At 62.2% G+C, this 114,594-nt stretch carries 103 protein-coding genes and 1 pseudogene (1 of these 104 only partly in view); 55 read left to right on the forward strand and 49 right to left on the reverse strand.

What is annotated here, in order from left to right:
• Positions 1-203: 203 nt before the first annotated feature.
• From ACX3OW_RS12495 to ACX3OW_RS12515, 5 genes are read right to left on the reverse strand one after another with little or no spacing between them, the layout of a single operon-like run.
• Positions 204-1,631, reverse strand: a complete 1,428-nt coding sequence (locus tag ACX3OW_RS12495) for an aldehyde dehydrogenase family protein (RefSeq protein WP_459096112.1) — start codon at positions 1,629-1,631, stop codon at positions 204-206.
• A 3-nt stretch (positions 1,632-1,634) separates the two neighbouring features.
• Positions 1,635-1,961, reverse strand: coding sequence for a hypothetical protein (locus ACX3OW_RS12500; protein WP_459096113.1), 327 nt, complete (start codon positions 1,959-1,961; stop codon positions 1,635-1,637).
• Positions 1,961-2,815 (reverse strand): DUF6772 family protein, encoded by an 855-nt coding sequence (locus tag ACX3OW_RS12505; protein WP_459096114.1) that lies wholly within the window; start codon positions 2,813-2,815, stop codon positions 1,961-1,963. Before ACX3OW_RS12505 ends, ACX3OW_RS12500 begins: the two co-directional genes overlap by 1 nt.
• Before the next feature lie 29 nt (positions 2,816-2,844).
• A complete protein-coding gene (locus ACX3OW_RS12510; RefSeq protein ID WP_459096115.1) occupies positions 2,845-3,675 on the reverse strand; it encodes a carbohydrate ABC transporter permease in 831 nt (276 codons plus the stop codon).
• The gene (locus ACX3OW_RS12515) at positions 3,665-4,558 is read right to left on the reverse strand and encodes a carbohydrate ABC transporter permease (RefSeq protein ID WP_459096116.1); all 894 of its coding nucleotides are present in this window, start codon (positions 4,556-4,558) and stop codon (positions 3,665-3,667) included. Before ACX3OW_RS12515 ends, ACX3OW_RS12510 begins: the two co-directional genes overlap by 11 nt.
• A 195-nt stretch (positions 4,559-4,753) precedes the next feature.
• Here ACX3OW_RS12515 and ACX3OW_RS12520 point away from each other — a divergent pair, with 195 nt between their 5' ends.
• From ACX3OW_RS12520 to ACX3OW_RS12535, 4 genes are all read left to right on the forward strand, one after another.
• The gene (locus ACX3OW_RS12520) at positions 4,754-6,019 is read left to right on the forward strand and encodes an ABC transporter substrate-binding protein (protein WP_459096117.1); all 1,266 of its coding nucleotides are present in this window, start codon (positions 4,754-4,756) and stop codon (positions 6,017-6,019) included.
• Between the two features lie 49 nt (positions 6,020-6,068).
• Complete coding sequence (locus ACX3OW_RS12525) at positions 6,069-6,827, forward strand: HpcH/HpaI aldolase family protein (protein WP_459096118.1); 759 nt, start codon at positions 6,069-6,071, stop codon at positions 6,825-6,827.
• Between the two features lie 23 nt (positions 6,828-6,850).
• Positions 6,851-7,918, forward strand: a complete 1,068-nt coding sequence (locus ACX3OW_RS12530) for an ABC transporter ATP-binding protein (RefSeq protein WP_459096119.1) — start codon at positions 6,851-6,853, stop codon at positions 7,916-7,918.
• Positions 7,919-7,990: 72 nt separating this feature from the next.
• Positions 7,991-8,857 (forward strand): FadR/GntR family transcriptional regulator, encoded by an 867-nt coding sequence (locus ACX3OW_RS12535; protein ID WP_459096120.1) that lies wholly within the window; start codon positions 7,991-7,993, stop codon positions 8,855-8,857.
• 829 nt (positions 8,858-9,686) lie between these two features.
• Here the strand turns inward: ACX3OW_RS12535 and ACX3OW_RS12540 are convergent.
• A complete protein-coding gene (locus tag ACX3OW_RS12540; protein ID WP_459096121.1) occupies positions 9,687-11,147 on the reverse strand; it encodes an exopolysaccharide biosynthesis polyprenyl glycosylphosphotransferase in 1,461 nt (486 codons plus the stop codon).
• A 314-nt stretch (positions 11,148-11,461) separates the two neighbouring features.
• Here ACX3OW_RS12540 and ACX3OW_RS12545 point away from each other — a divergent pair, with 314 nt between their 5' ends.
• Complete coding sequence (locus tag ACX3OW_RS12545) at positions 11,462-12,805, forward strand: TolC family protein (RefSeq protein WP_459096122.1); 1,344 nt, start codon at positions 11,462-11,464, stop codon at positions 12,803-12,805.
• An 11-nt stretch (positions 12,806-12,816) separates the two neighbouring features.
• Here ACX3OW_RS12545 and ACX3OW_RS12550 read toward each other — a convergent pair whose 3' ends face one another.
• Positions 12,817-19,233, reverse strand: coding sequence for a type I polyketide synthase (locus ACX3OW_RS12550; protein WP_459096123.1), 6,417 nt, complete (start codon positions 19,231-19,233; stop codon positions 12,817-12,819).
• 281 nt (positions 19,234-19,514) lie between these two features.
• Here ACX3OW_RS12550 and ACX3OW_RS12555 point away from each other — a divergent pair, with 281 nt between their 5' ends.
• The 3 genes from ACX3OW_RS12555 to ACX3OW_RS12565 are packed head-to-tail and all read left to right on the forward strand — an operon-like array spanning position 19,515 to position 26,081.
• Positions 19,515-24,110 (forward strand): MupA/Atu3671 family FMN-dependent luciferase-like monooxygenase, encoded by a 4,596-nt coding sequence (locus ACX3OW_RS12555; RefSeq protein ID WP_459096124.1) that lies wholly within the window; start codon positions 19,515-19,517, stop codon positions 24,108-24,110.
• Positions 24,107-24,820, forward strand: a complete 714-nt coding sequence (locus ACX3OW_RS12560; RefSeq protein ID WP_459096125.1) for a 4'-phosphopantetheinyl transferase family protein — start codon at positions 24,107-24,109, stop codon at positions 24,818-24,820. The genes ACX3OW_RS12555 and ACX3OW_RS12560 overlap by 4 nt, the downstream gene beginning before the upstream one ends.
• Entirely contained in the window at positions 24,813-26,081 is a 1,269-nt protein-coding gene (locus ACX3OW_RS12565; protein WP_459096126.1) for a glycosyltransferase, read from the forward strand. The genes ACX3OW_RS12560 and ACX3OW_RS12565 overlap by 8 nt, the downstream gene beginning before the upstream one ends.
• A gap of 2 nt (positions 26,082-26,083) precedes the next feature.
• Here ACX3OW_RS12565 and ACX3OW_RS12570 read toward each other — a convergent pair whose 3' ends face one another.
• The gene (locus ACX3OW_RS12570) at positions 26,084-27,280 is read right to left on the reverse strand and encodes a glycosyltransferase family 2 protein (protein WP_459096127.1); all 1,197 of its coding nucleotides are present in this window, start codon (positions 27,278-27,280) and stop codon (positions 26,084-26,086) included.
• A 210-nt stretch (positions 27,281-27,490) separates the two neighbouring features.
• Here ACX3OW_RS12570 and ACX3OW_RS12575 point away from each other — a divergent pair, with 210 nt between their 5' ends.
• Positions 27,491-28,288, forward strand: coding sequence for a WecB/TagA/CpsF family glycosyltransferase (locus tag ACX3OW_RS12575; protein WP_459096128.1), 798 nt, complete (start codon positions 27,491-27,493; stop codon positions 28,286-28,288).
• 4 nt (positions 28,289-28,292) lie between these two features.
• Here ACX3OW_RS12575 and ACX3OW_RS12580 read toward each other — a convergent pair whose 3' ends face one another.
• Positions 28,293-31,025, reverse strand: coding sequence for a glycoside hydrolase family 9 protein (locus ACX3OW_RS12580; protein WP_459096129.1), 2,733 nt, complete (start codon positions 31,023-31,025; stop codon positions 28,293-28,295).
• 102 nt (positions 31,026-31,127) lie between these two features.
• On the opposite strand from ACX3OW_RS12580, the gene ACX3OW_RS12585 reads away from it, so the two are divergent.
• From ACX3OW_RS12585 to ACX3OW_RS12600, 4 genes are all read left to right on the forward strand, one after another.
• Positions 31,128-32,495 carry an O-antigen ligase family protein gene (locus ACX3OW_RS12585; protein ID WP_459096130.1) on the forward strand — a complete coding sequence of 456 codons (1,368 nt, stop codon included), beginning with the start codon at positions 31,128-31,130 and terminating at the stop codon, positions 32,493-32,495.
• A 94-nt stretch (positions 32,496-32,589) separates the two neighbouring features.
• Positions 32,590-33,825, forward strand: coding sequence for a polysaccharide biosynthesis/export family protein (locus ACX3OW_RS12590; RefSeq protein ID WP_459096131.1), 1,236 nt, complete (start codon positions 32,590-32,592; stop codon positions 33,823-33,825).
• Positions 33,826-33,849: 24 nt separating this feature from the next.
• Complete coding sequence (locus tag ACX3OW_RS12595; protein ID WP_459096132.1) at positions 33,850-35,421, forward strand: tyrosine-protein kinase domain-containing protein; 1,572 nt, start codon at positions 33,850-33,852, stop codon at positions 35,419-35,421.
• Positions 35,418-36,632, forward strand: a complete 1,215-nt coding sequence (locus ACX3OW_RS12600; protein WP_459096133.1) for a glycosyltransferase family 4 protein — start codon at positions 35,418-35,420, stop codon at positions 36,630-36,632. The genes ACX3OW_RS12595 and ACX3OW_RS12600 overlap by 4 nt, the downstream gene beginning before the upstream one ends.
• Position 36,633: 1 nt before the next feature.
• Here the strand turns inward: ACX3OW_RS12600 and ACX3OW_RS12605 are convergent, their stop codons facing one another.
• Positions 36,634-37,599 carry a glycosyltransferase family 2 protein gene (locus tag ACX3OW_RS12605; protein ID WP_459096134.1) on the reverse strand — a complete coding sequence of 322 codons (966 nt, stop codon included), beginning with the start codon at positions 37,597-37,599 and terminating at the stop codon, positions 36,634-36,636.
• Positions 37,596-38,933, reverse strand: a complete 1,338-nt coding sequence (locus tag ACX3OW_RS12610; RefSeq protein WP_459096135.1) for an oligosaccharide flippase family protein — start codon at positions 38,931-38,933, stop codon at positions 37,596-37,598. The genes ACX3OW_RS12605 and ACX3OW_RS12610 overlap by 4 nt, the downstream gene beginning before the upstream one ends.
• A gap of 220 nt (positions 38,934-39,153) precedes the next feature.
• Between ACX3OW_RS12610 and ACX3OW_RS12615 the strand changes: the two genes are divergently transcribed.
• From ACX3OW_RS12615 to ACX3OW_RS12635, 5 genes are all read left to right on the forward strand, one after another.
• A complete protein-coding gene (locus ACX3OW_RS12615) occupies positions 39,154-40,152 on the forward strand; it encodes a hypothetical protein (protein ID WP_459096136.1) in 999 nt (332 codons plus the stop codon).
• 94 nt (positions 40,153-40,246) lie between these two features.
• Entirely contained in the window at positions 40,247-41,665 is a 1,419-nt protein-coding gene (locus tag ACX3OW_RS12620; RefSeq protein ID WP_459096137.1) for a mannose-1-phosphate guanylyltransferase/mannose-6-phosphate isomerase, read from the forward strand.
• A 37-nt stretch (positions 41,666-41,702) separates the two neighbouring features.
• Positions 41,703-43,103, forward strand: a complete 1,401-nt coding sequence (locus ACX3OW_RS12625; RefSeq protein ID WP_459096138.1) for a phosphohexomutase domain-containing protein — start codon at positions 41,703-41,705, stop codon at positions 43,101-43,103.
• Between the two features lie 98 nt (positions 43,104-43,201).
• Complete coding sequence (locus ACX3OW_RS12630; RefSeq protein WP_459096139.1) at positions 43,202-43,375, forward strand: hypothetical protein; 174 nt, start codon at positions 43,202-43,204, stop codon at positions 43,373-43,375.
• A 318-nt stretch (positions 43,376-43,693) separates the two neighbouring features.
• A complete protein-coding gene (locus ACX3OW_RS12635) occupies positions 43,694-44,089 on the forward strand; it encodes a hypothetical protein (RefSeq protein ID WP_459096140.1) in 396 nt (131 codons plus the stop codon).
• A gap of 30 nt (positions 44,090-44,119) precedes the next feature.
• Here ACX3OW_RS12635 and ACX3OW_RS12640 read toward each other — a convergent pair whose 3' ends face one another.
• Positions 44,120-44,590, reverse strand: coding sequence for a MarR family winged helix-turn-helix transcriptional regulator (locus ACX3OW_RS12640; protein WP_459096141.1), 471 nt, complete (start codon positions 44,588-44,590; stop codon positions 44,120-44,122).
• 123 nt (positions 44,591-44,713) lie between these two features.
• On the opposite strand from ACX3OW_RS12640, the gene ACX3OW_RS12645 reads away from it, so the two are divergent.
• Positions 44,714-46,684: an FAD-binding monooxygenase gene (locus ACX3OW_RS12645; protein WP_459096142.1), complete on the forward strand. Its 1,971-nt coding sequence runs from the start codon at positions 44,714-44,716 to the stop codon at positions 46,682-46,684.
• Between the two features lie 349 nt (positions 46,685-47,033).
• Here the strand turns inward: ACX3OW_RS12645 and ACX3OW_RS12650 are convergent, their stop codons facing one another.
• Positions 47,034-47,696 (reverse strand): TetR/AcrR family transcriptional regulator, encoded by a 663-nt coding sequence (locus tag ACX3OW_RS12650; RefSeq protein WP_459096143.1) that lies wholly within the window; start codon positions 47,694-47,696, stop codon positions 47,034-47,036.
• A 233-nt stretch (positions 47,697-47,929) separates the two neighbouring features.
• Between ACX3OW_RS12650 and ACX3OW_RS12655 the strand changes: the two genes are divergently transcribed.
• The 4 genes from ACX3OW_RS12655 to ACX3OW_RS12670 all read left to right on the forward strand — a co-directional run bounded on the left by ACX3OW_RS12655 (position 47,930) and on the right by ACX3OW_RS12670 (position 51,862).
• Positions 47,930-49,717, forward strand: a complete 1,788-nt coding sequence (locus tag ACX3OW_RS12655; RefSeq protein ID WP_459096144.1) for an outer membrane protein assembly factor BamB family protein — start codon at positions 47,930-47,932, stop codon at positions 49,715-49,717.
• 87 nt (positions 49,718-49,804) lie between these two features.
• Positions 49,805-50,365: a c-type cytochrome gene (locus ACX3OW_RS12660; protein WP_459096145.1), complete on the forward strand. Its 561-nt coding sequence runs from the start codon at positions 49,805-49,807 to the stop codon at positions 50,363-50,365.
• Between the two features lie 4 nt (positions 50,366-50,369).
• Positions 50,370-51,104: a hypothetical protein gene (locus tag ACX3OW_RS12665; RefSeq protein ID WP_459096146.1), complete on the forward strand. Its 735-nt coding sequence runs from the start codon at positions 50,370-50,372 to the stop codon at positions 51,102-51,104.
• Positions 51,101-51,862: a pentapeptide repeat-containing protein gene (locus ACX3OW_RS12670; protein WP_459096147.1), complete on the forward strand. Its 762-nt coding sequence runs from the start codon at positions 51,101-51,103 to the stop codon at positions 51,860-51,862. Before ACX3OW_RS12665 ends, ACX3OW_RS12670 begins: the two co-directional genes overlap by 4 nt.
• A 42-nt stretch (positions 51,863-51,904) precedes the next feature.
• On the opposite strand, the gene ACX3OW_RS12675 is transcribed toward ACX3OW_RS12670, so the two are convergent.
• The 5 genes from ACX3OW_RS12675 to ACX3OW_RS12695 all read right to left on the reverse strand — a co-directional run bounded on the left by ACX3OW_RS12675 (position 51,905) and on the right by ACX3OW_RS12695 (position 56,529).
• Positions 51,905-52,831: an SMP-30/gluconolactonase/LRE family protein gene (locus ACX3OW_RS12675; RefSeq protein ID WP_459096148.1), complete on the reverse strand. Its 927-nt coding sequence runs from the start codon at positions 52,829-52,831 to the stop codon at positions 51,905-51,907.
• Between the two features lie 204 nt (positions 52,832-53,035).
• On the reverse strand, positions 53,036-53,227 hold the full coding sequence (locus ACX3OW_RS12680) for a hypothetical protein (RefSeq protein WP_459096149.1): 192 nt from the start codon (positions 53,225-53,227) through the stop codon (positions 53,036-53,038).
• 108 nt (positions 53,228-53,335) lie between these two features.
• Positions 53,336-54,025 (reverse strand): response regulator transcription factor, encoded by a 690-nt coding sequence (locus ACX3OW_RS12685; protein ID WP_459096150.1) that lies wholly within the window; start codon positions 54,023-54,025, stop codon positions 53,336-53,338.
• Entirely contained in the window at positions 54,022-55,449 is a 1,428-nt protein-coding gene (locus tag ACX3OW_RS12690; RefSeq protein WP_459096151.1) for a sensor histidine kinase, read from the reverse strand. Before ACX3OW_RS12690 ends, ACX3OW_RS12685 begins: the two co-directional genes overlap by 4 nt.
• Before the next feature lie 99 nt (positions 55,450-55,548).
• The gene (locus ACX3OW_RS12695) at positions 55,549-56,529 is read right to left on the reverse strand and encodes a LysR family transcriptional regulator (RefSeq protein ID WP_459096152.1); all 981 of its coding nucleotides are present in this window, start codon (positions 56,527-56,529) and stop codon (positions 55,549-55,551) included.
• A gap of 141 nt (positions 56,530-56,670) precedes the next feature.
• On the opposite strand from ACX3OW_RS12695, the gene ACX3OW_RS12700 reads away from it, so the two are divergent.
• The 3 genes from ACX3OW_RS12700 to ACX3OW_RS12710 are packed head-to-tail and all read left to right on the forward strand — an operon-like array spanning position 56,671 to position 58,671.
• The gene (locus ACX3OW_RS12700) at positions 56,671-57,456 is read left to right on the forward strand and encodes a MotA/TolQ/ExbB proton channel family protein (RefSeq protein WP_459096153.1); all 786 of its coding nucleotides are present in this window, start codon (positions 56,671-56,673) and stop codon (positions 57,454-57,456) included.
• On the forward strand, positions 57,443-58,063 hold the full coding sequence (locus ACX3OW_RS12705) for a hypothetical protein (protein WP_459096154.1): 621 nt from the start codon (positions 57,443-57,445) through the stop codon (positions 58,061-58,063). The genes ACX3OW_RS12700 and ACX3OW_RS12705 overlap by 14 nt, the downstream gene beginning before the upstream one ends.
• The gene (locus ACX3OW_RS12710) at positions 58,060-58,671 is read left to right on the forward strand and encodes a hypothetical protein (protein ID WP_459096155.1); all 612 of its coding nucleotides are present in this window, start codon (positions 58,060-58,062) and stop codon (positions 58,669-58,671) included. The genes ACX3OW_RS12705 and ACX3OW_RS12710 overlap by 4 nt, the downstream gene beginning before the upstream one ends.
• A gap of 271 nt (positions 58,672-58,942) precedes the next feature.
• Here the strand turns inward: ACX3OW_RS12710 and ACX3OW_RS12715 are convergent, their stop codons facing one another.
• The 4 genes from ACX3OW_RS12715 to ACX3OW_RS12730 form a co-directional block, all read right to left on the reverse strand.
• Positions 58,943-59,842 (reverse strand): NAD(P)-dependent oxidoreductase, encoded by a 900-nt coding sequence (locus ACX3OW_RS12715; RefSeq protein ID WP_459096156.1) that lies wholly within the window; start codon positions 59,840-59,842, stop codon positions 58,943-58,945.
• A 62-nt stretch (positions 59,843-59,904) separates the two neighbouring features.
• Positions 59,905-60,921: a LacI family DNA-binding transcriptional regulator gene (locus tag ACX3OW_RS12720; protein WP_459096422.1), complete on the reverse strand. Its 1,017-nt coding sequence runs from the start codon at positions 60,919-60,921 to the stop codon at positions 59,905-59,907.
• 38 nt (positions 60,922-60,959) lie between these two features.
• Positions 60,960-61,295: a putative quinol monooxygenase gene (locus ACX3OW_RS12725; protein WP_459096157.1), complete on the reverse strand. Its 336-nt coding sequence runs from the start codon at positions 61,293-61,295 to the stop codon at positions 60,960-60,962.
• Between the two features lie 22 nt (positions 61,296-61,317).
• Positions 61,318-61,494 carry a hypothetical protein gene (locus ACX3OW_RS12730; protein ID WP_459096158.1) on the reverse strand — a complete coding sequence of 59 codons (177 nt, stop codon included), beginning with the start codon at positions 61,492-61,494 and terminating at the stop codon, positions 61,318-61,320.
• A 106-nt stretch (positions 61,495-61,600) separates the two neighbouring features.
• Between ACX3OW_RS12730 and ACX3OW_RS12735 the strand changes: the two genes are divergently transcribed.
• From ACX3OW_RS12735 to ACX3OW_RS12780, 10 genes are all read left to right on the forward strand, one after another.
• Complete coding sequence (locus tag ACX3OW_RS12735) at positions 61,601-62,368, forward strand: SDR family oxidoreductase (protein ID WP_459096159.1); 768 nt, start codon at positions 61,601-61,603, stop codon at positions 62,366-62,368.
• Between the two features lie 44 nt (positions 62,369-62,412).
• Entirely contained in the window at positions 62,413-63,222 is an 810-nt protein-coding gene (locus tag ACX3OW_RS12740) for a transporter substrate-binding domain-containing protein (RefSeq protein WP_459096160.1), read from the forward strand.
• An 82-nt stretch (positions 63,223-63,304) separates the two neighbouring features.
• A complete protein-coding gene (locus ACX3OW_RS12745; RefSeq protein ID WP_459096161.1) occupies positions 63,305-64,009 on the forward strand; it encodes an amino acid ABC transporter permease in 705 nt (234 codons plus the stop codon).
• Positions 64,006-64,653, forward strand: a complete 648-nt coding sequence (locus tag ACX3OW_RS12750) for an amino acid ABC transporter permease (RefSeq protein WP_459096423.1) — start codon at positions 64,006-64,008, stop codon at positions 64,651-64,653. The genes ACX3OW_RS12745 and ACX3OW_RS12750 overlap by 4 nt, the downstream gene beginning before the upstream one ends.
• The gene (locus tag ACX3OW_RS12755) at positions 64,646-65,377 is read left to right on the forward strand and encodes an amino acid ABC transporter ATP-binding protein (protein ID WP_459096162.1); all 732 of its coding nucleotides are present in this window, start codon (positions 64,646-64,648) and stop codon (positions 65,375-65,377) included. Before ACX3OW_RS12750 ends, ACX3OW_RS12755 begins: the two co-directional genes overlap by 8 nt.
• 14 nt (positions 65,378-65,391) lie before the next feature.
• Entirely contained in the window at positions 65,392-66,327 is a 936-nt protein-coding gene (locus ACX3OW_RS12760; protein ID WP_459096163.1) for a 2-hydroxyacid dehydrogenase, read from the forward strand.
• A gap of 42 nt (positions 66,328-66,369) precedes the next feature.
• Entirely contained in the window at positions 66,370-66,861 is a 492-nt protein-coding gene (locus tag ACX3OW_RS12765) for a gluconokinase (RefSeq protein WP_459096164.1), read from the forward strand.
• Positions 66,862-67,880: 1,019 nt separating this feature from the next.
• Positions 67,881-69,863, forward strand: a complete 1,983-nt coding sequence (locus ACX3OW_RS12770) for a SpoIIE family protein phosphatase (protein ID WP_459096165.1) — start codon at positions 67,881-67,883, stop codon at positions 69,861-69,863.
• The gene (locus ACX3OW_RS12775) at positions 69,850-70,185 is read left to right on the forward strand and encodes an STAS domain-containing protein (RefSeq protein ID WP_459096166.1); all 336 of its coding nucleotides are present in this window, start codon (positions 69,850-69,852) and stop codon (positions 70,183-70,185) included. The genes ACX3OW_RS12770 and ACX3OW_RS12775 overlap by 14 nt, the downstream gene beginning before the upstream one ends.
• Positions 70,186-70,198: 13 nt before the next feature.
• Complete coding sequence (locus ACX3OW_RS12780) at positions 70,199-70,633, forward strand: ATP-binding protein (protein WP_459096167.1); 435 nt, start codon at positions 70,199-70,201, stop codon at positions 70,631-70,633.
• On the opposite strand, the gene ACX3OW_RS12785 is transcribed toward ACX3OW_RS12780, so the two are convergent.
• From ACX3OW_RS12785 to ACX3OW_RS12800, 4 genes are all read right to left on the reverse strand, one after another.
• A complete protein-coding gene (locus ACX3OW_RS12785; RefSeq protein ID WP_459096168.1) occupies positions 70,613-71,083 on the reverse strand; it encodes a hypothetical protein in 471 nt (156 codons plus the stop codon). The genes ACX3OW_RS12780 and ACX3OW_RS12785 overlap by 21 nt on opposite strands.
• A gap of 32 nt (positions 71,084-71,115) precedes the next feature.
• Positions 71,116-72,960 (reverse strand): glycosyltransferase family 2 protein, encoded by a 1,845-nt coding sequence (locus tag ACX3OW_RS12790; RefSeq protein WP_459096169.1) that lies wholly within the window; start codon positions 72,958-72,960, stop codon positions 71,116-71,118.
• A 183-nt stretch (positions 72,961-73,143) separates the two neighbouring features.
• The gene (locus tag ACX3OW_RS12795; protein ID WP_459096170.1) at positions 73,144-74,286 is read right to left on the reverse strand and encodes an amidohydrolase/deacetylase family metallohydrolase; all 1,143 of its coding nucleotides are present in this window, start codon (positions 74,284-74,286) and stop codon (positions 73,144-73,146) included.
• A 20-nt stretch (positions 74,287-74,306) separates the two neighbouring features.
• The gene (locus ACX3OW_RS12800) at positions 74,307-75,212 is read right to left on the reverse strand and encodes a 2-dehydro-3-deoxygalactonokinase (protein ID WP_459096171.1); all 906 of its coding nucleotides are present in this window, start codon (positions 75,210-75,212) and stop codon (positions 74,307-74,309) included.
• 103 nt (positions 75,213-75,315) lie between these two features.
• Here ACX3OW_RS12800 and ACX3OW_RS12805 point away from each other — a divergent pair, with 103 nt between their 5' ends.
• The 7 genes from ACX3OW_RS12805 to ACX3OW_RS12835 all read left to right on the forward strand — a co-directional run bounded on the left by ACX3OW_RS12805 (position 75,316) and on the right by ACX3OW_RS12835 (position 83,407).
• The gene (locus ACX3OW_RS12805; RefSeq protein WP_459096172.1) at positions 75,316-76,242 is read left to right on the forward strand and encodes a dihydrodipicolinate synthase family protein; all 927 of its coding nucleotides are present in this window, start codon (positions 75,316-75,318) and stop codon (positions 76,240-76,242) included.
• Positions 76,239-77,411, forward strand: a complete 1,173-nt coding sequence (locus ACX3OW_RS12810; protein WP_459096173.1) for a mandelate racemase/muconate lactonizing enzyme family protein — start codon at positions 76,239-76,241, stop codon at positions 77,409-77,411. The genes ACX3OW_RS12805 and ACX3OW_RS12810 overlap by 4 nt, the downstream gene beginning before the upstream one ends.
• 18 nt (positions 77,412-77,429) lie before the next feature.
• Positions 77,430-78,734: an ABC transporter substrate-binding protein gene (locus tag ACX3OW_RS12815; RefSeq protein ID WP_459096174.1), complete on the forward strand. Its 1,305-nt coding sequence runs from the start codon at positions 77,430-77,432 to the stop codon at positions 78,732-78,734.
• A 62-nt stretch (positions 78,735-78,796) separates the two neighbouring features.
• Positions 78,797-79,702 carry a carbohydrate ABC transporter permease gene (locus tag ACX3OW_RS12820; RefSeq protein ID WP_459096175.1) on the forward strand — a complete coding sequence of 302 codons (906 nt, stop codon included), beginning with the start codon at positions 78,797-78,799 and terminating at the stop codon, positions 79,700-79,702.
• Positions 79,703-79,711: 9 nt separating this feature from the next.
• Entirely contained in the window at positions 79,712-80,542 is an 831-nt protein-coding gene (locus ACX3OW_RS12825; RefSeq protein WP_459096176.1) for a carbohydrate ABC transporter permease, read from the forward strand.
• Position 80,543: 1 nt separating this feature from the next.
• Complete coding sequence (locus tag ACX3OW_RS12830) at positions 80,544-81,671, forward strand: ABC transporter ATP-binding protein (protein WP_459096177.1); 1,128 nt, start codon at positions 80,544-80,546, stop codon at positions 81,669-81,671.
• 14 nt (positions 81,672-81,685) lie between these two features.
• The gene (locus tag ACX3OW_RS12835; protein ID WP_459096178.1) at positions 81,686-83,407 is read left to right on the forward strand and encodes an SMP-30/gluconolactonase/LRE family protein; all 1,722 of its coding nucleotides are present in this window, start codon (positions 81,686-81,688) and stop codon (positions 83,405-83,407) included.
• A gap of 90 nt (positions 83,408-83,497) precedes the next feature.
• On the opposite strand, the gene ACX3OW_RS12840 is transcribed toward ACX3OW_RS12835, so the two are convergent.
• The 13 genes and pseudogenes from ACX3OW_RS12840 to ACX3OW_RS12900 form a co-directional block, all read right to left on the reverse strand.
• Positions 83,498-83,689 carry a hypothetical protein gene (locus ACX3OW_RS12840; RefSeq protein ID WP_459096179.1) on the reverse strand — a complete coding sequence of 64 codons (192 nt, stop codon included), beginning with the start codon at positions 83,687-83,689 and terminating at the stop codon, positions 83,498-83,500.
• Positions 83,690-83,698: 9 nt separating this feature from the next.
• On the reverse strand, positions 83,699-84,508 hold the full coding sequence (locus ACX3OW_RS12845; protein WP_459096180.1) for an ABC transporter ATP-binding protein: 810 nt from the start codon (positions 84,506-84,508) through the stop codon (positions 83,699-83,701).
• Positions 84,509-84,512: 4 nt separating this feature from the next.
• A pseudogene (locus ACX3OW_RS12850) lies at positions 84,513-85,364 on the reverse strand (ABC transporter permease subunit).
• A gap of 69 nt (positions 85,365-85,433) precedes the next feature.
• Positions 85,434-86,399 carry an aliphatic sulfonate ABC transporter substrate-binding protein gene (locus ACX3OW_RS12855; protein ID WP_459096181.1) on the reverse strand — a complete coding sequence of 322 codons (966 nt, stop codon included), beginning with the start codon at positions 86,397-86,399 and terminating at the stop codon, positions 85,434-85,436.
• A gap of 24 nt (positions 86,400-86,423) precedes the next feature.
• On the reverse strand, positions 86,424-86,990 hold the full coding sequence (gene msuE / locus ACX3OW_RS12860) for an FMN reductase (RefSeq protein WP_459096182.1): 567 nt from the start codon (positions 86,988-86,990) through the stop codon (positions 86,424-86,426).
• Positions 86,987-88,354 carry an LLM class flavin-dependent oxidoreductase gene (locus ACX3OW_RS12865; protein WP_459096183.1) on the reverse strand — a complete coding sequence of 456 codons (1,368 nt, stop codon included), beginning with the start codon at positions 88,352-88,354 and terminating at the stop codon, positions 86,987-86,989. Before ACX3OW_RS12865 ends, msuE begins: the two co-directional genes overlap by 4 nt.
• 313 nt (positions 88,355-88,667) lie before the next feature.
• On the reverse strand, positions 88,668-89,003 hold the full coding sequence (locus ACX3OW_RS12870; RefSeq protein ID WP_459096184.1) for a c-type cytochrome: 336 nt from the start codon (positions 89,001-89,003) through the stop codon (positions 88,668-88,670).
• Between the two features lie 207 nt (positions 89,004-89,210).
• Entirely contained in the window at positions 89,211-90,050 is an 840-nt protein-coding gene (locus tag ACX3OW_RS12875) for an alpha/beta fold hydrolase (protein WP_459096185.1), read from the reverse strand.
• Positions 90,047-91,123 carry a branched-chain amino acid ABC transporter permease gene (locus ACX3OW_RS12880; RefSeq protein ID WP_459096424.1) on the reverse strand — a complete coding sequence of 359 codons (1,077 nt, stop codon included), beginning with the start codon at positions 91,121-91,123 and terminating at the stop codon, positions 90,047-90,049. The genes ACX3OW_RS12875 and ACX3OW_RS12880 overlap by 4 nt, the downstream gene beginning before the upstream one ends.
• Before the next feature lie 14 nt (positions 91,124-91,137).
• Positions 91,138-92,145: a branched-chain amino acid ABC transporter permease gene (locus ACX3OW_RS12885; RefSeq protein ID WP_459096186.1), complete on the reverse strand. Its 1,008-nt coding sequence runs from the start codon at positions 92,143-92,145 to the stop codon at positions 91,138-91,140.
• Between the two features lie 11 nt (positions 92,146-92,156).
• Complete coding sequence (locus ACX3OW_RS12890) at positions 92,157-92,873, reverse strand: ABC transporter ATP-binding protein (RefSeq protein WP_459096187.1); 717 nt, start codon at positions 92,871-92,873, stop codon at positions 92,157-92,159.
• Positions 92,870-93,634, reverse strand: coding sequence for an ABC transporter ATP-binding protein (locus ACX3OW_RS12895; RefSeq protein ID WP_459096188.1), 765 nt, complete (start codon positions 93,632-93,634; stop codon positions 92,870-92,872). The genes ACX3OW_RS12890 and ACX3OW_RS12895 overlap by 4 nt, the downstream gene beginning before the upstream one ends.
• A gap of 59 nt (positions 93,635-93,693) precedes the next feature.
• Positions 93,694-94,893 carry a substrate-binding domain-containing protein gene (locus ACX3OW_RS12900; RefSeq protein WP_459096189.1) on the reverse strand — a complete coding sequence of 400 codons (1,200 nt, stop codon included), beginning with the start codon at positions 94,891-94,893 and terminating at the stop codon, positions 93,694-93,696.
• 131 nt (positions 94,894-95,024) lie between these two features.
• Between ACX3OW_RS12900 and ACX3OW_RS12905 the strand changes: the two genes are divergently transcribed.
• The 8 genes from ACX3OW_RS12905 (at position 95,025) to ACX3OW_RS12940 (ending at position 102,634) form a co-directional block, all read left to right on the forward strand.
• Entirely contained in the window at positions 95,025-95,582 is a 558-nt protein-coding gene (locus ACX3OW_RS12905) for a LuxR C-terminal-related transcriptional regulator (protein WP_459096190.1), read from the forward strand.
• 10 nt (positions 95,583-95,592) lie between these two features.
• On the forward strand, positions 95,593-97,008 hold the full coding sequence (locus tag ACX3OW_RS12910; protein ID WP_459096191.1) for a sigma-54 interaction domain-containing protein: 1,416 nt from the start codon (positions 95,593-95,595) through the stop codon (positions 97,006-97,008).
• 163 nt (positions 97,009-97,171) lie between these two features.
• On the forward strand, positions 97,172-97,957 hold the full coding sequence (locus ACX3OW_RS12915) for a 3-hydroxybutyrate dehydrogenase (RefSeq protein WP_459096192.1): 786 nt from the start codon (positions 97,172-97,174) through the stop codon (positions 97,955-97,957).
• The gene (locus ACX3OW_RS12920; protein ID WP_459096193.1) at positions 97,954-98,730 is read left to right on the forward strand and encodes an ABC transporter ATP-binding protein; all 777 of its coding nucleotides are present in this window, start codon (positions 97,954-97,956) and stop codon (positions 98,728-98,730) included. The genes ACX3OW_RS12915 and ACX3OW_RS12920 overlap by 4 nt, the downstream gene beginning before the upstream one ends.
• Positions 98,723-99,469, forward strand: coding sequence for an ABC transporter ATP-binding protein (locus tag ACX3OW_RS12925; RefSeq protein WP_459096194.1), 747 nt, complete (start codon positions 98,723-98,725; stop codon positions 99,467-99,469). The genes ACX3OW_RS12920 and ACX3OW_RS12925 overlap by 8 nt, the downstream gene beginning before the upstream one ends.
• Positions 99,470-99,512: 43 nt before the next feature.
• Positions 99,513-100,709, forward strand: coding sequence for an ABC transporter substrate-binding protein (locus ACX3OW_RS12930; RefSeq protein WP_459096195.1), 1,197 nt, complete (start codon positions 99,513-99,515; stop codon positions 100,707-100,709).
• A 63-nt stretch (positions 100,710-100,772) separates the two neighbouring features.
• Positions 100,773-101,660: a branched-chain amino acid ABC transporter permease gene (locus ACX3OW_RS12935; RefSeq protein ID WP_459096196.1), complete on the forward strand. Its 888-nt coding sequence runs from the start codon at positions 100,773-100,775 to the stop codon at positions 101,658-101,660.
• Positions 101,660-102,634 (forward strand): branched-chain amino acid ABC transporter permease, encoded by a 975-nt coding sequence (locus ACX3OW_RS12940; RefSeq protein WP_459096197.1) that lies wholly within the window; start codon positions 101,660-101,662, stop codon positions 102,632-102,634. The genes ACX3OW_RS12935 and ACX3OW_RS12940 overlap by 1 nt, the downstream gene beginning before the upstream one ends.
• Positions 102,635-102,746: 112 nt before the next feature.
• Here the strand turns inward: ACX3OW_RS12940 and ACX3OW_RS12945 are convergent, their stop codons facing one another.
• The 9 genes from ACX3OW_RS12945 to ACX3OW_RS12985 form a co-directional block, all read right to left on the reverse strand.
• Positions 102,747-103,523, reverse strand: coding sequence for an SDR family NAD(P)-dependent oxidoreductase (locus tag ACX3OW_RS12945; RefSeq protein ID WP_459096198.1), 777 nt, complete (start codon positions 103,521-103,523; stop codon positions 102,747-102,749).
• A 12-nt stretch (positions 103,524-103,535) separates the two neighbouring features.
• Positions 103,536-104,009: a type II 3-dehydroquinate dehydratase gene (locus ACX3OW_RS12950; RefSeq protein ID WP_459096199.1), complete on the reverse strand. Its 474-nt coding sequence runs from the start codon at positions 104,007-104,009 to the stop codon at positions 103,536-103,538.
• 75 nt (positions 104,010-104,084) lie between these two features.
• On the reverse strand, positions 104,085-105,179 hold the full coding sequence (locus ACX3OW_RS12955) for an alkene reductase (RefSeq protein WP_459096425.1): 1,095 nt from the start codon (positions 105,177-105,179) through the stop codon (positions 104,085-104,087).
• A 118-nt stretch (positions 105,180-105,297) separates the two neighbouring features.
• Positions 105,298-106,107 carry a transporter substrate-binding domain-containing protein gene (locus tag ACX3OW_RS12960; RefSeq protein ID WP_459096200.1) on the reverse strand — a complete coding sequence of 270 codons (810 nt, stop codon included), beginning with the start codon at positions 106,105-106,107 and terminating at the stop codon, positions 105,298-105,300.
• 30 nt (positions 106,108-106,137) lie between these two features.
• Entirely contained in the window at positions 106,138-106,902 is a 765-nt protein-coding gene (locus ACX3OW_RS12965) for an amino acid ABC transporter ATP-binding protein (RefSeq protein ID WP_459096201.1), read from the reverse strand.
• On the reverse strand, positions 106,899-107,570 hold the full coding sequence (locus tag ACX3OW_RS12970) for an amino acid ABC transporter permease (protein ID WP_459096202.1): 672 nt from the start codon (positions 107,568-107,570) through the stop codon (positions 106,899-106,901). The genes ACX3OW_RS12965 and ACX3OW_RS12970 overlap by 4 nt, the downstream gene beginning before the upstream one ends.
• Complete coding sequence (locus ACX3OW_RS12975) at positions 107,567-108,250, reverse strand: amino acid ABC transporter permease (protein ID WP_459096203.1); 684 nt, start codon at positions 108,248-108,250, stop codon at positions 107,567-107,569. The genes ACX3OW_RS12970 and ACX3OW_RS12975 overlap by 4 nt, the downstream gene beginning before the upstream one ends.
• Before the next feature lie 75 nt (positions 108,251-108,325).
• Positions 108,326-108,664, reverse strand: a complete 339-nt coding sequence (locus tag ACX3OW_RS12980) for an NIPSNAP family protein (protein WP_459096204.1) — start codon at positions 108,662-108,664, stop codon at positions 108,326-108,328.
• Between the two features lie 23 nt (positions 108,665-108,687).
• Positions 108,688-109,608 (reverse strand): fumarylacetoacetate hydrolase family protein, encoded by a 921-nt coding sequence (locus ACX3OW_RS12985; RefSeq protein ID WP_459096205.1) that lies wholly within the window; start codon positions 109,606-109,608, stop codon positions 108,688-108,690.
• A 224-nt stretch (positions 109,609-109,832) separates the two neighbouring features.
• On the opposite strand from ACX3OW_RS12985, the gene ACX3OW_RS12990 reads away from it, so the two are divergent.
• From ACX3OW_RS12990 to ACX3OW_RS13005, 4 genes are all read left to right on the forward strand, one after another.
• Positions 109,833-110,651, forward strand: a complete 819-nt coding sequence (locus ACX3OW_RS12990) for an IclR family transcriptional regulator (protein ID WP_459096206.1) — start codon at positions 109,833-109,835, stop codon at positions 110,649-110,651.
• 26 nt (positions 110,652-110,677) lie between these two features.
• A complete protein-coding gene (locus ACX3OW_RS12995) occupies positions 110,678-111,100 on the forward strand; it encodes a cupin domain-containing protein (RefSeq protein ID WP_459096207.1) in 423 nt (140 codons plus the stop codon).
• A gap of 102 nt (positions 111,101-111,202) precedes the next feature.
• Positions 111,203-111,439: a hypothetical protein gene (locus tag ACX3OW_RS13000; RefSeq protein ID WP_459096208.1), complete on the forward strand. Its 237-nt coding sequence runs from the start codon at positions 111,203-111,205 to the stop codon at positions 111,437-111,439.
• On the forward strand, positions 111,436-112,830 hold the full coding sequence (locus ACX3OW_RS13005; protein WP_459096209.1) for an FAD-dependent oxidoreductase: 1,395 nt from the start codon (positions 111,436-111,438) through the stop codon (positions 112,828-112,830). Before ACX3OW_RS13000 ends, ACX3OW_RS13005 begins: the two co-directional genes overlap by 4 nt.
• Here ACX3OW_RS13005 and ACX3OW_RS13010 read toward each other — a convergent pair.
• On the reverse strand, positions 112,816-114,594 hold the 3' portion of the coding sequence (locus tag ACX3OW_RS13010) for a heavy metal translocating P-type ATPase (RefSeq protein ID WP_459096210.1). The gene runs 447 nt beyond the window's last position; only the last 1,779 of its 2,226 coding nucleotides appear in the window; its start codon lies beyond the right edge, outside the window — the gene reads right to left on this strand; the stop codon is at positions 112,816-112,818. The two genes, ACX3OW_RS13005 and ACX3OW_RS13010, sit on opposite strands and share 15 nt — an antisense overlap.

Consider the following 114,594-nt stretch of genomic DNA (forward strand, 5'->3'; position numbering starts at 1 on the left):
CCGCCTCAAGAACGGTGCGCCCCTGGCCGACTTGAACCCCGCCACGCTTTATGGCGGCGGCAGTGCCGGCTACACCGATTATCCGGCGCTGAGCTGATATCCAGCTTGGGCTGATGAATGAAGGCGGGGGCCGGAGGGCGGTGCGGCTACCGCTCACTATATGCTCCTCTTTGCATATTCAGCGCCAAGTCGTGCCGCACGTCTCAATCTATCAAGACGACCTTGGTTTCCAGGAACTCGGCAATGCCGAAGCGGCCATATTCGCGACCGTTCCCCGATTTCTTGTATCCACCAAACGGCACCTGAAGGTTCTGGGCAGGGTAGTTGACCGAAACCATTCCCGCGCGCAGGCGCCTAGCCACGGCCATGGCGGCATCGCGATCGCGGCCCTGCACATAGCCAGCAAGCCCGAATTCGGAATCATTGGCGATATCAATGGCCTCGTCCACACTGCGATAGGTCTGAACGGCCAGGACGGGGCCGAACACTTCATCGCGTCCGATGGTCATATCGTTGGTCACCCGGCCAAAGGCAGTCGGGCGGACGAAATAGCCGTGATGGAAGCCTGCGGGATGTCCGGTTCCGCCGCAGATGAGGTCGGCTCCTTCCCGGATGGCGGTTTCGATGAAGTCCTGAATGCGCTGGAACTGAGCCTCGTTGGCGACAGGGCCCAGAAAAGTACCGGGATCGGCGGGTAAGCCAATCTGCACGTTGGTAGCACTTTCGCGGATAATGGAGGCGATCTGATCGTAGCGTTCCTCGGGTACCAGCATGCGCGACGGTGCATTGCAGGACTGACCGGCATTAGTGCACATGGTCATGAAGCCGCGCTTCACCGCCGTCTCGAAATCGGCATCGGGCATCAGAATATTCGCTGATTTGCCACCCAGCTCGAGCGCTACCCGCTTGACCGTCGGCGCCGCGTCAATGCTGACGGCGATGCCGGCCCGGGTCGATCCTGTGAACGACATCATATCGATGCCCGGATGGCGTGACATGGGGCTGCCGACACCAGGGCCGTCGCCATGAACCATGTTGAAAACACCCGGAGGTACCCCGGCCTCATCGAGAATTTCGGCGAGAATGATGGCATTAAGCGGCGCCACCTCGCTGGGCTTGAACACGATAGTGCAACCTGTCGCCAGAGCCGGAGCCACCTTCACGGCGATCTGGTTCAGCGGCCAATTCCACGGCGTGATCAGCCCGGCAACGCCGATAGGTTCATATAGGACCAGGCCATTACCGACACGCTTTTCAAAGGCGTAATTTTCCAGCGCTTCAATCGTCGCCTCGAAATGGTCGCCGCCGCGCGGTGACTGCAACGAGCGGGCGAGCGAGATGGGAGTGCCCATTTCCCGGGATAGAATCTCGGCAATCTCGTTCTGCCGGCTGCGATAGACCGCGACGATCCGACGGAGCAGCGCGAGCCGTTCCGTGACGCTGGTCGCCGCATAGGCGGGAAAGGCGGCGCGGGCCGCCGCCACTGCCTTGTCCACATCCTCGGCATTGCCGGCCGGAACTCGAGCAAACGCTTGGCCGGTGGCGGATTCACGCACCTCGATATGGCCGGTGCCCGACGCAGCTTGCCATTGGCCGCCGATATAGTGTTGGTGCTCTCGCTCGGGTTTCATGGCCTACCCCTTGAGAGCGATGGTGACGAGGAAGGCACGCGCTGCCCCCACGGGCATTTCCACCCTCAGGCGAATGAAGTGCCCGAACTCGCGCAGGCGAATGAAAGACAGGCCCTCGCCGGGCAAGAGGTCGAGCGAGCTGCCTTCGTCGCACCAACGGATCCCGTCGGGTGAAACCTGCACATGGGCTTTGCCACCGTGCCCACCATCGTCGAGGCCGCGCGCAAAAATCTGCGCCTCGCTGGCCCAGCCGGCTTCATAAGGTTCGCTAAAATCGCCCAGCCGCCAGGCCTCGCCGCGCGTTAGGGTTGCAACGGTTGAAGTCAGCATCAAAAATCTCCGGAAAGCAGGACGGAATCGACGAAAAGGAAAGAGCGTTTATCGCTGTCGGTCTCGACGAAAAAACCAATATTGAGCATGCAATCGAGATTGGCCCAGGGATCCATGCGCATCACTCCCATACCCGACACGTCGAATTCGCGGTCGTTGAACTGGAAGCTGGTAAAGCTCATATCGCGCAGATCGACGCCGACTTTCAGATACTGCCAGTTCATCTTGGTCGGAAGTTCGTTGTAGCAGGTGTCCTGATAGCCATTGGGTACGTCCTCCCAGCCATGCGGATAGAGATGCTGCAAAGAGCGCGTGCGGGCAGATGACGAGACCACGTTGTCGTCGGCTGTCTGCTGCTTGAATTGCCAGGTGTGCTTGAGCTCGCCATCGAGGCAATTGAGAAAACGAAGATGCGGCAGGCCGCGATATTGCCGCGACTGCAGATCCATGAACATACCGAAGGAGCGTAGATCCTCAATCGACAGCGTCGCCTCGGAGGGTTCTGGTTTGGCGGCGATATAGGCTTCAAGTTGAATGCGACCCAACTTGCGGAAGGTCATCCGCTTGAGCGCAAGATTCATGGCGCCCTTGATCGGCCGAGTGGCAATTTTCATGGCATATGGGCCGCTCATCGCTCCGTGCGAGCCGCTGTCCCAGCCCACAGCAGTGGACAGCATAGGCTGGTTCATCGGCTGAAACACCGGCAGCATTTTGGTGAGAGAATCCTCATAATTGCCGATCAGTCCGATCCAGCCATTCAGCCCGGAGCCGAACGTGTCATGGGCCAGAATCCGCCCCAGGGGATCGAATTTGTCGAGTTGAGTATCCGAGAAGCGGTGGGGATAAGGCTGCATTTAAAACTCCTGATACGGATGTATTGTGGTCAGCCCTTGACGGAACCGGCCATGAGGCCGGCCACGAGGAACTTCTGGAAGAAGATGACCAGGGCTAGAACGGGGGCGAGCTGCAGCGTTGCCGCGGCAAAGAGAACACCCCACTGGGTGCCGGCGACCGAATCCATGATGTTGGACACAACCAGCGGGGCAGTGACGGCGCGCGTGCTCGAGAAGATGAACGCGAAGAGATATTCGTTCCAGGCATAGACGAAGACGAAGATGCCGCCCGCGATCATGCCTGCTGTCGCCAGCGGCAATATGATGCGCACGAAGGTCTGCGTCGTGGAGGCGCCATCAACGCGCGCCGCTTCGTCCAATGTGGGTGGAATCTGGTCGATGAAGACCTTCATCATTACCGAAAGCATCGATACCCAGAACGCTGAATAGAGGACGATCAGTAAGATATGCGTATCGCTGAGGCGGAGGGCGTCGGCGATAGGAAACAGCGGCAACGACACCACGATGGGCGGCACCAGGCGCACGAGGATGGCAAAGAACGCGCTGGCGGCGAGCAACCGTCCGCGTTGTCGGGAATAGACATAACCGGCGAGCGTGCTGGTCGTGACAGCCAGCGCGGTGGCGCCCAGCGCTACGATCAGGCTGTTGCCCATATTGGGCAGAAATTGCGGAAAAGCGGCGAAGAGCTGGATGTAGTTGTCAAAGGTGACATCCAGGTTAAACCGCCGTGCCGGCGAGAAAATATCCCGCTCCGGACGGAAGGAGCTGAGAACGATCAGTAGGATCGGACCTAATGACCAGATTCCGAGCATGGCGATGGCCATGCCCCGCAGGAGGGTGCCGCGCATATCAGTTTTCATTGCGGAACCCCGAGCGATAGATCTGATAAACGTAGAAGGATGCGAGTAGCAGGGCGCCGAGAACCATCAGCCAGCCCGTGGCGGCGGCCATGCCGAACTCGTTGTAGCGGAAAGCATTTTTGTAGAGGTACACGGCCATGACCTCGGTGGTACGGGCAGGGCCGCCCTGGGTCAGAAGCCAGACTTCGCTGAAAATGCGGAACCCGAAAATGTAGCGGAAGATGATGGCGATCAGGATCGCCGGCATTAGCAACGGCAAAGTGACATGGCGGAAGCGCTGCCAAGGCCGGGCGCCATCGACGCGGGCGGCCTCGGTCAGGTCAGCGGGAATGGCGATCAGCGCCGCATAGATCAGGAGAAAGCTGAACGGCAGGTGCAGCCAAACGCCGATCATCGACACCAATACCATCGCCTCAATGGGGTTGGTCGCCCAATTGGGCACGTAGCCGAAAGTGGAAAACAGGCCGGTGAGAATGCCGATATCTGGCTCAAGCATGAAACGCCATGCCAGCACAGCGACCACTTCGCTGACGGCATAGGGCGCCAATATCACGGCCATGAGCACGGCGCGGCCGCGCTTGGTGCTCTGAAATAGCAAGGCTACGCCGACGCTGAGAATGATCTCAACATAGACGACGATGTTGACGACGATCAGCGTGTTGAACAGCGAGCGCCAGAACGCGGGATCACTCAGTATCGCAGCGTAGTTGGCCCAGCCGATAAATTTCGGTGCCGCGCCATAGCTTGATTCCGTAAAGCTCAACCACAGCACATACAGGGATGGCAATGCCAGAACCAGGATGAGTTGGAGGTGCATCGGCGCCAGCATCAGCAGGCCGCCTATGCGCTTGCGTTGCGCCGCCATTCCCGTTGCCACTCTCATTATTTTCCCTTTAACATATGATATAGGATTGACTGCGGGTGGTACGGTATCACGACGTAACTCTCAGTTTATCGCTGAATTGCGCCGAAATTACCGAAATCAACCGGAGAGTCAACGCTTGACTTATGACATAGGTTGAGATTTTCTGTAGTGAGAATAAATAGCGCAATGCAGCCAAAATGGAGGATTTCGGCAATGACGAGACGGAAGGCTTACGCCATCGCATGGATCGCGGCGGGCGCCGCAATGGCCAACGCAGCGGCAATCCAGGCCGAGGACCTGACGCTGCTGGCCCATGCCGCCATTCAGGGATCAATCACCGGCACCAGCGGCACCGGTGGTAACGTCCTCGCGGACTGGCAGAGCGAAACGGGTGTCAATCTCAATTGGATCGCGGCCGATATTGCTCCCCTGCATGATCGACTGATGCGCGAAACCAGCCTCTCCAGCACCAGCATCGATGTTGGGTTTATTCTCGATTCCTACGCGACGCAGGCGGCCTTGTCGGGCTTCGAGCCGCTCGATGATTGCCTTGCCGGCCTCGATATCAGCGATATTCCACAGACGTTCCTCGATCAGGTGAGCCAGGACGGTCAGCTGAAGGCTCTTCCCATCCGCCACGCGACCACTGCCTTGCACTACAACAAGGCGCTGTTCGCCGAGCACGGCATCGACGCGCTGCCTGACACGTTTGACGACCTGGTCGAGGTCGCCAAGACTCTCAGCGGCAAGTCGGCTGACGGCACGCCGATATATGGCCTGTCGATCGACGGTACCAATGCGGGCGGCACCTACAACCTGCTGATGGCTTACGGGGCCACGCTGACCGACGCCCAGGGGCAGCCTTCAAATGACGTTGAGGCGCTTACCCGCGCCTATGCTGCGTTGGCCGATCTCTATGCCGCAGGCGCTCTGCCCTCGAACTTCACCGCCATGGGCATCGACCAGATCACCCAGGGGGTTTGGCAGGGTCGCATCGCCATGGCAGTGCAGCCATTCAGCCGCTACCTCACCTATAATGACGCTGCGAAGTCCGATTATGCGGGAGAGATCGGCGTCGCTGCATTCCCCGCAGCTGAAGGGCAGTCAACGCCATTTGTTGCTCGCACCACGGTGTGGTCGGCCGTTATTCCGGCCAATAGCCAGAGCAAGGACATGGCCTGCGATTTCGTCCGGCAGCTGGCTGATCTGGACAATGTCGTACTGATGGCGCTCAACGGCAATGGTCCGGTACGCACCAACGCCTATCTCGACCAGCGGGTTATCGACGCCATCCCCTATGCCGACGCCGAGCAGCAGGCCGTATTGGGCGCCAAGTTCGTTATTTCGCCCTTCGAGCAGATCGGGCGTGCGCAGGACATGTATCTCGAAAACATGCAGGCAGCAGCGCTCGGCCTCAAGACGCCGGAACAGGCTGCTGCCGACACGCTGGCAGCGATTACCAAGGCGACCGAAAATTGACCAAAGCAGTCACGAGATCGGGCCCATTCCAATCGGAGACAGAAGTTTAATGCCAGACCTGCGCACAATCTGGGAGAACGGTGGCACCGTTCTCAATTCTTTCATCAACCTGCCCGGCAGCTTCGCGACCGAAATCATGGCATCGGCGGGTTTTGATAGCCTCACGCTGGACCTGCAGCATGGCATGGTCGAGTTTGGCGACGCCGTTTCGGCTTTCCAGGCGATGAATGCGTGGAATGTTGCGCCATTGGCGCGCATTCCCGCAATCGGTTCACCCATGACAGGAAAGTTGCTCGATGCGGGGGCCTCAGGGCTGATTTGCCCGATGATCGAAACCGCGGACGATGTGCGCCGTTTCGTGGCCGACAGTCTATATCCGCCAGCCGGTCATCGCAGTAATGGCGCCACGCGCGCCGTTTTGCGCCATCAGCCGGGGATGTACCAGAAAAGCGCGAATAGCGACGTTATCTTGATGCCAATGATCGAAACCGCAGCCGCCCTGCGCAATGTCGAAGAGATTGCAGCTGTTCCGGGCATTTCCGGGCTCTATTTGGGGCCGACCGACCTGGCTTTCACCCTTGGGTTGGAGCCGAAGGGCGACAATACAACGCCCCAGCTCATGCAGGCCTATGCCGAAATTATTGCCGCATCAAACCGCAACGGTATCATTGCAGCACTGCATTGCGGCTCCCCCGAATTCGCCCGGCGGGCAGTGGATATGGGTTTCCGCATGGTCACTGTAAGTGCCGACAGCAGCCTGCTGCTCAGTGCGGCGCGCCACAGCGTGACCAGCTTTCGCACCCCGTAATCGATCAAGCAGGAAAGACCAAAATGGCAACGCTCAAAATCGAAAAGGCGGTGAAGGCCTACGGCGCCAATGAGGTTCTGCATGGCATTTCCCTCGATGTCGCCGATGGCGACTTCGTGGTGCTGGTGGGGCCCTCAGGCTGTGGCAAATCCACCCTGTTGCGAATGATCGCCGGTCTCGAGGATATTTCGGGTGGCTCGATTTCCATCGCGGGCAGGGTGGTCAACGACCTGGAACCCAAGGAGCGCAAGATCGCTATGGTGTTCCAGTCCTACGCTCTCTACCCACATATGACTGTAGCCCAGAACATGGGCTTCTCGTTGAAGTTGGAGAAAGCCTCGGCGGACAGCATCAATCGAGAGGTCGGGCGCGCGGCGCAGGTGTTGCAACTCGATGCATTGCTGGACCGCTATCCGCGCCAGCTCTCGGGCGGGCAGCGTCAGCGCGTGGCCATGGGCCGCGCCATCGTGCGCAATCCTGATATCTTCCTGTTCGACGAGCCCCTATCCAATCTCGACGCGAAGCTGCGCGTGACCATGCGGGCCGAAGTAAAGGCATTGCAACAGCGCCTGGGTACGACGACGGTCTATGTGACCCATGACCAGATGGAGGCCATGACCATGGCCGATATGATCGTAGTTATGCGTGATGGGCGGATCGAACAAGCCGGCAAGCCGCTCGATCTCTACAATTCTCCCCAGACCTTGTTCATCGCCGGCTTTATTGGTTCCCCGGCCATGAACCTGATTTCTGGGCATTGCACGCGCAGCGGCGGAGTGCCCGCTTTCGTGGCGGGAAATGGTGCCGCGTGGCCCCTGTCGGCCGACTGTGCGGCGCGCGATGGGCAACAAGTTGTCTATGGTATCCGTCCCGAGCATCTCGATATTGCCGCAAATGGCGACATCGGCATGGAAGTTACGGTGGTGGAGCCGACGGGTGCGGAAACGCTCATCCATGGCCTGGTGGGGGACGAGGCGGTGACCGTCAACATCCGAGGGCATCTCAAGACGGAGCCCGGGCAGACATTGCGACTAGCCCCCCTGGCGGATCGCATCCATATCTTCGACCAGCAAACCGCGTGCCGCCTCTAGGGCAATGTGCGCAGCGGTTGACAAGCATGAGCACCGCAAATTTACCCATGAACAACATGTGAGAGGGCCAGCATGTCTGATGAAGTGACCTTGAATGAAGAGGAGAAGCGGCCCTCCAACCTAACGGCGCGCGTTTACAATGCGCTGTGCCGCTCCATTCTGCGTGGTGACTACCCAATCGGGCAATCCCTCCCATCAGAAGGAGAGCTCGCCGTCCGCTTCGAAGTCAGCAAGCCGGTTGTCCGGGCGGTCCTGCAGCAATTATCGGCGCTCGGCGTTATCGAGATCCGACAGGGCAAGCCGAGCATCGTCCGGCGGGTTTCGCCCCGGCCGCTCGAATATTTCTTCTCGTTTGCCCTGATGGAAACCGAGAACGGCCTGATGGAGGCGGTGCAGTTGCGCCGAGGGCTGGAGACCTATGTCGCCCAGCGCGCCGCCGAGCACATCAAGGTGTCGGACCTCAAAAAGCTGCGAGAAACCATCAAGACAATGGAAGCCGCCCGCCATGACTCGGCAGCCTTTATTGAGGCGGACCTCGCGTTTCACATGACGCTGGCGGAGGCGAGCGATAATCGCCTGCTGATGTTTCTGGTCCAGGCCCTGCGGGGCACGATTCACGAAACGGTACGCATGCTGCATGAGCGAGGCATGCTACCTGACCGTTCCGCCACCATTGCCCGCCATGTGGCCATCGTCGACGCCATCGCCTCCTGCGACCCCGAGGCGGCCCGCCGGGCCATGTCGGCCCATTTCGATGCCAGTGAGGAGCGGACAGCAGGTTCATCCACCAAAGGGCCCGCGGTTCTCGAGCCTGAGCGGATCATAGATTTTCTGGAACGCGAAATATCTAGCGAAGGCATTAGCTCGAGTTCGAAGCCAGATCTCCCGCGATTGAAACCGGGGATGTCAGCTTCGGATAAGTCATCAGGTAAACCTTAGGGACCGTTCTAGGCGGCGTTGCGTAGAGCTGCAAGCTGTAACGTTCAGAGACGCTGTCCGGAATGCCCGCTTTCGGGTCCTGGGCACCTAACACGATGACCGAATAGGGGCGGGTTGCCGCCTGGCAGCTTACGACCCCATCTCAGCCGTTCGCCTTATTAGCGCTAGGTACAGAAGGCGGTCGTCACTTGAGGCAGAAGTGCGTTGCCATCCTCATAGAAAGGGGCGCTTTGAGAACCTTAGTCGTTATGGCAGTGTTGATTGTCGCCGCTTGCACGGCCTTTTGGATGTGGACAGGCCGTCCATCATTTCAATGTGCAGAGCTCGGAGGGCGATGGACTGATGTCACGCGTGAGTGCATTGGCTCCCCGTATTGGGAGGAACGCCGAGATAGGTAAACGTCAGCTTTTGTTCGGTGCGGTGAAGCGCCCATGCGAACACGCCTCTGACCTCATTGAGTAGCCACGAAATTCCGGGTTCCCTTTCACGGGCTTTGAGGGAGATCACGCTGGTAGATTGCGGGGAGTGGAGGAACGATGACTGGTGCACCGAAAGCGAAAAAACACCCCTGAAAAGCATGGCGATGCTCTTGGGCAAGACGGCGATCAGGTCAGTTTGAGCGACGATTGCCACTGCCGCGGAACAATGCGGGAGACGCACTAAGGCATCGATCATAGGAGGGGTCGAGTGTTCGATCCAGCATGTAACATGCTGGTCTACATGGATCGTCACTATGGCCCGCCCCCGTATGAGGAGCCTTCAAACCCTATCGGTGAGGCTCTTGGGAACGCTTGGTTCACTCGAGACATCTATTTACGAGGGCTGAGCGCTAGAATGCGTTGTGGCGGGCTTTTCGCGAAAAGACTGTCAGGAGCAGGATCCAGAAATCCAGGAAAATCGACCAGTTGTCGATGTAGTACAGATCGTGTTCGGTGCGCCCCTCGACATGGGCGAAGGTCGAGGTGGCGCCGCGATAGCCGTTGATCTGGGCCCAGCCGGTGATGCCGGGTTTGATGCGCTGGCGATGGGCGTATTTTTCCAGCTGCAAGGCCAGCTCGCTATCGTGCATCAAGGCATGCGGGCGGGGACCCACCGCGCTCATTTCGCCCCGCAGCACATTGATGAATTGCGGCAGTTCATCGACGGAGGTCGCGCGGATGAAACGTCCGACCCGGGTTATCCGGCTGTCACCCTTGCTGGCCTGGGTCATGGCGCTGCCGCTCTCGGCGACATTCATCGAGCGAAATTTCCAGATGTAAAAGGTTTCGCCATTAAAGCCCCGGCGGGCCTGTTTGAAGAATACCGGCCCAGCGCTTTCCAGCCTGATCGCCATGGCAGTCAGCAGGAAAATGGGCGCCAGCAGCACCAGCCCGACGATGGCGACGCAGAGATCGAACACTCGCTTGATCAACACGGCGGACTGGTTGAGCGGGGCGCGCAGCACTCGCACGCCGCCGCCGGTATGCCCGAGCGGCACAATGTCGAGAAAGCGTAGCGAGGTATTGTCCGTGGCCGGCACGCCAATGACGCTGACGGAGAAGCGCTTGAACTCGTTGGTCAGTTCTTCCAGCGCGTCGACGTCGTTCAGCTCACCGACCACCACCACATGCTGGGTGCCGAGGGCTACCCAGTTTTGGCCGGTTTCCTGAATGGTGTCCTTGCGGAGGGTGCCGTCGGCATTCTGGATATTTTCCAGCGGCATCGACCCCGCCAGCCGGTAGCCAACGCGCCACAGGTCGCTATTGACCAGGAAGCGCGCGATGTCGATCTCGCTGCCGATCACGCCTATCCGGCGATATTGCAATTGCCCCTGATGCACATAGGCGCGCAAAGCCGAATAGACCAAGCCACGGGTGCCCAGCAGCACCGGCGCGCCGACCAGAAAGGCCGAGGTCAGCGAAACCCGCGACAGATCGCTCGACAGGCCAAACAGGAAGGCAATCAACAGTGCCATGGCAAAGGCCATGGTCCAGCCCAGCATGCTGTCCGCCAGGCCACCCTGTTGCGACAGGATGTCGTCAAGGAACCGCGAAGCCGAAATGGCGGCGCTGGCGCCGTAAAGGATACCGGTGAGGGTCGCATAGCCCAGATAAAGCCAAAGCGATTGGCCATGGAGCGGGATGCCGGCAAAAGTATCGTGATAAATCAGCGCCGAGAGCAGCACGATCAAGCTCGCCAGCACGCCTTCGAGCACGCACAGACCCAAGCAGAGCAGCCCGCGATTGATCTCGACGCGTCGGGCGCGCCGACGTTCTCGCCTGATTCCAACCCCGACTTGTCCCTCGCTCACGCTAATTTCCTTGTGCCACAACGCTTTACCAACATCGTGCGTATCACAGCACGGGCCGCGCCCCAATCGGGCGTCTCCGATTAAGTTAACCGTCGCCTCAATACTTCGCTCGTCAATTAATCTGCGGCATTTTAACAGATACGCCGGTTCTTTCCCGACCCGTGGAGGCGGGGCGCCCGCCCGCCTTAACCTTTCATAAACAACCCCTTAGCGTTTTAGTTACCTCGTTCGTTTACCAGTGGTTAGCCATAAGGCCGGCTCGCGTGAACCTGTCGTCCTTACAGTGTATGGCCTGCGTATTAGGGATGGCTTCGATGCGAAACGAACAGAGCATTGTCTCTCTTGCCCTGCTTGCCGTTGCGGCCATCAGTCTGGCGGGCTGTGCCACCAACTCCACGCGGCAGGTCGCCACCGGCTGTGCCGGGCTGGTGAGCCAGGCCGATTGCAGCATTTCGACCTATGGTCCGGTTTCCGCAGCGCCCGAAGTTCTGGCGGCCGACGCGCGCAGCAGCGCCGCAGCATCAGAGATCGAGCGGGCTTTAGCCTCGGGTCGTCCTGACGCCTATTTTCGCGCCGGTATCAATGCGTCCACGCCGCACATTGCCTATGAAGGCCAGCCCGGAGGCGCCGGTTACTCTTATGCGCTTGGACTGGATGTGCCGCTCTATCAGGGGGGCTCCCAGGCAGCCATCGTGGCCGCTCGTGCCGATTATCGCGCGTCGCAGGAGGTTGTGGCTGACCGTCGCGTGGCCACCGCCTATGAGATCGCTATTTCGCTGCTGCGCATTCGCCAGCAACAGCAGGTTATCGGGGCGCTCGAACATCAACAAGGCGCGCTCCGCACGCTGCGCCAAGGCGTTGATGCCGAGCTTGCGGCTGGCGCCGCCAGTCGCGTCGATCTGGACGACATTGACCGCCAGCTGGCGCGCATCAAGGTGCTGCGCGAAACAGCCAAGCTCACGGTGACCGAGGCCAGCAATGCTGTCTATCGCTTGGGCCTTTCGAACTCCAGCAAGCTGCCAGATGTCGCTGGGTTGGGGCTGGGCGAGAACCTGCAGGCGCTGACCGACCTGGCCCTGAAAAACAATCCCCGCATTCGCCAAAGCGTTGCTCAGCTCGACGCCGCGACCTCGCGGGTGTCGCAGGCCCAAGGGGAGATGCAGCCATCGGTTGCGGCTCAGTTCGAGGTCTATGGCGAGCAGATCGGTTACTCGGGCGGGGGGGACCCGGCCCACGGCGCCCGCGCCACGCTGCAATTCTCGATGCCGTTCGATCTCAGCGGTGCCGGCCAGGCGGCGGTAAAACTGCGGGCCGACGAAAGACTCGCTGCTCAGTTTGATAGCGAAGCCGCGCGCAATGGCGTGGCCGCTGCGGTACGAACCGCGTTTGAACGCCGCCAGCAGGCGCGTCAGCTCCGGTCGCTGGCGCAGCAAGAAGTCAGCAGCGCCAAGGCCATGCTGCAGGGCATCGAGGCCGAACGGCAGGTGGGCGAACGCACCGCGCTCGACGAAATCCGGGCGATAGAGAATCTGACGGCGGCTCAGATCAATTTGATTACGGCACAGTTCGAGCTGGGGGCGGCGGAATATACCCTGGCCGCGGAAACCGGCCTGATCACGAAGCTATTCGAGACGTCCACCCGCGCCGCAGCCCTGTAGCGCACCGCGGCCTATTCGGCTGCGGCTCGGAAAGCGTCGGGTTTGGCGTCGGCCTGGTCTAGCGCTACACGCAGCCGACCGGCTAGCACCCGCACGAAGGGTTCCAGCACCATGCTGTCGTGGGTTCCAGCCACCTCCTGCACCGTCAGTTCGCCCACATAGGGGCTCCAGCCATTGTCATCGATCGCGGCGTTTCGCCCTTCCTGCAGCCGGCGGTCACCGCTCAGATGGTAGAGGATGTTGAATTTGGGTCGCAGCAGCAGCACCGCGCCGGGGTAGGGCTGCAAGTCATAGTCGACCAGTGCCCCCCGGAAGGCGGCTTCAATCCTTGCATTATGGAACTGCGCCCCGGAGTTTTCATTATCCAGCGCATCCTGACTCCGCTGTTGCTCCTCTCGCCAGCGGCGTCGGCTTTGCAGCCAGTCGGCGAAAAAGGCCGGACCGGAGCGGCGCAAATCCTGCAGCTTCATGCTGATGCGGTCGCGCGTGCTAAGTGCCGGCTGGGTGGGGAGCGGCGTGTCGAGCATCACCACGAGAGACACCTCCTCACCGGCAGCCCGCAATTGCTGCGCCATTTCGTAGGCCACCAGCCCACCGCCGGAGAAGCCGCCCAGCAAATACGGGCCTCGGGGTTGTACTGTGCGGATTTCAGCCAAATAATCGCGGGCGGCGTCATCAAACCGCTCATGCGGCTCCTGATCACCATAGAGTCCCCGCGCCTGCAAGGCGTAAACCGGCCGCGACGCGCCGATATGCAGAGCCAGCTGCCGCAGATTGAGCACGTTGCCAAACATGCCGGCACACAAAAAGAACGGTGCCTGTTCGCCGGCCTTACCGATGCTCATGGGAACCAGATGGATCAGCTTGGCCGGATGATCCAGCGCAACCTCACCCACCACGGCCGCCACTGGCGTCGTCTGTGCGGCGATCAGCGCGGCGCAGGCCGCAATCGTCGGCGCTTCAAACAGCACCGAGATCGGCAGGTCGACCGCATAGGCCTGCTTGATCATGCGGAACAGCCGCACCGCGATCAGCGAGTGGCCGCCAATGTCAAAGAAGCTGTCGTCGACGCCAATCTGCTCGATCCCCAGCAGCTCACGCCAGAAACCGGCCAGGGTGCGCTCGATATCGTTGCGTGGAGCCACAAAGGCACTGTCGAGGTCTGGGCGCTCAAACGCCACCTCGGCCGGGCCGGATTGTGCCGCGGACAGCGCGGCGCGGGCGCGCAAGGCCTCCAGCTTCATCGAACTGATGATCGGCTGCTGCTGCCCGGTCGCCAGGGCGCGAAGCAGGGCATCGAACCCTTCGGCGGGTAGAATACCCTGGCGAACCTGGTCAGCCAGCTGCAAGGCAGCGGGTGATTTGGTTGGGCTCACCAAAGCGGTTGCCGAACGCGCGGCGGTGGTCGCGGTGGACAGGAAGTCGGCCGCCAGCCGCTTCATGACGAAGCGCTCCGCTTGCAGCACCACCTGGCCATCGAGATCGGTGATGGTCACGTCGAAAGTGGCATAGCCCTGGTCCGTGCCGGCGTCGTCGCGCAGCCGAATGTGACTGCGGACAGCGTTCGGCAACGCCGCATGCACCGTGATGCTGCCATAGGACATCGGCACCCACAAATGCCGCGACACCTCAAAGCCCGGCGCTAGCTGCATAGCAAAGCCGGTGGCGATATCGAGCAAGGCGGGATGCAGCAAACAACCGTCAGCCCGATACTCTGGGGGGAGGCCGAGTTCGGCAATGGCTTCGGTCGCGCCGAAGGCGGTAGATCGCAATACCTGCCATCGGGGGCCGAACTGGATGCGGCCATGCTGGGCCGAGCGCAGACCGGCAGCATCCGTGGTATCGGTTCGGAAAAGGCCGGCCGAGTCCGCTGCCAGATCGGCGTGCTGGGGTGCTGGCCGAGCCGGGCGAAGTGCGGCCTCGGCATAGCTGACAAAGCCGCTGGCTGGGCTGCCGGCTTGAATTTCAGCCCGATAGCAATCGCCATCGGGTGACAGCCGGGCGCGCAACGTTGTCGTGCTGCCATCGACCACCGTCAGTGGCGCGATGAAAATCAGATCTTCGATGCGGAAGGCATCGCCCAAGCCGTATTCCTTGGTCAGTTGCGCGATGATTTCGATGTGCCCGGTGCCGGGCAGCACCGCTTGGCCCGACATGGTGCGATGCTCGTCCAGTAGCCAATGGCTCGCCGGCCCGATCTCCGCCTCAAGCATCGGTGCGGCGTCGCAATCCTCAACCCAATGGGTGAAGAACGGCCCCTGCGCCGGGCTGATAAGGGCTGGCGCGGACGCAGTCGAACCAGTGGCGCGGGCCGCCAGACCAATTTCGTTCCAGATGCCCCAATGGATCGCCACGGTCTGCCGGTCAGGGCGCCAGGCCTGCGACTCCGCATAGGCGTTGAGATAGGCATTGGCCGCTACATAATCGACCTGACCAGCGGGCGCCGTATCGGTGCTGGTGGAGGAAAACAGGACAAACAGCTCCAGCGGTTGCTCGTCGAACAGGCGATGCAACACCGCCGTGCCATGCAGCTTGGGCGCGAGGACATTTTCGAGCTGCGGCACGGTCTTGAGGGCAATGAGGTTGTCGTCGACTAGCCCGGCGCTATGCAGGACGCCGTTGATGGCGCCGAAATGCGATTGCGCGGTCGCGACAACGTGCGCCATGTCCTCGGGGTTGCTGACGTCGCCGGGGACATACAGCACCGAGTGCCCGGCCTGCTCCAGTGCTTCGAGCTGTTCCATGGCCCGGCGGCGACGGTCGCTGCGGGCATGGCTGCGGATATAGAGCGGCCATTGCTCCCGCTGTGGCAGCGCCGTTCGCCCGCTCAGGATGATGCGGGCATCAAAGCGCTCCGCCAACTGCCTGGCCATCACCAGTGCCAGGTCGCCCAGGCCGCCGGTGATCAGGTAAACGCCGCCGGTGCGAAACCCAACCCGCTCCGGCGCTGGTTCGGTCAACGCCAGCGGCAGGTAGCTGCGCGACCAGCGCCGGCCGTCGCGATAGGCCACTACATCCGAGCCCGGCGTGGCAAACAGATCGTCCCGCAATTGGGCCCGCAGCGCCGCGGTCGTGTCAGTCAGAGCGGCGTGCTGGCCAAACCATTTGCGTCCTGTTTCCGCCTGGGCCGGCAATTGCAGGTCGATCAAGCGCACATTGAAACCGGCCATTTCCTTGGGAATGGTCATGCCGGGCCCGAGAATCGTCGCCTTTTCGGGATAGGGCAGGGGCTCCTGGTCGACACGCTGCATGCCGTTGGTGACCACGGTCAGCTGGAGCTGCTTGCTGGCGTTGGCCTCGTCAAGCGCCTGCGCCAGGAACACCAGGCTATAGAAGCCCTGCTCCTGAATGCGGTTGAAAAAGGTCGAGCCGGGGCGGTGGCTTTCCGCTCCGGTCAGTAGCCAGAGATGGACGATCTGGGCGGGCAAGGGGCCGGCGGCCGAAAGCCCCGATAAGAGGGCCGCATAGCCGGCTAGCCCATCTTCCGGGCACAGCACATAGTCATTGTCTGACCGTTGGGCAAAAGTGTCGCCCACCGCGACCGTGGTCACCAGGTGGCCGGCAGCGCGGAGCTCGTCCACCAGTGCAGCGCCGAAACCGGTCTCATCCAGAAAGATCAGGAACGAGGTCGTCGTCTTGTCGGCGCCGATAGTAAAATCGGGCAGCAACTGGCGCCAGCTCGGACGATAACCCCAGTCGGCAATGTCGGGTGTCTTGAGCAGCGGCGTTTCAACCGGATTGTCGGCAGCATTGTTGACGTTGGGCTCGATGAAATAGCGCTGCCGCTGGAACGGATAGGTCGGCAGCGGCACGCGGCGCGCCTTGCCTCCGGCCCAAAGCTGGTCCAGCGGCAGGTTCAGCCCAACGGCCCAGGCGCGGCCCAGCGCCGTTAGCAGATGGAGGCGGTCATCGGTATCGTCGTCGGCATGGGGCAGGCTGTTGATAACCTGATTGGCGCTAATCCCGCGCTGCAGCTTGACCAGAGACGACAGCGCGCGCCCGGGTCCAACTTCGATGAAGACGCGGTCGGCCTGCTGCGCCAGCAGTGACACGCCGCGTTCGAATTCAACCGTCGAGCGCAGATGGCGAACCCAATAGAGCGGATCCCGCGCTTCGCTTTCCGACAGCCAGGCGCCGGTGACATTGGACACGATCGGGATCGTTGGGGCGCGCAGCACAATGCTGTGCAGGAACGCCTCGAAGCGCGGCAGGATTGGTTCGAGCATGCGCGAATGGGCGGCGATGTCGATCGGCACGCGCGACGCCTCGATGCCTTGCGCGAGCAAGACCTGGCGAAACGCTTCGAGGTCGGCATTGCTGCCGGACACCACGCAAAGCTCCGGCGCATTGACCGAGGCTAGGTCGAGCGCGGCGGGCAACAGGTCCCGCAACGCGGCAGCGGGCAATTGGACGCTGAGCATGCCGCCGGGTTGGATCCTATCAAACAGCTCGCCGCGCAGCCGCACCAGCTGCACCGCATCGCGTAGGCTCATCACCCCGGCAATGCAGGCCGCGGCATTCTCGCCCATGGAATGGCCGATCAGTGCGGCGGGCGTAAGGCCATGCCGCATCCAATGCCGCGCCACGGCCACCTCGGCGATCAGGATGGCCGGCAGTTGGATCGACGGGCGCAGGAATTGCGCGGCCGCGTCGTCCGGATCGAGGCTGGAGTCTAGCCATACCCGCCGAATTTCGGCTTCTGCGTCAGGCTGGAGACTGGCTAGTGCTTCGTCCACCGTGGCGCGGAACAGCGCGTCACCCTCATAAAGCCGGCGCGTCATGCCGACATGCTGCGCCCCACCGCCGGGAAACAGGAAAACCGCTGCGCCCGCTGGCTCAAGCGCGGCATGGGTAAAGGCGCGCTTGGTCTCGGGCGTCGCCAATAGGGCAATCGCGTCGCTGCGATCACGCACCGCCAGCACCCGGCGATGCTCGAAAGGCTTGCGCCCCGCCCGCAGCGTATAACTGGCATCTGCCAGCGACAGGTTCGGGCGCTGCGCGAGTTCGGTGCCAAGCTGGATCATACCGGCATCAAGCGCCTTGCGGTTTTTCGCCGAGAACACCAGCAGTTTTGGCTCGGCGACCTCAGCCACATCGGCCACCCGGGCCGGGGCCTGTTCGATGATCACATGGGCATTGGTACCGCCAACACCGAGCGAGTTGACGGCCGCCCGGCGCGGGCCTTGGGTTTCTGGCCAGGCTGTCAGCCGGTCATTGACGATAAACGGGCTGCGGGCGAAATCGATGGCCGGATTGGGCTGGTCGTAGCCCAGGGTCGGCGGAATCTCACCATGCTGGATGGCCAGCGTTGCCTTGATCAGGCTGACGACGCCAGCGGCGGTGTCCAAATGCCCGATATTGGATTTGACCGAGCCGACCCGGCAGAAGCCGGTGCGGTTGGTGCTCTGGCGAAACGCCTGCGTCAGCGCTTCGATCTCGATCGGATCGCCGAGATAGGTGCCGGTGCCGTGGCACTCGACATACTGGATGCTGTCGGCGTCGACGCCGGCCAGGCCTTGCGCCTCGATGATCGCTTCGGCCTGCCCGGTAACGCTGGGTGCCAGATAGGTGGCCTTGCTGGCCCCGTCATTGTTGACCGCTGTGCCTTTGATAATGCCATGGATGAAATCGCCATCGGCCAGGGCATCGGACAGCCGGCGCAGCACGACCGCACCGACGCCGCTGCCAAACACCGTGCCGCCGGCTCGGTGGTCGAAGGCGCGGCAATGCCCGTCAGGCGACAGAATTTCACCCTCCTGATACAGATAGCCGCGCCGGTGCGGAATTTCGATGGTCACGCCACCGGCGATGGCGGTCTCGCATTCATGCGACAGCAGGCTCTGGCAGGCCATGTGCACCGCAACCAGCGATGTCGAGCAGGCGGTTTGCACATTGACGCTGGGACCGCGCAGGTCGAACGAGAACGAGGCGCGCGTCGCCAGGAAATCCTTGTCATTGCCGGTATGCCGCAACAGAAACATGCCGACCTGATCGACCAGCTGGCGGTTGCTGCAGACGTTGAAATAAAAATAGCTCCCCATGCCGGCCCCGGCGAACACGCCCACCGGGCCGTCGTCGGAATTGGGAGGACGCCCGGCATCCTCCATCGCCTCCCAGACGCATTCCAGAAACTGACGATGCTGGGGGTCCATGATCGCGGCTTCCTTGGGGCTTAGCCCGAAGAAATCGGCGTCAAACAGGTCCATGGCCGGCAGGTCGGCAGCGCGGCGCACATAATTTGGATGATGGATGCGCGACGCCGACTCGCCGGCAGCCAGAAGTTCGCCCTCGCTGAGGTCACGGATGGATTCGACGCCGGCCCGCAAATTGGACCAGAACTCCCGCACATTCCTGGCACCGGGAACCCGCAGCGCCATCCCGACGATGGCAATGTCATTGGGCGAATACTGGTCGGAAGGCACGGTCATAATTTGCCTCAGCTCTCGGGCTTGCTTCAAACGTCAATTCAACGATGCCAGCCTGCTGATAGCATTGCGGCGTGTCATCTGTTGTTGGAAACCAGAAACGTCGTTAAATCACGAGCATTGGCCCCTCATTGTTGAAGAAGACGAGAGGTTTAGCGTCGATTTTGGCAATTACCTTAACCAAACATGACGATCCGTCACGCAAAGCATCGCTGAAGCCTCATGATGGTTTTATGAAGGGCCCGTAAAGGTGTGGCCAATCAACCGGCACATCGGGGGGCATCATGGCGGATGAAATTTTGAGCTGCGTACTGGTCGGTGACGAGTCCCTGTTGGTGCAGTGCGCGGAGGTGCTGCGCGAGCGGGGGCACACCATCGCAGCCATCGTTACCGAGTCCGCCGCCATTGCCGGCTACGCGGCCAAGCAGGGCATCCGTGCCGTCGGCTGGGGCGAGAGCCTCGAAACTAGCCTCGCCGATGTGGACTATGACTGGCTGTTCAGTGCCGCCAATTTGCGCCTCATTCCCGAGCCGGTTTGGCAGAAGGCCAGGGCTGGCGCGGTCAATTTTCACGATGGCCCGCTGCCGCGCTATGCCGGCCTCAATGCGCCGGCCTGGGCGCTGCTCGAAGGCGAAAACCGGCATGGCGTGGTCTGGCACGCTATTAATGCCGGAGTCGATGAAGGGCAGATTTATGTGCAGACCGGCTTCGACATTGCCCCGGACGAGACGGGGCTGACGCTGAACAGCAAATGCTTCGAAGCCGGCATCGCCACCTTCACCGCGCTGGTGCAACAAATCGAGATGGGCACGCTGCACGGCGAGGCTCAGGACTTCACCCATCGGACCTACTACGACCGGGCCAAGCGCCCGGAAGCTGCCGGCACGCTGCGCTTCGATCAGTCGGCAGCGGCGCTGACGCGTCTGGTGCGCGGCCTCGATTTTGGTCCCGGCTACGCCAATCCGCTGCTGACCCCCAAATTGCGCACTACATCCGGACTGTACCGCGTCACCGGGCTGACGGTGCTGCCCGACTCCCCTCATGCGGCGCCCGGCACCGTGCTCTCGGTGGGCGATGACGGGGTGGTTATCGCGACACTCGATCGGGCCGTCCGCATCACCGGTAGCCGCATCGGCGACGACGCCGCCCTCAGCGCAGGAGCAATAGCTGGCACGGTGCTGCCCCAATTGTCACCCGCCGACAGCGTCGCAATCTCCGGGGCCGTCGCCAGCGCCGCAAAATATGAGGGCGTCCAGCGCCGCCGCCTAGCCGCCGTGCAGGACGTCGACCTGATGGATGTCGCCGCGCCGGTGGCGGGTCAGCAGCCCGACATCGCCAGCCTGAAGCTGGATTTGCCTTCCGATCTGCCGCGCGCGGACAAATTGGCCCTTGTCGCCGCCTTCATCGCCCGCTTCAGTGGCCAGGCCCAGTTTTCGCTTGCCTATCGCGACGCCGCGATTGCCGCCGCCGCCACCCGCTTCCCCGGCTATTTCGCCGACATCGTCCCGCTGAATCTCGTAGCGACCGAGAACGCACCGCTGGCGTCCTTTGTGGCCGAGTGCCAGACCCAGTTGGCAACCATCGGCAAGCAGGGGCCCTATCTATCCGATCTGAGCCATCGTTTCCCCGGTGTGGTGGCGCCGCAACTGACGGTCGGCCTCATTGGCGGCGGCGAGCTGCCCGCCGCCTGCGCCTTTGCCTTTGTGATCGGCGAGGCTGGCGATGCCTTGGTGTTTGACCGTTGCCGGGTCGATGCGGCGCATATGACGATTCTAGGCCAACGGCTGTCCGTGCTGGCAGCCAGTTTCGCCGACAAATCGGCGCCTCTGAGTGCATTGCCGCTGATGTCGGTCGCGGAGGAGCATCAGCTTCTGCACGGCTGGAATGACACCGCGCTGGCTTATGACAATGCCCCCATGCATGTGCTGTTCGAGCGTCAGGTTGATCGTACCCCGGACGCTATCGCGGTAGTCAGTGGCGCTATGTCGCTTACCTACCGGCAACTGGACGAGCGGGCAAATCGCCTGGCCCATGCGTTGCTGGCGGCAGATGTTCGCCTCGACATGATGGTGGGGCTCAATGTCTCGCGGTCGGTCGATCTAGTGGCCGGTGCGCTGGCCATCCTCAAGGCCGGCGCCGCTTATGTGCCGCTTGATCCGCTGTTTCCAGCTGACCGGCTTGAACTCATGGTCGAGGATAGCGCCGCGACCGTGGTTTTGACCGAACGGGCGCTCAGCGGGCGCCTCACGGCCGCCGGCGCCGCAATTTTGGTCATTGAAGACCTGGTCGAGGCCGGCCATCCCGCGACCCGGCCTGACATTGGCGTGGTGCCGGAGAACCTCGCCTATGTGATCTACACCTCGGGCTCCACCGGCCGCCCCAAGGGCGTGATGATCGAGCACCGCAACGTCGCCAATTTCTTCGCCGGGATGGACCAGCGGGTTCCGGTGCCGACCGACAATCAGCCGGTCTGGCTGGCGGTCACCAGCCTGTCCTTCGATATTTCTGTGCTTGAACTCTTCTGGACGCTGGCCCGCGGCTTCAAGGTGGTGATCCACTCCAGCGAGGTCGGCGCCGGCGCCGCTGCTGACTCCCAGGCGCGCTCGCTGGATTTCGGGCTGTTCTATTGGGGCATGGATGATGGCGTCGGTTCGCAGAAATACCGACTGTTGCTGGAAGGCGCCAAATTCGCCGATACCCATGGTTTCAAGGCGATATGGACACCCGAGCGGCATTTCCACGCCTTTGGCGGACCTTATCCCAATCCTGCAGTCACCGGTGCCGCAGTCGCGGCTGTGACGCAAAATCTTTCGATCCGCGCCGGCAGCTGCGTGCTGCCCTTGCACCATCCGGCCAGGGTGGTCGAGGAATGGGCGGTGATCGACAATATCAGCAATGGTCGCGTTGGGCTGGCCTTCGCCTCGGGCTGGATGCCGGAAGACTTCATCCTGCGCCCGGAAAACGCGCCGCCGCACAACAAATCGGCCATGTTGCGCGATATCGAGACCGTGCGCCGGCTGTGGCGCGGCGAAAAGGTCGAATTCGACTTCGGCGCCGGCAAGGTGGGCGTGATCACTCAGCCCCGTCCGGTGCAAAAAGAGCTGCCGATCTGGGTGACCACGGCCGGTAATCCGGAAACCTATCGTGACGCCGCGCGCCAGGGCGCCAACGTGCTGACCCATCTGCTGGGGCAGTCGGTCGAGGAATTGGCAGACAAGATCCGCATTTACCGCGAGACGCTGGCGGAGCATGGCCGGAACCCGGCGGACTTCAAGGTCACGCTAATGCTGCATACGCTGCTGGGCGAGGACCGCGAAGAGGTTCGCGATCTGGCCCGCGCGCCGATGAAGGACTATCTGCGCAGCGCGACGGCGCTGATCAAGCAATATGCCTGGGCGTTTCCCGCCTTCAAGAAGCCGCAGGGCATGGCCAACCCGATGGACATCGATCTGCAGAGCCTCGAAGCCGAGGAACTTGATGCGATCCTCGAATTCGCCTTCCTGCGCTATTTCGAGGACAGCGGCCTGTTCGGCACGATTGAGGATGCCAATGAGCGGGTCGAACAGATCGCGGCGATCGGGGTTGATGAAGTTGCCTGCCTCATCGATTTCGGCGTCCCCGTCGACACCGTGATGGAGCGGCTTGAGCTATTGGCCGAGGTCGTGGCGCGCCCGCTCGGCACCCCGGCTGCGAGTGCGGACGTGGTTCAGCAAAGTCTGGCCGCCGACGTCGCGGCGCATGCCATTACCCATCTGCAATGCACACCGGCCATGGCCCGCATGTTCTTGGCCGACGAGGCCAGCCGCCAGGCGCTCGGCAACGTCGCGCATCTGTTCATCGGCGGCGAAGCCCTGCCGGCCGCGCTGGTCTCTGAATTGCGCGGCATTACCGCAGCCAGCATCGAAAACATGTATGGCCCGACCGAGACCACGATCTGGTCGTCCACCCTGGCGGTGGGGGAGGTTGAGGGCGCAGTGCCGCTGGGCCGGCCCATTGCCAACACCCAGCTCTACGTGCTCGATCCCGCCGGGCGTCCGGTGCCACCCGGCACGCCGGGTGAACTCTATATCGGTGGCGATGGCGTCGCCCGTGGCTACCACAATCGCCCGGATCTGACGGCGGAGTGCTTCCTGGCGAACCCGTTTGCAGCGGGTCGGTTTTATCGCACCGGCGATCTGGCGCGCCTGCTGCCCGACGGCAACTTGCAGTTTCTCGGACGGGCCGACCATCAGGTCAAGGTGCGCGGCTATCGCATTGAACTGGGCGAGATCGAAGCCCGGATCAGCGAATTCCCCGGTATTGCCGAAGCCGTAGTAGTCGCGCGCGAGGATCGGGCCGACGATGTGCGCATCGTCGCCTATCTCCGCCTGTCCCGCGGCGCCATCGACGAGGACGCGCTACGGACCCAGCTGGCCAAGACGCTGCCTCACTATATGATCCCGGCCCATTTCGTCAGCCTCGACGTCTTCCCGCTCACCCCCAATGCCAAGGTGGATCGCAAGGCACTGCCCAAGCCCAACGCCGCGCCTGAGCCGGTCGCCGAAGTCGCCTTCATCGAGCCGGTCGGCAACATGCAGCAAGGCATTGCCGAGACTTTCCAGCGCATTCTGGGGGTGGAGCGGGTTGGACTTTCGGACAGCTTCTTCGCCCTGGGCGGCCATTCGCTGCTGGCGGTACAGGCGCATCGCGAGCTCAAGGCCGGCATTGCCCCCGAGATGGCGATCACCGATCTGTTCCGCTTCCCCACGGTGGCGGCGCTGGCGGCGCATCTGTCTGATCGAGGCAAAGCGGACGAGCGGCTGAGCAAGGTGGCAAACCGCGCCGCAGCTCGTCGGGCGGCCCTGGGCGGACATGCGGCGCGCGTGCAGGGTGCCGGATGAGCATCTTCGACGATCTGTTTCCCCCGGAAATTCGGGTGGAATACGGCGATCCCCGCGTCCATTGGCCAGCCGTGCTGCCCGCTGAGGAGGCCGCGCTGCACCGCGCCGTCGCCTGCCGGCAACGCGAATTCCGCGCCGGGCGGACTTTGGCGCGCCAGGCCATGCACGCTCTGAGTCTGGTGCTGGCCGAAATCCCCGCTGCCGCTGACCGTGCGCCGGTTTGGCCTGCCACAATGGCCGGCAGCATCAGCCATTGCGCCGATCTGTGCGTGGTCGCCATCGGGCGCGCGGCCGATGGCTTTGTGGCGATCGGCGTTGACCTCGAGCCTGCCGAGGACCTTGATGCCGATCTGACCGCCGCCATTTGCGGCCCCGAAGAACACCACTTTCTGGCGGGCTTGCCGCCGCATGAGCGCGGCCTTTTCGCCCGGCTCATCTTCAGCGCCAAGGAATGCGCCTATAAATGCCAGTATCCGCTTTCACAGCGTCTGCTGGACTTTTCCGTGCTGACCATCTCCATCGATCGCGCGGCCGGACGCTTTACCGCCCGCTTCAACAGTTCGGTGGAGCCGTTCAACGCCGGTGACGAACTCGCGGGCCGATACGCCATCAATGCCACGCATATCCTCACCGGCATGGCCCTGACGCACGCCCAATTGCCTGCCGCCCGGCCACGGCACAACCACGGTAGTTTTTTCGCCCATGGATGAAATCGCACTGCAGGACCCCGCCCTGACAAACCTGCCGGCCAAAAGCGGTGCGCTGCTGCTGGTCACCGCGGTGCGACTGCGCCAGGGGCCGAATGGGCTGCAGCTCGATGACCAGACCTGCGCCGGCCTGGCCCGCTGGACCGAGCATTTTAGCCAGGTGGTGTTCGCTGGCATTGCCTTGGACACTGAACGGGAGGATGCCACCTCGACGGCCTGGGTCGACGTTAATTCGCTGCCCTGCGCCAGCCAACTCCGCTTTCTGGCGCTGCCGATGGCCTACAGGCTTGGCGCATTCGCCCGCACCTACCGCCACACCCGGCAATTGCTCGCCAAGGAAATCAGCCAGGCCGACCATTTGTGCTTCACCATTGGCTACCTCGTGGGCGACTGGGCCGCCGTTGCGGCGCAGGAGGCCTTGGCGCAGAAGCGCAAATACGGCGTCTGGTTTGATCGGGTGGAGCATCAGGTGCTGCGCGAGACGGTCCACGCCATGCCGTTCAAGCGCCAGCTCAAGGAGCGCGCGACCCTGCTGGTGATGCAGCACTACCACCATTATCTGACCCGTCGCAGTTCGCTGGCACTGCTGCAGGGCATGGATACGTTCAACGCCTACCAGCAGTTTTCTAACAACCCGGCCTGCGTCTACGACGTCCACACCGGGCCCGAGGATTTCGCCTCCGCCGCCGACCTGGCGGCCAAACTAACTGCGATCCGCGCCGGCGCACCGCTGCGTGTCGTCTATGTGGGGCGGGCCGCAGAAATGAAGGGGCCGATCGACTGGCTGAACGTGGTGGCGGGCGCTGTCAAGGCTGGTGTCCCGCTCCATGCCACCTGGCTGGGCGACGGGCTGCTACTCTCGGCCATGCAGGCGCATATCCACCATTTGGGGATCGAGGATCATGTCACCCTCGCCGGTCACGTCGATGATCGGGCCAAAATCCTGGACCAACTGCGCCGGGCGCATCTGTTCCTGTTTTGCCATAAAACCCCGGAATCTCCGCGCTGCCTGATCGAAGCGCTGGTCTCGGCCTGTCCCATTGTTGGCTATGACAGCGCCTATGCCAGTGGCCTGATCGAGGCCGGCGGTGGCCGCCTGTCGCCCCGCCATCAGGTTGATCAGCTGACCACAATGCTGATCGAACTGGCCGGCAATCGCGAGGCCTTGGCCCAACTGGTCAAGCAGGCCGCCACCGCCGGCCAGGGCTTCGAGGAGGGCAAGCTTTATGCCGAACGCGCCGCCCTCATCGCGGCGCATACCTGAGGTCAGGACCCGTCGGGTCCCTTGCGGTCCGTCCGGATCCAGTCACCGCTTCGCTTGCCGCCGGCCAGGGCGCGGTAAAGCTTGAACTTTCTCAGCGCAAACGGCACTACGCCCAACATCGCGCGGGCCGGCAGTATCTGGCGGCCATGGACATACCACGCCAAGAACCCAGCAAGCCCCAGCAGCAGGCAGTTTATGCCCGATAGCCAGAGCGCAGCCCCCGATAGACCGAGTGCCAATGTCAGCCCCGCGGTAACGACGAAACTGGTCCCGACCAGCATGATCAGCAGCGTCAGGGGGGGCACGATTGTGTCGAGCGTCAGCGCCAGTGCGCCGATGCTGCGCGCCGCAACCGCCCGCGGCAACTGCCGGACTGCCATGGCCGTCATGCCGAGATGGCCTTCCTCCCACCGGCTGCGCTGCGAGGCGGCCCCGGACGCTGAATAGGGGAAAGAGCTGCTGATCCGCGCTTGGGAGCAATAAACTGCCGGCGTGCCAGCTAGCGCCAGATCCAGTCCGAGCTTCATGTCCTCGACCAGACTGCCATGGGCGAGATTGGCGTCGTGCAGGATTGGCCAGGGAAAGGCCATACCACTGCCCGTCAAGTGGCACGGCAGGCCAAGCCGGTGCAGGCCAGCGGGCCGAACCTGATTTTTGACCAGGAACGCTAGCTCGGCCACCTGCAAGCCGATGCCGCTATCCGGCGGGGCCGACAGCAGATATAGCCCCTGCGCCGGGCGTCCGCTGGCGCAGGCCTCCGCGGCCAAATGGTTGATCGCTCCCGGCGCCAGCCGGCAATCGGCGTCGACCAGGATCGCGACCGCCGGCGGCTTTTCGGCCAGATAGCGCACGCCAAAATCCAGCGCAAAGCCCTTGCCGCGCCGCGCCGGATCGACACGCTCCACCACCTCGGCCCCGGCCTCCCGGGCCAGCATGGCCGTGCGGTCGGTGCAATTGTCGGCAACCACCAACAGCCGATCATCCCGCCGCAGCTGACTTCGCAGCGCTGTCACGGTATCGCCGATGCCATCTTCCTCCTGATGCGCCGGCACAATGACCGCTACCGCAGGACGGTCTCCGCTCTGCTGTGGCGCGCTGCGCTGCGGCAACAGGCTGGCCAGGACCTCGACGGCAAAAATCATCGCCGGAACCAGCAGCGCCAGATTGGCCAGAACGAGAAGGAGAACCACAACAATCATCAGCTTTTATGTCCAGCGGCGAGGGCCGCGTGGCGACCCTCCATCATCATCGCCCCGAGATCAACAAGGCGTCATCGACAGGGTCAACACACCCAAGGATTAACCATGCTCAACCATTTGGCCGCCCGCCAGCACTGCCAGCTTGACCCATTTGATCGCCTGCTGTTGTGGTGATTTTTGTAACGGTTAAATATTGTTGGAATGCATCAGATGCTATCGGCATTCGACGGAAAAACTAAAATTGATGAAAATTTGATTCAAAAGTATATTAAGCGGACATATTTCATCGGAGCTCCTTTCGATGATGTAGATTTTGATACAACGGTAGAATACATTGTTGAACAGCGTGGTGTTGGTGGCTTTAAATATGTAGTCACCCCAAATGTGGACCACGTTGTTCGAAATGCTGCGCGTCCGGCATTGAAGATCTATTATGAGAATGCCTGGTTGACGGTGTGCGATAGCAAGCCGCTGGCTCTGTTGGGCCGTTTGTTGGGGCACAAGCTGCCGCGCGTTACCGGGTCCGATCTGACGATAGCCTTGTTTGAGCGCGTCATTCGCGATGGCGACCGGTTGACGCTGATCGCGCCGCATCAGGCTGTGATTGACCAGTTGCGGCAGCAATATCCCCGCCTGCATATCCGGGCCTATGTGCCGCCCTTCGGCGTCGGCGAAAACCCGGTCGAGCTGCAACGCTGCGTCGATTTCGCAGTGCAGGAACCCGCCGATTTCGTGTTCATCGCCATTGGCGCCCCGCAATCCGAGGCCATCGCCTACGCCATGTCCCTGGATGGACGCGCCACCGGTGTGTGCTTTTGCATTGGCGCGGCGCTGGAGTTTGTCACCGGCCTCAAGCCGCGCGCGCCGCAACTGATGAGCACGCTCGGTCTGGAGTGGCTGCATCGCCTGTTGTCGGATCCCCGCCGCCTGTGGCGCCGTTATGTGTTTGCCGTGGTGCCGCTGCTGGGCCTGGTCGCCGGCGAGTTGCGGCAGAAGCGCAAAGGCTAGGCGGCTACCGGGCGTTGATGTACAGCGCCAGCGCCGTCATGGTGCCGATGCTCTGGGCCACGGTATATTCCTGCTGCATCACCAGGGCAGGGTGCTCCACCAGATATTCAAAGTAGGGCAACGAAAACCGCGCTGGCTCGATGCGCCGCTCTGCAGCATGCTCGGCGGTGCCCACTTCCGGCAGGGGTGACCAGGGTGGACCGAAAATCCAGCCATGCGCCGTTTGCGCCTGCGACGCCCAGCCATAGATCGTGATCCCCGCCGGGGGCGCCACGCCCATGGCGATGCGATCTTCGTGCAGGGGATTGCCAATTGCCCGTGTGCCTAGACCGGTCACCAGGCTCAACCCCAATTGATTGGCGCCCACCATGACGTGGTGAGCCTGTTCCAGCGCCCTTAAAATCGCCGGATCGCCGCCGATCTGATGCGCTCTCAGCAGCAGTTGCAATTCAGAATAGGCCGGGGCGCCGCCCTGGCCCCAGCCCGCCGGCGCACCGGGATGCTTGAGGCTTGGATAGGCGAAATGCGCTTGCGTCTCCACCACCACTTGGGCTTCGCTCAGGAAGCGTTCGCGGATGGCGGCAGCAATTTCCGGCAGAGCCTCGCCCGATTGCAGATAGTCCCAGGCGGCGTCGCCCTTATGGGCGTATAGGTCCATCCCGGCCTGCCACCGCGCTGCGAAAATGGCACCATATTCGTCCGCGCCGCTCAGCCGGAACAACGCGGCGGCCGCAGCCGCCCGATATTCTCCAGCGCGTGCCTGCAGCGCGTCTCGCCGCTGCGGCCAGCTGACCTGGGCGAACACGCCGCTCGCCTGGCCCGCGGCGATGGCGTCGGCATAAAATTCATCAGGATCGGCAAAGCCGCGTTCCGCCGCCTGCCAGGCGGAAATCGCGCTGTCGGCGTAGAGCTTTGCCAGTGCCTCGGCGTCGAGGTCTTGCAACGTCCGGGCCAGATTGGCCGCCACCGCAGCATATTTGTAGCTCGACAGATGGTCAGGCGCGTAGGCGAACACTGTCTGATGTTCAAGGAAACTCGGCTCGCCGCGCAGCGGATGCTCGGCGCTTTCGATGCCGCCATGGATGCTCCCGTCCGGCGCCTGCAGCCGGCGAAAGAAATCTAGCACCCAGATGGCTTCGTGCACCAGATCGGGCAAGCCGTCGCTGTCCTGATACAGCGCCTTGTCAAGCCATTCCGCCGATTTTGGCAGCCCGGTGGTGGTCAGCCAGCGTTCGGGCGGGGTGAATTCATGGGCCTGCAACAGCAGCCAGGACACCTCGACATGCTGGATCCGCCGGTCCCAATCGCCGGCATCCATATAACCCCCCCAGAAATCCGCCGGCGCCGCGATGCTGGTGATCCAGTCGGGCTTGGTCGCCTCGGCGAACGGTACAAAACCCTCAAATTCGGACGACCACGCCAGCGGCAGCCGGGACTGAACGATGGTGAAATCTGGTCCGGGCCGAAATGCGGCAGGCCGTTCATAGCCGAAGCGCCCGTCCAGCGGCACGCCGCTGCGATGGTGATAGAGACCGGCCAGGCCGTTGAGGGCAGCGTGCTCCCACACATCGTCGGCGATGCTGATCGGGTCCGACACGCCAATGCCGGGCACCCGAAGATGATACAGACCGGGCTCGGCCGGCAACCAGGCCGAATAGTCCAGTTCAAACACGAAGGTGCCCGCCCGATTGGCCCGCAACGCCGGGGTCGCCCTCGCCCCAGCAGCCAGCCGTTGCGGCAGCGCCCCGTCCATTCCGCTGATGGTAAAGCCGGTCGGGGTGGTGGTGGCGATCGTCGCAAACACCGCGCCAGCATCCTGCTCCCCCGCCAATCGTTCCAAGCCGATGCGCTGACCGACGGCAAAATAGTGAGGTCTGGCGGTGGTGAAATGATCGTCCGTTAATCCGATCAGGGCCGTGGGCGTCGCCGCGCTATCGGTATAATCAACCAGCGCCTGCGGGAGCCCATTGCCGGGCTCAGGCGCGTCAGGGCCAGCGCGCAGCATGATCGGGCCGGTAAAAACTACGTCGCCCGCCGTATCCAGAACCTCGAAATCCTTGATGCCATAGCGCCGAAAATCCACCGCGCCGCCTTTGCCAGCACCGGGCAGCCACAGCGACAAATAGGCCGATTTGGCCAGGTCGGTCGCGCGATGGCCGTTCTGCGTCGCATGCAGCGACGAAGCGCGGGTCGCTCGGTCGTCAAACACGAAAGCCGTGCCGTCCAGCATCGCATTGGGCCATTCGATCACATGGCGCCCAGGCGCCAGCGGCGCCTCCAACATCAGATAGAGATCGTGCTGGAAACTGGCGCCTGCTCTGGCGTCGCCATTGCCCGAACGGAACAGGCCGGAAGCATAGGGCATGGATTTGCGGTAGACCGCGATAACCTCGCGCCCGCCGATCGCGCCGAATTGGGCCGCGTCATCGGCCGTGGCGCGATCAAAAAACACCGTGGGTGGCGTATCTTCGAGCCGCAAATGATCGCGTTTGGGGCCAATCACCAGCCCCCAATTGCCCTCATGCTGGACCCAGCTCCCATTCGGCTCCCGCCGGGGCTGGGGGAGGGCGATGATTTGCCCACTGCTGTACGCCGGGTCGCGCAATGTGACATGAACAATGTCCGGTGCAGCCATCGACACCTCCACCACCCGCACCGGTTCGGCGCGGACTGGAACGGCGCAGCCGAGCAGCACGATCAGCAGGCACAAGCGGCGATAGACGCGATGGAGTGACATCGTCTCGGCATTAACCTTTCAGCGGGTTTGTCCGCCTCGTTAACCTGCGGCCCCGGTGTCGCATGGTACGATTATGGTCTCGCGGGTTCGGGGTATCTCCGGTTGAAGTTCGTCGTTTTGGTCATCGCATTATTGGCGGCATTCCCCCTCAGCCTGCTGCTGCGGAGCAGCCAAGGCTTTGCCCGGATGTTCTGGACCGCATTTGGCATGCTGCCGTTTTTTGCCGCCGAACTCCCCATGTTCGACGTCGCCCTCATTACCTGGGCCGGCGATTGGATCGGCTTTGTTTATAGCCTCGAAATCACCATTGTCGACATCTTCGCCCTGGCGGCGCTGCTGAGCTTCGCACCGGGCGGCGGGTCGATCCCGGCCTGGTGCAAGCTACCGCTGTTGCTCTATGTGGGCGCCGCGGCGCTGTCGATGCTGCAGGCCACCCAGCCATTGGCGGCGGCGTTCGGCGTCTGGCAGTTCGCGCGCATGTTCCTCATTATGATGGTGGTGGCGCGGCTCTGCCTGGAGCCGAAGCGCGCCATCGATATCCTCAACGGCATGGCTCTGGGCATGGGGGCACATCTGATTGCCGTGCTCTATCAGCGCTATGGGCTGCACTTGCCGCAGGCGCACGGCCTGTTTATCCACCAGAACACGCTGGGCATGGCCGCCCATCTGGTGCTGTTTCCCCATCTCGCGCTGCTGCTCTACGGCTATACCGGCGCCCGCAAGCAATTACTCACCATCGTCGGCACCATTCTCGTCGTGCTCTTCACCGCCTCGCGCGCGGCTGTCGGGTTCAGCGCGGTCGGTATGGCCTTGCTCTATTCGGTGCTGGCACTGGCCGGGCTGACCGGGCGCAAAATGCTGTTCGTTTCGCTGGCGGTCATGGGGCTGGTGGCGGTCGCGCCGGTGGCCATGTCGTCTTTCGACCAGCGCTTTGAAGCCTCTCCGCTCACCGAAGACCAATATGACGAACGCGCCGCGTTCAACCGGGCCGCCACCTTCATTGCTGAAGATTACCCCTGGGGCATCGGCGTCAATCATTACGTCCAGATCGCCCGCGATTACGGCTATTCGGAGCGAGCCGGCGTCTGGCCCAGCGAAGGCAATCGCAACAACATCGTGCACAATGCCTATCTGCTGGCGGCGGCAGAAACCGGCTATCTTGGCCTGATCGCCTTCTGCCTGATGCTGGCGGTGCCGCTGGTCACCGCCTTTCATACCGGTTGGCGGTTCCGCGCTACCGCCGAAGGCAATCTGCTGCTTGGCTTCGGCGTCGCCCTGTTGGTGGTCTATGTGCACTCGTTCTACGAATGGGTCATTTTCGCCAAGGAAATCCAGTATCTGCTGTTCATGACCATGGGCATGATCTTCGGCATCACGCTGCGCCTCAATGCCATGGCCCGGCATGTCGCCTTGCAAACTCAGCCCATGGCGGCGGCCGGCTCGCGCGTGCCCCAGCAAGGCGCATGGTAACCATGAAACCACGAAGCTCCCCCTTACCGCCCCCGCTTTGTTGCTTGCAGGGGGCTTGGTTGGCTACTGGGATGGGTATGATCGGAGTTCGAAAATGAGCCGGCCCAAAACGAATTTGATATCCTTCGGCCTGACCCTGCTTGCGCTGGTGGCATTCTTCGCGCCGCTGCAGGCGCATAGTGCCGAATTATATCGCTTGGGCGTGCAGGATCGTTTGCGCATCTATGTGTCCGAATGGCCAACGCTGACCGGCGAAGTCGTGGTCGGCGCTGGCGGAGAAATCTCGTTGCCGGTTATCGGCCAGATCACCGCCGCCGATCTCGACACCGCCGAACTCGGACGCCTGATCGCCGAGCGGCTGATGAAGGCGGTCGATCTCATAGAACTGCCCAACACCTCGGTCGAGGTCATCGCCTATCGCCCCTTCTATATTCTGGGCAGCGTCATGAGCCCCGGCGAATATAATTACCGGCCCGGCATGGTGGTGCTCAATGCGCTCAGCATTGCCGGCGGGGCCTATCGTGTCGCCGACCGCTCCGAATGGGATATCGAGCGCGTCGCCATCAGCAGCCGCGGTGACATCTCGGTCCTCGATCTGCGCTATCAGGACCTGCTGGCCGAAAAAATGCGGCTGAGCACCGAGCTCGATGGCCTCGCGGCCTTCCCGCCAACGCCGGCCGACGCCGACCCGCAATTGCTGCGCGCGCTGGCCGAACAGCAGCGCATTTTCGACGGTTTGGCGCAACGCCGCCTCTCCGCCAAGGCCTCGCTGGCCGCCTCGATTGCCACGCTGGAAAAAGAGATCGAGGCCGTCGACCGCCAATTGGCCGACGTCGCCATCCGTCGGCAGTCCAATGATGCCGAACTGGCGCAGGTGCGGGAGCTGGCCAAGAAAGACCTGGCCGTGCAGCGCCTTGCCCCGCTCGAATCCACGCTGGCCGAAATTCAGCGGCAAAATCAGGAGCTGGAGATCAGCAAACTGCGCGCCGAGCAGTCCCTGCAGGATCTGCAGCGCCAGCTCAGCGAGATCGACCAGCAGCGTCAGGTTGAACTGGTTGCCGAACTTCAGAGCGTCAATGCGCAGCTTCGCGAAGTCGAGCAGCAGCGCAGTGCGCTGTCCAGCCTGCTATCCGGCGCCGCCTATTATTCGGCCGAGGCGGTCAGTACCGCAGTGGCCCAGGCCGCGCCGCAACTGCGCTACCTCATCGTGCGCGCCGAGGGCGACACGCTCAATGAAACCGAAGTGACGGAAACCACCCGCGTGCTGCCGGGCGATATCGTCAAAGTTCTGCGCGCCGCGGAGCATCCCGTCTCCGCCATCCGACCGTAACCGGGGCATCAGAAGGACCATGTCATGCTGGAAGTGACCCGCCCCGCGCCATCGGCCACCGAGTTCGTGCTGCCGCCGCCAGTCTATGATTGGAAGTGGATGGTAAAATCGCTGCTGCGGCGGCCGCTGATCCTGCTGCTAGCGCCCTTGCTCTGCGCCGTCGTGGCGGCGGGCTATGTGCAGATGCGACCGTCGCATTACACCGCCGCGACCATGCTCAACATTACCAACCTGCGCCTGTCCTCCAGCGATCAGGATACCTTCTACGCCGAAGCGCTGTTCGATCCGACCTTTCTGGAAACACAGATCCAGATCATCGCCTCCGAGCCGATTGCCCGCGCCGTGCTGGCCAAGGCCAATCTGGCCGGTGCCGCGCCGGAGGATGAACACAAAGCTATCCAGCAATTCAGCGACAGCCTCAGCGTGCAACGCGTCGGTCAGAGCAATCTGGTGCGTGTCGCCTTTACCGATGTGGCGGCGCAGCCGGCGGCTGACACGGCCAACGCCATCGCCGTGGCCTATATCGAAAAGCTGCGCGCTGATCGCGAAAGCGCCGTGCAATCCGCCAGCAGTTGGCTGCGCGAACGGCTTCGCGGCGTCGGCGCGCAGGCCCATGTCGTTTCCGAAGCCACGGCCCCGGTGGAAAAAAGTGGCACCCGCGGCATACTGATCATTGCCATGGCGCTGATCGCCGGCGGCATTGGTGGGGCCATGCTGTGCCTTGCCATGGGTTTCCTCGATCGCCGTATGCGCGATTCCGAGCAGGTGAATGCCGTCACCAGCGTCGAATGCCTGGGCATGGTGCCGCTGCTGAAGGCGACGCCCGGCACAGGCTCCAGAGCCCCGCTCGACGGGCAGTTTTCTTTCGCTTCGGCCCCCTCCCTGTTCTCCGAAGTCGAGCGCAATGCCTTCACGCCGCTGTGGCAGACGCTACGCAGCGTTGGCGCGGTCGCGTCTCGGTCTCCGGAGCGGACCCAGCGGATCGCCGTTACCTCCACCCTGTCCGGCGAAGGCAAAACCGTCATTGCGGCCAACTATGCCCTGTTGGCCGCCCGCAGCGGCAAGCGGGTGCTGCTGGTGGATGCGCAGTCTTATGATCCCGCGCTGTCCCGCGCGCTCGCCCCGCAGGCCACCCGTGGCCTCGCCGATTTTCTCGCGGTGGGCGGCTCGGATTTGTCGCGCTATGTGTTGACCGATCCGAAATCGGGCCTGTCGCTGCTCCCCTTCGGCCAACCACGCAGCAATGATGGCGGCGGGCAGCTGTTGTGGTCGGAGCGGATGGAACTGTTGTTCGAACAGGCGCGGGATTATGATCTGATCCTCTTCGACATGCCGCCGCTGGTGGCGACGGGCGATCTGCGTGCCGCAACGGCGTTTATCGACAATTTCCTGCTGGTGCTACAGTGGAATATGGTGACCGACACGCAGCTGCGCGCCGCCTTGGGGCTGGCCGGCGCGGTCCGCGAGCGACTGATCGGCACGGTGTTCAACCAGGCCTCGTTGAGCCCATTTGAGCGCTGGTTCTCCCCCGAGGCCGCCCTGATTGCGCGGCAAATGCAGCTGACGCCAGCCGCGACGAAACGCCAAACGCCTTGACCGCGAACAAGCTCGCCTACCTGCTCAACACCTATCCCACGCCCAGCGGGACCTTCGTTCGCAATGAGATCCTGGCGCTTGAGCAAATCGGGCCCCCGGTCACGCGGCTGGCGGTTCGTCGCTTTGCCGGGCCGCTGGTCGATCCGCTGGATCTGGCCGAGCGCGACGCCACGCGCCTGCTGATCGACGGCAATCTGTTCGATCTGTGCCGCGCCACCTTGCGGATGCTGGTAACCAATCCTCTTGGGCTGGCGCGCGCGCTGCCCGCCTGGTGGGGGCTGCTGCGGAACTCCGGCGGCGGGCTGGTCCGCCATATCGCCTATCTGATGCAGGCCGCTTTTTTGCGCGAAGAGGCCCGGCGCAGCGGCATCGCGCATGTCCATTCGCATTTCAGCAACAACGCCCCGGCAGTGGCCATGCTGTCGTTTCTGATGGGCGGCCCGAGCTATAGCTTCACTGCCCATGGCCCCGATGAATTCGTCGACGCGGCGCAGTTGAGCTTTGCTGCCAAGATCGAGCACGCCGCCTTCGTCGTCGCCATCTCCGATTATTGCCGTGCCATGCTGATCAGCCTCGCTGACCGGACCGAGCATGCTGACAAGATCCACATCGCCCGTTGCGGCCTCGATCTGGATCAGTTCGCCGTGGCCGCGCCGGTTGCGCCGGACAATTACACCCTGGTCTGTGTCGGCCGGCTCTGCCCGCAAAAGGGCCAGGTCCATATTCCCGCCGCCGTTGCCGCGCTCCGGCAGAAATTTCCGGCGCTGCGGGTGATCCTCGTCGGCGACGGCGATAGTCGCGCCGACATCGAGCGCGAAATCGCCCGTCACGATGTGGCCCAGCACGTGATCCTGCATGGTTGGGCGAGCAGTGACGATGTCCGGAAACTGATTGCGGCTAGCCGCACTATGCTGCTGCCCAGCTATGCCGAGGGCTTGCCCGTGGTCATCATGGAAGCCTTTGCCCTCGGGCGTCCGGTTATCTCAACCCCGATTGCCGGCATTCCAGAACTGGTGGACGCGCAATGCGGTTGGCTGGTGACTCCCGGTGATCACGCCCAACTGGTGGCGGCGATGGAAGCCGCGCTCACCGCCAGTCCCGCGCAATTGGCAATGATGGGGCAGGAGGGGCGACGCCGCGTCGAGCGGCAGCATGATCGTCGCGTGCTAGCCGAGCAGTTGCAGACGCTATTCGCGCTGCCCCGCGCCTGAGCTACTTATATTCGATGAGCCCGCCCGTGCGCTGCAGCAGCCGATTGGCATAAAAGCGCAGCGCACCCTGCAGTTCCGGGAATTTGCCCACCACCAGGAAGAAGGCCGGCCACCAGCCATCGCCGCGTCGCGCCAGCCGCGCTATCTGCAGCGGATACACAAGTAGCAGCAACAGGCAGGCCGGGTGGATCAACACCGCCGCCAGTAGGGTGGCGAGCGGCAGCGCCAGCCCCCACAGCAGCACGCGTTGCGTCTCGCGTTTCCAGATTCCTTGGGGCGATGCTGCATGCAGTGCCGACACCTCGGCAAAAGCGTGCCCCGCCCGTATGGAGCGCCGCCACCACTGGCCAAAATGCATAATGTTGGCGTCGTGCAGCGTCATCTCGGCATCCAGCCGCCAAATCCGCCACTGCGCCTGCCGCAGCCGCACGCACATTTCCGGCTCCTCGCCGGCGACCAGCTGATCATTATAGCCGCCCACGGCGGTGAAGGCGCTGCGGCGCACCATGATGTCGCCGCCGCAGGCCAGCGCTTCGCCCACCGGGGTGTCCCATTCGCGGTCGCACAATTGGTTGTAGATCGACTGTTCCGGAAACCGTTCGCGCCGCCGACCGCACACCACCGCCACATCGGGATGGGCGCCCAGGAACGCCTCGGCGTGACCCAGCCAGCCTTCATCCAGCACGCAGTCGCCATCGATGAACTGGATCAAAGTCGTATCGGGAAAGCTGGCCTCCAGCGCCGCACAGCCTGCATTGCGCGCCCGCGCCGCAGTGAAAGGCAGCCGCGGATCTAGCTCCGTCACCTGCGCCCCCAGCGCCCGCGCTGCCGCCACGCTACCATCGCTCGAGTTTGAATCCACATAGACCGCGCGCCGCACCAAGGGACCGAGTGATGACAGGCACGCCACCAGCCGCTCGCCCTCATTGCGCCCAATGACCACGATGCCGATCTGCGGCCCGGTCATGAAAACCGCACCAGATCGAAGGCGGTGCCAAAACCGGCCTGCCAGCGCAGCAGGGTGAAACCGGCCAACAGCAGCAGCAGGGTCGCACTCAGCGCCACATCCTGCCGAAGGAATGACAGTCCTTCGCGCCGCTGCCCCGCCAGGATCGGAATGTAGCGCCCGATATCGCCCAGTGCGATGACCAGAATGACGCCCATGACCCCCATCGCCGATAGCGCCAGCGGAATGCCGACCGCCAGGCTGATCAGCTTCACCAGATTACCGCCGGCGCCATAGAGCGGTTTGCCCAGCCCCATCAGCGCATATTCATTCATGCTGCACAGGATGCTGACCCAGACCGCCACCAGCATGACCGGCAGCATCCATCCTGCGTCCTGATAGCGCGCATCATAGATCAGCATGACCGCATAGTCGGCAAAGGTCGCGCCAAACGCGATACAGGCGGCGCAGCACAGTAGCAACTTGAACCGCAGCGGGGCGATCCGTGCCCGCAGCTCATGCCGTACCCCTTGCTGCTGCGCCGCGATCACTGGAAAGACCAGCGAATGGCCGAGGCGCGCGAACAAGGCGGCCGGCAGGTCGGCCACATTGCGGGCCAGACCATAAATGCCCAGCAGCGCCAGTGGCACGCTCTGGCCGAGATAGAGCTTGTCGAAGCTGGCGCATAAAAAGGCCAGTATCGAGGACAGATAAATCCACTTGCCGAAGGACACGATGTCCCGGACATGGCTGCGATCCCACGCCAGCCAGTTCCGCGCCTCGGGCAGCAGATAGGTGGCGATGGTGCGGATGGCAGCGGTCAGGATATTGGCCAGGATCAGCGACCAGATCGTCGGGCTCAGCAGCGCCAGCCCCACGGTCAGCACCGCCCCCACCGCGTCGACGCTCAAATCGAACAGATTGAGCCGCACGAATTGCAGCCGCCGCTGCAAAAGATAGATCGAGATAGACGCCGCACCCATGATCGCCAGGGTCAGGGCGGATAATTGGATCGCCGACGTTGGCAGCTGATACAGCTGCCCCAGCGGCGCGGCGGCGAAAAACAGCAGACTGAACAACACCAGCCCGCGCCCCAATTGGATGGTCCAGGCGACGTCAAGAAAACTGCGGCTCTCGCCCTTTGGATTCTGGACGATATTCTGCCCAATGCCGACGTCGGAAAACAGCTCGATGCCCATGCGCAACGTGTTGATGATCAGCATCACCCCGAACACTTCGGGCACCACCAGCCGCGACAGAATGACATTCGAGCCAAAGCGCAGTCCCACCGAAGCCCCATAGGCACCGATGGTCCATATTGCGCCGTGCAGCATCTGCTTGGGAGAAAAGGCCATCGTTCTGGAATCGTCTTGCTTGCGTGTCGGACCGGCCGCCATCGGCGGCAGCCAGTGCACCCTAGCCACCCCGGCTTAACGTTTCATCCAGTGGGCCCAATACTATAACGCTTGTCAGCGCCCCAACCTCTTTACCATCCGCCGGACAATGAATTGATCGCTCATGCCCGCGCCATTACGTTGCGGACGCCCCGTGGCTTTCTGGGAGGCGGGACACGCCGTGACGAAAAAGATCGGCAATTCGATTGTGCTGGCCTTGGTGGCCTGTGTTTTGGTCACGCTATGGGCGATCGGTTTTTTTAACCCGCAAGCGATCGAGGAGGCAGCTGCAGCGCCGGTCGGCACCGGCCTCAATCAGCGCATTATCCAGTCCGGCCACAGCCTGACCGATCCAATCCCGCCATTGCTCCGCAGCCTGGCCATTGCGGCCGGCGCTGAGCCCGATATCACCATCGATGGCTCCACCCGTCCCGGCAGTCCGATGGACCAGCGCTGGAACGAGGGACCAGCGCCCGGCATGCCGGATGCACGCGCCGCCATCGGGCAGTACGACGCGTTGGTCTTGACCGAGCGCGTTCCCCTATCCCGAACCATCCCATGGCATAATTCGGCTGCTGAAGCATTGCGCTGGTTCGAGCATGCCTCTGCCCATGGCGCCGCCGGGCAGGGCGCCCAAACCTATCTCTATGCCACCTGGGTCGAGCTGGGCAGCGGCCCCGGCTACGACAATCCCTATGATGACTCCGATGGGCACATCCCCTGGCGCCAGCGGCTGCCCCGCGAATTCAGCGCCTGGATGCTGCTCGCCGACCACGTCAATCAGCGCCGCCCGTCAGAAACCGAACCGCTGCGGGTCATTCCCGCCACCATGGTGCTCGCCGCCGCCAGCGACGAAATCGCCGCCGGCGCCGCCCCCGGTCTGGATGACTTGGGGCAACTGTTTTCCGACGAAATTCACCTCAGTCCGGCCGGCGCCTATCTCGTCGCGCTGACCCATTACACGGTGATTTACGACCGGGAGCCGCACGGTCTGCCGGCCGATCCGGCAGTCTCGCCAGAAACCGCGACCTGGATGCAGTCTCTGGTATGGGATGTCGTCGCCAATTTCCGGGCGGCCGAAACCAGACGCCTCGTCGACCAACTCACCCCGGCCGAACTACAGGCATGCCTGTGGCAAGACCTGCGCGGCCGCTCCGCCCCCTGCGTCCAGCCGAGCTAGCGCTACGGCATGGTCGACGTTCATTGAATATTGTGTCGTTAGTCTTACTTCCAAGCGCTTGTCAGGCGACGACCTCATCGTTGGAAATCAGATCGTGAAAATCGTCCCAGTCATACTCGCCGGCGGTCAGGGCACGCGCCTATGGCCCCGGTCACGCGCCGCGCGGCCGAAGCAGTTCATCGATCTGGTAGGGGGCACCAGCCTGTTCCAGCAGACCTTGGCCCGGGTGGCCGATGCCAAGCGCTATCACGCGCCCATCGTCATCACCAATGCCGACTACCGGTTTCTGGTGGCCGAGCAGGCCGAAGAGCAGGGCGTCGCCCTTGGTCAGATCTTGCTGGAAGCGGTGGCACGCAATACTGCTGTGGCGATTGCCGCTGCGGTCCATTCGGCGATGCTGGAGGACGAAAACGCGATCATCCACGTACTCGCCTCTGACCACCTGATCCCGACCAGCGCCGACTATGTCCAGGCCGTGGACGCCGCGGCCCAAATTGCGCGCGACGGTCATCTGGTGACCTTCGGCATTCGCCCCGATCGTCCTGAGACCGGCTATGGCTATATCGCCGTCGGTGCCCCCCTGAGCCATGGCGGCCACAAAGTCGTGGCCTTCGTCGAGAAACCGAGCGCCGACAAGGCCATCGACATGCTGGCGCAGGGCGGCTTTGTCTGGAATTCCGGGATGTTCATGATCCCGGCCAAGCTGTTTCTGGCGGAATGCGAGCTGCTGGCCCCCGAAGTGTTCGCCGCCGCCCGGGACGCGCTTGCCGGCGCTAAACGCGATCTCGATTTTATCCGCCTTGATGCGACAGCCCTCGCTGCGTCCCCCAATATCTCGGTGGACTATGCCATTTTCGAGCGTACCGAACGCGCTGCCGTATTGCCGGTGTCGTTTTTGTGGTCCGATCTCGGGGCTTGGGACGCGGTGTGGCAGGCGCAGGAACGCGACGCGGATGGCAACGCCGTCAGCGGGCCGGCGCTGCTCAGCAACACCAGAAATTCCCTGGTGGTGACCGAGAAAAGCCATGTCGTGGTCGACGGGCTCGATGATGTGGCGGTGATCGCCACCGAAGACGCGGTGTTTGTCGGCCGCCTGAGCCAGGTGCAAAATGTCGGCGCCATTGCCGCCCAGCTCAAAAGCGTCCCGGCCACGCGGGCGCTGACCGAAACCCACAAAACCGCCTACCGCCCTTGGGGCGGCTATTCCTCGGTGCTGACCGGCGAGCGCTTCCAGGTCAAGCGCCTATTCGTCAAACCCGGCAAAAAGCTGAGCCTGCAACGCCACCATCACCGCGCCGAGCATTGGATCGTCGTGCGCGGAACGGCCGAGGTCACCGTCGACGGTCAGGTCACCATCCTCACCGAAAACCAGTCGATCTACGTCCCGCTCGGCTGCAACCACCGCCTGGTCAACCCCGGCAAGATCGAACTCGAAGTGATCGAAGTCCAAACCGGGTCCTATTTGGGCGAAGACGACATCATCCGCGAAGAAGACGAATTTGGCAGGGCCTGAGGCAGGGTCGCCTTCATTCGAAAACGAGGTCAGAACAGTGATAGCATTTGGCACGAGCGGGCTTCGCGGTGACGCGGCCTTTCTCACCCGCGAACTGTGTCAAAGTTACATGGAGGCTTTCACCGCCCTCGTAGGGGAGGCGGGATGTATCGCCATTGGCCGGGATAGACGGGCGAGCAGCAGCCGCATAATGAAAGACTGTTCTGAGGCGCTAGCCGACCTCGGATGGACAGTCATTAACGTTGGTGTTTTGCCAACGCCGGCTTTAGCAAATTTTGCGACGCCGCGGGGAATGCCGGCAATTATGATAACGGCTAGTCATAATCCTGCCAGCCATAACGGTATGAAGTTTTTTACTCGGAATGGAGAACTTAACAAGCAAGAAGAAGCCTGGTTGCAGTTGCGGTTGGCTAGTATAGAGCCAAAGACTGATTTCCCGGACCAGGATTTCGTCGTTCCCGAAGAGATAGCTGAAGCCAGCCTCGGCTATGTAAGCAGATATACGACATTTTTCACTGGCTTGGATCTCACCGGTCAGCGCATCGGGATCGATCATCATTCGGCGGCAGGGACAGCTCTGCTGCAATCCATCCTAGAAGCGCTTGGTGCTAATTGCTTACCTGTCCGCACGTCGGCCGCATTTATTGCAATTGATACTGAGGCGTTAGATGCTGAGTATCTTGATGCTGCCAAGCACTGGATAGAATCCATGGAACTGGACGCGCTAGTTTCAACTGATGGGGATGGTGATCGGCCGCTGGTCTTTGGGGAAGATGGAGCTCAGATACAAGGCGATATTTTAGGTGTCGCTGCATCTTGTTTTTTGGGTGTCAGCACTCTGGTAACGCCGCTCACGACCTCGGCGCTTGTTGATCGATGCGGGCTCTTTTCCAAAATCCACCGAACCAAAGTCGGATCACCCTACGTAATTGAAGGCATGCTGCAGGAGATTTCGAACGGCAAACACCCCGTTGTTGGATTTGAGGGTAACGGCGGATATCTATGCACTTCATTGCGAAGAGAAGATGCCACCCTCCCGGAGCTTTTGACCAGGGACGCGGTACTCCCCATTCTCGCGTTCCTCGGGTTCTGCGGCGGTAGGCCGCTTTCGAAAGCTATCGAAGCTTTCCCCTCAAGGTTTAAGAACACGGCTCTTATCCCCAATACGACAAGGGTCAACGCGGAACGCGTTTTAGCGCTGATCGCGGGTGACAGAGCTATTAGAGCTAACATGCATGGCTCGTTTGAAGAGCCCAAGGAAATTTCACTGCTGGACGGAGTAAGAATCGCTGATCGCCTAGGAAATATTATACATTTCCGGCAGTCTGGAAATGCGGAGGAGCTCCGCATCTACGTCGAAAGTGATAACAAACAAGATGCAGCAGATTTATTGGAAAAGGCCGCTGAAACAGCGACAACTCTTCTCGCCGATATCTGAGTTGCACATTAACTGCTGTCTGACTGCTTGGTGCGCACCCCATGACCTGCCAGCTGGCATAGCCGATAAGGCATAGGCATGCGCCTATGAGTATGACTATGTTCAAGATTTCCGATGAGCCCCTTCCCCTTGGCGCAAGCTTGGTTGGATTGGATTTATTTTGCGGCGGGCGAAGTCGGGCCGCCTTCGAGCGGCAGGTCGCCCTGCGTTATCGTTTCATCTACAAGACGGCGTTCCGCTGGCTCGGCACAATAGCGATGCTGAGGACGTGACCCAATCGGTTTGCTTGCGGCTGGATGATGCAACCAAACTTGAAGGCCCGCCAGTTTCCCGGCAGGCCGCGTTTCGACCGCCAGCCCAGCGATCCGTGTAACGCAGAAAATCAGCAGCTCGGGGAGCGGCGGCCGGCAGAGGATGTTGCGCATATTCTCGCCGATTTGGGAGCTTAGGGCGCCGTGATAGGGGCGCATACCCTGTTGCTGATTCGGGCGATCGCGTAGATTGGCCGTAAGCGCCAAAGGGACCCTGTCTGATTTGAAGGCGGCGGACGCGGTATTGGCACCGTGGATTTGTTGACGGTGTGAGCTGCTATGTCTGCGCATATGCCCAGTGATGGAAATTTCCAGTTGCTGGAGGTCGTGCCGGGCCGGATGGAGTGCAGTCCGGCAGTGGGGCGGCGCAACTGGCCGGACGAGACCAATGCCCGGATCGTTGCAGAGACGCTGACCGATTTCTGGACAAAGCGTCGTCATCGAGGGCACGCGCAACTTGGCCCGTTCAACCGTCTGCGCTCTGCGATGATGGCTTTTCCATTTCATTGGCTTAACGGGGGCGGCTACCAACCGGAGAATGAAGCCACGATTGCTCTGCTGAGCGGGCTGTGGCGAGAACCCGTTGGCTGGCCATGCGTGTGGACTACGATGATGTGCCCCCTCAGCGAACCCGGACCGCTGTTTAGGTTGAAGGGCACCACCGTTCGTAGCTAAACAGCATACGTCCGCAGAAACGCGCGGTGACTAGCGTTCGGGCTTTGACCTTAGCGGGGCCCGGCTGAGGTCATTGGCTGCCGTGACCGCCCTGCCAAGCAGGCGCATGAGTTCGCTGGCTTCATCATGGGCCAGTCCCTGCAGCATGACCTGCTGCGCCCGCTCGACGCCCGGCGCAATCCTGTCGATGATCTGCTTTGCTTCCACCGTACCGCGCAGCGAATGGGCGCGGCGGTCGTTGTCGTTGACTTCGCGTACCAGCCAGTTTCTCTGCACCAGGCGATCGATCACGCCGCCGATCGTGGTTCGGTCATAGGCGATCAGACCCGCCAGGGTCGCCTGGTCGATACCCTCATTTTCCAGGACGGTGGCCAGCACCGCATACTGAACGGGCGTAATATCGCAATCCAGTTTGGCCATTTCGGCGTGAAAAATTGCGACCGTGATCTGGTGAAAGCGCCGCACAAGATGGCCCGGCATATCGTCTAGCTTCGTTACCATACTATCCAGCAAATCCTAAAAATTGACAAGCATACTGATTATCAGTATCCATCCTATCATCTATATTGATACCTGTCTCCGCAGCGACGGAGGCTCTGACAGATCGCTGGGGAGGCGAATGGCATGCAGTTTCATCTCAATGGCTACACGACAGGTGATCCCGCAATTTCGGCGTCTGCAAAGAGCGCCGCGTCCATCGATCATCAAAAGACACTACCCGATGACGTTGACGTATTGATAATCGGCACCGGCCCGGCCGGGCTGACGCTTGCGGCGCAGCTTGCAGCATTTCCCGAGATCCGGACCCTGATCGTCGAGCAGAATGCGGGCCCGCTCCAGCTCGGCCGCGCTGATGGCGTCGCCTGCCGTACGATGGAAATGTTCGAAGCCTTCGGTTTCAGCGAACGCGTTTTGAAAGAGGCCTATTGGGTCAATGAGACGCGTTTCTGGAACCCTGATCCGGACGACGCGACCAATATCGTCAGGACCGCCCGCGTGCGCGACACCGAGGTTGGGCTGTCCCAGTTTCCACATGTCATCATCAACCAGGCCCGCGTGCATGACTTCTATCTCGAAGTCATGCGCAATGCCCCCAACCCCTTGGGGCCGGTTTACAATTGTGGCCTGACGGGGCTGCACATCACGCCACCAGACTCATCGGGCAAGGACCAGGCCAGGGCTCCGGTCGCAGTCACCCTGCAGCACCAGGACCCGACGGGCCAGGTTCGGGAGCACACGGTCAGGGCCCGGTATGTGGTGGGCTGCGATGGCGCCAGAAGTGGCGTGCGCAAGGCGCTTGGGCTTGAGTTGCGCGGCGACTCCGCCAGCAAGGCCTGGGGCGTCATGGACGTGCTGGCGACGACCGACTTCCCCGACATACGGTTCAAGGCCCTTATCCAGTCCGCGACCGAGGGCAGCATCCTGCTCATTCCTCGTGAAGGCGGGTATCTCTTCCGCCTCTATATCGAGCTTGAAACGCTCCGTGAGGGGGAACGCGTCGCCAGCCGCAACATCACGGCCGACGATCTGGTTGCCGCCGCCCGGCGCATCCTCAATCCCTACGTGCTGGACGTGAAGGAAATCGCGTGGTGGTCCGTCTACGAGATCGGCCAGCGCGTGGGTGACCGGTTTGACAATGTCGCGGAAAACAAGGCCGGCCTTGAGGTACCACAGGTCTTCATTGCCGGCGACGCATGCCACACCCATAGCCCCAAGGCCGGCCAGGGCATGAATGTCTCCATGCAGGACGCGTTCAATCTGGGCTGGAAGCTGGCGTCCGTCATTCGCGGCCAGGCGAGCCCGCAATTGCTGCAGACCTATACGGCCGAACGGCGCGCTGTAGCCAAGGAACTGATCGATTTTGACCGTGAATGGGCCGCAATGCTCAGCACGTCGAAGCAGGCACAGAACAAGCCCGTGGCAAAGCCAGCCGGTTCGGAAACGCCGCAAAGCTACTTTGTGCGGCACGGACGCTATACCGCCGGAACCGCGACACATTACACGCCGTCGCTGATTACCGCCGAGGCGCCCCAGCAGGCCCTGGCCGAAGGGCTCGTGGTCGGTATGCGGTTTCATTCGGCGCCTGTCATCCGGCTCGCCGATGCCCGTCCCATGGAATTGGGCCACACCGTCAAGGCCGACGGAAGGTGGCGCCTGTTCGCCTTCGCCGGCGATCAGGACCCGTCCTCACCGGGATGCAGGATCCGCTCATTGTGCGACTTCCTGGCGAATTCTGTCTCGTCACCGGTGCGGCGCTACACGCCCGCAGGCTGGGATATCGACTCGGTCATCGACGTCAGGGCAATCTTCCCGGGTGAGCATCACGCGCTTGCAATCGAAGAGCTGCATCCCATGCTATTGCCGCACAAAGGAACGCTCGGCCTCTGCGACTATGAAAAGGTATTTTGCGCGGACCCGACCGCCGGCTCGGACATTTTCGAGTTGCGCGGCATAGGGCGGCAGCAGGGCTGCATGGTTGTGGTGCGACCTGACCAATACATCGCAAGCCTCCTGTCACTCGATGCGCATGCAGAGCTCGCGAGCTTCTTCGAGCGTTTCATGATCGCGGGGACCAATGTCACAGCTGATCGCTGAGGTGGCGTATCGCACGCGGCAAATGGCCTCCATGTCAGGGTCAGGCTGCGTAGGACTTGCCGTCGCAGTCTTGCTCTTGTTCGGGAGACGGCCCACCACCTTACTCGACGGTCTAATGTAGGTCTGCTTCGAAGCTGACGCCCAATAGCGGCCTGGCTGCACCTGGCGTTGGAAGAACAATAGCGGACCGCTGCCGTCCTGGGGACGGCGGACGACGGCCAAAAGAGGGATTTCCCTCACCACGTTGAATCAGGCATGAAACTGCATATGGAGTGAACATCCGCGCCAGGTCATGTGCCGGCGATCTCTCGGTGAACTGATGCGCATCCGCAAAAAGATGCCCATTGGCTCACGACTGTTGCGGCTCTTGGCGCAGGCGGGTGCCGTTGAGGAACATGGCCCAGTTGGCGTCGAACACAGACTTGCGGCGTTCGTAGTCCTTCACATAGTCCAGGCCGAGCAGGGCGTGGCCCCAGATCTCGCCGATGATAGAATAGTAGAGATGACCGCTGAGCTGGATCGGGTCCTGGGCGGCAAGGATGCCCTCGGCCTGGGCCTGGGCCACAAGTGGGATCAGCAAGTCCTGGATGCGCTGTTCGGTGATGGCGAATTCAGCGCCGATCATGGGGAATTTGGGTACGGCACCGATGCACATGCGGTAGAGGTCGGCGCTGCCTGGGGAGACCGCAACCTCGAATAGTGCCGCGCAGGTCTCGTGCAATGCGGCCATGGTGTCGAGACCGCTGACGTCTATCGCTGCCAGCTGCGCGAGAACCGCGGCACGTTCCTGCGCTATGGCGGCGACGAACAGCGCCTCCTTGCTGTCGAAACGGCGATAGAGCGTGTGCTTAGACATGCCGCAGGCCTCGGCAACTGCACCAATGCTGGTCGCCTCGAAACCGCGCTGACGAAACATCACCAGGGCGGTTTCAATCACCAGCTCCGACAATCGCTCGGCCTGTCCGGAGCGAGGGCGACCGCGTTTCCTGGCGGATAGGCCGGTGTCAGTCAATCAAGCCCCCTCTGGCTGTGACCCTTGGTCAGCAATTGCGGCAGAATGGCGGACCTTGGTCATGCTCAGCGCGGGGTCGGTTTGTCAACCGGGAAGCTGGCTGCGGGCAACTCGTCGTAGGCGCGCGCTGACGGCGGAGAAACGCGCGGCAGGTCCTTCAAGGACATCGCAATACTGCACATTGGGTTTTCTTACGGCGCTTGCGTCTAGGCTGGGCGGGCAGCGGTAGGGGCTTGTCTGGCGCCATCGTTGCAAAGACAGAGGCGGATAGCGCCCACGGTCAGCATTTCTGTAAGGGTAGGAATTCCATGGCTAATCAATTGCATCGGCTCCTTCTAGGGGGAGTCGCGGTCGCTGTTCTGGCCGCTTTTGGCGGCAGCGCAGTCGCCGACGACGTGACTTATGAGCGCCTTGTTAGTCCCGAGGCGGGCAACTGGCTCTCGGTCAACCGGACCTATGACGCCAACCGCTATTCGCCGCTTGAAGAGATCACCAAGGAAAATGTCGGCGATCTCAAGGTGGCCTTCACCGTGCCGCTGATGCCGGGTTCCAAGGGCGCGGGCGCCTTTGCGAGCTCGCTGCAGGGCACGCCGCTGGTTGATAATGGCATCATGTATATGTCGGACGGTTGGGGGCGGATCTACCGTATCAACCTGACCAAGGGCGATCGCGGCTTCATCGACTGGATCTATGATCCCGACACCGATGGCGAATTGGCCACCGGTATTCTGAACAATCGTGGCGTCGCACTGTTGGGCGACTCGATCTACTCGGTCACCCCCGATTGCGGTCTGATCCGCGTGAACAAGGACTCCGGCGAGCTGATCTGGCGCGTCGAAACCCAGCAGAACCCCGTCGAATATTGCACGATGGCGCCGCTGGCCATTGACGGGAAGATCGTCATGGGGCCGGCCGGCGGCGATGGCCCGATGCGCGGGCGTCTGGAGGCCTACAACCCCGAGGACGGCTCGCTTATCTGGGACTTCCAGACCATCGATGATGCTTCCTTCGAAACCGGTGCTGAAACCGGTGGCGGCGCGGTTTGGGTTACTGGTTCCTACGACGTAGAGCGCGATGAGCTGGTATGGGGCATCGGCAATCCCTATCCCGACTGGGAGCCCAAAAAGCGCCCGGGCGACAACCTCTATACCAACTCGACCGTGGCCCTGAATGCCGAGACGGGGGCCTATAACTGGCACTTCCAGTACACGCCCAATGACAGCTGGGACTTCGACGAAGTCGGCAGCCAGCAGCTGATCACTGCCAAAATCAACGGCGAGGATCGCAAGATCGTCAGCCACTTTGGCCGTAACGGCTTCTACTACGACCTGGACGCAACCAATGGCGCTTATGTCAACGGTTCCCAATATGCCGAGAAGGTCACTTGGACCGCCGGTATCGACCCCAAGACCGGCATGCCGGTGGAGTATGATCCGAGCCTGAAGGTGCAAGAGTACCTGCCAGAATCGCGCATGGACTTTGACCTGATGGCCATGCCCAGCGACTTCGAGTTCTGCCCCTATTGGGAAGGCGGCGTGAACATGTTCCCGACCACCTACAGCCTGAAGACCAAGCTGGTGTATGGCCTCCTGATGGAAGGTTGCACCTACAATCCAAACGATCGTCCTGAAGGCGAAAAAGGTCACATCACTGGTGCCCTGGTTTCGGTGGATCCAACCACTGGCGCCGTTGTTCAGCGTCATGAGTTCTCGGCAACCGGCCGTGGTGGCACCGTTTCCACCGCAGGTGGCGTGGTGTTCGCGACCAGCTCGAACGGTGATATCTTCGCCGTGGACGATACGACGCTGGAACGCCTGTGGACCTTCAATGTCGGCACCATGATCGACGCTCCGCCGATCGTCTTCGCCATCAACGGCAAGCAGTATGTCGGCCTGGCCGTTGGACCCGGTGGCGTTGGTCTGGGCTTCCACCAGTATCCGACCAAGAGCTCGGACTCTGAGGAAGCGCTCGCTGCCACTCAGTTCCAGTCGGCGTCCACCATGTACTTCTTCTCGCTCTAACCGCTCCCCGGCCAGCGCAGCCACCCATCGGGTAGCCGCGTTGGCCATCTCAATTTTGGCCCTTGGGGCAGTCTCTGAGGTTATTTCATGACTATTCTGTTTGCGGATTTCTTCTCCAGCATGCGCAAATTCGCTCTCGTCGCGGTGAGTGCCCTGACCTTGGCTCTGGGCGTCAGTGCCGTTCACGCGCAAGACACGACGGCGGTGGCGGCAGCCGACCCGGCCCGTGTGGAAGAAGGGTTTGCGGTGTGGAAGGGGCAGGATTGTGTCGGCTGCCATGGCTGGGCCGGCAACGGTGAGCGTATCGGCGAAAATCCGACAGGCCCAAGCCTGCGCGCCCTGGAATATGATGCCGAAACCCTCAAGGAGGTTATCTTGTGCGGTCGTCCCGGTTCGTTGATGCCTTATCATGACCCGCGCGCTTATAGCGACGGCCGCTGCTATGGGATGACCAAGGCGGATACGGCTGGCCTCAACCTGCTCGAAGGCCGCGCCATGACGTCAGGTGAGGCTGATGCGTTGGTGGTCTACATGATGGAAAAGCTAATGGGTCGCCCGGATCAGCCCAACCAGGACGATTGCAAGGCCTATTACGGCGGCAAGCCCTTCTGCAACAAGTACCCCACTGCCGAATCGCAGGGCTTCTAGCTCCATGAGGCTGATCAAGCTGCTGGCCACGATGGCGTTGCTGGGCAGTTTGGCGGTGTTGCCGGCCAGTGCCCAAGGGGCCAGCGTGGATCACCTGGCCCCGCCCGATGTGCTCAATCTCAAACTGGGTGAGCCGCTCTCGGAACAGCCCGGCCCATTTCGCGAGTATGCCTGCGGCACCAATGGCGGGCCGCGGGGCCAGGCTCTTGCCGGGTTCGACGGTTACAGTGCGTGTGCCGTAGAGCCGGAGAGCGGGCTGCATGAAGTCACCTTTCGCTATGACGACGAACTCGAATATTACGCCTTGGCGATGAACCTCATGCCGATCGCAGATCGTTATGGTGGCACACGCTTCGGCACGTTTCCCGTCATCGCATCGGTTTTGATCGGCGACGATGCCATCTTGCACGGCTATCGGGTCGTGACTGATGACCGCGTGCCGCTCCGGGTACGGCGGGTCGCCTATACGATGGGCATTCTCGCCAAGTCGCGTGTGCCGGGTGAATGGACCTGCGAACAGCTGGCGCTGGAAGACGGCGAGACGCCAGTCGGGCGCAATGCGGTCAAGGAAGATTGCACCGGGCGAACTGCAGGCGGCGAACAGATGACACTCAAGACGCGCTTCCTACACCGTAAGGGGCAGGCCTATATCGACCAGCATTCGGGCAAGGTGCGTGAAGGACTTTATGAAAGCACGACCCGCCTCGAGGTATTTGACGCAGAGTGGATCAAGCCATGAGCAAGCTGTGCTTAGCCCTCGCCGCACTGGGCTTGCTCGCCACGCCTACATTGGCGCAGGATCTGGCAGGGCGAGAGGCTTTTATCGCGGGTACCACGAAGGATTGTCCTGACTGTGATCTGTCCGGGCTGAACCTGACCTATCGTGACATGAGCGAAGGCAATCTGGCCGGGGCAAATCTGGCCAAGGCACGCGTGCATCGAGCCATCTTGACCCGGACCAATCTGGCTGGGGCAAATCTGGCTGGGGCCAATTTTAATCTGGCCGATCTGCGGTTTGCCGACCTTACCAATGCCGACCTGACGGGCACGCTGTTCTATGAGGCCAATCTTGCTGCCGCAAAGCTCGATAACGCCACCATGGTGGGTGCGAAGGTTCAGCATGCGCAATTGGCCAGTGCCAGCATGACAGGCGTTGTCTGGACCGGGTCCGATGCCACAGGGGTTTACCTCGTGGGCGCCAATCTCGCCGGGGCTGATATGTCCGACACCTATGCACCGGGAAGCGATTTGCGCCAGACCAAGCTGACGGGCGCAAACCTCTCCGACAGCACATTCTACCAAGCCAATTTTACCCGCGCCGATTTGACCGGTGCGGTGGTTGAGCGGGCAGATCTGCGCCAGACCAAGCTGAACAACGCCATCTTCGTCAATGCCGTGGTGACGGATAGTAAATTTGCCCAGGCATGGACCGAGGGTGCCGATTTCAGCAATGTCGACATGACGACGGCCAGCGGGCTGAGCATTCGCTCGAAATAGAATTGTTCGGTGGCGGCTGCACCGCCACCGAACTTTGCCTGCTTAGTTTAGGGAAACCGGGTAGATGTAGAAAACACCCGGATCATCGGCACCACCAAGCTTGCCTATCTTGCTTTCCAGCACCCAGAGCGTGTCGCCAACTTTGGTGACGGCGGCGGGGAAGTCGTAGATGTCGGCGGATAGGGGGCTGATGGTGGCGTTATTGCCATCAATGGTTACGGCAGTCACCCGGCCGGCCGCATTCTCTGCCACATAGAGCACGCCATCGTCGCCAAAGCGCATTCCGTCGGGGCCCTTGAGTTCTGCGGATAGCTTGAGCTCGGTAACGCTGCCGGCCGTCCCGTCGCTGGCGACATCGACGCGCAGCAGCTTTCCTGACGAGACGCTGTTGACGTAGAGCATACCGTCCGGACCAAAGGAGAGCCCGTCCGCGCCGGCAAGGTTTTCGGCGACGACCCAGTCCTGGAGCGTATCGCTGCCCTCAACCGTGCGCGCAACACGACCGCCGAGCGTATCGGCCGCGTAGGCGGTGCCGTCCGCCGTGGTCGCAATGTCATTGCAGAAGCTTGTGCCCTCGAAGGCGTAGCTGGCCTTTTCCGCGCCGGTCGACAGATCATAACTGCGCAGCATCGAGGGGGCCGACTCCGCGCCGCTGAACGCGGCCATGTCGGCGTAGCACGCCCAGAGATTGCCATTGGCCTCGTCGGCAAAGACACCGAGCACGGCCGAAGGTCCCTGTGCCGCGGGCTGGATGAAAACCTCTCCTGCCGCCGCGCCGGGAGTAACCTTGTAGATCAGGCCCTTGGTCACGCTGCCGGCATAGAGTGTGCCGTCGGCGGTCGAGGTTATGCTTTCCGGAAACTCCATGGCGCCATCGCCGATCTGAACCTTGGCCAGATCCTGCGCCGAGGCAGCGGAGACCAGCATGGTCGATGCGGCCAGGATTAAATAGAAACGGCTGTTGCGCATGCGCTTTCTCCCTGTGTGCTGGCTCACAAGGATTGGATTGGGCTGTGCGTTGTCAGCTCCTGCTGCGAGCGCCAGCGAACAAGTCCAATCCTGCCGCGTGAGCGCACGATTGTCGTAGTTCAGGGATACTAGATGGCTCTGCTATTGATTTCTCAAACTTGAGATATTGCCTTTAGGGAGGCCGAACGGACGGGTTCGTTGCTCCTAGGCGCTGTGCTCCAGCGCTGGCGTACGCAACTCGACCAACAGAGCCTCCATGCGCTCGGCTTGATCGCCATGATAGACGCCCTGGCGGAAGTTGGAGACAATTTCCACGATCTTGTCTGCACGACGGCGATAGGCGTCCAAGCTCTCGCCCTCGAAGCGCGGGCATTTGACCGGGGGCCACTCGTCCATCGTCTACTCCCGGGTTACGGGCAATGCCCCGCCAACTTGGTCGCAGAAAGGCTACGCTGAGCTGGTTAGCCGAAATTGAGTGAATGGTTAGAATTTGGAGAGAGCCAGTCAGGCTTCCTCGAACGGGGTGGCAGACATTATGTAGCCGACGCCACGAATGGTCTGGATCAGTGAGGGGCTGTCGGGACTGTCAATCTTCTGGCGCAGGTAACGCACATAGACGTCGACGATCTTGGTGCCGGGATCGTAGCCATAGTCCCAGACACTGCTCAACAGGCGTTGCCGGCTTACCACCTTGCCAGCATTGCTCATGAGATAGCGCAGCAGTTCGAATTCTCGAAGCGTCAGATTCAGCGGCATGCCTGCTTTGCTCACCCGATGGGCGCCGGCATCAAGCGTCACATCGCCCACGCGCAGCAGCTTGGGCTGCTCGTGTCCGCCGCCGCGCCGACGCAGGGCGACGATGCGGGCCAGCAGCTCGTCAAAGGCAAACGGCTTGGTCAGGTAATCATCCGCGCCGCCTTTCAATCCCTCGATTTTGTCCTGCAGGCTGTCCTTTGCCGTCAGCATCAGCACCATGGCCGGGAGGCGCTCTTCCCGCACCACCCGGCACACTTCCATGCCGTCGAGATAGGGCAGCATGCGATCCAGAATCACCAGATCGAAATGGTCGGCCCGCAGCCGCTCCAATCCATCGCGCCCGTCCTGTTCGACCCGGACGTGATAGCCTTCGGCAGTCAACCCGCGCTCGAGAAAGGAAGCAATTCGACGGTCGTCCTCGACAACGAGAATATTCATGCTCGGGCCTCCTTGGGGTGCGGCAGGTCGATTGCCAGGATCGCGCCGCCATCCGCCCGATTCGCCAGCGTGATCTGGCCGTTGTGCTGTTCGATGATGCCCCTGGCGATAGCAAGCCCAATGCCCAAGCCGAAGGAATGGCTGGCCCCCGGTCCCCGATAGAACCGATCGAAGACGCGCTGCTGGTCGCCGTCGCTAACACCAGGACCACGATCGAGAATGGATGTGCGAATGCTACCGGGCAGGCGGGTGAGTGTCACTTCAATCCTGCTGCCTGGCGGCGAGTGATTGATGGCATTGTCGAGGCCGATGATCAGGGCCTGCTTGAGTCGACGCATGTCGGCATCGACCCACTGGCTTTTGTCGCTGAGCGTCAGGGAAACCGTTACTTCGCGCGGCTCAGCCAGGGTTTCTCCCTCTTCGACGGCCGCTGCCAAAACATCATCGAGCAAGATGCGGCTCAGTGCCAAGGACTGTGGCTCCGCATCCGATCGTGCGAAGGCGATCAGGTCGTTGAGCAGTTGCCCAAGTTCGCTCGCCTGGTCCTGGATACGCTCGAGGGATCGCCGCTGGTCTTCTAACTGGCTGCCGGGGAGTAGTGCAACATCGGCCTCGCCGCGCAATATGGTAAGCGGCGTGCGCAGCTCGTGACTGACATCGGCCAAGAACTGCGCGCGACGCGCATCGGTCTCGCGCAGGCGGTGATTGGCATTGCGCAGTTCCTCGGTTCGTCTTTCGAAGGCATCCTCCAGGCCAGCGTGGCGGGCAACGGCACGTCGTGTCAACAATGTCCAGGACAACAGCAGGGCGGCCAGCAGTATTGCGGTCAAACCAGCCAGGATCAGGCGTTGGGCGCCGCGCTGTCCGTTGCGTGCCGCCGCTTCCGCAAAACGCTGCCGCTCGCCAGCCAGCGTGTCGTCAAGCAGAGCCGAGAATTCAGTCGTGAGCCTGAAATCGACGTCGCGTTCGTAGGTGGTCAAGGCCGCTGCAGGATGGCCGTCCCTAGCCAACACGAAGGCACGGGAAGCAGATAGGTCGATGGCGTGATAGAGTTCAAGCATGCGCCGTGCATTCTCGACGTCACGCAACAATGCCCGTGTTTCCGGCCCGCCAGCCGCTGCCGCCACCTGATCCCGGGTCTCTTGAGCCAAGCGAACAAATCTGCGCTCCATGTCGAGACGGGCGGTCCTCAAATCCGCTTGTTGATCGCGCCCCTGATGCAGCACCTGCGCGACGCGCAGATTGTAGCGCACAACGGCAGCGTCGAGGTCCTGAGCGGCATCCAGCTTTCGACCGATGGCTTCAAACTGGGCGAGAGAGCGACCATGCTCCATTTCAATGGCCAAGCAGCATGCGAGCAAAATCAGTCCGGCGACAAGGGTGGGCAAAAGCAAGGCACCGGTGCGCCAGTGCACCTTGATCACACTAAACCTCCTGCACGTGGCATCCAGTCTCGCGCCGTATGAAGCGATAGATGTTGTCTTGAACAGGCATTGGCCCCAGCCCGGACTTTTGGGCAATCGCTAGGCCACCAGCATGATCTCATGCTCGGGAATACTCATTTCGGCTGCATATTCTGTCCGGCAAAACGCGGCAATCTGATTGTAGGTCTGTGCATAGGAGAGCAACGACATCAGATGCTTGGGCATGGCCAGCACGACCTGCCGCGTCATGTTCTCAATAGGCACCAGCCGGATAAGCTTGCGCACGGATTCGGGTAGATTGGGCAACAGCGACATCGGGGAATGTGCCGTTGCCAGGCCTGCTGCAACCATGTCCACCGCCAGGGGATAGGTGCTCGCAGAGTAGGTTGGTGCGGCACCGGGCAATACATGCCGGAACCATTCAGAAGAGCTGTTCCGCAAACTCAATTGGGGATCCATATCGACGAAATGGCGCAGTGGTTGCGAGAGTTTAGCGCTTTTGTCCGGACCCAGCGCGGCGCGAACCTCAGCCAGCGGGACGGACGCGGGCACCACCCAGGCAATTGGATCGTCAAAAAGCGGCGCGATGGCGAAGGTGTTGCGGTCATTGACCACCGCGTCGTCCGTCACGATGGCGAAATTGAGCTGATGCAGCCGCAGCATCTCAACCAGCTCAGTGCTGGTCGTGGCGTATTTGACTTCGAACTTGATGAAGCCGGGCTGGCTCGATGCGATCTTGGCTGCCTCCGAGACAAAGCGGCCACGCAGCGTTGGCGTTAGACCCAGCCGCAATGTCAGGCTGTTGCGGACGAAGCGTTGGTCATGCTCAGTGAAGACCGTTTTGAGGCGGCCCAGCATTTCGGTGCTCACGCCAAACCAGTATTCCCCGGCAGGCGTCAGAGCGACGGCGCCACCGCGATTGCGCACGATCAGCTGGCAGCCCAATCGCTCTTCCAGCTTGGCGAGTTGTTGGGAGATCGAGGGTTGCGACAGATCGATGCGGCGCGATGCCTTGGTAATGGAACCGGCCACCACCACGGCGTTGAGAATCTCCAACTGCTTAAGCGTAATATCCTGCACGGCACTCCTCCTGAGAAGTTACGATAATGTCTTTCATCGGGAAATCCACTGCCCGAACGCGCTCTAATACAAAAAAAGACACGCAACCGTGCCAATACGGCCCAAAAGGCCGGATTAAGCTGGTTGGGGCACGGGTGGGGCATGGCGACGAGCAGAAAACTGCTGACTGGTCCGGTGGAGGATCGAACCAATTACGTGCCGCTGTTGCGATTGTTGCTGGTCAATATCGTGGCCGCGGCGGGCCTCGTTGCGCTTTGGGCCTTTGGCTTCCTCGAGCTGATTTTGACAGCCGATCACACCCGGATATCGTTGGTCATCTTCGCCATTTTGGTCGGCACTACGCTGCATTGTTTCTACCAGACCATCGTGGTCTCGCGCGAACTCATCGCGGCGCGACGCGTCAAGCAGATCCTGGAGGCGGAGAGCGTTGTCGGACTTGTCGCCAAGCCTGATGGGGTCACGACCGCGCTGGGCAGCCCATTGCCGGAGGGCGTTTTCGCGACCCATATCTCGACGCTGGTTCGCAAGGGGGTACTGCAGGGGGGCGGGCGGGTTGATCAGAGCCTGCTGCTGCGCCTGCTGGCCGACCGGTTGCGCGGTCGCGAGCGGCTCGGTCTGTTCATTTCCGAGGCGCTGCTGCGTCTGGCTCTGCTGGGCACTGCCATCGGCTTCATCCTCATGCTGATTCCTATCTCGGCGTTGACCTCATTTGAGACCGAGACATTGCGGGGAGCCCTGGGCGGCATGACCAGCGGCATGGCCATCGCGCTCAACGTCACTGTCACCGGGATTGCCAGTGCCCTGCTGCTCAAGCTGGATTATTTTCTGCTCAATGCCGCCATGGTCGACCTGTTCGACACGATCGCCGAAACCACGGAAATCTACGTCGTTTCGGCGTTGGAGCGCGACGCGGATGCACGATCCTAGCCTGTTTTCAGGCGAGAGCGACGACGGCACCTTCGTGCCGTTCACCGACATCCTGTTCAATGCCCTGCTGGGCTTTGCCGTCATGCTGTTTATCGCCTTCGCACTGATCCGTCCCGAGGCCAGGACTGGCATTGTTGACACCAAGGCTGAGTTGATCGTCACCGTCACCTGGCCGGACAGCAATGAGGATGACATTGATACCTACGTTCAGGCGCCGGGCGGTGAAGTGGTCTGGTACCACTCGATGCAGAAGGGTCTGGTCAATCTCGACCGCGATGACCGCGGCAACTATCTCGACGAGATCACCGTCAATGGCCAGATCATCAAGGTGCCTTTGAACCAGGAGACCGTGACGGTTCGGGGCGTAATTCCCGGAGAGTATGTGATCAATGTTTATCACTACCTCAACCCGAGCGGCGGCCCAGTGCCGGTGACCGTCAAGGTCGAGAAGATCAATCCCATATTGACCGTGGTCTATTACGACACCCTGACGCTCCGCAAAATCGGTGACGAGCGGACAGCCGTGCGCTTCACGCTCGATGCCGAGGGCAATGTGTCCGACATCAATACGCGCCAGGTCTCGCTCATCCAGGCGGTGCGCAAATGACGGCCGCAGCAGCGATCGCGGCAACAGTCGCCTGCTATGCCATGTTGGGCATTTTGTTGCTCTGTCTCAACTTCACCTCGCTTTGGCACTGGTGGGTCAAGGCCGCCGCCATAGTCTTAACCGTGGCGGCCTGCATAGGCAGCTACTTCGCCATCAATGGGCTGCTCGGTTGGCCGGCCGCTGTCGGCACGCCGGAGCGCTTCAATCTTGTCGCCACGCGGGTCGTGGAACCTGACACGTCACGTGGCGAGTCCGGCCATATCTATCTGTGGCTGGAGGAGATCGATGAGCACCAGATCATCATTGCCGCACCACGCGCTTTTGAAGTGCCCTTCGTGCTTGAGCTGGCTTTCGAAGTCGAGCATGCGCAGGAAGTCCTGGATGGCGGGGGCAGCATCCTTGGAGAACTCGATACGTCGTCGGCCGAAGTCGCGACAGGCGAGGGGACGGCCGGAGACGATGCCGAGCTCGATAAGTTCTCGTCCGGCAACCGCGGTGGCAGCGCAACCGGCGATGGCGCCCGTTTCCGGAGCACCGGCTCCAACCAATCTTTCATCTTCTCCGACATGCCTCTAGTCCCTTTGCCCAGCAAGCCAGATGTCCAATAGCGACCCGGAAGTCTTGTCCATTCAGGCTTCCGCGCGATTTACGACATGCGCCAAACCCGCCAAGCGCCAAGCGCGCTCTTCGATCTTGCAATCGACGATCTGGACGCGAGAGCTGTTGCCCCATCAGGGACGACGCGCCTGCTGTGGTCAGGTCACCGGCGGCAACCTGCTTTCGCTCTCCGGTGAACGTGGAGCGACTACGCTAAGACTATGTGCATCGCGTGGCGCCTCAATGGCCTTACGCCCGTGCCGCCCTGAAGCAGGCGTTGCGTCAGGAATTTGTCGGGGCGGACCGGCCGAAATCGAACATTTTCATATAGGCCGCGCTGTCCTCGCCACCAATCCCCGCCGCGACCATCATGCGGTGCAATTCGGTGACCAGGCCGGTCAGCGGCATCGGGGTGCGCAGCTCCATGGAAAACCGCTGAGCCGCTTCCAGATCCTTGAGCATATTGTCGATCCTGCCGGTCGGGGTTAGATCGAAGGCGGCCATCTTGCCCATGAATTCCTGCAAAATCCGGCTATCGGCCCGCCCGCCGGCCAGCGCTGCCGGAATGCGAGCGGCATCCACCCCGGCGTCGAGCGCCAGTCGGGTGGCCTCGGCCACCGCCAGGAAATTGCAGGCGCATAGCACCTGGTTGATCAGCTTGGTGGTCTGGCCCGCGCCCACCGGTCCCATATGGGTCATGTTGGCGGCGATGTCGGCCAGCGCGGCCATGGCGCGGTCCACCTCGCTCGCTTCGCCACCCAGCATCAGCGTCAGCCGTCCTTGTTGGGCCGCGGGGGCGCCGCCCGAGAGTGGGGCGTCGACCCAGCCCATCCCGGTCTGACCGCGCAGCCGCGCCGCCAGCGCTGCCGTGATTTTGGGGTCAATGCTCGACATATCGATCAACAGCTTGTCCGGCGTTGCCGCCGCCGCCAGCCCATCGGGGCCGAATACGACGGCCTCGACAATGGCCGCCGTATTGAGGCTGGTGATGACCATGTCGGCGCCCCGCAGCAGCTCGCCAAGGTCGGCGGCGGCCTCGGCACCGCGCGCCACCAGCGGGGCCAGCTTGGCCGGGTCCATATCGCGTAGTATCACGCGCCTGCCCTGGTCGAGAAACCGCCCGGCAATGGCACTGCCCATGACCCCAACCCCGACGATGCCGATAATTTCCGAACCCTGCATGGCGCATTCCTTCGATTTTTTGTTGGAGACAGCGGCCCGGGACTTTCCCTGCCGCCGATAAATTAGACCGGCCGGCGGGCGGTGGTTTCGCGCCCCAGCAGCTCGAAGCCGACATCAATGACAGTCGGCTCCAGCGTGGTTTTATCGCCTTCGATCAGATCCAGCAGCATTGCCCCAGCCCGTTCGCCGATGGCGCCGGCGTCTACCCTGATGGTGGAGATTGCCGGCGAGCACTGCCGCCCCACTTCAAAATCACCAAATCCCATGATGGATATCTGCTCGGGCACCGCGATGCCGCGCCGTTTGCACTCCATCAGCGCGCCAAAGGCTGAAGCGTCGGATACGGCAAAGATCGCATCGACATCGGGCGCCTGTTCCAGCAACAGCGCTGTGGCGCGGGCGCCGTGGTCGAACGAAACCGGCGCCCGCTCATGGCGGAGCACCAGTTGTTCGGACATGCCAGCTTCGCGCAGGGCGGCGGCAAATCCCTGCAGGCGCGCCTCGCCGCGATAGTCGCAAAATCCATCCTTGATTTGCGAGCCGATCGCGGCGATCTGCCGATGGCCGAGCGCCAGCAAGTGGCGTGCCGCAGCCCGTCCCGCCTCGAAATTGGAGAAGCCGACCGCGCGGTCGAGCGGCGCTTCGGGATGCTCCCAGATCTCGATCACCGGGATGCCGGCGTTGAGCAGCATGCGCTGGGTAGAGGCGCTGTGAATATTGCCGGCGATCACGATGGCGTCGGGGCGGCGCGCCAGCATGGCCCGGACCAACTGCTCCTCCTCGGCCACGCGGTAGAGCGTATAGCCGATGAGCAATTGATAGCCGCGCGGCCCGAGCGTTTCGGCCAGGCCCTGTGCGGTGTCGCCAAAATTAGAGTTGGTCAGCGTCGGCAGGATCAGCCCGACGAAATTGGTGCGCCGCGACGACAGCGACCCGGCGACGCGATCGGGCACATAGCCCAATTGCTCGACAGCCTGCATCACCCGCGTTCGGGTGTCGGCGGCGACGGTCCCGGGATCGGCGAGCACGCGGCTCACCGTCATGGTCGAGACCCCAGCCAGCCGCGACACGTCGCGCATCGTGGGTTTCCGGCTGGGAGCTGTCATGATGTACTCTCTTAGGCGGCGGGCTCGAGGGCCAGCCGCTCATAGACCAGATGGGTGAAGCGTCCGTCGAACATGGTCATCAGTCTATCCGTCGCCGCGCGCCCCTCGGCCCGCACCGGTGAGGCCAGCGCGATTTCCACGGCCTCCATCGACGCGTAATCGATTTCCTGAACCATGACGAGCCCCGGCGCGTCGGCATCGGCGAGGCGCGTGCGCATCACGCGGATGGCCAATGCCCCAGGCATACGCCGCCAGATCGGCAGCAGGTCGGATTCAACGACGGCGAAGAACTCGTCCTCCCGCCCCGGATGGATCGTGCCTTCGAAAATTGCACTGCGCGTATACATGTCGAATGCCTTGGCTGGGTGGTTAGAAGCGGGGTTGGACTTCGGTCGAGCGTGTCGACCCGACATCGATGCGCTCGCGCACCAGCGTGCAGACCACCTTCGAGCCAAGACGGAACGCGCCGACATAGTCGTTCTCGCGCGCCTCGGCTCGGTCCTCGATCCGCAAGTCCTTGGCGCCAAAAGTGGTGATCGCCTTCATGTCGTTATCCAGCTGGTTGGGAGGGCGTTTTCAGCAACGCTCTTGCATTGGTACCGATAACATGAAATGACGAGAATACAAGTGCGGTGCGAAATTGGTTGGATTGATGAGCATCAAAATGTTTGACCTGTCGGGCAAGACTGCCCTGATAACCGGCTCGGGGCAGGGTATTGGCTACGCTTTGGCCGAGGGTTTGGGGCTGGCTGGTGCCCACGTCGTGCTGAACGGTCGCGATGCAGCCAAGCTCGGCTCTGCAGCTGAAAAGCTGCAAGCTCTTGGAGTCGATGTCGCAATCTCAGTTTTTGATGTTACCGATCCCAAGGCTGTAGCTGCCGCCGTCGACCTCATCGAAGTCGACATCGGGCCAATCGACGTGCTGGTCAACAATGCCGGCATACAGCGCCGCGCGCCGCTGGAGGATTACCCGGTCGAGACCTGGCACGAGATTATGCGGGCCAATGTCGATTCGGTGTTCTTTGTCGGCCAGGCCGTTGCCAAGCATATGATCAAGCGCGGGCGCGGCAAAATCATCAATATCGCCAGCCTGCAAAGCGAGGCGGCCCGCTATTCCATCGCGCCCTATACCGCCACCAAGGGCGCGGTCAAAAATCTCACCCGCGGTATGTGCACCGACTGGGCCCGTCATGGGCTGCAGATCAATGCCATCGGTCCCGGCTATTTCGAAACCCCCCTCAATCAGGCGCTGGTCGATGATCCAGTGTTTGACCAATGGCTGAAAACCCGCACTCCGGCGGGTCGCTGGGGCAAGGTCGAGGAACTGCAGGGCGCGGCAATCTTTCTGGCATCAGAGGCTTCGAGCTTCGTCAACGGTCAGATTCTCTACGTGGATGGCGGGGTCCTCGCGACCCTCTGACCCGCGTTACCACCAACACGAACCAAATAATTTGGGAGGACTCCATGCTGCATAAACTCAAGACCATGCTCACCGCCGGCGCGCTCAGCGCTGCCGTGCTGGCCGCCACATTGGCCGTGCCGACCGCCGCCAGTGCGGCCAGCCTTGCTGATATCCAGGCGCGCGGCACCGTGCGCATCGGCGTGCTGACCGGTGCGCCGCCGATGGGTATGATCGACGAGAACGGCAATCCGTCGGGCTATGACGTCGACGTCGCCAATCTGGTCGGCACCTACCTCGGCCTGCCGGTCGAACTCGTGCCGCTGACGCCGCCGGCTCGTATCCCGGCACTGCAGACCGGTCAGGTCGATTTCCTGGTGGCGACGCTGTCGCCGACGGGCGAGCGCGCCAAGACCGTGATGTTCACCGCGCCCTACAGCTCGTTCAACATGGTCATCGTGTCCGGCGCGAGCCAGAAGTTTGAAGATCTCGACGGGCTCAAGGGCAAGCGCATCGCCGTCAACCGTGGTTCTTCGCAGGAAACCGCGCTGCGCCGCGCCGACGTCGAAGGCATGGAAATCGTCGTTTACGAAGACGACTCGACCTCGGCTCAGGCCCTGCTCTCCGGTCAGGTGGACGCCACCGCGCTCCCCTCCACCGTTGCCGCCGGCCTGCTGCAGCAGGTTCCCGATGCCGGCCTGCAGATTGGCTTCACCTTCTTCCGCCAGGGCAATTCCATGGCGACGCTGCCGGGTGATTTCGAAATCCTGCAGTATCTGAACACGGCAATCTATCTGATGAAGATCTCCGGCGACCTGGACAAAATTGCGGTCAAGTGGACCGGCGATCCGCTGCCGGCGATCCCTTCGTTCTAAACCAGACTGACCGTCCGGGCCCCTGCTGCCTGCATCGCGCAGCGCCGCCGGGTCCGGACGGTCGCCCGAACGAGGTTTTCCTATGAACTACACATTCCAGTTCGGCGTCCTCGCCCAATATCAGGATCAGCTACTGGCCGGTCTGTGGATGACCATTCAGCTCTCCGCATTCTCGATCGTGGTCGGTACCGTCTTCGGCATCCTGTTCGCCTCGCTGCGCAGCACTAGTGGCGGCATCGTGCGGGTGCTGGTCGACATCTATGTCGAGGCGATCCGCAATACGCCGTTTCTCGTGCAGCTGTTCATCATCTATTTCGGCCTACCCACCCTTGGCCTGCGCGTCGATGCCGTCACGGCTGCGCTGATCGGCATGTCGATCAACCTGACGGCCTACGCCACCGAAATCATCCGCGCCGGCATCGAGGCCGTCCATAAGAGCCAGATTGAGGCCGGCGAAGCGCTCGGTTTTACCCGGTTCCAGGTCTATCGCCACGTCATCATTCTGCCGGCGATCCAGAAGGTTTATCCGGCGCTTTGCTCGCAATTCGTGCTGATGATGCTGGCCTCCTCAATCTGCTCGGCCATTTCCACCAATGAGCTGACCGCTGCTGCATCCTTCGTGCAGTCGCAGAGCTACCGCTCATTCGAGGTCTATATCGCCATCACCTTCGTCTATCTGGGCCTGGCCCTGGTGATGAGGGGCATCTTGGCGCTGGTCGGGGTCTGGCTGTTTGGCCGGCGCGCCGGGCGTGGCGCCATTCAACCCATCGTGGAGGTCTCGGCATAATGTTCCGCTCCTTTGGCCTTTCCGAATTCTGGTTCTTGATCCAGTCGCTGCAGTGGACGCTGATTTTGACCGCGCTGGCTCTGGTCGGCGGTGGTTTTACGGGCTTCTTCATCGCCTTGGCCCGGGTCTCGACCATGAAATGGCTGCGCGTGGTGGCGCTGGTTTATATCCAGACCATCCAGGGCATCCCGGTGCTGATGATCCTGTTCCTGTCCTATTACGGGCTGAGCCTGATGGGCTATCAGCTGCATCCGCTGGTCGCGGCCGGCATTTCGATGACCATTTATGCCTCGGGTTACCTCGCCGAAATCTGGCGCGGCTCGATCCAGTCGGTACCCAAGCAGCAATGGGAGGGCTCGGAATCGCTGGCGATGACCCGACCCCAGCAATATCGCTACATCATCCTTCCCCAGGCACTGCGCATCGCGCTGCCCTCGACGGTCGGGTTTGCCGTGCAGGTGGTCAAGAACACCTCGATTGCATCGCTGATCGGCTTTGTCGAACTTGCCCGCGCCGGCCAGCTCATCACCAACGCGACCTTCCAGCCCTTCCGGGTCTTCCTCGTGGTCGCAGCCCTGTATTTCGTCATTTGTTATCCGCTGTCGCAGCTGTCGCGATGGATGGAGAGGAGGCTCCATGCCTGAAGTCGTCATCAATCAAGTCCACAAAAGCTTTGGTGCGGTCGAAGTGCTCAAGGGCGTTTCGATGAGTGTCCAGCGCGGCGAGGTCACCGCCATCATCGGCCGGTCCGGCTCGGGCAAGTCGACGCTGCTGCGCTGCATCAATGGGCTGGAGAAAATCCAATCCGGCTCGATCACCATTGCTGGGCACACTGTCGGCCAGGACAAGGCGCAGTTGCGCAAGCTGCGCACCGATGTGGGCATCGTGTTCCAGAGCTATAATCTGTTCCCGCATCTGAGCGTGGGCGAAAACATCATGCTGGCGCCGCGCATCGTCAAGCGCCTGCCCAAGGGCGAAACCCGCGACATTGCCGAGGATGTGTTGGCGCTGGTGGGGCTGTCGGAAAAGTTCAACGCCTATCCCGATGAACTGTCCGGCGGCCAGCAGCAGCGTGTCGCCATTGCCCGCTCGCTGGCGATGCGGCCCAAGGTGATGCTGTTCGACGAAGTCACCTCCGCGCTTGATCCCGAATTGACCGGGGAGGTGCTGGCCGTGATGGAACAGTTGGCCCGTGACGGCATGACCATGCTGCTCGTCACCCATGAGATGAACTTTGCTCGCCGCGTCGCCAATACCACGGTGTTCATGCACCAGGGCCTGATCCATGAATCCGGCCCGTCGCGCGAGCTGTTTGAAAATCCCAAGACCCCCGAGATGGCCCAGTTCATCAAGGCCGACGTCAAATAACGAAAGCCGACCCTATGACGATCCAGATCCTCCAGCTGTGCCCCCTGTTGCCGGCGCTTGAAACTGCGCTGGCCGAGCGCTTCACCCTGCTGCGCTCGTACGAGGCCGCAGATCAGAACGCCTTCATCGCCGAACACGCCGCATCCGTGCGCGGGGTCGTCACCGGCGGACATATCGGGATTCCTCCGGCCGTTGCTGCGGCGCTGCCGGCGCTGGAAATTGTCGCCATCAATGGCGTCGGCTTCGACAAGGTCGATCTGGTCGAGGCCAAGCGCCGCGGCATCCGCGTCGCCAACACGCCCGACGTTCTGACCGAGGATGTGGCGGATCTGGCCATCGGCCTCACCATTACCCTGCTGCGCCGGATCGTGGCCGGGGACGCCCATGTACGGCAGGGCAAGTGGCCGGCAGGCGATCTGGGGCTCAGCTCCAAGGTGTCGCGCCGCCGCTACGGCATTTTCGGGCTCGGCCGCATTGGCCAGGCCATCGCCACGCGGCTCGAAGGCTTTGACGCGGTCATTTCCTATGGCGGGCGCACGCAGCGCGACGTGCCCTATGCTTATTACGCCGATCCGGCGGAACTGGCCGCCAATTGCGACGTGCTGATCGTGGCCGCCGCCGCCTCGGCCGAGACCCACAAAATCATCGACCGCCGGGTGCTCGACGCCATTGGTCCGAACGGCGTGCTGGTCAATGTGGCGCGCGGTTCGCTGGTCGACGAGCCGGCACTGCTGGCCGCGCTGACGGAAGGCCGGCTGGGCGGCGCGGCGCTAGATGTGTTTGCCGACGAGCCGCGCGTGCCCGATGGCTTTTTTGGCCTCTCCAATGTGGTGCTGACCCCGCATATGGCCAGCGCTACCCATGAGACGCGCCAGGCCATGGCCGATCTGGTGCTTGCCAATCTGGACGCCCATTTCGCCGGTCGGCCCCTGCCGACCGCGCTGGTCTAATCCATGGCGGGCGAGGGAAGGGCGGCGGCGCGGATTGTCCTGATGGGCGTTTCGGGCAGCGGCAAGACCACGCTGGGTCTGGCGCTGGCCGATCGCCTGGCGTTCCGGTTTTACGATGCCGATGATTTCCACCCGCCGGCCAATGTCGCCAAAATGGCGGCCGGCGTGCCGCTGGACGATGCCGATCGGGAGCCCTGGCTGGGGCGGCTGGCCGAATTGCTCGCCACGGCGGCCCCGCACGAGCCGGTCGCACTGGCCTGCTCGGCCCTGCGCCGCGCCTATCGCGACCGCCTGCGCGCCGGCGGCGGGTCGCTGCTCTTTGTGCATCTGGCGGGCAGCCGCGAGCTGATCGCCCAACGCCTTGCCGCGCGGCAAGGCCATTATATGCCCGCTTCACTACTCGCCAGCCAGTTAGAAGCCCTCGAACCCGCCGCAGCACACGAAGCAGTTCTGGCGCTCGATGCTGCCCAGACGTCGGAGGCCATGGTGGACAAGATCAGCGCTTATCTGGGAAGCGAAGCAGCTTGGCTGTGACCGCAAGGCGCTAGCGTCCGCCAAAGTCGCTCGTCGTGTTGATACACGAGCACGACGAAGTCGCCTCGAAGAGGCCGCGTCTCTCCCGGCATCGCTGCGCTCCCCGATGATCAATGTCGGTGAGTGCGGATGTTCCTTATTGTCCTGGGGCAAAGTCAATGCCCCAACCCACGGGGCGTAGCGATGGCCGAGACCTGTCAGAATTTCCTAAGAAATTGTTCCGGCATCGCGTGCAATATCCTCCAGCGTCTGATGCTGACCGATCACTTCGACAAAGCTGCCGAGGGTGTTCGGCACTCATGCTCCTTTTTCTGCTGGTGGCGCTGGTGACCGGACTTTCGGATTGCAGTTGTGGCGATATGGCCGTCGGTGCATGAGGTTGCCCAGGTTGTGGACTCAGACTTTGAGGGGAGGAAATTGCCGTCGTCACCAAGGTGGGCGCGGGTGGTGATGCTGGCGCCTGATGATCGCTGTGTCGTATTTGGCGCCCGGCTGCGTCCAAAGGCGGCCGGCAAAACGCGCTTGGTGCCGCCGGTGCTGTGCTTCTCGTCGGCATGCTAAGCGCTATTTCCGTTCGAAGGATTTCGAATTCATGGGCAGCGATGCGCTAGAAATCCCGATAGCGCTCGGCGATCAGGAACGTTTCGATATTTTTCGAAAACTTCTGGGACCTCCAGGACTGACCACAGGCGAGCTGGTTGGTGGTTGGGCCGTATCCACGACTCGACTCGCACCATGTCAGAACATTGGAGAGAGCGAGCGTGGTCCGGTCTGAACGGTCAAGCAGGCACAAAAGCGAAGTGGTTTTGATGAAGCCATGTCTGCGTTTTCCCACTGGACGGGTCAGGTTGCCGAGAAGGCCTTCTGCGACAGGCGACGCTGTCGGGGCGCGCAGAAGCTGCCCGCCCAAAGCTGAAGTCGACGGCAGCGGCTGGTCCAGCTACAAGGGCAAGGTGCTGCGCCTGCAGTTTGAGAGGGGAGTCCCGTAGACACTATCGCCTAGTAACCAGCGGAGCCTCATGAAGATTCGCCATATTATCCTGGGTCTGACGCTGGCGCTCGGGCTGGCGCTCGTCGTCGTGGCGGCAACGCTGGTGCAGGAGGAACTCGCCCGGGTCGATAACGCGCGGCGCCTGGAAGCCTCCAACAGCGTTCGGGAGCGATTGCTTGTGGCAAGCACGGCCTTGGCCCAGGAGCGGACCAGAAGTTATGTCCAGCTGCTCACAGGCGATCTTGTAGTTTCCCATGATTCTGGAACAGCCCTGCGCGCGCAGGTGGATCTTGCGTTGCTCGAAGCCAGGCGAGAACTCATAGAACAACAGGCCTATCTTCAGGGCGCCAGCCCTGCCGTTGAGCTTATAGCCAGCTTGGAGGGGCGACTACAGGCCAATCGCCGCTCTTTGGACGAGTTGCTCAGCGAAGCCCCAACCACAATCGAAGTTGCCGCCTCGTGGCTCGACAGTGTCACTGCACTTGTGGAGGTCATCCAGTCGTCTCGCCTAGACTTGCTCCGCAATAACCGACCGATCGATCCGGTGATCTCTGCCGAAGCCAATATCCGCTCATTCACGGATGTGCTGCACGAGGCGGTTGCCTACAACGAGGCCATTGGCGTGGCACTGCTGACCCATGGCAGCGCAGGTGAACGGCGGCTGCTGGTCACCATGGAACGCAATATCGGGCGCATAGAACTTGCATGGCAACTCGTCGATGATGAGGTGACAACCATGCTGCCCAGCGACGTTAGGGGAGCAATCGCCGCTGCATATGAGATTTACGCGCGCACCTACAATCCCCTCCAGGTAACGCTCATCAATGCCGCGCCAAACTTGACACGGCCGATCTTGCTGCGGTCATGGACGCAAAACTCAAAGAACAGCCTCGACAGTTTGAGCGTTCTGCAGCGTACCCTGCTGGACAGCTCGCGTGTTCGCTTGGCAGGGCTGGTCAGGCAAGCGCAACAATCGGCCATTGGCGTCGCGTTGCTTGCGGTCCTCGGGGCATTGGCAGCTGCGTTGATCGTGCTGGTTGTGAGGCGACGCATCACGCAACCTCTGATGCAGGTCAGCGAGGCAATGGTGCGCTTGGCAGCAAACGACCTCACCACACCAGCACCGCGTGCGCGTAGCCGAGATGAGGTGGGCCAGATGACCAACGCGTTGCGCACCTTCAAGGCCAATGCCATCCAGCGTCAACGCACCCAGTTGGAGCTGCAACAGCTCCACCTGAGCTTGCAGGAAACTTATGATCAACTCCGCCGCGACCTCGAGGCCGCGGCCAGGATTCAACAGGTCATGCTGCCGGCACCGGGAACTATCGATAGCGTGCGACACAGCGGGTTTTACATGCCATCGAGCCTGATTGCCGGCGACACCTACAATGTCACCAGAAAGCCCGACGGCACAGTAGGCTTCTTCCAGATCGATGTTGCCGGTCACGGCGCCGCCGCCGCGCTGGTGTCCGTTGCCGGTCAGCACACGCTCTCGCAGGCTCTCCTCACCCGGCGTGAGGGCGAGTCGCTGGAGCAGGTGCTCGCCACGGTCAACGAGCAATGGCCGGCCGACCTCCCCTATTTTACCACCATCTTCGGCGAGATCGACGCCACCGAGCCCCGCGCGAAGATTGTCCAGGCCGGCCACCCGTGCCCGGTGTATATCCGCTCCGATGGCACCGTGCAGCTCTTGGGTGAAAGCGGATACCCCATCGGCATGCTGTCGCAGGCGAGCTACGATGGCCTGGAGATCGAGTTTGGGCAGGGAGATCGGCTGCTGATCTACTCCGACGGCGTCGTGGAAACCGAGAACCGAGCGGGTGAATTCTATTCCCAGGACCGTCTCCTGGAACTCATTGAAAGCCATGCATTGCTGCCGATCGATGACATTCTGGCAATCCTGCAGACTTCACTGCGGAATTGGCGGGGCGGCGCTACTCTTACCGATGACGTGAGTGTACTCATCGTCGAGCGCAAAAACCCCTGGGACCCTAAAAATGCTTTCCACTGAGACCGTCGACGACATATTGATCATCAAGGTTGAAGAAAAACGCCTGGATGCCCATCGGGCGCCAGCGTTTAAGGACAAGGTCGGGGGGCTGATTGAAAAGGGCGCCAGCCGCCTGGTGTTGGACTTGCACCTCGTGGAGTTCGTCGATAGCTCAGGTTTGGGAGCGATCGTCTCCTGCCTCAAGCGCCTTGGGCCGACCGGAAACCTCGTGATCGTCGGCGCCAACCTGCCGGTGCGCCGTCTCTTTGCCTTGACGCGAATGGACCGCGTCTTCTCCATGCATGACACCACGGACGCTGCTATTCTTAGCCTGAACTCCTAGGGGGCGCTTCGCCATGAGTGCAGCAATTAGCCTCCAGATAGACAGTGACCTGGGCAGCGTCGAGCTCGTCGCCCGGGCCGTGCGCGCACTTTGCTCCGAAAAGCTCGACGATGGCATGCTGGCCGATGTGGAGCTCAGCGTCGTGGAGGCCATCAACAACGTCATCAAGCACGGCTACCGGGGAGAAAAGGGCCAGTCCGTCGAGGTTAGGATAAATATCCGGGCCGACCGGCTTGTGATCGATATCTTCGACAAAGCCGCCCCCATGCCGGATCGTCTCACCTCCGAGACTACTCCCCTCGATTTCGATCCCGAGAACCTGGAATTGCTGCCCGAAGGCGGCTTCGGGCTGGAGTTGATGAAAATGACGATGGACGAGGTCAGCTATTCATCCACCTCGGGCGTTAATCGCCTGACCCTGACCAAGCTATTCAGCGCTGGTGCCTAGCAGCGACAGTACGCGCGACTCGAACTCAGGAACGGTGGCAGCCAACAGGCCGAGCGCAGGTGCCAGTGCCCACACTTCTTGTGGGTTGCCCGCCTCGATCAAGGCAAGCACCGCGTCCGCTTCTTGCTTTTGGACCTCCGCGGGGCCTACGCCAAATGCCAGTCCAAGGACGGCAGCATTGAGCATTCCGGCGCGGTTGGTCGGCGCACCGGGATCGTCGGTAAAGGCCACCCGATTGTTGTCGATCGCGAGACGAACCGCCACCGTCAGATTATCTGACCGAGGCTCCAAAGACTGCCCGCTCATGCCCGCTTCTGCCACGACCTGAGCGCGGATGCGTTCCGATGTGTTGAGCGTTTCAAGGTAGATAATAACCGCCATGGAACACGCCAGCGCCAGCAGAAAGGCGATCTGCCCACGGGCCCGCAACAAACCTTCACTAAACTTCATTTACGGCCCCACTCAAAAAGCGACCATGCCGGCTACGCATGCATCTTGCCAGAAACGATGTCGGCCTCAAACTCAGGGTCGGGCTGCCAAAACGCTGCGCGGATGATTGGCGCCATAGAAAGGCTATTGCTCAGCCCCCACAAGGTGTTGGCGATAATAGCCCCTAGGGTATAGCTGGGATTCCCGAGCGCAAATGCGCCCCAGCCCCATCCCAGTCCGGCCAGCGTCAGCACAACCACAGCAATTTGCCACCTGACCAGCTTGCCATAGGTGCCTATTTGCCGATCCTTCGGCGTGACGGGAAAGGAAATCTTCTGGCGTCGCATGACCGCCCAGAGCGCCTTCAGGTTCAGCGGGAAGGTCGCCAGATACCAGGCCCGCCCCTTGCTATTGGAATTGCCCCACGCGCCGACCAGCCTCGAGAGTTCGTTGAGAAGCAGGAACGGAATGATGTGGATGAAGAAGTCCAATGTGTAGCCTGCAACCGGGGCGATGCCGGTGAACAGGAACACGATAGGGGCCGCCAGGAAGATCACGTTCCAGATCGGCGACAGATAGGAATAGAACGTCGCCGCATACATGAGCTTCTGAAACGGCGTCAGGCCCTTCCTGAGAAAGGGATTATCGTTGATGAAGATGTCGAGAGTGCCACCGGCATACTTGAACCGCTGCAGCGTCCAGCTCAGCAGATCGTTGGGCGACAGCATTCGCGCCTGCACCACCGGGTGCAGCACCGACTTCCATCCCCGCTCCCGATCCGCATGCAGCGCCAGAGAAGTATAGATGTCCTCCGAGACGTGGAACTTGTACGGCTGGAACTCCTCGTCCAGCGCACCTTGCCAACGCATGGCGCCACGCAGCGTATCAGAGATCGCCTTTTCTCCCGTCAAGCGGCGCGCAGCCGCTTCGTTGCGGCCGGCTGTGGTCTCGATGGCATCCGACCACTGGCGCAACGCCCCTTCCATCACCGCCTCGCGCCGGTGAATGGAGCCGGCACCACAACAAAAGCTCGCATTGGCCCAGTTACGGCGGCGCTGGATGACGTCGAAGAACAGTTGCGGGTCGTTGGCGAACGGGTCTTCACCCAGCTGGACCGGACCGATCAGCTTCTCGATGCCGCGGCCCAGCGCCTCGCCCGCTTTCCCCAGCCAGCGCTCGAGTTTAGCCGGCAGCGGAGTGCCCGGAGGCACGTCATAAAACCATTGCGGCGTCTGAACCCAGGCCATTTTTGGATCGCGGAAATAGCCCAGCGTCTGTTCCAGAAAGCTGGGAAAGGGGATCATGTCGGCATCGCAGATCAGGATGAAATCGCCGGAGGTCAGCGCCATCGCATTGCGCAAATTGCCCGCCTTGAACCCGACATTTTCGGCGCGCGTGATGTAGTTGGCACCCTCCTCGCGAGCCACTGCTTCCATGGCGGCCCGCCTGCCGTCATCGAGCACATGCACCTGCAAATCTATGGGATACGGGTACCGCAGCTGCTTCGCCGCCTGCAGTCCCTGCCGCACTAATTCGGGGTCCTCGTTATAGGTAGCAAAAAAAACGTCCACAGAAAGGGGCCGCTCCAGCACATCGGGATCGTCGCTGCAATCACCTGTGCTTTGCGGTAGGGGCGGGGCCTTGGACGCACCGGCAGACCAGAGATTGATGGTGAACAACAACAAGCCAATAAACGCAGCCGTTTCGGCCACGATCAGTGGGATTGAAAACCACAGTGCATCAAAGTTGATCGAAAAGAGCCAGCGCCACCCAATATACCAGGCACCGAAGATCAGGCAGGCCGTACACAGGAACTGCCACAGAGCTTCGTGCCATACAGAATATGGCAGCGGCACCCAGGGCTTCTGATCCTGAAAGCGGGAACGGGAACGGGACATTCGACCTCCTGCTTTAAAGCCCAGCGACGTCAAGCGTATCCAGTATGCCCGCTATCCGTCTGATTTAGCCAGGAGCAGACTAACAGCTTACGGCCCCATTTGGGCATCGCTGATGCCAAGTGAGGTTTTGCGAATGCTGACGTCATGCTGTGCTGGTGCGCGAGCCCCGCTTTTGGCTCAAATCTATCGAACAGCCTCACGCCAAATTCCCGCTTTCGCAGTGCCGCGCGGCGTGAGGGATTTTGACGCCACCAGCAGCGCGCCGAGGCTGTCGAGCAGGTCGCGGGGTGTCTCCTCAATCGCGAAAATGCTGGCGTCTCCCTCAGCTCCTACTGTCAAGCTTCCCAACTCTGGGCGACGCAGCGCCTTGGCGGCCCCTGTGGTCGCCATGGCCACGACGCTCGGCAAATCGACTCCGAGCGCAATGGCCTTGTTCATGGTCGTGAGCAGGTCAACGGCCGGGCTCTGGCGGTTGAATAGGTGCACATCGGACGAGATGACATCGGGCAGGAATCCGGCACGTTGCATCCGCCCGAAGGCGGCATAGTCAAACGAACCGCGGCCATGGCCGGTATCGAAAAAGACCCCGCGTTCGCGCGCTGCGAGGCACGATCTGTTCACCTCCCCACTCCGCGGCGAGACCACGGCGTTAGGGTAGGGCCGGCAGCAATGGGTCAGCACGTCGCCCGGCCGCAACAGGTCGGCAATTTCGTCAATGGTCGGGGGCGGCATCTCCACATGCACCATCACCGGCAGGTCCAGCTCTTCGGCTGCTTGCAGGGCGAGCTTGAGCGGGTCGATGACGCTGTCGCCGCTGGAGCTTGGGCCAACGCGGGCCTTGATCCCGACGATGATATCACGATGGTCCCGCGCGGCTGCCACGCATTCGCGGACCCCCAGCAGGCGCCGTTCCCAGCCTTCGCCAACTGACAGCGCGCCGCCAAACCCGAAAATCCCCGCAAAGGAAATGTTGAGATAGGCGAGGATGCGAACGTCGGCGCGTTCGATCACATGCTTGCGGAAGCCGGCGATATTGGCCGCACCAGCACTGCCGGCATCCACCAGGGTGGTCACAGCGGACCCGCGGGCCAGTTCGTCGGGATCGACCCCCAGAGAAGTGCCGCCGACATAGACATGGGTGTGCAGGTCGATAAGGCCGGCGGTCACATATTGCCCCCGAGCATCGACTACCGCTGTGGCGGTTGCGGTTTCAGGGACGTCGATTGCGGCAATCTTGCCGCCGGCAAATGCCAGCGAGCCTATCCGGTCGAGTCCCTGAGCCGCATCAAGAAGGTGGCCGTTCCTGATAATAAGGTCGTAGTGCATCTGATCCCCCAACGGCCGAACTATTCAGAAATGGCCGATTCGGCGCCAATGGCCAGAGCGCCGCGCAGGGCCGTGTCGTCGGCAGCAATTTTTGCCTGTAGCCCAATGCTTTCGGCGGCGTATCGGTAATCCTCCACCTGGTCATCGTCTCCCACGATGTCGATGGTATCGCCGTTCCGCCACCAGCCCGCATTGCGCGCTTCGACAAACTCCCAGCCGATCAGCAGGCCGCGCAGGTAGTCGCCGATTTCGGCGGGCGCAACCAAGCCGGCCAGCCAACCGGTGCGCATGGCGAAGAGCCGTGTCAGCAGCCCATGGCTGCCCGGATCTGCAGCGCATTTCAGGCCGCGCGAGAAGGCCTGCCAGTCGCGTTCGGCTGGCTGAGTAGAAATTCCGGCCAGGCCCGAATGCTTCAGGAGTAGTGCCGATAGTTCACCGGTGATGAAGGTGCGGAAACGCGCAATCTGGCCGCCTTCGACGCGAACCCATTTGCCATTGTTACCCGGCATCACCGCGACGGCGTCCCGGTGCAGGCCATGGCCAACCAGCTGCGCTTCCTCGCCGCGCATCACATCTGCAAAGGGAGTGGCGCTTGGGTCGCATAGGCCGGGGATCAGGGTTACTCGGTCCCCATTGGCCAAGGTTAGGTGGCGTACGGCGCGGGCGATTTCCTTGAGGCCTGCCGGGGCGGGAACATAGCACATCTCAATCCAGCCCGTGCGGCTGCCGACCATCCCTGCAGCCAGAATGTGCAGTGGACCATGGGCCAGGCGCCAGGGCGCGAGGACGTCGTTGAGAATGGCCTCGTGGCGTCCGCTCGCCTGCCGCAGCCCGTCATCGGTACTGAGCCGATCAATGATCTCGTCGGCATTTCCGATCAGCTGTGCCTCCAGCCTGGCCGCACTCCAGTCGATGACCACGCGCATTTCCGTCTCCTCCGCTTCGTTGACAGCCTCTAGCATTTCATAATATGGTCCACAATAACAAACATAGGATCCACTATGTGGACCAAATTGAGGAGCTGCCACCTTGCTACAAGGCATTCTGCCCGTGCTGCCCACGCCCTATCAGGATGATGGTGCTGTCGATCCCGCTGCCATGCGGGCGCTTGTTGAGTTTGCCATTAATGCTGGCGTGCAGGGGGTGGTCTTTCCTGGCTTTGCCAGTGAAGTTGAGGCGTTGAGCGATGATGAGCGCATCAGCCTGATGCGCGTTGTGGTCGATGCCAATGCCGGGCGTGTGCAGCTCATTGCCGGCGCCAGTGCGCCGACCGTTGAGGCCGTGGTGCGCTTTGGTCGGGAGGCCCTCGATATGGGCATTCGTTACCTGATGATTCAGGCGCCCAAGGAGGCCGGCACCGAGGCTGCGGAGGTCACTGCTTTCTTCCGTGCCATTTCCGAAAGTCTGCCCGGTGCGGAGATTGTGCTGCAGAATGCGCCGCTCCCCCGAGGCTCCGACCTGTCCCCGGAAACGCTGTTGGCCGTGGTCCAGGGCGTGCCCGCGATCACCTATGTAAAAGGCGAGACGCTACCATCCGGCCCGGCCATCTCGGTGCTGCAGGCCAATCCGCCGGCGCATCTGGCCGGTATCATTGGTGGCGGTGGTGCGCGCTACGTCATCGATGAGTATGAACGTGGCGCTTGTGGCACCATGCCGGCATTGGAGTTGGCCGATCTGCATGTGCAGCTCGATAGCGCCTGGCGCCGTGGGGACAAGGCGCGCGCCCGCGAACTCTACTCGCGTTCGCTGCCGCTCCTGCTGCTGCAGGCCGTGTATCGCATGCACCTGACCAAGCATGTGCTGCAGCGCCGCGGCGTCATCGGCACCACGCTGGTGCGCGCCAAAGGGGCTGCGCCCGACGTCATGGCGGTGCGCGATATCGATAGTTGGCTAGCCGAGATCGTCGATATCTTTACTCTGGCCCCACTCAGCAATCACGCTGGAGAGCCCGCATGAGCGACCGCGTCAAATCGGTCATCCCCTATGTCCTGACGATTCCGCGCGATACGCCCTATCTGGGGGCGTTGCGGCCGGGCGAAACGATCAATGCCCAGGGCTATTTCGTGCGCAAGGGCAATCAAACGGTCTATCCGACGGTTGATCGCAGCATCCTTGTGCGCATCGAGACCGAAAACGGAGCGGTTGGCTGGGGTGAGACCTATGGCATCGTGGCGCCCGGTGCGGTGCTCGCCATCATTAACGAATTGCTGGCGCTGTTCGTGATCGGACGCGACCCAATGGAGGTCACCGCCATCCATGATGATCTCTATGGCCTGATGCGAGTGCGCGGCTATACCGGCGGCTTCTATCTCGACGCCTTGGCCGGCATTGATTCGGCGCTTTGGGATCTCGCTGGCAAGCTGGTGAACCTGCCTTTGTCGACGCTGCTCGGCGGCAAGCGCCAGGAGCGCATTCCGGCCTATGTCTCGGGCCTGCCGCAGCCGACGCGCCAACAGCGCGCTGGCTTCGCGGCTGAATGGCGCGACAAGGGGTTCTCTGCTTTCAAGTTCGCCTCGCCGGTGGCCGATGACGGCGTGGTCGCGGAAATCGCTACACTGCGTGAAGCGCTCGGGCCCGATATCCGCATCGCCTGCGATATGCATTGGGCCCACACCGCCGAAGAAGCCGTGGGGCTGATCTGCTCCATGGAGCCACATGGCCTGTGGTTCGCCGAAGCTCCGGTAAAGACCGAGGATATTTCGGGGCTCGCTCATGTTGCCGCGAACGTCACGACAACTGTCGCGGCGGGGGAAGAGTGGCGCACGGTTTACGATCTGGTGCACCGGGTCGAGCGGAGGGCCTGCGGCATCGTTCAGCCCGAGATGGGCCATACCGGGATCACCGAGTTCATGCGCATGGGCGCCTATGCCCAGGCCAACCATCTGCGCGTCATCCCACACGCAACGATCGGCGCCGGCATCTTCATGGCGGCAAGCCTGCATGCCAGCGCCGCACTGGCAGCTGTTACCGACCACGAATACCAGCATTCGATTTTCGAACCCAACCGGCGGTTGGTCACCGGCGACATGGATTGTGCCGCCGGCTTCTACAGCGTGCCGACGGGGGCGGGCCTTGGCGTCGAGCCCTCCAAGGAAGCGCTGGCACTACTCAAAGAACAAAACTGAAATCAGGAGGAGAAGTTGATGTTCGCAGGACTGACAATTGCGCGGGGAGGGCTGCGCAAATTCGGACTGGCCTTGGCCGCGTCCACGGTATTGGCGCTTGGCGCGCTGTCGCCTATGCAGGCGGCGGCACAGGAAACGGTGCTGAAATTCGTTTCCTGGCAGAATGACGAGCCCGGCGTGGGCGGCTGGTGGGCAAGCGTGATCGAGGAGTACAAGGCGCAGCACCCCGGCGTCGAGATCGAATGGACCAAGGTGGAGCGGGCGGCATTTGCCGACACCATGACCACCCTGTTCGCCGGCGGCTCCCCGCCGGATATCGTCCACCTCGCCTCATTCGAATTCCAGCGCTTCGCCAAAGAGGGCTGGCTCGAAAATCTTGCTCCATGGGTCGAAAAGAGCGGGACCAGCCTCGACGGCTGGGCAGGTCAGAAAACCTGCGAGCTCGACAATGAGACCGTCTGCGTGATGATGCTCTATTTCGGCTACATCATGGCCTATAACGAGGCCATCCTGACCGCCGAAGGACTGGCCCCGCCGACCAATTATGCCGAGTTGCTTGAGGTGGCGCGCAAGACCACCAAGGATCTCAATGGCGACGGCATTATCGATCAGTTCGGCCTGCATCACCCCACCAAGGTGGGCGGGGGCCAGTATGTCACCGAAATGCTGAACTATGTGCTCGATGCCGGTGGTCGCTGGACCAATGCCGAAGGCCAGGTGACCATCAACACCCCCGAAGTCATCGAGGGTCTGACCCGCTGGAAGACTGTCGTCACCGAAGGCCTGATGCCACGCGATCTGTCCTCGGGCGAAACCCGTCAGTTGCTCGCTGATGGCAAGATCGCTGTCGGTCTTGACGGTCCCTGGCTGGTGCCGATCATCGCCAAGGGCGCGGCAGCGGCCGATGTAAAGATCGTCGCCGATCCGCTCAGCCCGCCTGTCGGCGGCTCTTCCAACGTGCTTGGCATGTCCAAGGATATTTCGGACGAGCACAAGGCGTTGGTATGGGATTTCATCGCCCTGGCGATGAGCGATACGTTCCAGTCGAGCTATGCAACGCTGGCCGCTTCCCCCGCCCCGAGCCCGCGCGCCGACATTGCCGAGGCCACAGCGGTGACCCCGGAGTTCGGCCTGCTCGTGGACGCTGCCAAGGCGGCCTCTGCTGCTGGCATCGACCGCATCCCGGCCGGTCTTGAGGTGCAGTACAACGAGTTTGCCAAGATGGTGATGGAGGAAAGCCAGCGCATGATCATTGAAAACCTTGATCCTGCCGCTGTCGCCGCCACCATGCAGGCACGCGCGGAAGAGCTGCAGAACCAGTAGGCTATAGAAATGGCCGGTCGGCCTTAGGTTGACCGGCCATCCCGCAATCCCGGAGTGCGCCCATGAGCCGCCTTCCTCTTCTCGACCTTGCGCGGCCAAGTCGCCGACATTGGTTGGGCTATTTGCTGCTGGCCCCGGCCGTGGCGCTTATTGCCTTGATCATCATCTACCCGCTGATTGTTTCGTTCGATATATCGTTCCAGAAGGTCGACATTGTCCGGCTGGACAGACGCGCTGCCTTCACGTTCGCCAACTACCAGCAGCTGTTCACCTCGGCGGAGTTCTGGAATTCCTGCTGGGTTACGCTAAAGCTCGTGGTCGTGGTGACCGGCTGTTGCGTGGCGCTTGGGCTGGCGACGGCCCTGTTGGTCAACAACCGTTTTCGCGGCCGCACGCTGGCGCGCCTCCTGGTGGCGCTCCCGTGGGCCGTCCCCGAGATCATCGCGGTGGTGATCTTTGCCTGGATTTTTGATTCATCGTTCGGCCTGATGAACTGGCTGTTCTTCCGGCTGGGACTGATCGATCAGACCATCAACTGGTTTTCCGATCCCAACGCTGCCTTCACGGCGGTGGTCGTCACCATGGTCTGGAAGGGCTACCCCTTCGTGTCGATCATGGCGCTTGCCGGCCTGCAGTCCATTCCCGAGGACTATTACAACGCCGCCCGCGTCGACGGCGCCAATGCCTGGAATCGCTTCACCAACATCACCATTCCCTCACTGATGCCGGTGCTCGGCGTCACTATGGTGCTGGTGCTGCTTTGGGTGTTCCGGGATTTCTCGATCATCAATGTGATGACCGGCGGTGGCCCGCTCAAGTCGACCCAGACCTTGTCCATCATGACCTACGAGCACGCGTTCGGCTTTTTCAAGATGGGCTACGCCTCTGCTGTTGGCGTCCTGACGCTGGTGTTCTGCGTGTTGGCAAGCCTGCTGATGATCGGCCGCGAGGCCGACGGCATCTACTGAGGAAAGACCATGACCAGACGCCGTCTCAATCTCGTGCTGATCTATGCCGGCGTGGTGTTCACCTGCGCCATCCTGCTCTTCCCCATCTACTGGCTGGTGGTCACGGCTTTGTCCAAGCCCATCGACCTGCGGGTGTTGCCACCCAATTTCTGGCCCGAAGTCCCGCAATGGCAGGTCTTTGCCAAGGTGCTCAATGATCGCCCATTGCTGACCTGGCTGGGCAATTCGACCCTCGCCGCAGTTGGCGCGGTGACTCTGTCCATGTCGGTATCGATCTTTGCCGGCTACAGCCTCTCGCGGTTCCGTGTACGGGGCGGCCAGTCGCTGGGTCTGTTCATCCTCACCGCCAAAATGTTGCCTGCAACGCTGCTGGTGATCCCGCTGTTCGGCATTTTCCGATCGGTCGGGCTGGTGGGTAGTCTGTGGTCGGTTATCCTGGCGCAGGCCACGCTGATCGTGCCCTTCACCACCTGGATGCTGAAGGGCTATTTCGACACTATTCCGCGCGAGCTGGAGCAGGCCGCGATGGTCGATGGTTGCTCGCCTTTGGGCGCGCTGTTCCGCGTTATCCTGCCGGTCGCGACCCCGGGGCTGGCCGCGACCTGCCTCTATGGTTTCGTGCTGTCCTGGTCGGAATATGCCTATGCCCGCACCTTCCTCACCAGCGCTCAGAACAACTGGACCGCAAATCTGGGACTGACCACCATGAAGGGCGAATATGTTTCGGACTGGAACGAGATTTCCGCGGCCGCCATCATGGTCGCCATTCCCGTCCTCCTCATCTACCTTTTCCTCGAACGCTACCTGGTCAGTGGGCTGACCGCCGGTGCGGAGAAATAACATGGCCGGAATTCGTATAGACAATATCCGTAAATCCTACGGCTTGCTGGAAGTGCTCAAGGGCTTCTCGCTGGATGTCGCCGACGGGGAATTCGTCGTGCTGGTGGGGCCATCTGGGTGCGGCAAGTCCACCATGCTCAAGATACTCGCCGGACTGGACGATGCCAGCTCAGGCCAGATCCTGATTGGGGACCGGGAGGTCACCGATGTGGCTCCCGGCGACCGCGACGTGGCCATGGTGTTCCAGAACTATGCGCTCTATCCCCATCTCACCGTGGCCAAGAATATGGGCTTCGGGTTGAAGATGCGTGGCATGCCTCGGGCCGAGATCGATCGGCGCGTGCTCGATGCTGCAAAGATTCTCGATGTCGAACACCTGCTTGAGCGACGTCCCAAGCAGCTGTCAGGCGGGCAGCGGCAGCGCGTGGCGCTGGGGCGCGCTATCGTACGGGAGCCGCAGGCCTTCCTCATGGACGAACCACTGAGCAATCTCGATGCCAAGCTGCGCGTCCATATGCGGGCCGAGATCGGCGCGCTGCACAAGCGGCTGGGCGTGACCACCATCTACGTGACGCATGACCAGATCGAAGCCATGACCATGGCTGATCGCATCGTGATCATGCGTGACGGGGCGATCCAGCAGATCGCCGATCCCGACACGATGTTCCAGCATCCGGCCAACCTGTTCGTGGCCGGTTTTATCGGCTCGCCCGGCATGAACTTCATGCGCTCGCCGGTGACCATGGGGGCCTCCGGCCCAGAACTGCGTCTGTTCGGCCAGGATGTCCCGGTCGATCGGCCAATCGAGGGGCTTGTCGGCAAGCAGGTGATCGTGGGTTTGCGTCCCGAACATTTCACGGCCGGAGCGGGCAGGGTGAGCTTCACGGTCGTGCCGCGGCTGATCGAAAGCCTCGGCAGCGAGAAATATCTCTATGTCGAGGTCCCCGAGGAGAACCGCGGCGCGGTAGCGGCCTCGCGCGGCGGCGAGGATGACCACCGCGGCGATTCCATTATCGCCCGCATCATGGACGTCAGCGCCATTGGCCAGTCTGAGGCGATCACCCTTTCTTTTGATCCGTCGCGCCTCTATCTGTTCGACGCCGAGACGCATGTGACGATCGCCGGCTAACCAGGGTGGGTCCGATGCACAGACCAGCAGACGGGAATGGTACGCCGGGGTTGGAAGACCGCGACGTACCGGCCGGCGCCGCTGCGCTGGCAAAAGGCTTGCACCTGCTTGAGGTGATCGGCGATTTCGAGTCGCCGCCGCGCTTCAAGGACCTGCAGGCGCGCACCGGACTGTCCAAGGGCACGCTGGCGCGCATACTGAATACGCTCGTGCTGTTCCGCCTGGTTCGCCACGAAGAGAGCGATGCGACCTACCGGCTGGGGCATCGCCTGTTCGAACTCGCCCATCGCGTGTGGGAGGATTTCGACTTGCGGGGCGCCGCCGCGCCAGTGCTGGATCGGCTCGCCGAGGACATGTCCGAAACCGTCGCCATCTGCTCCATCGACGGCGAGGAGATCCTCTATATCGACCACCGCAGCCGGGGCGGGGCCTTCGGCTTCCGTATCGAAGTCGGCCGCCGCGCCCCGCTTCACTGCACCGCCGGGGGCAAGGTCCTGCTGGCTTTCGCCGCACCGCACGAGCAGCGCGCCTTGCTCGATCGGCTGCAATTGGCCCGCTACTCGGATCGCACCATCACTGACCGGGAAGCCCTGATCGCCGAACTGGCCCTGACGCGCGCGCGTGGCTATGCCGTGTCGATATCCGAGCATGTGCCTGGCGTGTCTTCGGCAGCGGCCCCGATCTTTGACCATACCGGCAAGGCGATCGCCGCCGTTGGCGTTTTCGGGCCCAGCGAGCGCATGGCCACCGATACGCTTCACATTTGGGGGCGTGACCTCATGGCTGCTGGTCGGCAGGTTTCGGGCAATGTTGGCGCCGCGCCGATGAACATTAACTCTTATGTGCGCACCGACCTCGTTGCCGATCCTGGCGTGCAGTGTGTGTTGCCCTGGGGCGCGCACCTTGCCGAAGGACCGCTCTGGGTTCCCGAGGAACAGCGTCTCTATTGGGTCGATATCCTCGCCCCTTCCGTACACCGCTTCGACCCCGCGACCGGCGACAATCGAGAGGTTGTCATGCCTGGGCTGGTCAGCGCACTCCTGCCGCGTCAGGGCCATGGCTTCATCGCCTTGTCTCAGACCGGCGTCGCCGCTTTCGATTTCGAGAAAGGGGATATGTCGCCTCTGGTCAACCCGGAAGCCGACATTCCCGATAACCGCTTCAATGACGGTCGGTGCGACCGGCGTGGGCGGCTGTGGGCCGGTACCATGCCGCTCGATGCCACCAAACCCGCTGGGTCACTCTACGTCATCAATCCCGATCTGTCCTGGCGCCGTGTCGACACCGGATTTTCAGTGGCCAACGGGCTCGACTGGAGTCCAGACGATCGTACGTTCTATTTCGTGGATTCTGCGCCGGGCCGCATCTACGCCTACGATTTCGACATCGATAGTGGTGCCATATCCAATCGCCGTATCTTCGCCGAAGTTCCCGCCGCCAGCGGGCGCCCCGACGGCCTGACAGTCGATAGCGAAGGGTTCGTCTGGTGTGCCATCTGGGATGGCTGGTGCATAAGACGCTATGCGCCTGACGGTAGCGTGGACCGGGAAATCCGCATGCCTGTTCCACGTCCCACCAGCGTCACCTTCGGTGGCAAAGACCTGAAAACCCTCTACATCACCACAGCCCGCGTTCGCCTGCCTTCACGCGTGCTCGCCGAAGCGCCGTATTCGGGTGGCCTGTTCGCCATTGACGTGCCAGTCGCTGGCGTCCCCACCACCAAGTTCCTGGGCTAGCTCCGAAAGGAAGAAGGTCCGCTGTTCCTTCGCGGGGCCAAAGCCGTCAGCCGGGCGGTGTCTCAGCGAGGCATGGGGCGTAGCGATGGCTCACGAGGGCTGACGCCGCGGCGGATCGGGAGGCTCAGGGCACTTGCCAGCAAGATAGAGCGCGTCCTCCTCAGCTTTTGAGGGGGCGTCAGAGTCGTCCTGACCGCCGAAGAACGCCCGCTTGCGGGGCGCCTCCTGGCTGGCCGTCGGGCGACCGGAAGCGGGTGAGAAAATACCGAACAGCGTGAACATCGGCGGCTCCTACTTGAAAATGCCCTTGAGCAGGTGGCCCTCGATTTCGGCCAGATCGGCGGCGCCGCGCTGGCGTGGACGGGGGTGGTCGATGGCGATATCGAGGGCGATCCGGCCCTCGTCAAGCACGATCACCCGGTCGGCCAGCGCTACTGCCTCGCCGACATCGTGCGTGACAAACAGCGCGGTAAAGCCCTGTTCGCGCCACACGCGCTCCACGAGCGACTGCATGGTGATGCGGGTGAGCGCATCGAGCGCCCCGAGGGGCTCGTCCAGCGCCAGAAATCCGGGCTCGCTCACCAGGGCGCGGGCCAACGCAGCGCGCTGGCGCTGACCACCCGAGAGCTGCGATGGCCATGCATCGCCTTTCTCACCAAGCTGCACCTCGGCGAGCGCCGCCTCGGCACGACTTCGGGCCTCGTTGCGACCGGCGCCCTCTCCCAGCCCAACCACCACATTGTCGATCACCTTTGCCCAGGGCAGTAGTCGTGGTTCCTGAAAGACGATGCGGGAATTGGGGGCGGTTTCGGCGCCGTCGGGGCCGATGAAGCTGATGCGGCCGGCGCTGGGGGTATCGAGGCCGACCAGGATGCGCAGCAGCGTGCTCTTGCCTACGATGGCGAGGAATTGCCCGGCCGGCACCTCCAGATCGAGATCGTGCAGCACCGGAACATCGCCAAAGCTCTTGGCCAGACCCTGGATGCGGATGCCCACGCCGGGGGCGCAGTCCCGCTGGCGCGGCTGCAGAGGCGTGTATTCCGGCTCGATCTGCTTGCCCCAGGCATTGGTGGTGCGGGCGAAGGTGGTGATGGTGCTCATGATCTCAGCTCCGGGCTGGTTTCTGGTAGGCGGGGTGCCATTGCAGCGTCAGCCGCTCCAGCGTGAGGGCGATGACATCGGCCAGCTTGCCGAGCAGCGCGTAGATCACCAGCGCCAGGATGACGACGTCGGTCATCATGAACTCGCGGGCCGAATTGGCCATGTGGCCGATGCCCGAGGAGGCCGCCATGGTCTCGGCCACGATCAGCGTCAGCCACATGATGCCGAGCGAGAAGCGCAGTCCAACAAAGATCGACGGCAAGGCGCCGGGAAAGATGACCTTGCGGAACAGGGTCCAGCCGCTCATGCCGTAGACGCGGCCCATTTCGAGCAATTACGGATCGACATTGCGCACGCCATGCAGGGTGTTGAGGTAGATCGGGAAGAACACGCCCAGCGCGGTCAGGAACAGCTTGGCTTCCTCGCCGATGCCGAACCATAGGATTACCAGCGGGATCAGCGCCAGATTGGGAATGGTGCGCAGCATCTGCAGCGTCGTATCGGTCAGAGCATGGGACAGGCGCGAGATGCCATTGACTAGCCCCAGCACGAAGCCGATCGAGCCGCCGACCAGCAGGCCCGAAATGGCCCTGATGCCGCTGGCCTGGATATTGACCGCCAGCTCGCCGCTGGTGAATTTATCCCAGAAAGCCCAGACCACCTGAATGGGGGCCGGCATCAGCCGGTTGTTGATCCAGCCGGCGCTGGCGGAGAGCTGCCACAAGGCGATGACGCCGAGGGGCAGAACGAAGGGCAGCAACACCTGCGGCGACAGCCGAAACTGGCGTGGCGACGCCGGGGGGCGCGTGCGCTTGGGCAGGGTGATGGGTTTGCCGAGATCAGCCGCGAGGGTCATGGGGAGCTCCGTTCAAGACCTCGTTCAAGAAGGTGGGTTGCGGGTCGGGGTCGCCGGCCTGCAAGGGAGTTACGCCGTGGGTGCGTACCAGGCGATATCGCGGATGGTGAGCTGGCGCGGGATGATCTTGAGCCCATAGAACTCGTCGGCCAGAGCCTGCTGATAGGTCAGGATTTCCTCGTCGAGCGGGACGATGCCTCCAAGGTCAGCGCCCTTGCGGCCCAGGGTGATGCGAGTGATCGGCACCGGCACGCCGGTGGAGGCCGAAATCTGTTCGGCGGTCTGGTCCAGATTGGCTTGCGCCGCGGTGCCGACCTTGATCAGTTCATCGATGACGGCGGCGACGATCTCCGGGTTGTCCCGGGCAAAGGCGCCATTGGCCTGCAGGAAACTCCAGGAGTCGACAATGCCTTCGGTGGTGGTGAGCACGCGGGTGTCCGGGTCTTGCGCGGCGATGGCATAGTAGGGGTCCCAAATGACCCAGGCATCGATCTGGCTATTGGCGAAGGCCGGCGCGGCGTCTGCCGGCCCCAGATCCAGCTGGGTGATGTCAGCGAGGGAGAGGTCGACCGACCGCAGAGCCTTGACGATGAAATTATGCGAACTCGAACCGCGCTTGAAGGCGACCTTCTTGCCTTTGAGATCGGCCAGCGTCTGGATCGGCGATGTCTGTTTGACCAGGATGGCCGAACCATCCAGACTCCCCGGCGTGGCCGCGACATAGACCAGATCGCCGCCGGCGGCCTGGGCAAACAAAGGCGGCACGTCGCCGGTGGAGCCGAAATCCAACGCATTTGCACCCAGCGCCTCCAGCAAAGGCGGGCCGGAGGTGAACTCGGCCCAGCTGACGGTGACGCCCAGCGGGGCCAGCCGCTGCTCGATGGCGCCGCTGGTCTTGGCCAGCGCAAAAGCGCCGCCTTTCTGCCACCCGATGCGGAATTCCTTGGCGGCACCCTGTGCCCGGCCTGAGGTTGGCAGCGCCAAAACGGCAGCGGCACCAGCGAAGAGCGAAAAAGTCTGTCTGCGAGTAAACATGGCAAAAAATCTCCGGTGAATGGATCAGGCGCTGCGCGCCAAAAAATCGGCGTTGCGGGAGGCGTTCAGCCGCAAGCCCAGTTCATCGACCACGCGGCTGATCCGCGCCTTGAGGGCGACGCTGTGCGGTTGGTAGTCGGCGAAATCGGTCTCGGTGGCGTAGATGCCGGTCGACAGCGTGTCGGCCGAGAAAAAGGCGAACAGCGGCCGCAGGCCGTGATCGACCACGAGGGCATGGCGTTCGCTGCCGCCGGTGGCAGTCAAAACGATCGGCTTGTCTTTGAGCGCCTTGGGATCGATCAGATCGAACAAATGCTTGAACAGGCCGGTATAGGTGCCCTTGTAGACCGGCGAGCCAACCACCAAAGCGTCGGCATTGGTGATGGTTTCGATCAGCGCGACCAGATCGGCGGGCGCGTGCCTTGGGTCGAGCGTCGCCCCCAGCGAGGGATGGATATCGACCAGATCATAAATACTGCTGCGCGCGCCGGTGCGGTGGGCGGCGGCGCCGACAATGGTTTCGACCAAGCTGCGGGTGCGCGATGGGGCCGATGAGCTGCCGGCAAAGCCGACGATATGCAGCTGGCTCATGAAGCGCTCCGCCGTTGCTGATTGTTGCGGGCGACAAAGCGATTGATCGGGCGCGCCAGCCCGAGATTCTCGCGCAAGGTGGTGCCTTCATATTCGGTGCGATAGAGGCCGCGCTTCTGCAGGATCGGCACCACCTGATCGACGAAATCGGTCAGGCCGGTGGGCAGCACGGGCGGCATGATGTTGAAGCCATCGGCAGCGCCATTGTCGAACCAGTCCTGCAGGGCGTCGGCGACCTGCTCGGGGGTGCCGACAAAGGTGCGATGGCCGCGCGCCGTCGCCAGCGACAGATACAGCTGGCGCAGCGTCAGCCCGGTGCGGGCCAGATCGGACACCAGCTTGAGGCGGCTCTTGTTGAGCTCGGTATCGGTGGGCAAAGGCGGGGCCACATCGTCCAGCGAATAGCCCGACAGATCGACCCCGGCATAATATTGCTGCAGGATGCCCCAGGCGATTGACGGATGAACCAGCGACTGGATCTCGTCGTAATTGGCCTTGGCCTCGGCCTCGGTGCTGCCCAGCACCGGGAACAGGCCGGGCATGATCAGCAGCTGCTCGGGCCGGCGGCCATATTTGCCGAGACGGGTTTTGACGTCGCTATAGAATTCCTGGCCATCGGCTAGCGTCTGGTTGGCGGTGAAGATCACCTCGGCGGTGCGAGCGGCCAGAGCGCGGCCAGCTTCGGAGGCGCCGGCCTGCACCACGACCGGGCGGCCCTGCGGCGAGCGGGCGACATTGAGCGGGCCGGCCACGTCGAAGAACTGGCCATGGTGGTTGACCTTGTGGACCTTGGCCGGGTCGAGAAAAATCCCGGTTTGCTTGTCGACGATCAGCGCATCGTCCTCGTAGCTGTCCCAAAGGTCCAGCACCAGATCGACCACTTCCTCGGCCCGCTCATAGCGGTTGGCGTGGGCGGGATGGCCGGCAATAGAGAAATTGCGCGACACATCGGCGCCAGTGGTGACGACGTTCCACGCCGCCCTTCCCTTGCTGATGTGATCGAGCGAAGCAAATTTGCGCGCCAACAGGTACGGGTCTTCGTAAGTGGTCGAGGCGGTGGCGACGAAGCCGATATTGCTGGTGACCTGCGACAGCGCCGACCACAATGTCACCGGTTCGAAATGGGCCGAGTGGCTGACACGGCTGCGGATTTCGGCAGTGCGATCACCGTCCCAGCCGCCGGGACTGTCTGCCACGAACACCAGATCGAACAGGCCGCGTTCAGCGGTTTGGGCCAGGCCACGGTAATGATCGATGCTGTGCCCCGCGTCGGCATCGGCGTCGGGGTGACGCCAGGCGGCGATATGGTGGCCGGTCGCCATGATGAAGGCGCCAAGGCGTATCTTGCGTGGTGTGTCACTCATCTCGACATCTCGCTATTTGCGGCACCCGATGTGCAGCGCGAGATCATTCGACACTATGTCGACTAAATCAGTCGAGTATCGGCTTTTGCGTTTTCCGACGCTATTGACGTTTCATGTTGCGCCGCATTGAGGTCCGGAAGCAGAGAATTCCGAACCCACGATAGCGCCCCGCCTCGGTTGTCGTCCGCTCCGAGGCTGGTTTCGGACAGGTGGCTTTTGGGGAGCGGCAGTGGGATTTCGACCCATCTCAGACGTTCGGCACCGATCCGGCGAGGCCCAAAAGCGGCATTCATTGCTGCTGCAGCGGCAGCGGCTATTGGGCCGGCGGCGGGGAGAAGGTGGCGAGATAGGCGATGACGTTGGCAACATCGTCGGGGTTGCGCAGCCCCGTGAAAGACATGTTCGAGCCATTGACCACACTGCGCGGCTTTGTGATGAACTTGCTGAGCGTCTCGATATTCCAGACCAACCCACCCTGGCCGGCCTCAACCATTGCGTCCGAATACTCGAACCCCTCGAGCGACGCTGCGGGCCGGCCGATCAGGTTTTTTAGCTCAGGGCCGCTCTTGGCGCCTTCACCCATCGCATGGCAACCGGCGCATCGGTCATCGAACACCTGCTCGCCCAGCGCCACGTCGCCCTGGGCCAACGCCCCTCCGGCACTCACCATGAGGGCAGCAATTGCAATTGCAGTCCGAACCATCTCACGACCTCCCTGACTGGCCTCGCGACCGAAATCAGATCCCGGATCGTCGGGTCATCGCAGAGCAGTATAGATCAACCCGGCACAGTCACCAAGACCGTGTTAGCCGCAGCACCCGTATGGACGCCGCAATGTCGTCGGCACGCAGCTGCGCTAGAGCAGCAGAAAATCTCGAAGGATGGCGATCTGGGCCGCATCGGCCAGCGTTGGGGCATGCCCGCACCCTCCGATGGTGGCAAGACCAGGCTGGGGACCGCGCCGCTGCATGGCCTCGGCGATTTCAGCGGGCAGCACATCGGAATGTTCGCCGCGCATGAGCAGCGTTTTGGCGGCAATGGCTTCATAGGCCGGCCAGATATCGATGGGGCCGGCCTCTTGGCCCAGCAAGGTGGCGATAGCCGGATCGTAATGCACGGTGATGCGGCCTGCATCGGTGCGGCGGGCGGAGGTGTCGGCCATGCGTCGCCAGAAGGCCGGGCTATTGAGTCCGAAGGGCACGTAATTGTTGCGTAGCCAGGTTTCGAGTTCCCCGATCGTGTCGAATATCGGGGGATTACCGACATAGTCGGCAATCCGCTGCGCCCCGGCTTTGGGCAATTCAGGACCGACATCGTTGATCAGCAGGTGGGTGATGCGGTCGCGCAGCGCGCCGCCGGCCAGCATCATGCCGATCAGGCCGCCCATCGAGGTGCCGACCCAGCGGGTATGCTCGATGCGATACTGATCGAGTAAGGCCACGGCGGTCGCGGCATAGGTGGGCATGTCATAGGCCCCGGCGCCGGGCGGCAGCCAAGCTGATAGCCCCCGCCCCAGCATGTCGGGGCAGAGCACGAAATAGCTGTCCGACAACGCCTCGGCCGCCTCGTCGAAGTCGCGCCCGGTGCGGGCGAGGCCATGCCACATGACGAGCGGAGGGCTGGCCGGATCGCCCCATTCGGTGACGTGCAGTTCATGGCCGGCAGCGTTGAGATAGGCGGAGCGGGGCTGCTTCATTTGCGCGTGCCTTTCCCCATCAGCGTTCCGGCAATACCGGACGGAAAGAAATAGACCAGAAGGATGAAGCACAAGCCCAGCCAGAGCAGCCAGCGGTCGGGATTTAGCAGGTCGGGCACCAGTGGCAGGCCGGCGGTCGCCTCGGCGCCCGCAGCCATCAGATCCTTGAGGTAAAATTGGGCCAGCGTCATCAGCACCACGCCGATGATGGCGCCGTAGAGCGTGCCCATGCCGCCGATCACCACCATGAGCAGGATGTCGATCATGATGTCGAAGGACAACACCACCTCCGGCCCGGTATATTTGAGCCAGACCGCGCGCAGCACGCCGGCCAGCGCAGCGATGATGGCGGCGATGCAGAACACGGCCGTGCGATAGCCCACGACGCGGTAGCCGATGGCCTCGGCGCGCATCTCGTTTTCGCGAATGGCTTCGAGCACCGAACCGAGCGGGGAGGCGACGATGCGCGCCATGGCGACGAACAGCGCCAGCGCGGCGAAAAAGACGAAATAATACAGCGCCAGCCGCCCGTTCAGCGCCACGCCGAACAGGCGCAGCGCCTTGCCCTCTTCATCGGCGAGCAGCACCTGCGCGGGAAGGAAGAAGCGTGGAATCTGGTAGGTGATGCCGTCTTCGCCTCCGGTGAAATCAGAAAGCTGGCTGGCCAGCACCATCATCACCGAAGCGGCCGCGAGCGTCACCATGGCGAAAAAGATCGCCTTGACCCGCAGCGACAGCAACCCGATCAGCACGGCCAGCACCAGCGCGGCGATGACGCCGAGACCGCCGCCGACAAGGATGGATTCAAGCCCCGGTCCCATGGTTTTGAGCGCGATGGCGGTGCCATAGGCGCCCAGCCCGAAAAACATGGTGTGGGCGAAGGAAACGATGCCGGTATAGCCGATCAGCAGATCATAGCTGGCCACCAGCACGATGAAGACGCAGATGCGCGCTGCCACTTCGAGCGCCCGCACATCGGGAAACAGGAATGGCGCAAAGGCCAGGGCCAGCCCGATGGCGCCGGCAAGCGCATAGACGGCAATGTGGCCGGGGCCGATAGCGCGGCTTGTCATGACGGTCATGGTGCTTACCTCTTGACCGCGGGCATCAGCCCATAGGGCCGCCAGAGCAGGATGGCCATCATCAGCAGCATGTTGGAGGCCAGCGCCATCTTGGGAAAGAGGAATGCGACATAATTGGCCATCAGCCCCACCATGATCGCGCCCAATAGCGACCCCTGAATCGAGCCTAGCCCGCCAATGATCACGACGATGAACACCAGGATCGTCATTTCCGAGCCGAGGGCGGCGGTGATCAAGCCCTGATAGCCTGCCCACATCGCCCCGCCCATGGCGGCCAGCGCCGAGCCCGCCATGAACACGGCGATGAACAGCCGGTCGACGCGAAAGCCCAGCGCCTCGACCATTTCGCGGTTTTCCACCCCGGCCCGGATCAGCAGGCCCAGCCGCGTCCGGTTGAGCACCAGATGCATGGCGATATAGACCGCCAGCCCCATGAGGAATGCGAAGATGCGGTAGGTTTCAATGGAAATGTCGCCGATGACCAGCGAGCCGGTCAGCGCCTGCGGGCGCGGCACCGGAATGGGCGCGCCGCCCCAGATCAGCAGGATCAGTTCCTCGGCGACGATCAGCGCGCCCACCGTGATCAGAATCTGGCGCAGATGGTCCTTATAGACCGGGCGCACAATCACGCGCTCGAAGAACAGTCCGGCCAGCGCCCCGACGATGGTGGCCACGGCGATGGCCAGCAGGAGACCGGCAATGTTGAGCACCGGATTGGTGCCGCTGATCCAGAAGCCGAGCCACGCCAGCACGGTGGCGCCGATGAAAGCGCCAGCGGTGATGAAGCCCGCATGGCCGAAATTGAGCACGTCCATCAGCCCGAAGATCAGCGACATGCCCGAGGCCATCAGAAAGATCATCATGCCCATGGCCAGCCCCGCCACGGTCAGCGTTACCCAGGTGGAGGGGCGGCCGATCAGCACGAAGGCGATCAGCGCCATTGCCACCGGCAGCAGCATGACGCCGCCGAAGCGGTCGATGGTGGCCGATATTTTGGCAGTGGTCGAATTCATCGGTTGTGCCCCTAGTCAGCGAGTGACAGGCCGAGAAACCGGCTCTGCAGATTGGTATCGGCGGCCAGATCGGCCATGCTGCCGCGATGCACGATCCGGCCATCATCGATCACCGCGACGGTCTGCCCGAGCGCGCTGGCGAAATGGAAATTCTGCTCCACCAGCAGGATGGTGGTTTCCTGGGCGATCTCGCGGAAGGCGGCGATCATGTTGCCGATGATGGCGGGGGCCAGCCCCTTGGTCGGCTCGTCGATCAGGATCAGGTCGCGGCGCTCGATGATGGCGCGCGAAATTGCCAGCATTTGCTTCTGTCCGCCGGAAAGGGCATGGGCCTGCCGGGTCCAGAATGTCTCCATGGCTGGGAAAATCTCGTAGACGCGGTCAAGACGCGCCTTGTCGAAACTGCCGGTGGCGCTGGCCAGCGCCATGTTCTCGGCCACGGTCAGCCCGCCGAAAATGCCCATATCCTCGGGTACGAAGGCGACGCCGAGCCGGGCGATGTCGGAAATATGCATGCGGGTGATGTCGCGGTCACGCAGGGTAATGCTGCCCTGCCGCGCCCGCCACAGCCCCATTATGGTGCGCAATGTCGTGGTCTTGCCCGCGCCATTGCGGCCCAGCACGACATGGACGCCCCCTTCGGGCACGTCGAGGGTGACGCCGTGCAGGATCTGGTATTGGCCGATATCGGTATGCACCTCATCGAGGCGGAGAATGGCGTCGCTCATGCCGCTACCCCGGTGCCCAGATAGATGTTGCGCACCAGTTCGAGCGCCATGACCTCGGCGGGCACGCCATCGGCAACCAGTTCGCCATTGTGCAGCACCACGATCCGGTCGGCCAGCGCGCGCACCACGTCCATCTTGTGCTCAACCAGAAGAATGGTGCGCGAACGGTCCTGCTTGATGCGCGCAATCAGGTCGAGAATGACCAGCGCTTCATCGACCGACATGCCGGCCGTGGGCTCATCGAACATGAAGATGGCCGGCTCCATCGCCAGCAAAAGGGCAACTTCCAGCTTGCGCTGATCGCCATGGGGCAGGGCGGCGGCTGGCAGATGGGCGACCGAGGCCAGATTGGTGTCTTCGAGATAGGCCATGGCCTTGTCGGTCAGTCCGGTCAGCGAGCGGGCGCTGGTGAAGATGCGCGGACCCTGGCCCTGTCTGGCTTGTACGGCGAGCCGCACATTTTCCAGCACCGAAAGCTTGGGAAAAAGATTGGTGAGCTGGAAGGCGCGGCCGATGCCGGCCTTGGCGCGGGACGAGGGGGCAAGCGCGGTGATGTCGCGCTCGCCGAGATAGATGCGACCCTCGGTGGGCCGGAGCTGTCCCGACACCAGATTAAACCAGGTGGTCTTGCCGGCACCGTTCGGGCCGACGATGACGGTCAGTTCGCCTGGATGAAAGGCACATGTGACGCCGTTGACCGCCGCATGGCCGCCGAAACGGATGGTGAGGTTTTCGGTGCGGATGGAGGGTGTGGTGGTCAATGGATTTCCCCTGCCGTGAGCCGCGACCGAAGTCGCGGCGCACGGGTCTGAACAGCCGATTATTGCTGGTTATTGCGGCCGACGGGAATGTCCATTTCATCGGCTGCGATGACGCGGACCAGCTCGGGGATGGCCCAATCGACGCCCTCATCGACGCGGATCTTGAAGTGATACATCGCCTGGAGCGCCTGATGATCCTCGGGCCGGAAGGTCATCTCGCCCTTGGGCGTGTCGAAGCTCATGCCCTCCATGGTGGAGATCAGGGTTTCGGTGTCCCAGGTTTCTGCGGTTTTCAGCGCCTTGACGATGGCCATGGCCGAGGCCATGCCGCCAGCAGTGAAGAAATCAGGCGGCGAACTGAAGCGCTTGAAATGCTCTTCGACCAGCCAGTCATTCACTGGATTGTCGGGCGCCTCGTAGTAGTAATACATGGCGCCTTCCATGCCGGGCACCTGCTTGTAGGCGACCAGCGCCGGCAGGATATTGCCGCCGCTCGACAGCTCGATCCCGTAGCGGCCCGGGTCGGCGGCGGCCAGCGGGGTCATGGCGTCGATGCCGGCGACGTTCATGAAGATGACCTTGCGGCCCGGCTGGTCCCGCAGCGCACCGAACAGGCGTTCGATGGTGGCGGTGAAATCGGTGGTCTGCTGCGGCACATATTCTTCGGCCACGATATGGGCACCCGTGCCCTCAAGCGTACCCTTGAAGGCGGCGATCCCGTCGCGCCCGAAAGCGTAGTCCTGCGCCAGCGTGGCGACATAGAGATTTTCGTCGGGCGCCAGAGCGAGGGCCTGAGCCTGCATGTCCATGGAGGAATTGCGCGAGGTCTTGAACACGAAGCGGTTGGCGTCGGGGCCGGTCAGGCTGTCGGCAACGGCCGGCTCGACCAGCAGGATGCGCTCATACTCCTCGGCAATCGGCAGCATGGCCAGCGCCACGCCCGAGGAGGTGTCGCCCACCGCGATCAGCGCGTCGTCGTCGCCATAGGCTTCGGCCAGCAAAGCGCGGGCGATGTCAGGCTTGAACTGGGTATCCTTGATGATCAGCTCGATCGGCTTGCCCTTGATCTCCATGGTGCCGCCAGTGGCGTATTCCAGCCCCAGTTGGAAACCGGCGTGGGTCTGCTTGGAATAGGCTTCGAGCGGGCTGCCCGACAGGCCATGCAGCAGTGCGATGCGAACCGCGTCGTCCTGGGCATGAACCGCCATCGGGGCGGTCAGCGCCGTCACTGCCGCAAGAGCGGCCATAAGTTTCTTCATGATCTGGTTTCTCCCTGAACCCGGTCGCGATCCTGCCAACCCTTGTATCGGGTCTCCTCTGGCATGGTATGACGATGTCGCTATTATCAAGCTACGTCCCGAAGTCCGGCAATACCGTAGAAACACACCACATGACCGCCATGGCAGAGCTTTCAGAACTGGCCTTCGAATATGCGCCCATCGGCCTGGTGGTGACGGAAAACCGCGTGATCAGAACCTGCAACCCGGCCTTTGCCGCCATGTTCGGCTATGAACGCGATGCTTTGATCGATCAATCCTTCGCGCTGCTCTACCCGAGCCAGGAGGAATTTGTGCGCATCCGCGATGTTGGGGTCGAGCCGCTGCGGCGGGACAACCGCTATTCGGACGAGCGTATCATGGCGCGAGTCGGGGGTGGGTTGTTCTGGTGCCGGGTGCGTGGCCATTCGCTGACCCGCGACGATGATCCGCTACGCCGGGCGGTGTGGAGCTTTGCCGATCTGTCCGAAATCCGGCAGGTAGCGAGCCTGTCGGCGCGGGAGCGGCAGATCGTCATGCATCTGGGGGAGGGGCGAACCTCCAAGGAAATCGCGCGGCGGCTGGAAATTTCGCCGCGTACAGTGGAATCCTATCGCGCGCGGCTGCTCAAGAAATACAATGCGCATAACGTGGCCGAACTGCTGTCCCATCTCAGTTCGATGCCCGGATGAAAGCTGCCCCATGGACGAGGTGATCGACAACAATCCCATGCCCCGGACGGGCTCGCCAGAGCAGGCGGCGGATGCCTTGCGGCTGCTGCGCGAATATTTTCACGGCGCTATCATGGTCGATGCGGAATCGCGCATCACCTGGATCGATGAGCGCTATCGCCAATTGCTCAAGCTCGATCCGGCCTGGGACGTGCTCGGACTGCCCGTCGAGCAGGTCATTCCCCATTCCCGGTTGGGTCGGGTCGTCGAAACCGGCCAGCCGATCCTGCTCGACATCATGCGATTCGATGACCGCCAGTTCGTTGTCTGCCGCATTCCGCTCAAGGGCGGGGCGGGGGTAGTACGGGGCGCGGCGGGCTTCGTGTTCTACGACAATGTCGATTACCTCACGCCGATTCTGGAAAAATTCGAGACGCTGCAAAAACAGCTCACCCGCGCCCAGGCGGCCCTCACCCGCGAGCGGCTGACCAAATATTCGCTGTCGAGCTTTGTCGGCACCAGCGAGATGGTACGCGACCTCAAGGCGGTGGTTCGCCGTTTCGCGCTGCGCGATGGGGCGGCGCTGATCCAGGGGGAGACCGGCACCGGCAAGGAATTGCTGGCCCATGCCATCCACCAACATTCTGACCGGGCAGATGGCCCCTTCGTTGCCGTCAACGTCGCGGCAGTGCCCGAGGCGCTACTGGAAGCCGAGTTCTTCGGAGTGGCTCCCGGCGCCTATACCGGGGCCGAGCGCACGCCGCGCAAGGGCAAGTTCGAGCTGGCCCATGGCGGCACGCTGTTTCTCGATGAAATTGGCGACATGCCCCTGGCCTTGCAGGCCAAGCTGCTACGCGTGCTGCAGGAAGGAGAGTTCGAAGCGCTGGGCTCCAATACGGTCAAGAAGGTCGATGTGCGTATCATCGCCGCGACCTCGCAGGACTTGCGGGCAAAGCTTGCCGACCGCAGCTTCCGCGCTGACCTGTATTATCGCGTTGCCGTGCTGACCGTCGATGTGCCGCCTTTACGTCAGCGGCGCGAGGATATCGGGCCGATCTGCGAAGCCTTGCTGGAACAGACGTCGCGCCCGGCCGGCCAGCGCGGCTGGGTGCTGGTGCCGGAAGCGGTGCGCCTGCTGGAACAGCACGACTGGCCGGGCAATGTGCGCGAATTGCGCAATGTGCTGGAACGCGCGGCGGCGCTGGCGTCGAGCGATGTGCTCGATTTCGCCCTGATCCGGCGCTCACTGCCGCTCGAAGCGCAGGGCGTCTCCGCCGTTGCCGCCAATGGCGCCGATCTGGCCACCACCCTGGCCCAGGCCGAACGACAGGCCATCGAGGCGGCCTTGGCCGCTAGCAAGGGCAACAAGGGCGTCGCCGCCGAGCGGCTGGGCGTATCGCGCACCCAGTTCTACGAAAAGCTCAAGCGTTACCGCATCGAGACATAAATGTGCGGATTTCCGGACGATTGCGCGGATATGTCCGGTAACCCGAACACTTTCTGCCGTGCCGTGATGCGCAACTCCAGCAAATCCGGGCTTGGCACGGAACCTGCAATGTAACCCCCAACAAGACCGGACCGGCACAGGTCCGCAACAGGGTGGAGCAGACGTGACCGATCCAAAGCGCATTGCGCTGGTGACCGGCTCGACGAGTGGCATCGGCCTCTCGATCGCGCAAAAATTCGCAGCCATCGGCTATGACGTGGCCCTCAGCGGCATCGAACAAGAGGCCAATATCGGCCCGGTTCTGGAGCAGGTCAGCGCCGGCGCCAGTGGGCGCATCCGCTATTTCGGCGCTGATCTGGCCGATGGCGAGGCAGGCTACGGCTTGGTCAAGGCGGTGCAGGCCGAATTCGGCGGGCTGGACGTGCTGGTCAACAATGCCGGCATCCAGAAGGTTGCACCCATTGAGGATCTGCCGCCCGCCGACTGGGACCGGATCATCGCGGTGAGCCTGGATTCGGCGTTTCACACCATTCGCGCCGCCCTGCCGGCCATGGTCGGCAAGGCCTGGGGGCGCATCATCAACATCGCCTCGGCTCACGGGTTGCGAGCCTCGCCGTTCAAATCGGCCTATGTGGCGACCAAGCATGGTGTGATCGGCCTCACCAAGACCGTGGCGCTCGAAGTGGCCGAAAAAGGCATCACGGCCAATGCTATCTGTCCAGGCTATGTCTGGACACCGCTGGTCGCGGCGCAGGTGAGGGATCAGGCCAAGCTGCATGGCCTGAGCGAGGCAGAAGTCGTGCGTCAGGTGCTGCTGGCCCCCCAGCCAACCCGCCAGTTCGTGCAACCCGAGGAGATCGCCGAACTGGCCGCCTATCTCTGCCGCGACATGGCACGCTCCATTACCGGTTCGGCCATTTCCATCGATGGAGGCTGGACCGCCAAATGAGTTCCACTGTCGCAACCAGTGCCGACGACATCATCCTGTCGGCCCGCCAGCTGACCAGGCGCTTTGCCGGCTTCGTTGCCGTCAACGGGGTCGACCTCGACGTACGGCGCGGTTCGATCCACGCCCTGATCGGTCCCAATGGGGCGGGCAAGACCACATGCTTCAATCTGCTCACCAAATTCCTGCAGCCGAGTTCCGGCAGCATCCATTTTAATGGCCGCGACATTACCGCTATGGCGGCGGCCGACATCGCCCGGCTCGGCGTGGTCCGCTCCTTCCAGATTTCGGCGGTGTTTCCCCGCCTGAGCGTACTGGAAAACGTCCGCATCGCCCTGCAGCGACGGCGAGGCGACAGCTTCGATTTCTGGCGGCCGCAGAAAGTGCTCTCCAGCTTCGACGCGGAGGCTGCGCGCCGGGTGGACGAGGTCGGTCTAACCGCTTTTCTGCACACGATGGCCGCCGACCTCTCCTATGGCCGCAAGCGCGCGCTCGAGATCGCCACGACGCTAGCGCTCGAACCCGAAATGCTGCTGCTCGATGAGCCGATGGCGGGCATGGGGCAGGAGGACGTGGCGCGCATTTCCGCGCTGATCCGTACGATTTCGGCCAATCGCACCATCCTGATGGTCGAACATAATCTCTCGGTTGTCGCCGATCTGTCCGACCGCATAACCGTGCTGGCGCGCGGCGAGGTGCTGGCCGAGGGCGCCTATGACGAAGTCTCCAAGGACCCGCGCGTGATCGAAGCCTATATCGGAGCCGGACATGGCTGAGCCTCAGGTACAACCAGACGAAAGCCTGCAAAACGCCGCTGCGCCGCTCCTCGCCGTCCGCGATCTCAATGGCTGGTACGACGAAAGCCATGTGCTGCACGGCGTTGCCTTCGACGTCGCGCCGGGCGAGGTGGTGACGCTGCTGGGCCGCAACGGCGCGGGCAAGACCAGCACTCTGCGCGCCATCATGGGCTTGCTGCCCAAGCGGACGGGTTCGGTATGCTTTGGCGGGCGCGAGCTGATCGCCCAGCCGGCCCGCACCATCGCTCGCGCCGGCATCGCCTTCTGCCCCGAGGAGCGCGGCATCTTCGCCTCGCTCAGCGTCGAGGAAAACCTCATGCTGCCGCCGCAGGTCAGGCCCGGCGGGCTCAGCCGCGAGGAAGTGCTGACCATGTTCCCCAATCTACGGGAACGGCTGGGTAGCCAGGGCACCAAGCTCTCGGGCGGCGAGCAGCAGATGTTGGCCATCGGCCGCATCCTGCGCACCGGCGCCAAATTCCTGTTGCTGGACGAGCCCACCGAAGGGCTGGCCCCGGTGATCGTGCAGCAGATCGGCCGCACCCTGGCCGACCTCAAGGTGCGTGGTTTCACCATTGTGCTGGTCGAGCAGAATTTCCGTTTCGCGGCTTCGGTCGCGGATCGGCACTACGTGGTCGAGCAAGGCCGGGTGATCGATATGATCCCCAATGCCGACCTCGCCGCCAATACCGCAAAACTGCACGCCTATCTGGGCGTGTGAGCCAAATGCCCGCAATAGGGCATCAACCGGGAGGAAACCGATAATGAAGCTCAAGACTCTGATACTGGCCTCGGCGGCCAGCCTGCTACTGGCAGGGACCGCGCTGGCCCAGACCGCCGTCAAGATCGGCGTGCTCAATGATCGCTCGGGGGTCTATGCCGATCTGTCGGGTGAAGGCTCGGTGGTCGCGGCGCGCATGGCGGTCGAGGATTTCGACGCTGCCGGCAAAGGCATCACCGTGGAGATCGTTTCGGCGGATCACCAGAACAAGCCCGACATCGCCTCCAATATTGCCCGGCAGTGGTATGATCAGGATGGGGTCGATCTGATTGTCGACGTGCCGACCTCCTCGGCGGCGATCGCCGTGCACGAAATTACCCGCGAAAAGGATAAGGTGTTCATCAATTCGGGCGCGGGTTCGGCCGATCTGACTGGGACGCTGTGCTCGCCCAACACCATCCACTGGACCTATGATACCTGGGCGCTAGCGCATGGCACCGGATCGGCCATGGTGGATTCGGGTTACAAGCGCTGGTTCTTCCTCACCGCCGACTATGCCTTTGGTCATGCGCTGGAGCGCGATACGGCGGCGGTCGTCGAAGCCAGCGGTGGCGAAGTGGTCGGTACGGTGCGTCACCCGTTCCCCGGCACCGATTTCTCATCTTTCCTGCTGCAGGCCCAGGCATCGGGCGCTGATGTGATCGGGCTGGCCAATGCCGGCGGCGACACCGTCAACGCGATCAAGCAGGCTTCCGAATTCGGCATCACCCAGGCTGGCCAGGCTCTGGCTGGTCTGCTGATCTTCATCACCGACGTGCATGCCCTGGGGCTGGAAACCGCGCAGGGTCTGGTGCTGACCGAAAGCTTTTACTGGGACCTCAATGACGACACCCGCGCCTGGTCCGCACGCTTCGAAGCCGAGATGGGCAATAAGCCCTCAATGGTCCATGCCGGCGTCTATGCCAGCGTGCTGCACTACCTCAAGGCTGTCGAATCCACCGGCGGCAAGGTCAGCGCCGATTTGATGGCCGCCATGAAGGCCACGCCCACCAGCGATCCGCTGTTCGGCGAGGGCGAAGTGCGTGTCGATGGCCGCAAGATCCACGACATGTATCTGTTCCAGGTCAAGGCGCCGTCCGAATCCAAGGGCCCGTGGGACTATTACAAGCTGCTGTCGACCATTCCGTCCGAGATCGCCTTCCGGCCCCTGGCTGATGGCGGTTGCTCGCTGGTGCAATAATTCTTCCTCGGGCGTCGCGGTTCGCCGCGGCGCCCATCCATCGTTCAAAATCAGGATCTTCCGATGTTCGAGCTATTGGGCATAACGCCCCAGGCGCTGTTCGGCCAATTGCTGCTGGGTCTGATCAACGGGTCGTTCTATGCGCTGCTCAGCCTTGGTCTGGCGGTCATTTTCGGGCTGCTCAACATCATCAATTTCGCCCATGGGGCGCAGTACATGATGGGCGCCTTCGTCGCCTGGATGCTGCTGACCTATACCGGCATCAATTATTGGTGGGCGCTGTTGCTGGTGCCGCTGATCGTGGGGGCGAGCGGCGTGGTCATCGAACGGCTGATGATTTCGCGGCTCTATCGACTCGATCACCTCTATGGCCTGCTGCTGACCTTCGGCTTGGCGCTGATTATCCAGGGGTTGTTCCGCAATCAGTATGGCGTGTCGGGTCTGCCCTATTCCATTCCCGCCGAATTGTCGGGCGGCACCAATCTGGGCTTCATGTTCCTGCCGAACTATCGCGGCTGGGTGGTGTTCGCCTCGGTCGTCGTGTGTTTTTCAACCTGGTTCGCCATCGAGAAGACGAGGCTGGGCGCCTATCTGCGCGCTGCCACCGAAAACCCCACTCTGGTTGGCGCCTTCGGCATCAATGTGCCATGCATGATCACCCTCACCTATGGCTTCGGCGTCGGGCTGGCCGCTTTGGCGGGTGTGCTCGCTGCACCGATCTATTCGGTCAATCCTAATATGGGAGCTGACCTGATCATCGTGGTGTTCGCCGTGGTGGTCATCGGTGGCATGGGCTCGATCATGGGGGCAATTCTCACCGGCTTCGGCCTGGGGATCATCGAAGGCCTGACCCGCGTGTTCTATCCCGAGGGCTCGGCCGTGGTGATTTTTGTGATCATGGCTCTGGTGTTGCTGGTCAAGCCTGCCGGCCTGTTTGGAAGGACCGCCTGATGAGCACCGACACTATCTTGCCCACCGCCAGTGCGACCCTGCCCATCGGCACGCCGCGCCATCATATCGCGATCTTCGCGGGCCTGTTGGTGCTGCTGCTGTTCGCGCCCTTTGTGCTCTATCCAGTGTTTCTGATGAAGGTGCTGTGCTTTGCGCTGTTCGCCAGCGCGCTCAATTTGCTGCTGGGTTTTGGCGGGTTGCTCTCCTTCGGCCACGCGGCGTTTTTCGGGCTGTCGAGCTATGTTACGGCCCATGCCGCCAAGGTGTGGGGCGCGACGCCCGAAGTTGCCATCCTGCTGGGCGTGGTGGCTGCCTCCATTTTGGGCTTGGGGATCGGCGCGCTCGCCATCCGCCGCCAGGGCATCTATTTCGCCATGGTGACGCTGGCTTTTGCCCAGATGGTGTTCTTCTTCGCGCTGCAGGCCCCCTTCACCGGCGGTGAGGACGGCATCCAGGCCGTGCCGCGCGGCAAGTTGTTCGGGCTGATCGACCTGGCGCCCGACCTGACGCTCTATTTTGTGGTGCTGGCCATCGTGTTTTCGGCGCTGCTGCTGATCTACCGCATCGTCCATTCGCCTTTTGGCCAGGTGCTCAAGGCCATTCGTGACAACGAGCCCCGCTCGATCTCGCTGGGCTACAAGGTCAATCAATACAAGCTGGCGACCTTCGTGCTATCGGCGGCATTGGCGGGACTCGCCGGTGGCACCAAGGCCATCGTCTTCCAACTCGCCTCACTCACCGATGTCTATTGGACCATGTCGGGAGAGGTGGTGCTGATGACGCTGTTGGGCGGCATGGGTACTATTTTCGGGCCTCTGGTGGGCGCCGCCATCATCGTCGCCATGCAGAACTATTTCGCCGGCTTCGGCGCCTGGGTCACTGTGCTGCAGGGCGGAATCTTCGTGATCGGCGTGCTGTTGTTCCGCGAGGGCATTGTTGGGGTGATCGCTCGTTGGATCAGAAAGCCGCTGTGAGTTTGACGTCGATTTTGGCGGTATGCGCTGAAGCAATCGCCAATAATTCGATTGAACCTTGTGTCCGGTTCAATGCCAGGCAGCAAACTGACCGCCGATGCCGCACCATCTGCTAGATTTGATGGAGAATGCCGCCGTTAAGGGCAATGACCTGGCCGTTGAGGAAGTCGCTGGCCGGTGATGCTAGATAGAGCACGGTGGAGGCGAGATCTTCTGGTTGCCCCCAGCGCCGCACCGGCGTTCGGTCCTTGATATAGGCCAAGTATTCGGGGTCCTGCGTGAAGATGCGGGACATGGGCGTCGAGAAATAGCCCGGAGCGATCATATTGGTCGTGATGCCCAGTGGACCCAGTTCCATGGCGAGCGCGCGCGTAAGCGCGGTCACCGCCCCTTTGGCGGCAGCATAGCAGGACATGGGAACGCGGGTACTATCCGTCGTGATCGAGCCGATCATGATGATCCGCCCGAACGCCAATCGTTTCATCCCTGGCAGAGCCGCCTGGGTGACGTTCATCGCCCCGAAATAATGGACATCCATCAATGCGCGCGCGTCCTCCGGAGTGTAGTCCTCGAAGGGCTTGCGGATGTTGTAGCCAGCATTGTTGACCACGATGGCAATGTCACCGACCGTGCGGTTGACGGACGCGATGGCCGCCTGCGTTGCATCGCGATCCGCCACGTCGAATACCGAGGGACTGGCGAGCCAGCCATTGGCACAAAGCTCATTGGCCGCCGTCACAGCTCTCTCTTCGTCCTGGTCATTGATGATGACATGGGCCCCGGCCGCCGCGAGCGCTTGCGCCATGCCCAGACCCAGGCCTTGTGCAGCGCCGGTAACCAGCGCGACTTCGCCGGTGAGATCGAACAGTCCGGTGGCATCGGTTTTCATGGTGTTTGTGACTTAGTTTGAATTGGCGCGCAGCAGGTGGCGGTACATGGCATCAAGCCCCAGCAGATAGGAATCGATGCCGAAGCCCTGCACCACGCCCACGGCCAGATCGGCCAGCGTCGAGACGTTTTTCATGACGTACTGGTTACGCAGATGCACTTCGACATAGGGCTTGGCGACTGACATGATGCAGTAGCGGATCGAGGCTCCGGCGCCCACTGACCATGATGCCGGGTTCATCACTAGGCCATCCATACCCTCGTTCTCGACGGCTTCATAAATGCGGTCGAGGGCCGCGCCTTCGCTGTTGGTATAGAAAATGCTGAGGCGATAGCCCGTGTCGCTTGCATGCTGGCGCACGATCTCATCGAGTTGGGCGGCAGTGGTCGAGCCGTAAAGCTCGGGCTGCCGCTTGCCGAGATAATTCATATTTGGCCCCTGCAGCAGCAGGATATGGGGGCCGGCGCCATTAGCCAGTGCTGACATGGGAATTCTCCAGAGTTCAAGAGCCAAAAACAGGGCCGCAACGGGCCGATAACGCCAACGAGATGTCGGTTTCGATCAGCCGCCCGCCACGGGATAGTCGGTATAGCCCCGTCTGTCGCCGCCATAGAAGCTGGCATTATCAGGCGTGTTGAGCTCCAGCCTGAGCCGGAAGCGCTCGACCAGATCGGGATTGGCAAGGAAGGAACGGCCGAACGCCACAAGGTCGGTGTGACCGGCGGCAATCCGCTCGGCGGCGAGCGACTGCGTATAGCCGTTATTGGCCATATAGGTGCCGCGGAAGGAGCGGCGAAGCCTGGCATAGTCGACGTCCGTATTGTAGTCGCGAGCGCCCCGCGTTTCGCCCTCAATCACGTGCAGATAGGCCAGGTTGAACGGATTGAGGCTTTCCACTGCATGATAGAACAGCGGTACGGGATCACTGTCGAAGGCGCCATTCGAAGGCGTGACGGGCGAGAGGCGAATGCCAACCTTGTCGGCGCCGACGGCGCGGCTCACTGCGTCGACCACCTCGCACATGAAGCGCACGCGATTGGCGATGGAGCCGCCATAAGCATCGGTGCGCTGGTTGGAGCCGTCGCGCAGGAACTGGTCGATCAGATAGCCGTTGGCGCCGTGCAGTTCGACGCCGTCGAACCCCGCTGTCATAGCGTTGCGGGCACCCTGTACATGGGCTTCCACGATGCCGGGGATCTCTTCGATATCGAGGGCGACCGGCTCGGAGGTCGGCAGGAACTCGCCAGCAATCCAGGTCCGCGCCTGAGCCCGGATGGCAGAGGGGGCAATGGGGGCCTTGCCGCCGGGCTGGATGAGGACGTTGGAGACGCGGCCCACATGCCAAAGCTGCAGGAAAATGCGGCCGCCGCGCTGGTGCACCGCATCGGTGACCTGGCGCCAGCCAGCGATCTGCTCTTGGGTATGGATGCCCGGGGTGAGGCCATAGCCTTGGCCCTCGGGGCAGACCTGGGTCGCCTCGGCAATGATCAGGCCTGCCGTAGCGCGCTGGGCGTAATAGTCGACGAGCATCGCATTGGGCACGCCATCCTCGCCAACGCGATTGCGCGTCAACGGCGCCATTACCAGGCGGTTCGGCAGGGTCAGCGAACCAAGCGCAAAGGGTTCGAACAATGCGTCAAGATCATGTGGCGGCATCACGGCGCCCCTCTGGTCGGTCAAGGATGTATCCGGGTTGAATGCGATGGCGCGGCGGCCACGCGCGGCCCGCAGGGGGCAGGAACGACCCGCAATGCAGGCCGCCCCTATCGTCGTGTTACTTCTTGGCCATGGTGGGCAGTACTTCAGGCAGCGGCAGGCCGGTATAGCGCTCGGTGATCTCGTTGAGCGAGCCATTGGCCAGGTTTTCAGCGACCCATTCGTTGAGGTGCTTGACCAGCTCGGGCTCGCCCTTCTTCACGCCGATGCCCAGGCCGCTGGCGCGGGTGACAAACTTGGTCTCAAAGCCAAGTGCCGGGCCGGCCTCGTTGACGCGCAGCAGGGTTGCCGCGGCATGGCCAATCAGGTCCGACTGACCGCTGACGATGGCGGTAATCAGGGTTGCATCGTCTTCGTAGCGGGTGACGGTGAAGCCGTATTTGTCGGCTTCGGCAGAGATGTCGGTGTCATTGATCGTGCCGCGCGCCACGGCCACGGCACGGCCCTTGAGGTCGTCCCAGCTGGTGACATTGTCGTCGGCTGCGCCGCCGATGACCGAGGAAATCACGCTATAGGGAGCGCTGAAATCGATGACTTCGGCGCGGTCCGGGGTGATCGAGAGCGACGAGATGACGAGGTCGGTCTTGTCGGTCAGTAGGTTCGGAATGCGCGAGGACCCAGCGGTCTCGATGAATTCGAGTTCCAGACCCCAGTCGGCGGCGAGCTTGCGCGCCACTTCGACGTCGAGGCCGATCGGCTGCAGGCTGGCGTCGAGCATGCCATAGGGCGGCACGGCGAAATCGGTCGCAACGCGCAGCTTGCCCGACTGCATGATTGTTTCATACTGATCGGCAATTGCGGCGCCGGAAATGGCGACGACCATGGCGGCCCCGGCCAGAATGGCGACGGCCATCTTTGAAGCTTTCATCTTACTCTCCCTTATTGACTATTTGTCGTTTCAGAATTCACTGGCGATGAAGTTCGCCAATTCGGTTGTGGCCGGCGCAGACAGGATGGACGCTGGTCCTTCCTCCCTCACCTTGCCTTGATGCATGAAGATCACCTTGTCGGAGATGCGGCGGGCAAAACCCATTTCATGGGTCACCATGAGCATGGTCATGCCGTCCGCCGCGAGGTTCTCGATGGTCTTGAGAACCTCACCGGTCAGCTCCGGATCGAGTGCCGAAGTCACCTCGTCGAACAGCATGACCTTGGGCTGCATCGCCAGCGATCGGGCGATGGCGGCGCGTTGTTGCTGGCCGCCGGAAAGCTGCTCGGGATAAGATCCCGCCTTGTCGGCCAACCCGACCTGGGTCAGGGCCTTGAGCGCCAGATCACGCGCTTCACCCTTGCCGAGCTTGCGCACGGACCGGGGAGCGAGCGTGACGTTCTGCTCGATCGTCAGGTGCGGGAACAGATTGTAGCTCTGGAACACGATGCCGACATCGAGCCGCAGCGCGCGCAGGTTGATCTCGGGATCGCTGACGCGATGGCCACAGACCTCGATAGTGCCTGCCTGCACGGTTTCGAGCCGGTTGATGCAGCGCAGCGCCGTGCTCTTTCCCGACCCGCTGCGCCCGATGAGCGCGGCCACCTGGCCACGATAGAGATCAAACGAGACTTCGTTGAGAACCAGCAGGGCGCCGAAGCTCTTGACGACATTGGACAGCGAGACGATTGGCGCGGCGTCCGCGCGGTCTGAACTGGTTGGAATATTGGTCATGGCGTCGTGCCTTGTTTCTTGCTGGCGTAGCCGGTCCTCGCTTCAAGTTTCCGGCTGAACATCGAGAGCGGGAAGCAGATGGCGAAGTAGATGACGGCGACGATCATGTAGACGGTGAAGGGCTGGAAGGTTGAGTTGTTGATCAGCTGCGCCGACCGGGCCAACTCGACAAATCCGACCACGGACACCAGCGAGGTGTTTTTGACGATCTGCACCAGGAATCCGACGGTGGGCGGGGTCGCGATGCGCATGGCTTGGGGCAGGATGACTTTGACCATGCGCTGGGTGCGGGTGAGCGCCAGGCATTCGGCGGCCTCCCACTGTTCCTTGGGAACGGACTGGATCGAGCCGCGCCAGATTTCGCCGAGATAGGCGCTGACATAGATGGTCATCGATACCGTGGCCGCGATCAGTGGCGACACGTTGAGTCCGATGGCCGGCAGGCCGAAATAGATGAGGAACAGGATCACCATCAGCGGCGTGCCCTGGATCACCTGGATATAGACCGTGGCCAGATAACGGGCCGAGCGCTTCGGGGAGATGCGCAGCAGGGCAATGACGCCGCCGAGCGCGCCGCCAAAGACGAAGCCCAGCGCGGACAGCAGAATGGTCCACATCGCTCCGTTCAACAGGAAACCGATATAGGTCGGGCTGAAGAGGATGTTCATGCCGCCACCGCCTTGCGCAGCGCACGCTGGCGCGGAAAGATGACCTGTCCCACGACCCACAGCATGCCCCGCAGCGTCAGCGAAAGGGCCAGGTAGATGAGGGCCGTCACGGTATAGGTCTCGAACGGCCGGTAACTGGTCGCCTGGAGATAATTGGCAACGCCCGTCAGTTCCTCGACTGAAATCTGCGAGGTGATCGAGGACGCCAGCATCAGCAGGACGAACTGGCTGCAAAGCGAGGGATAGACCCGTTCGATGGCCGGCAGCAGCGCCACGTGCCAATAGACCTGCGCCCGGGAAAGCCCCAGCGCATCGCCGGCCTCCCACTGCCCGGCCTTGATCGAGTCAAAGCCGGCACGCACGATCTCGGAGGTGTAGGCCGCCGTATTGATGGTGAGCGCGATGATGGCGACGAGCGCCGCAGGCAGGCGCGGTCCGATCATCGACAACCCGAAGAAGGTCAGGAAGATCTGGATCAGCAGCGGCGTGTTGCGGATGATTTCGACATAGGCCGCCGTCACGAATCTCAGCGCCGGAAAGGAGGAGCGGCGGGCCACGGCGAGCAAGGTGCCAACGACAAAGCCAAGCGCGATAGACGATGAGGACAACAGAATAGTCATCCAGGCGCCATCCATCAGCGCGGGTATGTGTTGAGCTAGGAAGGAGTAATTGAGTTCCATTATCCTGTTTCCGCGATTTGGTTCGAAGCCGTTCAGGGCCGGCAGACGCTATGCCCCGGGCTCCGGAGCCAATCGCTATTGCACGTCGGTGGGCAGGGAGCGGATCGGCGAGAAAGATGTCGGCAGCATGATCCGATTTTCCATCGTCATGATCATCGGGCGGATCTGTTTGAGGCAGTTCTGCCACTGCGGATCGGCCGCCAGCAGCGCCCGACGGCGCGCACGGTCATCAAGGCTCTCATAGCCCCACAGGTGAACCACCTGATTTTGGGTCCCGAGTTCGGTGACAAAATAGCCGAGAAACCCGCCCAGGATCGGGCGCTGGGCCGATAGCCCCTCGGTTTCATAGATGCGCAGATACTCGGACATCTCTGCCCAAGTGTGCAGAACGTATACCCGTTCTTCGACGATCATCGTTTTTCTCACTCCAAATTGAACTAGTGGCTGGCCACAAGCCGGCTAGGAACCGGCGAATTGCGGGTCAGGTCGGTGGCGCGCACCACATTGCGGAGCTCCCCCAGCCCGGTGGCGCGCACGACAACTTCATCGCCGTCGGCAAGATAGATCGGCGGCACGCGGGCGGAGCCGATCCCGCTTGGGGTGCCGGTCAGCACCAGGTCGCCGGCGCGCAAGCTCATGCCGAATGCGAGCTCAGCGATCAGCTCGCCCACCGAGAATGCCATTTGCGACGCGCGGGCATTCTGGCGCGTTTCGCCGTTGACGATGCATTCCAGAGTGACTTCGGAAAGCTCGATCTCGTCGGCGGTCACCACGAAGGGGCCGAGCGGCATCGTGCCATCGACGCTTTTGCCCTTGAGCCACTGGCCGCCATGGCGGCGCTGCAGGTCGCGCTGGGAAACGTCATTGGCAAGGCAGTAACCGAACACGGCGGCTTCGGCTTCCGCGACACTCGGGCTGAAAATGTCCTGACCGATGATGACGGCGATTTCGGCCTCGTAATCCCAGCACTGGGAAAGGGCGGCATCGAAGGCGATGGGATCGCGCGGACCGATGACAACGCTCGGCGCCTTGGTGAAGAAGGTTGGCGCGGCAGGGCGCTCGACTTCGTTGGCCCCGCGCTTGCCGACGCTTTCATCGAAATGAGCGTGATAGTTCCAGCCGGTGCACAGGATATCACGACGAAACCGCGTGAGTGGCGCCAATGGCTCGATATCGGCAAGCGCTACCAGCGGCAATTTCGCCGTCGCGAGGCTGGCGCGAACCCGGTCCATACCCGAGGAGCCTGCAGCGAGGATATCGGCCAAATCGCCAACCGAATTCGGCAGAATCGCAACCATGGCGTCCTGAATGACACCGAGCCGAATCCCCTCATCGCTGGCGAACGAAACGAACCGCATAAAGCCTCCGGATTCAATCGGTTAGAATAGGAATTTCTATCAATCCTATTTAACGACTTTTGTAGCTTGTCTCATATTATGGGATTTGATACAAGTCTTTCATTGGCGGAGTTCTCCGGAACAGGCGCGTCGACCCCGATCCCTGCCTGAACGGAATGTGGAAACGTGCTAGTCGGAGATCGGATTGAAATGGCGACTTCAGCACTTGGGAGCACAAGGCCGGCATGAACAGCCTCGACAAGACGCTATCGATACTCAACCTGTTCGACGACGCGACAGCGATCGTCACTCCTGAGCAGGTCGAGGCGCTGACAGGCGCCTCACGCTCCAGCGCCTACCGCTATTTGCAGAGCCTGACCGATGCGGGCCTTCTGGTGCAGTCATCCAGCGGGGCCTACAGTCTCGGCGCGCGTATTCTGGAACTGGGCCGTCTGCAACGGCGCTCAGACAGCCTGCTATCGGTGGCCAAGCCGGTGATGGCCGAGGCCGGTGCGCGGTTGGGCTACAATCTGATATTGTCGCGCTATTACGGCAATCGGGTCATCTGTTCGCATACCACCTGGCCCGACAAGTCGTTGGACCCGATCTATGAACGCGGCAAACCGCTGCCGATGTTCTATGGCGCAATGGCCAAGGTGATATTGGCCAATCTGACGCCCTATCAATTGCGCAGCCTGATGCTGCGCCATGTCGATGACATCCGCCAAGCCGGTCTCGGCGACGACTGGAAGCAGTTTCGAGTGAACATGACCCGCCTCCGCAAGCAGCGCGCCTGCGTGACGCTTGAGGAAATTGCCTCGGGCTCAGTCGGCGTGGGCGCTGCGCTGTTCGATTGCGATCAGCGCGTGGTCGGCAGCATCGTTTTCGCAATCCCCCGTCCGGTTTTCGACGCGGCCGACGAGTCCGTGGTGCGCAACGAGATCATCGGTGTTGCCGATCGCATCATGCTCAACCTCAACGGCCAGCCCGCCATGGCGCAATCCGCCTCGGCGCAGCCCGAGAGCGATGAAGCGAGTGTCGAGGCGGCGGATCCTGCGGAATAGAATTACCCAAGCAAGAAGGAAATAGCATGGCAGCACTTGTACCAGTGGTGACCCGCAAGGGTCGGGAATACACCGAAACCGGCCAGTCCGGCGGCGCATTACGGGTCTCGGGCGTCAGCCCCCAGCATACCCCTGCGACCAAGATCTGGTTCGGCAAGGTAAGCAATCTGCCCGGCTATCGTTCTTTGCCGCATCACCATGGCGAAGCTGAAACCGGTGGCTACGTGCTGCGCGGCCATGGCCGCATCTACTATGGCCCCGGCTATGCGCAGTGGATCGATATGGTGGAGGGCGACTTCGTTTTCGTACCGCCTTTCATGCCGCATGTGGAGGTCAACATGAGCACGACCGAAGACCTGCTCTGGCTGACGACCCGCACGCCGGACAATATCGTGGTCAACCTGCCCGACGTCGACGACGCCTCGCTTGAAGGCTACCAGCGGGCCTGATCGCTCCGACACTTCCAAAATTGCAACAGATTCCGGCTTGCTGCTATCCGCGGCAGGCCGGGGCACGCCGGAACGTCGCCGGCCATGCAGGACGAGAATGACATGACCAAGACCATTTTGCCTTCCTATCCCGTCGTGAACTTCCTGGTACGCTGGGGCACAGTCCTGACCGGGTTGCTTGGCTTGGTCCCGCTCCTTGCGACAATCGCCATGGTCTGGCAGGGCGCATCGCTGTTCTGGCTGGGCGCGGGCCTCGTCGGCGGCGCCGTGCTGTGGCTGATTGCTCAGAGCTATGTCGAGGTGCTGCGCATCCTCTCCGATGCGCTGATGCCCCGATGATAGCCGATGTCCTGATTGTCGGGGCAGGGTTGGCCGGACTATCGGCGGCCAACCGTGCCGCCGAACTGGGCCTGAGTGTCTGCGTGCTGGAGGCAGGCGAGAGCGAACTTTATGCCTGCAATAGCCGGATCTCGGGCGGCCTGTTCCACATCACCATGGATGACATGGTCCGCCCCGCCGATGATGTCGTGGCCTCAATTGCCCGGGTGACGCGCGGTGAGGGCATTCCGGCGCTGGCATCCGCATTGGGCGGTCGCGCGCGATTTGCCATCGACTGGCTGCGCGAACAGGGCGTCACCTTCATGAAAGCAGGCCCCGATGGCCTGAGCAAGTTTTCGCTCGCGCCACCGCGCGTGCGCCGCACCGGCCTGCATTGGCGCGGCCGGGCCGGGGACGTCATGCTGCGAACGCTGGTCGATGCGTTCACGCGGCGCGGCGGCCGGATCGAGCTTGGTCACGAAGCGCTACGCCTGATCATGCGAGCGGGGCGTTGCGAAGGCGTGATCGTGCGCCATCGCGGCGTTGAAAAGGTCCTTCATGCGCGGGCCGTCTTGCTCTGCGATGGGGGCTTTCAGGCCGATCACGACCTGCTCGCCGAATTCGTTACGACCGCGCCGGAGCGTCTGCTGATGCGCAATGCGCGGACCGGGCGCGGTGCGGGCATTCGTATGGCCCGTGCCGTCGGCGCCCAATTGGTCGGCATGGCGGCATTCTATGGACATTTGCATCATCGCGACGCGATGGGCGATGAAGGCTTGTGGCCGTTTCCGGTGCTCGACTCCCTTGCCACCGCAGGCATCCTCGTCGACAGCACCGGCAACCGCTTTTGCGATGAGGGGCTCGGCGGCATCAGCGCCAGCAACGCCATCGCCCGGCTGCCGGACCCACTTTCGACATATCTGGTCTTTGATGCGGCGATCTGGAACGGGCCGGGGCAGAACTGGCTGCTGCCAGCCAATCCCTATCTGCTTGCCGCTGGCGGGACGATGGTGTCGGCCCCCAGCATTGACGAACTCGCATCCCAGCTTGGCCTGCCGCCCGAGCGGCTGACGGACACGGTCAGTCAATACAACCTATCATTGCGGACGGGCGCACAGCTTGCCGTGCCGCGCACAAATGAACTTTATGAGCCCTGGCCGATCAGCAAGGGGCCGTTCTACGCGGTGCCGATCTGTGCAGGCATTACATACACCATGGGCGGCATACTAACTGACGAGAAGGCACAGGTTCTCGACGAGGCCGGACACCCAATCGAAGGCCTGCTGGCCGCCGGCGCAACGACAGGAGGCCTCGAAGGCGGCAGCTTTGCCGGCTATTCGGGCGGCCTGTCCAAGGCTAGCGTATTTGGCATTATCGCTGCTGAAACTCTGGCCGCCTCACTGGTTGTCTGAGGCTGTTGCCGACAGGTTGCTGAAGCCTCTACGAGCGGCGCCTACGTAGGTCGCCCCACGCCAACCCAGCAAGCGCATGGCGTTCAGTGTGACGAGTACGGTGGCGCCGGTGTCAGCGAGAATGGCGGGCCACAGCCAAGTGACACCGATCACCGTCGTGACCAGGAACACGGCCTTGAGCCCCAGCGCAATCGTGATGTTCTGGCCGATATTGGCCATCGTGGTTTTGGACAGTCCGATCATGTCGGCGATATCTGTCACCCGTCCGTGCAGAACGGCTGCGTCCGCAGTCTCCAACGCGATGTCGGTGCCGCCGCCCATGGCGATGCCGATGTCGGCGGCGGCCAATGCAGGGGCGTCGTTGATGCCGTCGCCAATTTTTGCCACCACCTTGCCCGCCGCCTGGAGTTCGCGGACGATGCGCTGCTTGTCTTCGGGCAGCAGCCCAGCGCGCACGTCCATGCCGAGCGCGGCGCCAATAGCGGCGGCTGTTCGCTGATTGTCGCCGGTCAGCATGACCGTGCCGATGCCGGCCTTCCTCAAAGCGTCGACACCCGCCCAGGCGTCAGGCCGGGGCTCGTCGCGGATCGCGAAAACGCCGGCCACTTCATCATCGATGAGAAGCACCGAGACGGTCTTGCCCGCGTCGTTGAAGGCGTCAATTCGGGTCCGCAGGTCGCCGGAGATAGCGGCCTTCTCCATGGCGGCGGTCAACGAGGCAAGGAACACCCTTTCTCCGCCCACACTGCCCAGAACGCCTTTACCGGGCACCGCCTTCATGTCGAAAGCCGGTGGGATCGGCGCCTTGTCGGTCTTTGCCTTGGCCAATATTGCGAGTGCCAAGGGGTGGCTCGACCCGGTCTCCAGCGCCGCCGCCATCGACAACACCTTGGCCTCGGGTCGACCGACGCCGATGATGTCGGTGACTTTGGGCTTGCCCTCGGTCAGCGTGCCAGTCTTGTCCATCGCCACCATGGTGACGGTGCGCAGCTGCTCGAGCACCGCGCCACCCTTGAGCAGCAGACCACGGCGCGCACCGGCCGACAGAGCGGCAGCTATTGCGGCCGGCGTCGATATCACCAATGCACAGGGGCAACCGATGAGCAGGATGGCCAGCCCCTTGTAGATCCACTCGCCCCAGGCTTGACCGAACAGCAAGGGTGGGACGACCGCTATCAGGGCGCCCACCACCAGGACCGCTGGCGTATAGACCTTGGAAAACCGGTCGATGAAGCGTTCGGTTGGCGCCTTGCTCTCCTGGGCTTCCTCCACCAGAGCGATGACGCGCGCGATGGTGTTGTCCGAAGCCTTGGCCGTCACCCTGATCCTGATCACCGCATCGGTATTGATGGTGCCGGCGAACACCTGATCGCCCGACCCCTTGGATTTCGGCACGCTCTCGCCGGTCACCGGCGCCTCGTCAATAGCACTGCTACCATCAACGATCTCGCCATCGGCCGGAATGCGGTCGCCGGGCCGGATCATGACGACCGCCTTCAGCGCCAGACTTGCGGCGGGCACTTCCCTGACACTGCCGCCTTCGACCAACAATGCCGTCTTGGGCACCAGATCTGCGAGCCCTTTGATGCTGGCGCGGGCGCGACTGGCCGCCACGCCCTCGAGCAATTCGCCGACGAGAAACAGCAACACGACCGTTGCCGCCTCCTCGGTGGCCCCGATGAAGACGGCCCCAATGGCTGCAATCGACATCAGCGTCTCGATCGAGAATGGCGAGCCGGCCATGGCCCCAGCCACGGCGCGTCT

This window comes from Devosia sp. A449 (assembly GCF_054489375.1).

Excerpts from the sequence above, each read along its gene's own strand:
- ACX3OW_RS12495 (WP_459096112.1), bottom strand. The coding sequence starts at position 1,631 with ATGAAACCCGAGCGAGAGCACCAACACTATATCGGCGGCCAATGGCAA.
- ACX3OW_RS12500 (WP_459096113.1), bottom strand. The coding sequence starts at position 1,961 with ATGCTGACTTCAACCGTTGCAACCCTAACGCGCGGCGAGGCCTGGCGG.
- ACX3OW_RS12505 (WP_459096114.1), bottom strand. The coding sequence starts at position 2,815 with ATGCAGCCTTATCCCCACCGCTTCTCGGATACTCAACTCGACAAATTC.
- ACX3OW_RS12510 (WP_459096115.1), bottom strand. The coding sequence starts at position 3,675 with ATGAAAACTGATATGCGCGGCACCCTCCTGCGGGGCATGGCCATCGCC.
- ACX3OW_RS12515 (WP_459096116.1), bottom strand. The coding sequence starts at position 4,558 with ATGAGAGTGGCAACGGGAATGGCGGCGCAACGCAAGCGCATAGGCGGC.
- ACX3OW_RS12520 (WP_459096117.1), top strand. The coding sequence starts at position 4,754 with ATGACGAGACGGAAGGCTTACGCCATCGCATGGATCGCGGCGGGCGCC.
- ACX3OW_RS12525 (WP_459096118.1), top strand. The coding sequence starts at position 6,069 with ATGCCAGACCTGCGCACAATCTGGGAGAACGGTGGCACCGTTCTCAAT.
- ACX3OW_RS12530 (WP_459096119.1), top strand. The coding sequence starts at position 6,851 with ATGGCAACGCTCAAAATCGAAAAGGCGGTGAAGGCCTACGGCGCCAAT.
- ACX3OW_RS12535 (WP_459096120.1), top strand. The coding sequence starts at position 7,991 with ATGTCTGATGAAGTGACCTTGAATGAAGAGGAGAAGCGGCCCTCCAAC.
- ACX3OW_RS12545 (WP_459096122.1), top strand. The coding sequence starts at position 11,462 with ATGCGAAACGAACAGAGCATTGTCTCTCTTGCCCTGCTTGCCGTTGCG.
- ACX3OW_RS12550 (WP_459096123.1), bottom strand. The coding sequence starts at position 19,233 with ATGACCGTGCCTTCCGACCAGTATTCGCCCAATGACATTGCCATCGTC.
- ACX3OW_RS12555 (WP_459096124.1), top strand. The coding sequence starts at position 19,515 with ATGGCGGATGAAATTTTGAGCTGCGTACTGGTCGGTGACGAGTCCCTG.
- ACX3OW_RS12560 (WP_459096125.1), top strand. The coding sequence starts at position 24,107 with ATGAGCATCTTCGACGATCTGTTTCCCCCGGAAATTCGGGTGGAATAC.
- ACX3OW_RS12565 (WP_459096126.1), top strand. The coding sequence starts at position 24,813 with ATGGATGAAATCGCACTGCAGGACCCCGCCCTGACAAACCTGCCGGCC.
- ACX3OW_RS12570 (WP_459096127.1), bottom strand. The coding sequence starts at position 27,280 with ATGATTGTTGTGGTTCTCCTTCTCGTTCTGGCCAATCTGGCGCTGCTG.
- ACX3OW_RS12575 (WP_459096128.1), top strand. The coding sequence starts at position 27,491 with ATGCTATCGGCATTCGACGGAAAAACTAAAATTGATGAAAATTTGATT.
- ACX3OW_RS12580 (WP_459096129.1), bottom strand. The coding sequence starts at position 31,025 with ATGTCACTCCATCGCGTCTATCGCCGCTTGTGCCTGCTGATCGTGCTG.
- ACX3OW_RS12590 (WP_459096131.1), top strand. The coding sequence starts at position 32,590 with ATGAGCCGGCCCAAAACGAATTTGATATCCTTCGGCCTGACCCTGCTT.
- ACX3OW_RS12595 (WP_459096132.1), top strand. The coding sequence starts at position 33,850 with ATGCTGGAAGTGACCCGCCCCGCGCCATCGGCCACCGAGTTCGTGCTG.
- ACX3OW_RS12605 (WP_459096134.1), bottom strand. The coding sequence starts at position 37,599 with ATGACCGGGCCGCAGATCGGCATCGTGGTCATTGGGCGCAATGAGGGC.
- ACX3OW_RS12610 (WP_459096135.1), bottom strand. The coding sequence starts at position 38,933 with ATGGCCTTTTCTCCCAAGCAGATGCTGCACGGCGCAATATGGACCATC.
- ACX3OW_RS12630 (WP_459096139.1), top strand. The coding sequence starts at position 43,202 with ATGTTCAAGATTTCCGATGAGCCCCTTCCCCTTGGCGCAAGCTTGGTT.
- ACX3OW_RS12635 (WP_459096140.1), top strand. The coding sequence starts at position 43,694 with ATGTCTGCGCATATGCCCAGTGATGGAAATTTCCAGTTGCTGGAGGTC.
- ACX3OW_RS12640 (WP_459096141.1), bottom strand. The coding sequence starts at position 44,590 with ATGGTAACGAAGCTAGACGATATGCCGGGCCATCTTGTGCGGCGCTTT.
- ACX3OW_RS12645 (WP_459096142.1), top strand. The coding sequence starts at position 44,714 with ATGCAGTTTCATCTCAATGGCTACACGACAGGTGATCCCGCAATTTCG.
- ACX3OW_RS12660 (WP_459096145.1), top strand. The coding sequence starts at position 49,805 with ATGACTATTCTGTTTGCGGATTTCTTCTCCAGCATGCGCAAATTCGCT.
- ACX3OW_RS12665 (WP_459096146.1), top strand. The coding sequence starts at position 50,370 with ATGAGGCTGATCAAGCTGCTGGCCACGATGGCGTTGCTGGGCAGTTTG.
- ACX3OW_RS12670 (WP_459096147.1), top strand. The coding sequence starts at position 51,101 with ATGAGCAAGCTGTGCTTAGCCCTCGCCGCACTGGGCTTGCTCGCCACG.
- ACX3OW_RS12675 (WP_459096148.1), bottom strand. The coding sequence starts at position 52,831 with ATGCGCAACAGCCGTTTCTATTTAATCCTGGCCGCATCGACCATGCTG.
- ACX3OW_RS12680 (WP_459096149.1), bottom strand. The coding sequence starts at position 53,227 with ATGGACGAGTGGCCCCCGGTCAAATGCCCGCGCTTCGAGGGCGAGAGC.
- ACX3OW_RS12685 (WP_459096150.1), bottom strand. The coding sequence starts at position 54,025 with ATGAATATTCTCGTTGTCGAGGACGACCGTCGAATTGCTTCCTTTCTC.
- ACX3OW_RS12700 (WP_459096153.1), top strand. The coding sequence starts at position 56,671 with ATGGCGACGAGCAGAAAACTGCTGACTGGTCCGGTGGAGGATCGAACC.
- ACX3OW_RS12705 (WP_459096154.1), top strand. The coding sequence starts at position 57,443 with ATGCACGATCCTAGCCTGTTTTCAGGCGAGAGCGACGACGGCACCTTC.
- ACX3OW_RS12710 (WP_459096155.1), top strand. The coding sequence starts at position 58,060 with ATGACGGCCGCAGCAGCGATCGCGGCAACAGTCGCCTGCTATGCCATG.
- ACX3OW_RS12715 (WP_459096156.1), bottom strand. The coding sequence starts at position 59,842 with ATGCAGGGTTCGGAAATTATCGGCATCGTCGGGGTTGGGGTCATGGGC.
- ACX3OW_RS12720 (WP_459096422.1), bottom strand. The coding sequence starts at position 60,921 with ATGCGCGACGTGTCGCGGCTGGCTGGGGTCTCGACCATGACGGTGAGC.
- ACX3OW_RS12725 (WP_459096157.1), bottom strand. The coding sequence starts at position 61,295 with ATGTATACGCGCAGTGCAATTTTCGAAGGCACGATCCATCCGGGGCGG.
- ACX3OW_RS12730 (WP_459096158.1), bottom strand. The coding sequence starts at position 61,494 with ATGAAGGCGATCACCACTTTTGGCGCCAAGGACTTGCGGATCGAGGAC.
- ACX3OW_RS12735 (WP_459096159.1), top strand. The coding sequence starts at position 61,601 with ATGAGCATCAAAATGTTTGACCTGTCGGGCAAGACTGCCCTGATAACC.
- ACX3OW_RS12740 (WP_459096160.1), top strand. The coding sequence starts at position 62,413 with ATGCTGCATAAACTCAAGACCATGCTCACCGCCGGCGCGCTCAGCGCT.
- ACX3OW_RS12745 (WP_459096161.1), top strand. The coding sequence starts at position 63,305 with ATGAACTACACATTCCAGTTCGGCGTCCTCGCCCAATATCAGGATCAG.
- ACX3OW_RS12755 (WP_459096162.1), top strand. The coding sequence starts at position 64,646 with ATGCCTGAAGTCGTCATCAATCAAGTCCACAAAAGCTTTGGTGCGGTC.
- ACX3OW_RS12760 (WP_459096163.1), top strand. The coding sequence starts at position 65,392 with ATGACGATCCAGATCCTCCAGCTGTGCCCCCTGTTGCCGGCGCTTGAA.
- ACX3OW_RS12765 (WP_459096164.1), top strand. The coding sequence starts at position 66,370 with ATGGGCGTTTCGGGCAGCGGCAAGACCACGCTGGGTCTGGCGCTGGCC.
- ACX3OW_RS12770 (WP_459096165.1), top strand. The coding sequence starts at position 67,881 with ATGAAGATTCGCCATATTATCCTGGGTCTGACGCTGGCGCTCGGGCTG.
- ACX3OW_RS12775 (WP_459096166.1), top strand. The coding sequence starts at position 69,850 with ATGCTTTCCACTGAGACCGTCGACGACATATTGATCATCAAGGTTGAA.
- ACX3OW_RS12780 (WP_459096167.1), top strand. The coding sequence starts at position 70,199 with ATGAGTGCAGCAATTAGCCTCCAGATAGACAGTGACCTGGGCAGCGTC.
- ACX3OW_RS12785 (WP_459096168.1), bottom strand. The coding sequence starts at position 71,083 with ATGAAGTTTAGTGAAGGTTTGTTGCGGGCCCGTGGGCAGATCGCCTTT.
- ACX3OW_RS12790 (WP_459096169.1), bottom strand. The coding sequence starts at position 72,960 with ATGTCCCGTTCCCGTTCCCGCTTTCAGGATCAGAAGCCCTGGGTGCCG.
- ACX3OW_RS12795 (WP_459096170.1), bottom strand. The coding sequence starts at position 74,286 with ATGCACTACGACCTTATTATCAGGAACGGCCACCTTCTTGATGCGGCT.
- ACX3OW_RS12800 (WP_459096171.1), bottom strand. The coding sequence starts at position 75,212 with ATGCGCGTGGTCATCGACTGGAGTGCGGCCAGGCTGGAGGCACAGCTG.
- ACX3OW_RS12810 (WP_459096173.1), top strand. The coding sequence starts at position 76,239 with ATGAGCGACCGCGTCAAATCGGTCATCCCCTATGTCCTGACGATTCCG.
- ACX3OW_RS12815 (WP_459096174.1), top strand. The coding sequence starts at position 77,430 with ATGTTCGCAGGACTGACAATTGCGCGGGGAGGGCTGCGCAAATTCGGA.
- ACX3OW_RS12820 (WP_459096175.1), top strand. The coding sequence starts at position 78,797 with ATGAGCCGCCTTCCTCTTCTCGACCTTGCGCGGCCAAGTCGCCGACAT.
- ACX3OW_RS12825 (WP_459096176.1), top strand. The coding sequence starts at position 79,712 with ATGACCAGACGCCGTCTCAATCTCGTGCTGATCTATGCCGGCGTGGTG.
- ACX3OW_RS12830 (WP_459096177.1), top strand. The coding sequence starts at position 80,544 with ATGGCCGGAATTCGTATAGACAATATCCGTAAATCCTACGGCTTGCTG.
- ACX3OW_RS12835 (WP_459096178.1), top strand. The coding sequence starts at position 81,686 with ATGCACAGACCAGCAGACGGGAATGGTACGCCGGGGTTGGAAGACCGC.
- ACX3OW_RS12840 (WP_459096179.1), bottom strand. The coding sequence starts at position 83,689 with ATGTTCACGCTGTTCGGTATTTTCTCACCCGCTTCCGGTCGCCCGACG.
- ACX3OW_RS12845 (WP_459096180.1), bottom strand. The coding sequence starts at position 84,508 with ATGAGCACCATCACCACCTTCGCCCGCACCACCAATGCCTGGGGCAAG.
- ACX3OW_RS12855 (WP_459096181.1), bottom strand. The coding sequence starts at position 86,399 with ATGTTTACTCGCAGACAGACTTTTTCGCTCTTCGCTGGTGCCGCTGCC.
- msuE (WP_459096182.1), bottom strand. The coding sequence starts at position 86,990 with ATGAGCCAGCTGCATATCGTCGGCTTTGCCGGCAGCTCATCGGCCCCA.
- ACX3OW_RS12865 (WP_459096183.1), bottom strand. The coding sequence starts at position 88,354 with ATGAGTGACACACCACGCAAGATACGCCTTGGCGCCTTCATCATGGCG.
- ACX3OW_RS12875 (WP_459096185.1), bottom strand. The coding sequence starts at position 90,050 with ATGAAGCAGCCCCGCTCCGCCTATCTCAACGCTGCCGGCCATGAACTG.
- ACX3OW_RS12880 (WP_459096424.1), bottom strand. The coding sequence starts at position 91,123 with ATGACAAGCCGCGCTATCGGCCCCGGCCACATTGCCGTCTATGCGCTT.
- ACX3OW_RS12885 (WP_459096186.1), bottom strand. The coding sequence starts at position 92,145 with ATGAATTCGACCACTGCCAAAATATCGGCCACCATCGACCGCTTCGGC.
- ACX3OW_RS12890 (WP_459096187.1), bottom strand. The coding sequence starts at position 92,873 with ATGAGCGACGCCATTCTCCGCCTCGATGAGGTGCATACCGATATCGGC.
- ACX3OW_RS12900 (WP_459096189.1), bottom strand. The coding sequence starts at position 94,893 with ATGAAGAAACTTATGGCCGCTCTTGCGGCAGTGACGGCGCTGACCGCC.
- ACX3OW_RS12905 (WP_459096190.1), top strand. The coding sequence starts at position 95,025 with ATGACCGCCATGGCAGAGCTTTCAGAACTGGCCTTCGAATATGCGCCC.
- ACX3OW_RS12910 (WP_459096191.1), top strand. The coding sequence starts at position 95,593 with ATGGACGAGGTGATCGACAACAATCCCATGCCCCGGACGGGCTCGCCA.
- ACX3OW_RS12920 (WP_459096193.1), top strand. The coding sequence starts at position 97,954 with ATGAGTTCCACTGTCGCAACCAGTGCCGACGACATCATCCTGTCGGCC.
- ACX3OW_RS12925 (WP_459096194.1), top strand. The coding sequence starts at position 98,723 with ATGGCTGAGCCTCAGGTACAACCAGACGAAAGCCTGCAAAACGCCGCT.
- ACX3OW_RS12930 (WP_459096195.1), top strand. The coding sequence starts at position 99,513 with ATGAAGCTCAAGACTCTGATACTGGCCTCGGCGGCCAGCCTGCTACTG.
- ACX3OW_RS12935 (WP_459096196.1), top strand. The coding sequence starts at position 100,773 with ATGTTCGAGCTATTGGGCATAACGCCCCAGGCGCTGTTCGGCCAATTG.
- ACX3OW_RS12940 (WP_459096197.1), top strand. The coding sequence starts at position 101,660 with ATGAGCACCGACACTATCTTGCCCACCGCCAGTGCGACCCTGCCCATC.
- ACX3OW_RS12945 (WP_459096198.1), bottom strand. The coding sequence starts at position 103,523 with ATGAAAACCGATGCCACCGGACTGTTCGATCTCACCGGCGAAGTCGCG.
- ACX3OW_RS12950 (WP_459096199.1), bottom strand. The coding sequence starts at position 104,009 with ATGTCAGCACTGGCTAATGGCGCCGGCCCCCATATCCTGCTGCTGCAG.
- ACX3OW_RS12955 (WP_459096425.1), bottom strand. The coding sequence starts at position 105,179 with ATGCCGCCACATGATCTTGACGCATTGTTCGAACCCTTTGCGCTTGGT.
- ACX3OW_RS12960 (WP_459096200.1), bottom strand. The coding sequence starts at position 106,107 with ATGAAAGCTTCAAAGATGGCCGTCGCCATTCTGGCCGGGGCCGCCATG.
- ACX3OW_RS12965 (WP_459096201.1), bottom strand. The coding sequence starts at position 106,902 with ATGACCAATATTCCAACCAGTTCAGACCGCGCGGACGCCGCGCCAATC.
- ACX3OW_RS12970 (WP_459096202.1), bottom strand. The coding sequence starts at position 107,570 with ATGAACATCCTCTTCAGCCCGACCTATATCGGTTTCCTGTTGAACGGA.
- ACX3OW_RS12975 (WP_459096203.1), bottom strand. The coding sequence starts at position 108,250 with ATGGAACTCAATTACTCCTTCCTAGCTCAACACATACCCGCGCTGATG.
- ACX3OW_RS12980 (WP_459096204.1), bottom strand. The coding sequence starts at position 108,664 with ATGATCGTCGAAGAACGGGTATACGTTCTGCACACTTGGGCAGAGATG.
- ACX3OW_RS12985 (WP_459096205.1), bottom strand. The coding sequence starts at position 109,608 with ATGCGGTTCGTTTCGTTCGCCAGCGATGAGGGGATTCGGCTCGGTGTC.
- ACX3OW_RS12990 (WP_459096206.1), top strand. The coding sequence starts at position 109,833 with ATGAACAGCCTCGACAAGACGCTATCGATACTCAACCTGTTCGACGAC.
- ACX3OW_RS12995 (WP_459096207.1), top strand. The coding sequence starts at position 110,678 with ATGGCAGCACTTGTACCAGTGGTGACCCGCAAGGGTCGGGAATACACC.
- ACX3OW_RS13000 (WP_459096208.1), top strand. The coding sequence starts at position 111,203 with ATGACCAAGACCATTTTGCCTTCCTATCCCGTCGTGAACTTCCTGGTA.
- ACX3OW_RS13005 (WP_459096209.1), top strand. The coding sequence starts at position 111,436 with ATGATAGCCGATGTCCTGATTGTCGGGGCAGGGTTGGCCGGACTATCG.